Here is a 112,234-nt window from a genome sequence, read left to right as displayed (position 1 = left end):
GAGCGTCACCGACACGAGCTGGACCGGTCCGGCGCGGCACGGATCCGGTCGAGCGTTCGTCCGCCGGGCACCCGGACGAACGACTGCCCGAGTTCCGACCCGAGGACCTCGACCCGGAGCGACCGCCCCGTCGTCGGTTGCAGGCACGCCCGGTCACCCTCGAGGTCCCAGAGGGCGGTCGGTGGCACCACCTGGACGGTCCGCGGGCGACTGAGCGTCCACGTCGCGGCCACGGTCGGTGTGCCGTCGGCCGAAGCGACCGTCGCCGCGTACTCCGGCAGGGCGGTGATCGCGGCGAGAGCCGTCGGCGACGAGACCAGGCCGGCGGCGTCGGTCGGGACGTCGGCGTTCCCGATCCGCAGCACGCGCTCCCCCGGCGCCGGATCGACCGGGAGCGCCTCGATGCGCGCACCGCGGAGTTCGGCCGGGAGTTCGACGAGGACACCGTCGGCGCCGACTGCTGCACCGACGACGGCCACGCACGCCAGGACGGTGTTCTCGGCGGCTGGCACCCATGCGAACGGGTCCCGCGGCACGACGCCGTCGGGCAGGTCGTCGCGGTCGACGCCTCGGTCGACCAGGAACTGGTGCGCAGCGTGGAGCGTGCCCGGGCCGAGGACGCCGTCGACGCTCAGCCTGGCACCGAGGCGCGTGAGTTCCCGCTGCAACCCCCTGACGTCGGCCCCGCGGTCGCCGAGCTCGAGGTCGCGCCACAGCGGCTCGTCACTGGCGAGCGCGATCACCGGCCGCCCGTCGACCCGCGCGAGGACGTCCCCGCTCCGCACTGGTGCCCCGGTCGAGCACGTCGACGTCGTCACCGTGCCGGTCCGCGACGTCACGACCGCCCGTGGGGCGCCGGTGTCGAGGGCGAGCTGCACCTGTCGTTCATCGGCATCGGTGCGCTCGGTCACCCGGACGGTGCTCGCGGGGGCCGCCGTCCGGAGTGCAGCCGGCGCCTCGGCCGGCACCGTGACCACGATGGCGGCGGCCGTCGCCGCCGCGACCACCATCGCCCCGAGCGCCAGGAGTGCGGCAGACGGGAAGCGCATCACTGCCGCCAGAGCCCGAGCGGATCAAGGGCGCACTGCTTCGCCTGCTCGCCCATCGAGTCGAACGGGAAGGCGTCGGCGTCCTGGTCCTTCCGCCACTGTTCCTCGGTGTAGTCAGGTCCGACGAGGCCGGCCTTCCGCAGACACGGAACGGTGATCTTCGCATCATCGAGTCGGTCGGGGTTCCGCCGCGTCTCTTCGTAGAGGTACGTCACGTACTCGTCGGCGGTTTCCTCGCATTTTCGGAGGATCGGGTCCGAGCGCTCGAAGAAGCCGTCGGGATAGCGTCCATCGAGTGATTCGAGGCCGAATCCACCGTCCGGGTCGTAGTCGATCCGCAGTCCGGAGTCCGCGAGGCACCGGCCCACGCGCTCGTGCGCAGCCTCGAGCTCCGCAGTGGTCACCTCACCGTCAGCGAGGACCTTGAACTCGAAGTCCGAAACACCGTCATCGAGCGCAGCTCGGAACTCTTCGGCCCACGGCCCGGCCATCGCAAGGTGCGCATCCGACGGCTTCGTGGCTTCCACAGCGGGGGTGCATCCTGACAAGAGGAGAACTGCGGCGGCCATGACGCTCACTGCGCCACGGCCGCCGAGCGGACGGCGCATCTACCGCGCCGTCATCCCGTAGGAGACAGCGTTGGCCCAGCAAGCGGTCTGCTGTGAGATCGCTCCCCTGCCGACCCACTTTCCGTACTTCGACGGCGCGTTCCTGATCGCGTTCCAGTGTCGCGCGCCGTTGCCACACGAGTTGTTCTTTCCCTTCGTCCAGGTGACAGACCCGTAGCACGCAGCACTCGCCTCCGGCGCCGTCGCGGTATCGACCGCGATCCCACCGCCCACGACACTCCCCAGCACGACCGCACCCAGCACGACGTTCTTGATCGACATCGATCTCCCCTTTCGTTGCGACACCGCCCCGATGTCACCGTTAACGTATTACCGGTCAGTACAAGGATGCAACGGCTTCCTCGACATCCGTGCAGGATGGACGCGTGACTGATGACATCCGGTGGGAGGTGGTCGAGGAGAGCTCCCTCTCGCTCCCGGACCACGAAGCGATCGCAGCACTGCTCGCGCAGGCGTTCCCGGACTGGTCCCACTGGTACGTGGGCGGCCGCAGCTGGTCCGGCATGCAACCCGAGCGCCGGGTCCTCGCCCGCGACCAGGACGGCGTCGTCCTGGCACACGTCGGGATCCGCCGCATGTTCATCACGGTGGGTGGGCGCGATGTCCTGGTCGGCGACACCGGCCTCGTCGCCGTGTCGCCGCGACTGCAGGGATCAGGCAGGGGCCGGGAGCTCATGGAGCGCACACACGCCGTGCTCGACGGGCTCGCGGTGCCGTACGGCTTCCTCGGCGCGGGAGAGAACCGCATCCCCTTCTACGCGAAGCTCGGCTGGCACGAGTTCCCCGAGGTCGTCGGCACCTTCTCGGCGTTCACCGCCGAGGGCGCCGGCATCACGAACACGGAGCAGGGTGGCTGGATGGTGCGGCCGGTGGCCGCAGCGCTCGAGGACTGGCCAGCCGGCCCGATCTGGCTGAACGGCCAAGAGGTCTAGGACCAGACCACGAACGGACGGGAGGCACGGTGCCAGCTGGCACCGTGCCTCCCGTCCGTCAGGTGGTGGAGCGGGGCTTACGCCTCGACCGCAACCGTCTCCGGATCCTCGTTCGAACCCGGCGCGCTCGGCACGACCGCGGCGCGCACGCGCGCACCGAGGTCGGCGTCGACGTTCGTCCAGTACGCGAACACCCGCTCGCGCAGGTCGTCGCGCGTCACCTTCGAGACGTGACCGGCGATGTTGCCGACCAGGCGCTCGCGGGCGGCGTCGTCGAGGACCTCGCGGACCATCGTGCCGGCCTGGCCGAAGTCGTCGTCCTCGGGGTGGAGGGTCGCGGCGGAGCGCTGCAGCGCACCGTCCGACTCCCAACCGGGCACGTCGTCGGTCGCGGTCGGGTCGGCGTGTGCGCCGCCGAGCGAGTTCGGGGCGTACACGGGCACCTCGGACTTCTGGAAGTCGAAGCGCATCGCGCCGTCCTTCGAGTACGAGTGCACCTCGTTCTTCGGGGCGTTCACCGGCAGCTGCGCGTGGTTGGTGCCGACGCGGTAGCGGTGGGCGTCCGCGTAGCTGAAGATGCGCGCGAGGAGCATCTTGTCCGGGCTGGCGGCGATGCCGGGCACGAAGTTCGACGGGGCGAACGTCGCCTGCTCGATCTCGGCGAAGTAGTTCTCCGGGTTGCGGTTGAGCTCCATCGTGCCGACCTCGATGAGCGGGTAGTCCGCGTGCGGCCACACCTTCGTCAGGTCGAACGGGTTGAAGCGGTAGCTCGCGGCGTCCTCGTACGGCATGACCTGCACCTTGAGGGTCCAGCGCGGGAAGTCCCCACGCTCGATCGCAGCGTGCAGGTCGCGGATGTGGAAGTCCGCGTCCTCGCCGGCGATGCGGTCGGCGTCCTCCTGCGTCAGGGTCTTGTGGCCCTGCTCGGTCAGGAAGTGGTACTTCACCCAGAAGCGTTCGCCCGAGGCGTTGATCCACTGGTAGGTGTGCGAGCCGAAGCCGTCCATCTCGCGCCACGACGCGGGCAGGCCGCGGTCGCCCATCAGCCAGGTGACCTGGTGCGCGGACTCGGGCGACAGGGTCCAGAAGTCCCACTGCATGTCGTGGTCGCGCAGGTGCGAGCCGGGCAGGCGCTTCTGCGAGCGGATGAAGTCGGGGAACTTGATCCCGTCGCGGATGAAGAAGACCGGGGTGTTGTTCCCGACCAGGTCGTAGTTGCCCTCGGACGTGTAGAACTTCAGCGCGAAACCACGGGGGTCGCGCCACGTGTCGGGCGAACCCTGCTCACCGGCGACGGACGAGAAGCGCGTGAGCATCTCGGTCTGCTGACCCGGCTGCAGGAACGCGGCACGGGTGTACTTGCTGACGTCGTGCGTGACGGTGAAGGTGCCGAAGGCACCGCCGCCCTTCGCGTGGACGACGCGCTCCGGCACGCGCTCGCGGTTGAACTGGGCGAGCTTCTCGACCAGGTAGTGGTCGTGCAGCGCGAGGGGGCCGTCGGCCCCGACGCCCATCGAGTGCTCGTCGCTCGAGACGGGAGCGCCGGAGTTGGTGGTCGTGGTGGGGGTGCCGGCCGGCTGGCCGGGCGTCGTGTTCTGGTCGGACACGGTTCCTCCTTGGATGGAACGGTTGGTTCGGTCAGGGGTGCTCGGGTGGTTCAGGGGACGCGCGGGGCGTCTGGCGCGCTTGCGCTGGGTGCGCCTGCGTCGCTGGCTGCGTCATCGCCGACGTCGTCGCGCTCGGCCGCGGCGCAGCGCTCGCAGATGCCCCAGTAGGTGACCTCGGCGGTGGTGACGGCGAAGCCGTGCGCGTCCGACGGGGTGAGGCAGGGCGAGTGTCCGACGGCGCAGTCGACGTCCTCGATCGCGCCGCACAGCGTGCAGACGATGTGGTGGTGGTTGTCCCCGGTCCGTCGCTCGTAGCGCGCGGGGCTGCCGGCCGGCTCGATGCGTCGGACGAGCCCGACACCGGTGAGTGCGGCGAGGACCCCGTAGACGGCTTGATGGCTGGTCGTCGGGAGTTCCGCGGTGAGTGCCGTGACGATGTCGTCGGCGGTGGCGTGCGGCATCGATTCGGTGGCCCGCAACACCGCGAGTCGCGGCGTCGTGACCCGGAGGCCCGAGGTGCGGAGCAGATCGGCGTCGGCGTCCATGCTGAGCCTTTCTTTTGCAGGAATCAAGACAACGTGGCCACTGTACACGAGCTTCTGCCGACGGGCAGCGCGATGACCCATGCCGCTGCCGGAATACGAAGTGTCACGATCCGGTCGCGATCAGCTGGGACGACCCTGGACCGACCGTTCCGCACGCTAGCGTCCGGACATGTCCACGAACCAAGGTCTGCCTGAACAGGCGAACAGCGCACCGGACGTCCGGGGGATCATCGCGAAGCGGGACCTGGTCGTCGACCTCATCCGGACGGCCTGCGTCGTCCTCGTCGTCATCGTGCACGTCACGATGGTCGGCGTCGCCGCCGACGACCAGGGGGTCCGGGTGACGACCCCCCTGCAGGAGCTCCCGTGGTACGTCGCCGCCACCTGGGTCGGGCAGGTGATGCCTCTCTTCTTCGTGGTCGGCGGCTTCGCGAGCGCGACCGGCTGGCGCAGCACCGTCGCCCGCGGTGCACCGAGCCCCGCGCGCGACTACCTGGCCACCCGCCTCGTGCGCCTGTTCCGGCCCGCGGTTCCGCTGTTCCTCTTCCTCGCGCTCGGGCTCGGTGTGGCCACGGCCGCCGGCACCCCGCCGGACCTCCTCGCCGAGGTCGCGTTCGGCATCGGCTCACCGCTCTGGTTCCTCGCCGCCTACGGCATCACGCAGTGCTGCGTGCCGCTGATGATGCGGTTCCACGAGCGCGCGCCCTGGGCGACCCTCGGCGTGTTGCTCGTGCTCGCCGGAGCGGTCGACGCGGTCCGCCTGGCCACCGGGGTCGCCGAGGTCGGACTGCTCAACCTCGGGCCGGTGTGGCTCTTCGCGCAACAGCTCGGGTTCCTCTGGGCCGACGGCTGGTTCGCTCGGCGGTCGAAGGCGCTCCTGCTCGCGGTGGCCGTCGCCGCCTACGCCCTGCTCGTCCCGATGACCTCGGTCGGTTTGTGGGCACCGGACATGCTGCAGGACCTCAACCCGCCGATGCTCCCGCTGGCGTTCCTCGCGATCGCGCAGGCCTGCCTGGTCCAGCTCGTGCACGCTCCGCTCACCCGCCTGATGCGCACCAGGGCTGCGCTCGGCGCCGTGTTCGTTCTCGGCCGCGACGGCATGACCATCTACCTGTGGCACCTGCCGCTCTTCATCGCACTGAACGGGATCGCCCTGCTGGTCGGGGTGCCGTTCCCAACGCCGGGCTCCGGCGGGTGGTGGGTGTCCCGGCTGATCGCGCTGGTCGCGGTGCTCGCCGTCGCGCTCGGGGTTGCTCGGGCACTCCGCTGGTTCGACCGCCCACTCCCCCGGCTGCTGCCCTCGGCCGACCGCCCGTCGTGGCCGGTCGTCGCTGTCGCTGCGCTCTGCACGATCGGTCCGGCGTTCCTGGTGATGCAGCTGCACCTGTCGTTCGCGGTCGCGGTCGTCGGCGCCGTGGCCGTGCCGATCGGGGTGTGGTTGCTCTCGCGGACCACGCCGGCCCGGGGCGTCACCCGGATCTGAACCGGTTCTCACCGTTCGGGGCGCCTCGGGCCTGCACCGGCACACGCGCCGGGCAGAGGATGGCGGCAGGCCGATCCCCTGGAGGCACCCGACGCCGTCGACACCCGAGTTCTGGAGCACCTGGCGGTTCGATCCCCTGTCCGCGGTGATGATCGCCGTCGCCGCGGTCGCCTACGGCTGGTGGATCGTCGGCGCCGCACGTCGCGGCGCGCGCTGGCCCTGGTGGCGCACCCTCGCCTTCCTCGCCGCACTGGTGCTGTTCGGGATCCTGCAGTTCGGCATCGTCGGCGTGTACGACCAGCAGCTGCGGTGGGCGTTCGTGCTGCGGTCCGCCCTGCTCTTCTTCGCGGTCCCCACCTTCGCCGCGCTCGGTGCGCCCGTCTCGTTGCTCCGGACAGGAGGCCCGGATCGCCTCGCGCACGCCGCCGACGCCGCCATGCGGTCGCGTCCAGTGCGCCTGCTCGGCAACGCGATCGTCGCGCCGCTCGTCGCCCTCGTCCTGTTCGGCCTCTTGCTGACACCGTTCGCGGCGACCCTGCGCGAATCGTCCGTCTGGGCCGTCGTGATCACGGTGACGGTGCCGATGCTCGGGTTCGGGCTGCTCGCTCCGCTGTCGGAACCCGGTGTGCTGCGGTCGTCGACGTTCGTCACCGCGGAGTTCCTGCTCGCCTTCGTGGAGCTGATGATCGACGCGGTGCCGGGCATCGTGCTCCGGATCACGAACCACGTGCTCGACGGGTCGGTGGTGCAGGCCGTGGGGCAACCGTGGTTCCCGTCACCGCTGCGCGATCAGCACCTGGCGGGCGACCTGCTGTGGTTCATCGCCGAGGTGGCGGACATCCCCGTGCTCATCTCGCTGTTCATCCGGTGGCAGCGGACCGACCGCCGCGAGGCCCACGCCGTCGACGCCCTGACCGACGAGCAGATCGACGAGCTGACGCGGGAGCACCTGCAGCGCCGGGGTTGAGCGCGCGAGCGCCGACCCGGAACGACGACCTCGATGTCGTACGTCATCGACGGTGTCGCAACCCCGCGGCCGCAACGACTGCGCCCGGGCCCCGGGCCCCGGACCCCGGACGCACGCGGACCCCGGGCCGCCCGTGTGAGCAGCCCGGGGCCCGGGTGGTCGGCGCGGGTCAGGCGTCGGCGTGCTTGCCGTGGTGGTCGGAGGCGGCGAGCTCGGCCTCGGCCGTCGCCGGAGCAGCGGCCGCAGCGTGCACGCCGTGCTCGGTCGGCTTCGCGTCGCCCTCGGCCGGCGCAGTGCCCTCCGCGCCGGGCTGCGCGGTCACGCCACCGGTCTGCTGCCAGGCGACGGTCTGCTTCGGCTTCGCCAGGAACAGCGCCGCCACGATCGCCGCGATGAGCACGATCGCCGGAAGGAACAGTGATTCACCCATGGCCCGCGAGAACGGCTCGAGCAGGGCCCCGGGCAGTCCGCCGACCTGCTGCTCGGCACCACCGGCGGAGGTCCCACCGGTCGAGGCCGGGAAGTTCGCGGTGATCCGGGCCTCCATCAGCGCCGCGATGCCGGCGGAACCGAGCACGGCACCGATCTGACGAGTCGTGTTGTAGACGCCCGAGCCGGCACCGGCCAGCTTCGGCGGCAGGTTGCGCGTCGCCGAGACGGACAGCGGACCCCACATGCACGCGTTGGCGATGCCGAGGAGCGCGCTCGGCAGGAGCACCCATCCCCAGTCGGCACTCGACGACAGCAGGGCGCCGAACCAGAACAGCCCGGTCGAGAAGCACGCGAGCCCGAACGCGGCGACCCAGCGCGGGTTCCACCGGTTGAGGTTCTTGCCGACGAGCGGGGCGAGGCCGGCGGACAGCACGGCCTGCGGCACGAGCAGCAGCGCAGCCTGGGTCGGCGAGAACCGCAGGACGTCCTGCGCCCAGAGCATGATCGGCAGCGCGAACGAGGCGATCGCGACACCGACGGCCGTGATGGCGACGTTGGCCAGGGTGAAGTTGCGGTCCTTGAACAGACCGAGGGGCAGCAGCGGTTCGCCCTTCTGCACGCCCTGCCAGACGACGAACCCGGCGAGCACCACGAGGCCGACGATGATGAGCGACCACACCGAGATCGGCCCGGCGATGGTGCCCCAGTCGTAGGTCTCGCCTTCCTGGATGCCGAAGACGAGCAGGAACAGCCCCGCGGCGGACAGGAAGATGCCGAGGTAGTCGAAGCGGTGCCCGTGGCGGTCGAAGGACGGCACGAAACGCTGCGCGAGCACGAACGCCACGACACCGACGGGGACGTTCACGAAGAAGATCCACTCCCAGCCGAAGCCGTCGACGAGCAGGCCGCCGACGATCGGGCCGACGAGCGAGGCGACACCGGCGACGGCGCCCCACAGACCCATCGCGGCACCGCGGTTCTGCGGCGGGAAGATGCGCGTGATGACGGACATCGTCTGCGGGCTCATCATCGCGGCGCCGAGGCCCTGCACGACACGGGCCACGATGAGCATCTCGATCGAGCCGGACAGACCGCACCAGAGGCTGGCGAGCGTGAAGACCACGAGGCCGATCTGGTACATGACCTTCGGGCCGAAGCGGTCACCGAGCCGGCCGGTGATGAGCAGCGGCACGGCGTAGGCGAGCAGGTACGCGCTCGTCACCCAGATCACGGAGTTGATGTCCGCGTCGAGCTTCTGCGCGATGGTGGGGGTGGCGACCGACACGATGGTCGAGTCGACGAGGATCATGAAGAAGCCGACGACGAGCGCCCAGAGGGCGGGCCACGGCTTCTTCTCGGTCGTCCGCGGAGGCGTGACGGTGGTCATCGAGTGGTGTCCTTGCTGTTCGTGGGGAAGTCAGTGTCGGTGGGGACGGCCGGGCCGTCCCAGGGGAGGTCGCCGCTGGCGATGCGGTCGACGGTGGTGCTGAGCCACTCGATCTGCGCGGCGAGCATCGCACGGACGTACGACACGTCGAGCCAGTACCGCTCGGTCAGCTGCTTGGCCTGCACGCGCTGGAGTGCCTGGTCGTAGTCGTCGCGCTCCCGTTCGAGTGCGACGATCCGGGCCCGGACGGCATCGACCGCCTCGGTGTGCGGCAGGTTCTCGAGCACGGAGAGCGCCAGGTGGAACTCCGGGTACTCGTCCGCGGGCTCCGCCACCATGCGGCGGAGCCCGTCCGCGAGCGCTGCGCGGCCCGCGTCGGTGATCGTGTACGTGGTGCGTTCCGGCCGGTTGCCGTCGCGGTCGGTGCCCACGACCTCGGCGAACCCGAGCTCGGCGAGGCGGCCGACCTGGTGGTACAGGGTGCCCGGGCGGACCTTGACGTTCCGCTCCTCCTGCCGGTGGACCATCGTCTGGAACATCTCGTACGGGTGCATCGGGGCCTCGTTCAGCAGGTCGAGCGCGGCGAACGCGAGCGGCGTGAGCGACGCCATGCGGGCCTCCTGACGGATCGATGCGGCAGTCTTCCGACTGGACTATTCGACTTCGAATATACGGAGTGGAACACAGGTGAGCAAACGCACAGCACGTTCTCCACAGGAGGCCCGGACCCGTCCCGGCGTGTCGCGCGCGCCCCGTAGACTGGTCGCGTCCCCCACCCCTGAAGCGCTGGAGAGAACACGTGCCAACGATCGTCGTCGAGGTCATGCCCAAGGCTGAGATCCTCGACCCCCAGGGCAAGGCGGTGGGCAACGCCCTCGCCCGTCTGGGCAAGGCCGACCTGACCAACGTCCGCATCGGCAAGCGCTTCGAGGTGACCGTCGACGGCCCCGTCGACGACGCCAAGCTGGCCGAGGTCCGCGACATCGCCGCCGACGTCTTCTCGAACGCGGTCATCGAGGACGTCGTCTCGGTCACCGTCGAAGGGCAGTGACCCGGATGCGCATCGGCGTCATCACCTTCCCCGGCTCCCTCGACGACCGTGACGCCCAGCGCGCGGTCCGTCTCGCCGGCGCCGACCCCGTCGCCCTCTGGCACGGCGACCACGACCTGCAGGGCGTCGACGCCATCGTGCTGCCCGGAGGGTTCTCGTACGGCGACTACCTGCGCGCCGGTGCGATCGCCGCGAAGGCGCCGATCATGGCCGAGGTCATCGACGCTGCCGGCAAGGGCATGCCCGTGCTCGGCATCTGCAACGGCTTCCAGATGCTGGCCGAGGCCCGTCTGGTCCCCGGGGCGCACACCCGCAACGCGCACCAGCAGTTCATCCGCCGCGACCAGAAGCTCCGCGTCGAGACCACCTCGACCGCCTGGACCTCCGGGTTCACCGCGCAGCAGGAGATCACGATCCCGCTCAAGAACGCCGACGGCCGGTTCGTCGCCGACGCCGACGAGATCAAGCGCATCGAGGACAACGGCCAGGTCGTGTTCCGTTACGTCGGCGTGAACCCGAACGGGTCGATCGACGACATCGCCGGCGTCTCGAACGAGCGCGGCAACGTCGTGGGCCTGATGCCGCACCCCGAGCACGCGACCGAGCCCGGGTTCGGCCCGGACACGGCCGCTGCCATGGCCTCCGGCACGGACGGCCTCACCTTCTTCACCTCCGTGATCGAGTCGACGCTCGTCAAGTGACGGCCGCGACTCCAGTGACAGGGAACGACAACACCGTGACGACTTACGTGCGCCCGAAGCCCGACACCGTGCAGGATGCCGCGGCGACTCCCGACAAGGACCAGCCGTACGACGCGCTCGGCCTGAAGCCGGACGAGTACGCCCGCATCAAGGAGATCCTCGGCCGCCGCCCCACCTCGGGCGAGCTGGCGATGTACTCCGTCATGTGGTCCGAGCACTGCTCCTACAAGTCCTCGAAGAACTACCTCCGTCAGTTCGGCAAGAAGGTCACGCCGGAGATGACGAAGAACCTGATGGTCGGCATGGGCGAGAACGCCGGTGTCGTCGACGTCGGCAACGGCTGGGCGGTGACCTTCAAGGTCGAGTCGCACAACCACCCGTCCTACGTCGAGCCGTACCAGGGCGCCGCGACGGGTGTCGGCGGCATCGTCCGCGACATCATCTCGATGGGTGCACGCCCGGTCGCCGTGATGGACCAGCTCCGCTTCGGCGCGATCGACCACGAGGACACCGCACGCGTCGTGCACGGCGTCGTCGGTGGCATCTCGTTCTACGGCAACTGCCTCGGCCTGCCGAACATCGGCGGCGAGACCTACTTCGACCCGGTGTACCAGGGCAACCCGCTGGTCAACGCCCTGGCGGTCGGCGTCCTGCGGCACGAGGACCTGCACCTGGCGAACGCGTCCGGTGCCGGCAACAAGGTCGTGCTGTTCGGTGCCCGCACCGGTGGCGACGGCATCGGCGGCGCGTCGATCCTGGCGTCCGACACCTTCACCGAGGGCGGCCCGACCAAGCGTCCCGCCGTCCAGGTCGGTGACCCCTTCGCCGAGAAGGTCCTGATCGAGTGCTGCCTCGAGCTGTTCCAGAAGGAACTGGTCGAGGGCATCCAGGACCTCGGCGCCGCGGGCATCTCCTGCGCCACGTCCGAGCTCGCGAGCAACGGTGACGGTGGCATGCACATCTCGCTCGACGACGTCCTGCTGCGCGATCCCACGCTCACGGCCGAAGAGATCCTGATGTCGGAGAGCCAGGAGCGCATGATGGCGGTCGTCCGCCCCGACAAGCTCGACGAGTTCCTGAGCGTCGTCGGCAAGTGGGAGGTCGAGACCAGCGTCCTGGGCGAGGTCACCGGCACCGGCCGTCTCGTCATCGACTGGCAGGGCCAGGAGATCGTGAACGTCGACCCGCGCACCGTCGCCGTCGACGGCCCGGTCTACGACCGCCCGGTCGCCTACCCGACCTGGATCGACGCGCTGCAGGCCGACACCGCGGCGTCGCTCGACCGTCCGGCCGACGGCCCAGCCCTCAAGGCGCAGTTCCTCAGCCTGCTCGGCTCGCCGAACCTGTCGTCCAAGAACTGGGTCACGAACCAGTACGACACCTACGTGCTCGGCAACACGGCCCTGTCCTTCCCCGACGACGGCGGCATGATCCGCGTCGACGAGGAAACGGGTCTCGGTGTCGCCATCGCCACCGACGCCAACGGCCGCTACTGCCAGCTCGACCCGAAGCAGGGCGCTCGTCTGGCCCTGGCCGAGGCGTACCGGAACGTCGCCGTCACCGGTGCCGTCCCCGCTGCGGTCACCGACTGCCTGAACTTCGGTTCCCCCGAGAACCCCGAGGTCATGTGGCAGTTCTCCGAAGCGGTCGAGGGCCTGGCCGACGGCTGCATGGAGCTCGGCATCCCCGTCACCGGCGGCAACGTGTCGTTCTACAACCAGACCGGCACGACCCCGATCCACCCGACCCCGGTCGTCGGTGTGCTCGGTGTCATCGACGACGTCGCCAAGCGCGTCCCGTCGGGCTGGCAGGACGACGGCCACAACATCTACCTGCTCGGCACCACGAGCCTCGAGCTCGACGGGTCGGCGTGGGCCGGCACGGTGCACGGCCACCTCGGCGGTCGTCCGCCGGCGGTCGACCTCGGTCGCGAGAAGGAGCTCGCCGAGCTGCTCTTCGCAGCGAGCGGCGAGCAGCTGCTGACGAGTGCGCACGACCTGGCGGACGGTGGCCTCGGCCAATCGCTCGCCGAGTCGGTGCTCCGCTTCGGCCTCGGCGCCCGCGTGGTCCTCGACGAGCTCGAGTCCCGCGACGGCGTCGACACGGCGACCGCGCTGTTCTCCGAGTCGACCGGTCGCGTCATCGTGACCGTCCGCCGCGAGGACGACGTCCGCTTCCAGGGTCTGTGCGACGGTCGGGGCTTCCCGGTCCTGCGCATCGGCGTGACCGACGCCACGTCGAACGCGCTCGAGGTCCAGGGTGCGTTCACGGCGACGCTCGACGAGCTCCGCGGCACGCACAACGCGACGCTGCCGGCCCGCTTCGGCGACGTGATCGTCGAGGACGTCACCGAGGGGTACGTCGGCCGTGGGCCGCTCGACTCCGACGGTGCGTTCTCGCCGCGCACGGACTCCTAGGCCCGGCGGACACCGCGTGCCCATCGTCACCCTGCCCTTCGCGGAGCTCGTCGACCGGTTCGGCCCCGTGCCGGACGGCATCGAGCTGGACGTGTGGGACGTCGAGGCGCCGTACGGTCGCCCGGACGACGTCGCGATCACGTTCCTGCCGTTCTACTTCGGTGGGCGGCACCGCTGGCAGTTCGTGCACGACCTGCCGGCGCTCGAGCTCCTGCAGCTGCCGAGCGCCGGCTACGAGCACGCGGTGCCGCACGTGCCCGGTCATGCCCAGCTGGCGAACGGTCGGGGGATCCACGACGACGAGACCGCCGAGCTCGCCGTCGGCCTGGCGCTGACCTCGCTGCGTGAGCTCGGGGCGTTCCAGGCCGATCGCGCGAACGGTGTGTGGGACGCCCGGGAGACCCGGTCCCTGGCCGACCGCCGGGTCACGGTCGTCGGCTACGGCGCGATCGGGTCGGCGATCGCCACCCGGTTCGAGGCGTTCCGCACCGAGGTCACCGTGGTGGCCCGCACCGCTCGCGACCAGGACGGTCGCCACGTGCACGCGTTCGGCGAGCTGCCCGAGCTGGCACCGACGACGGACGTCCTCGTGCTCATCGCACCGCTGACGGACGAGACCGAGCGGCTGGTCGACGCCGAGCTGCTGGCCGCGCTGCCCGACGGCGCCCTGGTGGTGAACGTCGCCCGCGGCAAGGTCGTCGACACCGATGCGCTGGTGGCGGAGCTGCAGTCCGAGCGGCTGTTCGCCGCCCTCGACGTCACCGACCCCGAGCCCCTGCCCGACGGCCACCCGCTGTGGACGACCCCGAACACGGTCCTCACGCCGCACGTCGGGGGCAACACCGATCTGAGCGTCCCGCGGTCGATCGACCTGATGCGTCGGCAGGTCGCCGCGCTGGCCGAGGGTCGCCCGTTCGAGAACCTGATCGAGCGCTAGCGACCCGTCGGAACACGCCGCCGTCTCCGTCCGACGCCTCAGTGTCGACGAGACGCCCCTGAAGTCAGCGGTGTCTCGTGAACAACGAGGCGTTGCAGCGACACGACGGCGTCAGGCACGCTCCAGCAAGCACGCGGTCAGAGCGGGACGATGCACGTCGGGGTACCGACGGCGATCTGCTCGACGGCCTCGCCCGGCACGCCGTGGGCGCCGATGGGCAGCACGGCGATGGCGTCCGACCGCTCGTTGGCGACGAGCACGTACCCGGGCACCCGGGCGAAGTGCCGCGGCCAGGCACCCCCGCACGACGCGGACCCGACGAGCGCGAGCCCGTCGTCGGCAGCGTCGAGCACCACGATCAGGTCGCGGCCACGGACGGCGACGGTCACGAGTCCGGCGTCGTCGACCTCGATGTGGCTGAGGAGCGACTCCCCCACCGCACCCTCGAACGTCGGGGTCGAGGCGATCGTCACGAGCGAGCCGGACTCGTCGCGGCGGAGTCGGTGGACCGCGCCGTCGAGCTCACCGGCGACGAACAGGTCGCGGCCGTACCAGGCCAGGTGTCGCGGGCCGACACCGGGCGCCACGTGGTGCACGCGCAGGGCCTCGAGCGTGGGGACACCGTCGGCCGACACCGTCACGCGGAACTCGTGCAGCGCGTCGCCACCGAGGTCGGCGACGAGCACCGTGCCGTCCGGCGTCGCGACGGACTGGTGCGCGTGCGGCGCATCCTGCCGGTCCTGCACCGGGCCGGTGGCAGCCGGCAGGGTCGCGACGGCGATGGCCGAGGCGGGGACGGCGAGCCGGTCGGTGCGGCCGTGCACGCCGTCGGCGGGCAGGACGACACCGTCGCTCGCGAGCACCGAGGCGGAGAACGACTCGGCCGCCGCCAGGGAGACGGCGGTGACGGTGCCGGAGACGTAGTTCGTGACGATGAGGGCCCCGGACGGGTCGACCCGCAGGTGGCAGGGGGCGTCACCGCCGGCGGAGGCGTCCCACAGGTGTTCGAGCGCGCCGTTCTGCATCCGGAAGGCGGAGACGCCGCCGTCGTTCGTCTCGGACACGGCGTAGACGCGGTCGCCCGACACGGCGAGGAACGAGGGATCGTCGAGCACCGCGACGGTACGAGCGACCGCCACCGTCGGAGCGCCCGTGCCCGCGCGGGCAGCGCCGCCGTCGACCAGGGAGATGCCGGTCGCGTTCCCGCCGCCGGTGGCGGTGTAGGAACCGACGAGCAGGGTCGGCAGGTCGACGCTCATTCGTCGCGCCCGGCGATGCGCTCGTGGTGGTGGATGACCTCGGCGACGATGAAGTTGAGGAACTTCTCGGCGAAGGCGGGATCGAGGTGTGCCTCGGCGGCGAGGCTCCGAAGCCGTGCGACCTGGATCTGTTCGCGGTCCGGGTCGGCGGCGGGCATGCCCGATTCGGCCTTCAGGTGCCCCACTCGCTGCGTGTACTTGAAGCGCTCGGCGAGCATGTGGATGACGGCGGCGTCGATGTTGTCGATGCTCTGCCGGATGCTCCGGAGTTCGGCGACGGCCGTCGCTTCGGGCTCGGGCGGGGTGACGTCGTCGCTCATGCCCCGAGCCTACTGGCGGACACGCAGCCGAACCCCGCCGACGCCTGCGAGAATGAGCACATGTCGGTCTTGCTCGTGATCTCGGGCGTGTGTGCGGTCCTCGCTGGCCTCGTCCACGTGTACATCTGGTTCCTCGAATCCATCATCTGGACGAGCCCACGTGCCCGCAAGGTGTTCGGCATCGCGACCGAGACCGAGGCCGACGCAACCCGCTCCCTGGCGTTCAACCAGGGGTTCTACAACCTGTTCCTGGCGATCGGCGCGATCCTCGGTGTCGTGCTGGTGCTGGCGGGCAACACCGCGACCGGCTGGACCCTCGTCGTGTTCTCGACCGCGAGCATGCTCGGCGCCGCGGTGATCCTGGTCGGCTCCGGCCGCAAGTACGTCAACTCCGCGTTCAAGCAGGGCACGCTCCCGCTGATCGCGCTGCTCTTCGCGCTGCTCGGCTCGAGCTTCCCCGTCTGAGCCGTCCCGACCACACCGTCAGCCCCGAACACCACGCAAAAGCGACAGGGTGCCGCCGAACATCGGCGGCACCCTGTCGCTTTCGCGGGTGAAGACCGGCCAGGTCAGCCGAGCTTGTCCTCGAACTGCGCCGGCAGCTTGTCGAGCGCCCACTCGATCGCAGCGGTGGTGCCCATCGAGAACGCCGACGACACGTCCTTGTCGTCGAAGACGATGTAGTGGCCGGCCTCGACCGACGGCACCTTCTGGAACAGCGGGTCAGCCTCGGCCTTCGACGCGTCGACGTAGATCGGCAGGATCAGCGTCAGGTCGGCGTCGAGCAGGTCGAGGTTCTCGTCGGACAGCGTGACGGAGAACGCCTTGCCGGCTTCCTTGTCGATGGCCGACGGGATCGTGAACCCGAGGTTCTTCATGAACGACGAGCGGCTGTCGGTGGAGGCGTACGCCCCGAAGCCCTCGGAGCTGTACGCACCGACGACGGCGGTCTTGCCCTCGAAGTCCGGGTGGGCCTTGCGCGCCGCGGCGTAGGCGTCGTCGAGGTCGGAGAGCAGCTTCTTGCCCTCGGACTCCTTGCCGAGCGCCTTCGCGATCATCGTGGTCTGCTGCTCGGTGGACGCCAGGTAGTTCTCGCCGCCCTTCGGGATCGCGACGGTGGGCGCGATCGCGGACAGCTTGTCGTAGCGGTCCTTGTCGCCCGACGACTTCACGTCGAGGATCAGGTCCGGGTTGAGCTTGAGGATGTCCTCGTAGCTCGGCTCGAGCGTCTGGATGATCTTCGGCGACTTCGTGTACGCGTCCTTCAGCCACGGGCCGACGCCGTCGCCACCGAAGGCGAGCCAGTCACTCGCGCCGACCGGCTGCACGCCGAGCTCGAGCGCGGTCTCGGCGTCGCCCCAGCCGAGTGCGACGACGCGCTTCGGCTGCGAGTCGATCGTCGTGGTGCCGAGGCCGGTCGTGATGGACACCGGGAAGGCACCGTCGGACGACGATCCCGAGGACGACTCGGACGAGCTGGAGCCGGAGGCACAGCCGGCGAGGACGAGGGAGGCTGCGACGACGGCACCCGCAGCGGCGAGCACACGTCGGAGACGAAGGGATGAGCGGATCACGAAGGGTAGCCTAACCTAACGGCGCGTACAGGAAATCAGCTGGATAGGCTGGGTGATCGTGGCCGTCCCAGATCCAGACCGCACGCGCCTCGCGGTGCTCGGCTCCCCCATCGCGCATTCGCTCTCCCCCACGCTCCACGAAGCGGCCTACGACGTGCTCGGGTTGGGGTGGTCGTACGGGAGGCACGAGGTCGCGTCCGGCGGGCTCGACGCGTTCGTCGCGGGGCTGGGTCCCGGATGGCGCGGGCTGAGTCTCACGATGCCCCTCAAGCGCGAGGTGCTGCCGCTCCTGGACCGCACGACCCCGCTCGTCGACGAGCTCGGGGTCGCCAACACGGTGGCGTTCCGCCGCGAGGGCGACAGCATCGTCCGCGCGGGCGCCAACACCGACGTCCAGGGGCTCGTCCGACCGGTCGAGGCCCTCGGGCACCTGCCCGGGGAGGCCACGATCCTGGGCGGTGGCGCGACCGCGGCGAGCGCCCTGACCGCGGCCGTTCGGCTCGGGGCGTCGCTCGTGCGCGTGTTCCTGCGCGACACCGCGAAGGCCGGGTCGCTCGTGGAGCTGGCCGTGCGGCTCGGCGTCTCGCTCGAGGTCCTGCCGCTCACCGACCTGCCCGGCACCCACCACGGGTTCGTCCTGTCGACGCTGCCCGGCGGCGCGGCCGACCCGCTCGAGCTGGTGCCGTCGGGGTCGGACGCCGTGCTGTTCGACGTCGCCTACGAACCGTGGCCGACCGCGGTCGCGTCGCGCTGGGCCGGTGCGGGCGGCCGGGTGCTGAACGGCCTCGACATGCTCACCGAACAGGCCATCGGGCAGATCCGCTTCTTCCTGACCGGTGACGAGGACGAGCTGCTGCCCGACGAGGCCGCCGTCCGTCGTGCGATGCGCACGGCTGTCGGTCTGCCCGCCGTCATCAGCAGCTAGCCGAAGACGACGACACCGGCGACCCGCGGTCAGCCGCGGGACCGCGCCTCGGCGTCGAGCAGTGCGACGGAGACGTCCCACAGCCGGTCGGCCTGGTCCGGGTCGAGCGCCCAGGGCAGCACGCCGTGCAGGCCGTCCTCGATCCGCTCGACCACCGCTGCTTCGTGGCAGTCCTCGAAGTAGCGGCCGGTGACCCCGTCGAGTTCCGGTGCGGTGGCGAGCAGGACCGAGGTCGCTGCTCCCTGCTCCGGGGTCTTCACGGCGTCGGCCGCGGCGATCTTCGTGGCGGCGAGGACCTCTTGGTCCCAGTGCTTCTGCAGCCCGGTCCAGATCCCGCCGGGCATCAGGGCGTTCGCGGTGATGCCGTCGGCGGCCCACCGCCGGCCAGCAGCCACGGCGAACAGCACGTTGGCGGTCTTCGACTGGCCGTAGGCGAGGCCGGGTTCGTAGGGACGCCGGCGGAAGAACAGGTCGTCGAACACGACGGGCGAACCGCCGTGCCCGCTCGACGACACCGAGACGATGCGCGCCGAACCCGAGGCGGCCAGGGCGTCGTGCAGCCCGAGCGCGAGGGCGAAGTGCCCGAGGTGGTTCGTCGCGAACTGCGACTCCCACCCGGCGGGTGTGTACGACTCGGGCGCGTCCATGATGCCGGCGTTGGCGACGAGCACGTCGAGCGGACCCGACCACGCTGCGGTGAACGCCTCGACGGAGCCGGGACGGTCCAGGTGCAGTTCGACGACGGCCGGTGCGTCCCGACCCGAGGTCCGGGCGATGTCCTCCGCCACACGTCGGCCGGCGTCGACGTCCCGCACGGCGAGCGTCACGCGCGCGCCGGCTCCGGCGAGCGCTCGGGCGGTCTCCACCCCGATGCCGGAAGCCGCGCCGGTGACGATCGCCGTGCGCCCCGTCAGGTCGAGGCCGTCGACGACCTCGGCGGCCGTGGTCCGGTCGCCGAAGCGGGTGAGGTCGCGTGCGGGCATGTCGACTCCTGTCAGCTGGCGTGGTGCGGAGCCGTCAGGCGACGACACCGTCCACGTAGAACCATCGTCCCTGCTCGCGGACGAACTCGCTCGTCTCCTCGAGCGTGCCGCGGTCGTCGTCTGAACGCCACCACGCGCGGAACGCGACCGTGCCCCGGGAGTCGAACGGGCCTCCCGAGGTCGTCGTCAGGACGTCCAACCGGGTCCAGCGCTGGGACGCGTCCAACTCGAGGGCGGCCGGACGGGTGCGCGGGTGCCAGGTGAGCAACAGGTACTCCGGCAGGCCCAGCGCGAACGCGCTGAAGCGTGAGCGCATCAGGCGCTCCGCGGTGGGCGCGGCCGCGCCGCGGTGCAGGGGGCCGCAGCACTCGCCGTAGGGGTTGCCGCTCAGGCAGGGGCAGCGCGTCTCGTCGGTGACCACGCCGGAACGCTAGTCGACGATCGACAGCGTGACGGTGATGTTGCCGCGGGTGGCGTTCGAGTACGGGCAGATCTCGTGCGCGCGCTCGGCGAGGCGCTGGCGCTGCTCCTGCGGGGCGGCCGGGGCGTAGACGTCGAGTTCGACGGCCAGGCCGAAGGCGCCGTTGCCGGTGCCGCCGATGCCGACCTCGGCGGAGACCTCGGCGCCGGTGGTGTCGAGGTCCAGTTCCTTGCCCGCGGCGTGCAGTGCACCGAGGAAGCACGCGGCGTACCCGGCGGCGAACAGCTGCTCGGGGTTGGTGCCCTCGCCGCTGCCGCCCATCTCCTTCGGCGGGCGGGTGTCCAGGTCGAGCCGGTCGTCCTCGCTGCGGACGTGCCCGTCGCGGCCGCCTCCGGTGGCGTGGGCGGCTGCGGTGTAGACGATGTCGAGACTCATGGAACCGAGGTCATCGCGCCCACCTGGACGTGTGCTGCGCGTGCCCGGGGTACCGGGCCCGGGCACCCGCGCGTGCCCGGGCCGCCGGGCGTGTCCGGCGCCGCCGACGCTGACGCACGCCAACTCCGAACCGGGTAGACATGACACGTGTTCAAGATCGGGTGGCAGGTGTACCGGGAGCGACTGCCCGCACTCGTCAGCGTGCAGCGCCGCCGCCGCATCGTGGTCGTCGGTGTGATCGTGGCCGTCGTCGCACTGGCGGGCCTCGTCGTCCTCGGACTGGCCTTCGACGACGGCTCCGTCCCCGTCGCCGCTGCGATCGTCGTGGCGGTGCTGTTCGCCTCCGGCATCGGACTCATCGGCACGTGCTTCGTACCGGTCGGGCCGAAGGGCTGGAACGTCCCGCCGATCCCCGGAAACGGCTGGCGCACCCAGGAGGCGATCGCCCGCTACTACCGCCGCAACCCTCCCACGGTCGACCCGAAGCACCGTGACGCCGTCCTGCACGGCTTGCCCGAGACCCGCGATCTGCTGGTCCGGGCAGCGTTCCGCGGGTACCTGCTGCTGGGAGGGTGGGCGCTCGCGTTGCTCGCGACCGTGCTGCTCAACGTCTTCACGGTCTCGACGAACGACGACATCGTCGGTCTCTCCGCGGTCTGGATCCTCATCCCGGCGAGCGGTGCCGTCACCGCCATCGGGGGCATCCGCACCCTCGGCCGTCAGGAGCAGCTGCGTGTCGAGGCCGAGGCCCTCCCGCCCGTCCCCCCGGCACCGCCCGCCCGCGGTCGGCCCGGCACCCCGAAGGGCAGCAAGCTCTCGCTGCCGGGCGACTGAGGTCCCCGCTGGCCCGACTTCGTGAGCAGAAATGGTCGGGTGGTGTGACAGGACCCGACCATTCCTGCTCACGAAGCGGAACAGGCCGACACGACGCAACAGCACCGCCCGCGCGACTGTCGGGGGCACGGAGCACACTGGGCGCATGTGTGGAAGGTTCGTCGTCTCCGACACCACGGCCGATCTGTTGCCCGAGCTCCTCGGTGAGCTCGCCGGCCGGACCGAGCACGTCGACCAGGACACCGGCGTCGTGGGGACGGGCCTGGTGCCGAGCTGGAACGTCGCCCCGACCGACCCCGTGTCCGCGGTGCGCCAGCGGCACGGCGAACGCGAGTTGCCGCAGATCAGCTGGGGCTTCGTGCCGAGCTGGGCGAAGGACTTCCAGAAGCAGCGCCCGAAGCCGATCAACGCGCGCATCGAGACGGTCGCGACGAGCGGCATGTTCAAGCGGGCCTTCGCGACGAACCGCTGCATCGTGCCGGCGCAGGGCTACTACGAGTGGGTGGTGCGCGAGGACGGCAAAGAGCCCCACTTCGTGCACGAGCCCGGCGGTGCCTTGGCCATGGCCGGGGTCGTGAGCGCCTGGCCGGACCCGACCAAGCCCGACGGCGACCCGGACAAGTGGCGGCTCTCGCTGGCGATCATCACGCGGGACGCCCACGTGGCCCCGGGCGAGGTGCACGACCGCATGCCGGCGTTCCTGACGCCCGACGGCTACGACGACTGGCTCGGCGGCGGCACCGGTGGCGCCGGGGGCCTCGGCACCGACGACCTGCTCGCGCTGCTCGACCACGAGTCGCTGACGGTCGCGGCCGGCCTGGAGCAGTACGAGGTCGCGCGCACCGTGAACAGCGTGAAGAACGACGGCCCGCAGCTCATCGAGCCCGTCGCCTAGACTGGCCCTCTGACCGAATCTGATCGGTGCGGTTGACCCGTCGCGAGCGCGCGGTCGATCCGAGGCTGGAAACCTCCGGCGTTCCCCATCGAAGCCCGGAGACCATTTCCATGACCATGCCCTCGCGGACCGCATCCGACACGACCGCCCCGTCCAGGCGCTGGTGGGCGCTCGTCGTCCTCGCGCTGACCCAACTCGTCGTGGTGCTCGACGGCACCATCGTCAACATCGCCCTGCCACAGGCGCAACAGGAGCTCGGCCTCAGCGACGGTGAACGCCAGTGGGTCGTGACCGCCTACGCCCTCGCGTTCGGTGCCCTCCTGCTGCTCGGTGGTCGAGTCGCTGACTACTGGGGGCGGAAGCGCACGTTCCTCGTCGGCATGCTCGGGTTCGGCGTCGCCTCCGTCATCGGCGGCATCGCCCAGAACGGCACCGAGCTGATCATCGCTCGTGGTCTCCAAGGCGTGTTCGCTGCGCTGCTGGCGCCGGCCGCGCTCGCGCTGCTGACCGTGACCTTCCCGAGCGGCCGTGAGCGGAACACTGCGTTCGCCGTCTTCGGGACGGTCGCGGGCGCGGGCGCAGCCGTGGGCCTCGTGCTCGGCGGTGTCCTGACCGAGTTCGCGGACTGGCGGTGGTGCCTGCTCGTGAACGTCTTCTTCGTGGTCGTGGGACTCATCGGCGGCATGCTGCTGGTGCAGGAGTCCAAGGCCGAGGGCGACAACCGCTACGACCTGCTCGGTGCCGCCACCGTCACGCTCGGCCTCGGATCGCTGGTGTACGGGTTCAGCCTCGCCGAGCAGGGCTGGGGCGAGATCCGGACGATCGGCTTCCTCGCCCTGGGCGCGGGACTGCTCGTGCTGTTCGTGTTCGTCGAGAGCCGTGTCGCCCAGCCTCTGCTGCCGTTGCGCGTCGTCACCGACGCGGTCCGGGGCGGAGCCTTCCTCGTCCAGATGATCGTCGGCAGCGTCCTGATCGGAGCCATGCTCTACGTGGCGTTCCACCTGCAGATCGTGCTCGGGATGGACCCGTTGCCCGCCGGCCTGGCCACGCTGCCGATGACGCTCACCATCATGGTCGTGGCTCCGATCGCCACGAAGCTGCTGTCCTCCGTCGGCCCGCGGCCGATGATGATCGGCGGACCGTTGATCGCCGCCGTCGGGCTCGGGTACCTCAGCCGCCTCACGGCGGACGGTTCCTACGTGGTCCAGGTGCTGCCGGCGCTGATCGTGTTGGGTCTCGGCCTCGCGTTCGTCTTCGTGCCACTGCAGAACCTCGCACTCACGGGCGTCGCGCCGCACGACGCCGGTGCGGCCTCGGCCACGTTGAACTCCGCGCTGCAGATCGGCGGGTCGATCGGTTTGTCCGTGTTCACCGCGCTCTACGCCGCTGCAGTCGCTCGCTACGACGGAGGCGGCTCGGAGCTGGACGCGTTCGCGGACGGGTACTCCGTGGCGTTCCTCGCAGCGGCCATCGGCATGGTGCTCGCGTCGGTCATCGCCGCCGTGTTCATCCGCGGCTCGAAGTCCGACTTGCTGCCCCAGGGGTCCGGCACGGAGGCAGCGGTGCCGGTGCACTGACTCCGGCTCCCCACCCGCCCGCTGGCGGCGTGCGTCGGACGCGACCACGGCACGACGACGGGAGGCCCGGATCACGTGCGCCTGTCGGCTGACGTGATCCGGGCCTCCCGGTCGACCGCAGTGGTCACGAACGCGCGCTGCGTCGGATCCCCGGGGTGGCTGCGATGCCCGCCGCGATGCGGCGACGTGTCACGAGCAGCACGCCGGCCAGGAGCAGGGCGATCGCCGCGAGGCCGAGGCCGACCAGGCCGGTCGCGCCGGTGAAGGCGAGCTCCGCGGTGTGGACCGCTGCCGCGATGCCGGTCGGGTAGGTGACCGTGATGGTCGCCGTCACCGTCTGACCGTTGCTGTCCGTCACCGTGTACCCGATGAAGGTGGTGCCGGTGTGGCCCTCCGCCGGGGTGAACACGACCTTGCCGTCGCGGACGGTCCAGGTGCCCTCGTGGCTGACGACGACGCGGTCGGACTGCTCGCCCGTCTCCGGGTCGATCAGGTGCAGGGTGCCCGCCTCGAAGGTGGCACCGCCCGAGGCGGAGTCGTTGTCGAGCGGGTCGATCGTGACCTGGTGCCCGACGGTCCCGGTGGCGGAGTCGTCCTTCGCGACCGCGGCGGCGACGACCGTCATCGTGGCGGTGGCGGTGGTGGTCTGCCCCGAGGCGTCGGTCACCGTGTAGGTGAAGGTGTCCGTGCCGGTGAAGCCGGCGGCCGCGGTGTAGACGTACGCACCGGTGGGCTGGACCGTCACCGTGCCGTGGGCCGGCCGCCGGTCCAGGGCTGCGGTGAGGCGGGTGCCCTGGTCGTTGGCGAGCAGACCGTGGGCGGTGTCACGGGCGATCGGGGTGCCGGCGACGGTGCGGCCGGCGTCCTTCGTCGCGTCGATGCCGACGGTGACGGTGACGGTGGCGTCGACCTGCTGACCCGAGGCATCCTGCGCCCGGTAGGTCACGGTGTCGGTGCCGGAGAAGCCCTTCGCCGGGGTGTAGACGAACGTGCCGTCCGCGGCGATCGAGACCGTGCCGTGCTCCGCCGTACCGGAGGTCACGACCCTCAGGTCGCTGCCGTGGTCGTTGCCGAGGACGCCGGGGCCTGCGACGGTGACCGGCTTGCCGGCCTTCGTGGCCGCCTTGTCGTTCGTCGCCGTCGGGGTGACGGTGATCGTCACGAGGCCGGTCGCGGTGTTGCCGTCGCGGTCGACCGCCGTGTAGGTGAAGGTGTCGATGCCCGACCAGTCGTGCTCCGGCGTGTAGACGTACGAGCCGTCCTTCGCCAGCACCACGGTGCCGTGTGCCGGCTTGCGGTCGGTCTTCGCCCACAGGTCGGTGCCCTCGTCGTCGGACAGGACGCCCGTGCCGACGGTCGCGGTCACGGTGCCGTTGGTGGCGGTGCGGCCGGTGTCGGGCGTCGCCATGGTGCCGACCAGGACGGTGACGGTCGCCGTGGTGGTCTGGCCGGAGCCGTCCGTGACGGTGTACGTGAACGTGTCCGTGCCGGAGAAGCCCTTCTTCGGCAGGTAGACGAGCGAGCCGGGCTCGGTCCCCTTGGTCACGGTGCCGTGCGCGGCGTCGCCGTGGCCGGTGACCGTGAGCGTCGTGCCGTGGTCGTTGGCGGTCAGCGTCGTGCCGGCGATGGCCAGCGCGGTGCCCGCGGTGGTGTGCACGGCGTCCGCGACGGCGACGGGCTCGACCGTCACCGTGACGGTCGCCGTTGCGGTGCCGCCGGTCGGGTCGGTCACCGTGTAGGCGAACGTGTCCGTGCCGGAGAAGCCGTCGGCCGGCGTGTACGTGACGGTGGTGCCGGTGCCGGTGCCGGTGCCGGTGCCGCGTCCGGTGATCGCGGCCTCGCCGTGACCGGGCTTGGTGACCGCGGTGACGGTGAGCTTCGTGCCGGAGTCGTTGCCCGTGACCACGACGTCGACCGGGGTCGAGGCGGAGGTGGTCGCGGTGTCGGCGACGGCCTTCGGTGCGACGACGATCGTCACGGTGCCGGTCGTGGTGCCGCCGGCGCCGTCGGTGACGGTGTAGTCGAACGAGTCCGGGCCGGAGTAGCCGGGCTTCGGCGTGTAGGTGTAGCCGCCGTCCTTCTCGACGACGACGTCACCGTGCGACGGGTCGGTGTTGTCCGTGACGTGCAGGTCGGTGCCGGTGGCGCCGTCGAGCACGCCCTTGTCGGCCGGCACGGTGATGGAACCGTCGGCGTCGGTGGTCGTGGAGCCACCCGCCGTGACGGGGGTGACCCGGACGGAGACGGTGCCGGTGTTCGTGAGGCCGTTGCGGTCGGTGACCGTGTACGTGAACTCGTCGGTGCCCGAGAAGCCGGGCTTCGGCGTGTAGGTGACCGTGCCGTCGTCGTTCCGGACCGCGGTGCCGTTCGTGCCGCTCTTGCCGACGGGGATGTCGAGCACCGACAGGCCGGTGCCGTGGTCGTTGCCGGTCAGGTCGGCGGAGGTGACCGTCTTGCTGCCGCCTGCCGTGACCGTGATCTCGTCCGGCTCGGTGCCGGGCTCGACCGTGATGGTCACCACACCCGTGGCCGTCCCGCCGGAGGGGTCCTTCGCCGTGTAGGTGAAGGTGTCCGTACCCGAGAAGCCGTCCTTCGGGGTGTACGTGTACGACCCGTCCTCCGCCAGCTCGAGGTCGCCGTTCGCCGGTTCGAGGTCGACCGTGGCGGTGAGCTTCGTGCCCTCGTCGTTCGCGAGGACGCCCGTGCGGTCGTCGCCGTCCCCGCCCACGGTCAGCGTGGTGCCGGCGGTGGCGGTCGCGGTGTCCGGGGTGGCCATCGGGCCGACGACGACGGTGATCGTGCCGGTCGTGGTCTGGCCGGAGTCGTCCCGCACCGTGTAGGTGACGGTGTCGGTGCCCGAGAATCCGGGCTTCGGCGTGTAGGTGATGACGCCGGTGGCCGGGTCGATCGCGACGTCACCGTGCGTCGTGCCGTCGGCGTCCGGCCCGGCGGCCGCGTCGGTGACGGTCAGCTTCGTTCCCTTGTCGTTGCCGGTGAGCGTCGTCGGCGCGATGGTCAGCGTCTCGCCGGACTTCGTCGACACGGTGTCGCCGTTCGCGACCGGCTTGACGGTGACGGTGACCGTCGCCGGGCTGGTGGTGACCTTGTCGCCGTCGGTCACGGTGTAGGTGAACGAGTCGGTGCCGGAGAAGTCACCCGTCGGCGTGTAGTCGACGGTGCCGTCCTCGGCCACCACGGCGGTGCCGTTCGCCGGACCGGTGACGATCGTGGTGACCAGGTCCGAGCCGCGGTCGTTGTGCTGCACGTCGACGTTCACCGGGGTGCCGGCGCTCGTCGTCGTGGAGTCGTTCGCGATGGTCGGGTTGACCGTGATGGTCACCGTGGCGGTCGTCGGCGCACCGGCGGTGTCCGTCGCGGTGTACCGGAACGAGTCCGTGCCCGAGAACCCGTCGGCCGGCCTGTAGGTGATCGCACCGGTCGCCTTGTCGAGGGTGAGCTCGCCGTGCGCGGGCTTCGTGTTCGACGAGACGGTCAGGCCGGTGCCGAGGTCGTTGCCCAGGACGCCGGTGGCGCGGGTGTCGGCGGTGTAGGTGTTGCCGGCGGCGACGCGGACGGTGTCGTCCTTCGCCAGCGGGGCGACGTTCACGGTCACGGTGACGGTGTCGCTCTTCCCGTTGCCGTCGGTGACGGTGTACGTGAAGGAGTCGGCGCCGGAGTACCCGGTGGCCGGGGTGTAGGTGTAGCTGCCGTCCTTCGCGACGACGACGTCACCGTGCGACGGCTTGGTGCTGCCCGTCACCGTCAGGTCCGAGCCGAGGTCGTTGGCGAGCAGGCCGGGGGCAGTGCCGGGGTTGCCGGTGCCGGTGCCGGTTCCGGTTCCGCTTCCGCTTCCGCTGATCGGCGAGCCTGCCGTCGCGGTGACGGTGTCCGCGACCGCGGTCGGCAGCACCGTGATGGTGACGGTGCCGGAGATCTCCGCGCCGTCGCCGTCCTTCGCCGTGTAGGTGAACGAGTCCGGACCGGAGTACCCGGCGGTCGGGGTGTACGAGTACGAACCGTCCTTGCCGACGGTTAGGGCACCGTGGGCGGGCTTCGTGTTGCCCGTGACCGTCAGGCCGGTGCCGTGGTCGTTCGCGAGCAGACCCGTCTTCGCGTCCGCGGTGGCGGTCTGGCCGGCGTGCACGCTGAACGCGTCGTCGGTGCCCGCCGGGGCGACGGTGATCGTCACGGTGCTGGTCGACGTCTGGCCGGACGAGTCCTTCGCCGTGTACTGGAAGGTGTCCGTGCCCGAGAAGCCGTCGGCCGGGGTGTACGTGTACGAGCCGTCGGGGTTCACGGTCGCGGTGCCGTGGGCGGGCGTGGTGTTCGACACGACGGACAGGCCGGTGCCGCTGTCGTTCGCCAGGACGCCCTTCGCCGGCACGGTCAGCGTGGTACCGTTCGGCGTGTTGCCGGTGTCCGAGGTCGTGGTGACGTGGACGGCCTTGAGCGTGTTGGTGAAGGTCACCATGACGTCGGTGCCGTCGGCGGTCGTGGCTGCGGGGAACGTGAAGGTGCCGGTGTTCCCGGTACCCTCGGCGACCAGCGCGCCGGTCGTCTGGTTCCGTGCCACCCACGACGTGCTGTAGTTCGCCAGGTCGGTGGTGCCCGAGGCGGTCTGCGTGACCGTGTAGTCCTTGTTCGGCGTGCTCAGGACCGCGCCGGCGCGCTGCGACTGGGTGCCGGTGTCCTTGCCGGTCGTCGTCGCCGAGGTGCCGGGCTTCGTGGGGTCGATGCCGCCGCCGGTGATGGCGAGGCCGAACTGGTCGCCTGTGTTCCAGCGCTTGTCGACGCTCGACTCACCGGTGACGGTGTCGGCGTAGTTGCAGCTGGCCAGGTCGCTGGCGGCGTAGTTGCCGACGATCGGGAAGCTGCGGACCTGCGCACCCGAGGTGGGGTCGAGCTGGTAGATCGTGGTCGTGGAGACGTTGTTCGCCGTCACGGTGTTCGACACGTACAGGTAGCCGTCGGACGAGAACGCGATGCCCGGGCTGCTGGTGCCCGCCGGCAGGGTCGCGATCGCGGACGTGGTCATGACCGTGCTGCCCGAGGTGCTCGGGACCTCGTCGGTGTTGACGCGGTAGACCGTGTCGGCCGCCACGACGAAGAACAGGCCGCGCGAGCTGAACGCGAAGTCACCGTTGCCGGACTTCAGACCGTTGATCTGTCCGACCTGACCGAGGTACGTCTTGGTCGCCGGGTCGTAGGCGCCGAGCCACCCGGTGTTGTCGCCGTAGTAGTAGATGCCGTTCTTCGGGTTGACCGCACCGCGGATCACGGTCCGTGTCTTGTCCGTGGCGATCGGATCCGACGCGACGTTGGTCTTCGGGTCGTACTGCCGCAGCGTGGCGCTGACGTTGTTCGACGCGGCGAACATCGACAGGCCCTCACGCGAGATGCCCAGGCCGTTGTTGGCCCCGGTGCCGAGGTTGGTGACGTCGGCCGTCGTGCCCTTGGAGTCACCCGTGGTGATGTCCACCGCGACGACCTTGCCCGTGCCGTCGATGGCGTAGAGCGTGTTCTGGTCGCACACCAGTGCACCGTTCGAGATCGCGGTGACGGCCGAGGCGGGCTCGGCGGCGATGACCGCCGTGGTCGTCGAGAGACCGGCGCCGACGAGCAGCGCGGCGCCGAACACGGCGACGGTTCGGACGCCGAAGCGGCGTCGAGGCACAGCGGTGCCCTGGGAAGCAGGCAGCATGATCACTTTCGGGTCGAGACGATGCGGGCGCCTGATCCACGGCCGTCGGTTCAGGGAGGACGGGCGGTGGCGCCGGGTCGATACTGGCAGGTCTCGATACCGAAATGGGGACGGGACGGGTCCCCAATAGGGGGGACCACTCGTTGTGGGGGCAGGCGCGCTGCGGGCCTGCGTCACCCGCTCGGGGCACAACGAAACCCCACCGGGATCCGGCGGGGTTTCGGGGGTTCGAGCGCGGTCCGGATCAGGCGGTCGCGCGGATCACGTCGGGCAGCAGCACGTGCAGCCGCTCGGCCAGCCGCCCCTTCGCCTCGTCGAGGGAGCGGAAGTCCCCCACGTACTCGCCGAACGTGTCGGCGACGAAGAAGTGCGTGCCCTGCCGGTCGACAGTGCCGCCGTAGTACCCGCCGTAGTTGGCGACCCAGAGCCCCGTGTCGGGCTGCGCCCAGCTGATGCGGACGCGAGCCGGCGCGGTGTCGGCGACGACCTGCGCCTCGATCTCGGCGATGACCTCGATCGTCCGGGTGTCCAGCGTCACTTCGGTCTGCTGGTGGTGATCGGCGGTCATGCTCATGGTGGTGCTCCTTCGGGCTGTGCTGCGTGCTGGTGCTGGTGCTGCGGGCGTCGCGGACGCCGATGGTGCGTGGTGGGACGGGCAGCGACAGTGCCCGTGGTGCGGTGGCGCGGTGGCGCCTACTCGACCGGTCGGATGACCGACGGGAGCATGACGTGGAGCTGGTCTTCGAGCTTGGTCTGCGCTTCTTCGAGCGATGCGAACTCGCCGACGACGAGGCCGAAGGTGTCCGAGGCGACGAAACGGCCGTCGCGCTTGTCGACGCTGCCGCCGAAGTACCCGCCGTAGCCGGCGATCCACTCGCCCTGGTCTTCCTGCACCCAGGTGACCTTCGCGCGGGTCGGACGGGTCGAGGTCGCCGCGTCGGCTTCGAGGATCGCGATGGTGTCGACCGTGTCGGTGTCGAGGGTGACCTCGGCCTGCGTCGCGTTGCTGACGGTGATGCTCATGTCGCTCTCCTTCACGATCCGGGGTACATCTGCTGACACCAGAACGCTACGAGAACCACGACCCGAACCGCCAGCGATGCCCGTTGATTCACGGGTTCTGTCAATGCGGCCCATCGGCGTCCCCCGGGTTTCCGGGGCGGTGTGACGTCTTTCCGGGGTACAGGCTTCAGATCGGGGTACTCGTTTTCCGGACCTCCGAGATGTGTCACGGAATGACGGAGACGCCCATCCGGGAGGCCCGACTCACTACCGTCGGTCGGGTGACCTCCGACAGTCCCCGCGTTCCAGGGCGCGCCCCGGCCACCGGCCGCAGCCGTCGGGTCGCGACGTGGCTCGCCGCCGCCTACGGCGTCGCGGTGGCGCTCGTCGGGTTCTGGGGTTCACCAGTCGACGCGGCGGCCGGTCCGTGGCTCGAGCGGGTGATCGCGACCGCCCATCGGCACGGCGCACCCGACTGGTTCGGCTACGGCACGATCGAGTCGCTGTCGAACGTGGTCTTCTTCGTCCCGTTGGGCCTGCTCGTGGTCCTGCTCGCGGGCGCTCGGTGGTGGTGGGCCGGTGCGGCTGCAGGTGTGGTCGTCAGCGTCGGCGTCGAGACCGTGCAGGCGCTCTTCCTGCCCGCACGCACTGCGTCGATCGACGATGTCCTGGCGAACGGGCTGGGAGCGGTCCTCGGAGCCGTCGTGGGCGTCCTGGCGCTCGCGTGGGCAGCACACCGTCGGCGTCGCTGAGCGGCCAGCCGCTCCTCCGGCCCGCACACGACGAAGCCCCCGGAGCGTTGCGCTCCGGGGGCTTCGTTCAGTGCGGACTGGCTCAGACGGACTCGCGCTGGCGACGGACCGAGGTGCGGACCAGCAGCAGGCCACCACCGAGGACGACGGCGCCGCCGGCGACCCAGATCGCGAGCATCGAGATCGTGGAACCGGTGAAGGCGAGCTCGCCGTTGCCGTTGGTGCCGGCAGCCGCAGCCGGGACGACGGCTGTGCCGTCGGCCGGGACGACCGTCAGGGCCGAGGTGGCCACGTTGCCCGAGGTGGCGCCGGTCGCGGTGAGCGAGTAGGTGCCCGACGCGCCCTGCGGCAGCGTGACGGAGACCGCAGCGGCACCGGTCGACGACGCCGTGTAGGTCTTGGAGACGGTGGTGATGGGCAGCGCGCCCAGCGTGACGGCGCCAGCACCGGTCACGGAGACGGAGACCGTCTCGTTGGCGACGAACGAACCGGCGGCGAAGCCGACGGTCGCGGTGCCACCGGAAACGGCCGAACCCGAGACACTGACGTTCGACGCGGGCACGTAGCCGGCGGCGTTGGCAGCGGACGGAACGGCGACGAACGCAGCAGCGGCCAGGACGACCGCAGCGATGATCTTCTTCATGGATGTGTCCCCTAGACCCTGATGTCTCCGCACGAGGACCCTGATGTCTCCGGCGGATGGAAGTGCGATCAGCCCCCGTACTTGCAGGCGCGATGGCGAAGTTCGCTCAATCTACCGGGGATTCACAGCTCGTGACCAGGGGTTGTGTAACCGACTGGTGAACTCCGGGGGTCGACACCGCGTCGACCGGCGTGCGCCCTTGGTCGGGACCGCCGAGGTACTGCACCCGGATCGTCGTGCTTTTCCCTGGTGAGAGGGTGGTCTGGAACTGCGCGACGGGATGGTCGCCGTCCGTCGCCGTCTGCGGGGACGCTGTCTTGCCATCCTGAGTGGATGTGACGTACACCCCTGAAGAGGGGGCGTAGACGGCAACGTTTGTCCGAACTACGCCGGGCGCCACGCCGAACGCTCCGGCTCCGGTGACGTACTCCGGCAGACTTGTCGCCGCGTCCGCCGGGGCAGTGCTCTTCAGCGAGACCTCGAGCGTCCACGTCGGTCGGCCGTCCTTCCGGCACACCTCGCTGCCGACCGAGACCGTCTTCTCGAGGTAGTAGTCCATCTTGGCGCCCGTGGCGTCGTTCAGGTAGACGCCGAACTGCTGCGAGCTCGAGTCGCTCGTCGGCAGACCACCCGCGATGGCGGTCCCGGTGAGCTCGGACTGCTCGCCCTTGTCGGCGCTCCAGAGCTTGACCCGTCCCTCGTCGACACCGGTCGTCAGCGCCGCGATGAACTCCTTCGGGTCGAAGCCGCCCTCGGAGACCTTCGTGAACACCGCGCTGGCTGCCGACGCGAAGAAGGCGTCCTGCACGGTCGGGTCCGGGTACTTCGCGTACGCGTCGCTGAGCAGCAGCTGCACCGCGTTGTCCGACGTCAGCTCGTCACCGGTGGCGAGCTTCACGGGTCCGGTCGCCTTCAGGATGTAGCCGAGCGTCACGGGGTCGATCGACAGCACGCCGTCGACCCGCTGCCCGAACTGCTGCTTCCACATCTCGCGCGCGAGCTTCGCTGAGGTGTCGAACCGTGGCGTGAGAGTCACGTCCTGCATGTACTCGCCAGTGATAGCCCCGTAAAGGCCTTGCGTGTCGGTGTCGAGCGGCAGCACCGGCTCGTCGTACGGCCCGAACGAAGCGCCCGAGGCCTGGCTCGCGAGATGGATCGCGCCGTCCTCGACGTCCAACAGCGCCACGGCTCCGGGAATCCCCCCGCCGGCACGCAGCTCCGCGTTGTTCTGGAAGAGCACGAGGTACTGCTTCGCGCCACCGTCGCCGAGCATCGCCGGCGCCAGCTGCATCACCTTGTCCGCGACGGCCGCCTGCTCCGAGACAGACGCCAAGGAGGCCCGGAGCTGGTTCACCGCGTCCGTCACCGCCGACACGGTGTCACCGGTGTCGATCCGGTCGGCCGCTCGGTTCGCCTTGCTGAGCGCGGTGGTCGCCTTCGCGACCGCCGGCTGCGCCGCCACCAGCGGCTGCAGGTCGATCTTGCCGTCCTGGGGTTTGAACGCGTCGACGTCCACGTCGCCCAGGACCCCGGCGACCGGACGGACGGCGTCACTCGCCACGTCGTCCACGATCGCGGACACTTGGCGGACGGCGCGGAGGTTGCCGCCGATGAACGGCGTGTGCTCGAAGACGGCCCACACCGGGTCGGTCGTCTTCGCCCGAGCATCGGCGGCACTCGCCTGGAGCTTCGCCGCCGTTCGCTGCGCCGCTGCGGTGTCGCCCTTCGCCAACTGCGACCGCAAGGTGTCGACGTGCGCGACGGACGACTCGAGGTCCTGCTTCGCGAGAACCCCGCGGATCGTCACCCAGGCGACCGCGGCGATCACGAGCAGGACGATGAAGAGGACGCTCCACAAGATCCATCGGCGTCGCGGAGGCCGAAGCCGAGCTGAGGCCGCGGATTCGGACTCGGGAAGGTCCGCCATTGCTTCATCCTAGAGTTCAGTCGTCGATGGTCAGGCGGAGCCGTCTCACTCGCGAATGTGTGCGGAGTTCTCGTGGTACCAGTTGATGGTGCTGCGGAGACCGTCCTCGAGTCCGATCCCTGCACGCCACCCGGCCTCAGCGAGCTTCGAAACGTCGAGGAGCTTCTGCGGCGTGCCATCCGGCTTGGAGCTGTCCCACACGGTTTCGCCATCGAAACCGACGATCTTGGCGATCGTCGCAGCGATCTCCTTGATCGTGACGTCCGAGCCGGTGCCGACGTTGACCTGTTCCGGACCGTCGTAGTGCTCCATGAGGTGGAGGACGGCCCCTGCCATGTCATCGACGTGGAGGAACTCGCGGCGAGGCGAACCGGTCCCCCAGTTCTCGACGCGATCGGCGCCGTCCCGGACGGCCTGGTCGTAACGGCGTATCAGCGCGGGCAGGACGTGGGAGCCGGTCGGCGAGAAGTTGTCCCCCGGCCCGTACAGGTTGGTCGGCATCGCCGAGATCCACGGCAGACCGTGCTGACGGCGAACGGCCTGTACTTGCATGATTCCAGCGATCTTCGCGACGGCGTACGCATCGTTCGTCGGTTCGAGATGCCCCGTCAGCAGCGAGTCCTCGCGGATCGGCTGCTCCGCGAACTTCGGGTAAATGCACGATGATCCCAAGAAGACGAGGCGCTCGGTACCGTGGACCACCGCGGCGTCCATGACGTTGACCTGGATCTGCAGGTTCTCGCTCAGGAAGTCGTGCGGGAACGTGTTGTTCGCCATGATCCCGCCGACCTTCGCGGCGGCGAGCACCACGTACTTCGGCTGCTGCTCGGCGAAGAACTCGAAGACCGCGTCACGATCCTTCAGGTCGAGCTCCGCCGAGGTCCGCCCGACGAGATCGGTGAAGCCTTCGCTCTCGAGCTTCCGCCAGACGGCCGAGCCCACGAGCCCGCGATGACCAGCTACGTACACGCGTGCGGACCGTTCGAGTGGACCGACCACGAATTCGGTGTGTGACATCAGGACTCCCAGCACGCGAGACGGACGTTGTCGATCCAGGGACGACCTTCGCACTCGAGGGCCTCAATGTCGGCATCGACCATAATCCGTGCGAGTTCAGCCGTGTCGACGGTCGCCTCCCAGCCGAGCTTCTCCTTGGCCTTGGACGCGTCACCCACGAGGGCGTCGACTTCAGCAGGGCGCAGGTACCGCTCGTCGAACTTGACGTGGTCTTCCCAGTTCAGCCCGGCATGGTCGAAGGCGGTCTCCAGGAAGTCCTTGACGGTGAAGTTCCCACCGGTCGCGAGGACGAAGTCCTCGGGCTCGTCCGCCTGGAGCATTCGCCACATGCCCTCCACGTACTCAGCCGCGTATCCCCAGTCCCGGACGGAGTCGAGGTTGCCCAAGTACACGAAGTGCTCACGTCCCGCCTTGATCCTTGCGACAGCGCGAGTGATCTTCCGGGTGACGAAGGTCTCACCGCGGCGAGGCGATTCGTGGTTGAAGAGGATCCCGTTGACGGCGTACATGCCGTACGCCTCGCGGTAGTTGCGGGTGACCCAGTAGCTGTAGACCTTGGCGGCTCCGTACGGCGAACGGGGCCAGAACGGCGTCTCCTCGTTCTGGGGCGGCGGGGTCGCCCCGAACATCTCCGATGACGACGCTTGGTAGAAGCGCGTGTGGATACCCGACATGCGAACGGCTTCGAGCATTCGCATCGAGCCGATGCCGGTGACGTCGCCGGTGTGCTCGGGTTCGTCGAACGAGACACGGACGTGCGACTGAGCGGCGAGGTTGTAGACCTCGTCGGGCTTCAGCTCGCCGAGGAGACTGACGAGTCTCGCGCCGTCCCCGAGGTCACCGTAGTGGAGGAACAATTTCGCTTTCGGCTCGTGCGGATCCTGGTACAGGTGGTCGATCCGCGCAGTGTTGAACGTCGACGCACGGCGGATGAGCCCGTGTACCTCGTAGCCCTTGCGCAGCAACAGCTCGGCCAGGTACGAACCGTCCTGACCGGTGATGCCGGTGATGAAAGCGCGTTTCGTCAATCGATCCTCGTCTGATGGTGTGCTGCTGAGCTGAGCGTCTCGAACCGTCCAGGGCGGAGAGACTGGAGCAGAGCGCTGAACTTGTCGAACGCCGCGTCCGCGGTCAGGTGTTCCCGGAGGAACGTCCGCGCTGATCGCCCGAACTCCTCAGCCGCCGTTCGATCTGCCCCCATGTCGAGAGCGGCTTCGAGAAGCGCCTGCGGATCCCCTGCCCTGACCGACGCCCCAGCGCCCGCGGAGAGCACCTCGAACTCGGTGACGCTTCCCGGTTCTGTCGACGCCAGCACGGGGAGACCCGTGCTGAAGTACGAAGTGAGTTTGCTCGGTACGGCCATTCCGGAGATGCCGGGCGCTTCGTTGACGAGCAGGACATCTGCGCTGTTCATAGCCGCGTTGAACTCATCGTCCGGAAGTGAATCGAGGAAGTCGAGACGGTCGACCCCGGCGCCGATGCTCTGGAGCCGAGCTTGCTGATTCCCGCCGCCGAGCAGCACGAAACGGATCGGCGCTCCCTGTTCATCTGCGAGTTGTGCCGCTCGGACGACGTTCTCCAGGCCTTGTTTCACGCCCATGTTCCCGGCGTGCAGCACCACGACCTCGTCGCGCTTCCAGCCGAGACCGTCGCGGACCGCACGTCGGTCGATCCTGTCCGGTGCACGGACGTGTGACCAGTTCCGGATGACGGCGACCCTGTCTTCGGGCACGCCGAGTTCACGCACGACGTGCTGCTTGAACCTGTCGTGGATGACGACGACGGCGTCTGATCGGCGGAGCAACCACTTCTCGACACGGCGGACGACCTTGCTGGCGAGTCCGCCACCCTGGCCGGTTTCTTCGAGGCCGAGCGAGTACAGATCTTGGACCCACGTCACCGACGAGACGCGTCGGCGTGCAAGTCGGACGCGCAGCATGGCGACTGCCGACGAGAAGAGGGCCGGCGAGACCAAGACGACGACGTCCGGCCCTCGCCACGGCGCAAGAACAGCGCGGACACCGAACGACAGCTCTGACAGAAGCCGCAGGAGGCCGACTGGCTTCTTCGGAAGCACGTGCCGAAGCCTGGTCACGCGCACGCCGTTCAACACCTCGGTCGATGTCCGCGGTGGTGTTTTCGTACCGAACGTCCATGCGGGGTAGTGCGGGAACGCCGTCACGACCGAAGCGTCGATGCCCTCCCCAGCGACGCGCGCCGCCAGACCGCCCGTGTAGGGCGCGATACCGGTCGGCTCCGGCGGATAGTTCAACCCGACGAAGACGAGGGACCCCTGCTGCACTCGCCGACCATAACAGTCGCTCAGTTACGCACGAAGGCTCGTGTCCACTTGGCCCCACAACTGGCGGCGTCCGAGTCCAGGCGGAGGCAGTAGCTGCCGAGACCCGCCGACGATCGCTCGGCGACGACTGTGCCGCTGCATACAATTGCGCCGAGCGGCTCGAGGGGTATCGGGCTTCCACGGGGACAGGAGCGCGAACGCATGCAGGCCCATGACGAGCCGCCACGCGTGATCTCGCTCGCCGCTGCACCCGGTGAACGACAGTCCTGGGACCGATCACGCCTCACCGTTTACCTCTGGGGCGCCGTCGAGCTCCTCCTCGTGACGAATCCGTGGCAGATCTCTTCCGGCCTTCGTGTTCGAGCACTCCGCGCGTTCGGTGCTGAGATCGGAGCAGGCGTCGTCTTCCGTCCGCGGACCCGCGTCAGGTTCCCCTGGAAGCTCCACATCGGCAACGACAGCTGGATCGGCGAGGGTGTCTGGTTCCACAACCAGGACCACATCTACGTCGGGCACGACGTCGTCATCTCGCAAGAGACGTTCCTCACGACCGGCAGCCACGCGCACCGCAAGGACATGGCGCTGCTCACTCGGCCAATCCACATCGAAGACGGCGTCTGGATCACGTCGCGATGCATGGTCCTCGGTGGTGCTCGTATGGGGACGTCGTCCTTGGCCACACCGATGTCAGTCGTCAACTCATTCGTCCCACCGAACACCGTTGTCCAGGGAGCTCCGGCCGTTGCGATCGGGCACCGTTTCGAATCCCAGGACGCGAGCTGTCCGGAATGAAAATCGTGCAGTTCGTCAGCTACGTCTCCGTCGATGGCGCGTTCGGCGGCCCGGTGGCTGTGGCCGCCACCCAGGCGGAAGAGCTGGCCCGACAGGGTCACGAAGTGACGCTGTTGGCGGGCTGGGACGGGAAAGCCAGTATCAGTATCCCAGGAGTCAAGGTCGTCCTCGCGCCGGTTCAGCGCATCCCGGGTGCAGGCTTCTCGGGGTTGCGGTCTCGACGCGTGCGCTCCTGGATCCGAACGAATGCTCGGCAGATCGACGTCATGCACATCCATGCCGGACGCCACCTCGTCGACCTCGAACTGGCGCGCGCAGCCCGCAGACTCGGCGTGCCGTACTTCTTGCAAACGCACGGCATGATCTCGTCGCGCCGGCGATCGGCGGTACGTGTCCTCGACAAGCTGGTCACTTCTCCTGCAATCCGCGGCGCCCGCAGCGTCTTCACCCTGACCGACGCTGAAGAGTCCGAGCTGGCAGCATTGTTCCCGGGCGCGGAATTGACCCCGGTTCGCAATGGAGTAGCTCCCGCGTCATTGGACACTCTCGACGTCGGCGAGTTCCGTGAGAACGAGGTGTTGTTCATCGCGAGGTTGCATCCCCGAAAGCGCGTGATGGCGTTCGCAGAGATGGCATCACTTGTCAGTGTCGATCATCCCGAATTGTCCTTCGTCGTCATCGGACCGGACGAAGGCGACCTCGGCCGACTCAGCGAGTTCATCCGAAGCCACCCCGAAACGCGCCTCACGTACGAAGGCTCCCTTCCCCCAGGACGCGCGGCACAGCGTCTTGTCGGCGCGGCAGCGTTCGTCCTCCCGAGCCGAGGCGAGGTCTTCCCGATGACCGTGCTCGAAGCGATGTCAGTCGGAACGCCGGTCGTACTCACCCAAGACTGCGGCATTTCAGCAGACCTTCGCCTGCGCGGCGCTGCCCTGGTGAGTGACGGATCGCCGACGTCCCTTCGCGATCAGCTCGAATCGGTCCTCACCTCTCAGGGTCTTCGCGACCGCTTGACCGATGCCATGGGTCTGGCACTGCAGGACCGTTACTCGATCGCGAATGTCGTGCGCGAGCTGCTCCAGCACTACACGCGAGACCGACGAGCCGGGCGTCGTCCGTCCGTGGTCTGGTTGACCAATGCCGCTCCTCCGTATCGTCTGCCCGTCTGGGATGCGCTCGCGGAACGCATCGATCTCGAAGTGTGGCTCCTCGAGAGCGACCGCAGGCTCCAGCGCGATGACAACAATCGAGGCGACGACTGGCTCGTCGGCGGATCCACGAGTTCCTACCGCGTCCGTTTCTTGAAGAGCGTTGTGCTCCGACGCGGGGAAGCGCGCCACTACACAACGCCTTCGCTGCCGGTTCGCGCTCTGCGTGGAAAAGACGCGATCCTGATCGGTGGTTGGGACTCGCCCGCTTACTGGTCAGCATCGCTCGCCGCCAGGCTCGCAGGAGTACGTAGGGTCGGTTTCTACGAGTCGCACCGGCTCTCCCAGCAACACACCGGCGGTGCCATCGCCGCAGCCCGGCGGACTTTCTTCCGCTCACTCGACGGGGTGGTCGTGCCTGGAGTGGCTGCGCGAGATGCACTCGTCGGGGAAGGCATCGACGCCGCAAAGATCGAAGTGGGCTTCAACGCAGTCGACGTCCAGGGAATCAATGATGCGACAGTTCTCGCACGACAGAGAATCAACGCACCCAGCTCGAACGCCGGCTACCGCCTCCTCGCCGTCGGTCAGCTGATCCCCCGGAAGAACGTTTCGGCGACCATCGATGCGATCGCGCTTCCGGGTCTTGAGCGGGCGACGATCACCATCATCGGAGTCGGCGATGACGAAGCGAGCCTGCGTGCCCGAGCGGTAGCCCGCGGAGTCGATGATCGAGTGACGTTCGGGGGGTACGTTGCGGCGTCTCAACTTCCGGAGGTCTTCGCCGTCCACGACGTCCTCGTGCACGCCGCCGCTGAAGAGGTGTGGGGACTCGTGGTGAACGAAGCATTGGCAGCAGGGCTCGGCGTGGCGGTCTCCCGGAACGCCGGAGTCGCGCAATCCGTCGCGGGGATGCGTGGAGTCCACCTGACTGGTACGACCAGTGCCGAGATCAGCGCGACCCTGGTCACGATGCTCCCGTTCGATCACGAGCCGAGCCCCCCGATCCTGGAACACACTCCCACCGCCTTCTCATGGACGTTCCAACGCGCGCTTCTTCCGGCCGAAGAAGCCTCGGGGAAGGAGGACCGAGCGTGATCATCGCGAGCGCTGCCGCACTGCTAGCGGGTTTCGTCCTGCTCAGGCGTCACACCGCCGCTCTTCCGGGCCTGATCCTCGCCACGTTCTTCCTCGTGTTCGGGCTCACTGGCGCCTCGATGTGGAACTGGTCACGGGACGTGAACGGCGCCGGGCTCCCGGCGGAGATCGTCGCAGGCGAAGGGATCAGCTCGGCCGGCGCGAACATCTTCGCCACTGCAGCACTCGGAGCAGCAATCGGGTCGTTCGTCGTGGCTGGGCTCCGTGAACGCGTATCGTTCACCCGGCTTCGCGACAGTTTGGCCGGTGGCTCGATCGCAGCCCTGGCACAAGTTGTGTCCGGCACCTCGTTGATGCTCTGGATGGCCGGGCAAGGCCCGAGTTTCCTGCGGCGAGATGTCTACCTTCAAACCGATGGGTCCGCGGTCGTCCTGACCGCTGCCAGCCTCCTCGGTCCATTGATCGGGATCGCTGCCTTCGTGATCTCCGCTTTCGGGAAGTCTCGACCGACCCGGCTCGCGGGGCTCGTCCTGGCGATCGCATGGTGGGCGCTCACGGTGTCGGTGGGGACCCGACTCGCAGTGGGGTTCACATTGGCGGCACTGCTCGTTGTCGGCATTCGCCTCGCGCTGCGTCCGACGCTTGCCCGTGTGTCGTTCTCGCTGGTCGGCGTTGCCGTCCTCGCGTACGTCAACCTCGCCACATTCGCAGTCACGCTGATCGCGCGCGGGAGCCCCCACGGACTCCTCCGGATCGGTTCCCTCTTCCGGAACGCGGCTGTCCCCGCGCCGTTCGTACTCGAGTCGTGGGTCATGCCGTTGAAGTGGTTCGTCTCGTCCGTGTCATCGGCGTTCCCACTCACAGAGCAGTCGGCGCTGAACGCGCCGCCGAGTTGGGTGCTGATCGCCAATGTCAACCCGCTGCCGTCGAGTCTGCTGAACATCGATGCGTTCAGTCACGAACGACTCTGGCCCTACTTCTGGGTGCCGCTCGGCTTCATCGGCGAGGTCTTCGGCGCGTTCGGACCGGTCGGTCTTGCGGCCGTCTTCGCTCTGGTCACCGCTTCCGCGGGACTTGGTGCTGCGCTATTGCAACGACGAAACCTGGATGTCGGGGTCCTACTCGTCTTGACGGTTACCGTCGCTGCCGGCTTCCTGTCGATTCAGTACCCGAGTCGTTCGGCCGGTCGGGTCATCAGCTTCGTGATGTTCGGTCCGATCCTCGCGCTCGCTTTCTTCAAGATCGCGCGATTCTTCCGGTTGCCGAACTCTGAACGGTCTCGGCACGGCGGAGTACGACGAACGCCGCGATCTCTCAACTGAGGCTGGTCACCGGTCGTCTATTCCAGATGCCGGATGACTCGGGCGGGAACCCCTGCCACAACGACGTTCGCGGGAACGTCCGCAGTAACCATCGCGCCTGCGCCAACGATCGCGCCAGCTCCGACATGCACTCCTGGCAGGATCGTCACACGTGCGCCGATCCAGCTCCCCCGGCCTATGAAGATCGGCGCGAAGACATTGTCTCCCGCACGCTTCTCGCTCGGTCCCACGACGTGGCTCACCGTGAGCAGCTGAACCGCCATCCCGATGCTGACCCCGTCCTCGATAGTGACCGCCGCTTCCGCCTCGATGAAGCAATCGGCGTTGATGAAGACATCGTCGCCGATCACCAGGCCCGATCCGAGAACCCGGATTCCGTCTCGAATGAGCGATCGGCCTGCGACGATACCGCTTCTGCGGAGCACTCGGAGTCGGAGCCACGGGCTCACCCAGGAGGATCTGACGCTGTTTCGAAGGGCAATGTTGACGCGCCGCAGCACTCTTGCCTTCACATCCAGGAGGTTCACCGTAGCTGTTTGTGCGAGGAACGGAGTCGATGGCCCGCTCTCGGCCATCCATCGTCAGCTGGCATCATGCGTCCTCCTTCGGAGTCTTCGCAGGTGGAAGATGGCCTGCACCGCGGCGGGCAGGGCCTGGGACGAAGACAAACCTAGGCCCGCTCCTGCGGCTGTTCCGGACGCGGCCCCGGCCGCGACAAGGGGCAGGCTCACGACCAATTCGACAAGGCGCAGTCGACTGAGCACGCGAACCTCATGTCGATGCTTCATGACGAGGGTTGCAACGGAAGCGAACAAGCTCGCAAGCACGCCTACCGCCAGTCCGAGCGAAGCCTGGCGGGCGATCTCGACGTGCTCACCGACGAGTAGTGCGAGCACCGGCTCGGGGGCGACTTGCAAGCCGATGAGGTACACGAGTGCACCCGCTTCGAGCAGGAGCAGCGAGTTCCGAAGGATCTTCGGCCAACGAACTGCTCCCGGCGGCTGACCACGAAGGGCTGCCGCGCTGAGGAACGGCAGAGCGCTGCTGACCAGCCCGATCGGAGCAACAAGTGTCTCAGCGAGGCGCACACCTGCAAGAACATCAGCTCCTCCGATGATCCCGAGCAGCGCGACCCCGGCCATGCTCGTAACGAAGAAGACCACCCACTCGAGCATCCCGAGCCTGATCAGCTGCCAGGTCTGCCGAAGCCACGCCAGGGCGGGCTCGAACCTCTCGTCCAAGCCGCTCGATCGACGAAGGAAGATCCCGATCGCCGCAGTGACGAGGACCGACGCAAGGGAAATGCTGACGAGCGTCGCATTCAGACTCGGGCCAGCCGCGGCGATGCCGACGCCTACTCCAACCATCGCGAAGATGAAGACGGCGCCGTCTGCGAGCGGGAGTGCGTAGGGCTCCTTCCGCGATCGCGCGAACACGCTTCTCGCGAGCTCGTACGCTCCGAGAGTCCACACGGTGGCCGCGAGCAGACAGGCGGTGAGCCACGAGAGGCCGGAAGCGGACACCGCTATCACCGCGACCACCAGGGGTGTACCTGCTGCCGTCCCCACCCCGATGAGGCCGGTGAGCGAAGGAGCGGTGCGGTGCAAGAGCAACGCAGGAACGACGACCATGCGGATCGCCCCAACCCACAGCGACTCGATCGTCCACCCCACGAAGAAGAGCGCGAGCGCCTTCGTTCCAAGCGTGTGGGCGGCGGTGATGGACACCAAGTAGCTGCTCAATGCAAGGAAACCCTGAGCCGCCACCCTGGGCAGGACCGCACCGAGGAACTTCATAGAGTGAACACCGACTCTCCTCAACGGCCCGAGCGTTGGAGTCGAAGGCGCTTCACGATCGCCGCGATCGGGTTGTGCCGCACGGCGACCCGCGCCAGGTTGGTTCGGCCGATGGGCGAGGGCGTCGCGAACGCCGCCAGACAAGTCCGGTAGACGGCATCAGCGCCGGCGGGACCGCTTCCCACGATTCTGGTGAGTCGAGCAACCAGCGTGGGAGCTGCGAACGGGGCGAGCCCATCCGGCGCGAATCGGTCCCCCGCATGGACCGTCTCGACCACCTTCAACCACGATTTGGTGCTCGTCGTGTAGTGGAACGAGGGGAAGCCTCGGAACTCGAACGGCGTGTTGTCACGGGTCCGAACTGCACGGTACGCCACGGGGAGACCAGTACCCATCGCCTCCAAGATGACGTTTCCAAAGGACTCTCCTCGGTCGGCCCAGTGCGCAAAGACATCCGCCGCCCAGTACTCGAGCAGCAGGGAATCGTCGTCGACAGGCTCGTGCCTGACGAAGGTCCGCTCGTTCGCCAGGGCCTGATGACTCGTCGGAGCGCCGATCAGCCGTACCCGGGCCGTACCGCCGGCGTCCGTCGTCTCCGACAGCCTGCGGTAACCCGCGAGCGACCACTTCTCTTCGCTGGGCGATCCGACACGGAGGATCACCCGCTCGCTCGGCAACAGCCCCAGTTCTTCACGGGCTGTCCTGCGCTCGTCGCTGGAGGGAGGCCGGAAACGGCTGAAGTCTTGAGGATTGGGGACGATCCGGAGGTTACCGGGGTCTGCTCCTGACTGGAGTCGGTATTGAGCTGCCACCCAGTCACCGAGCAGACCGACGACCACCCTGCGGCCGAAATCGACCGGCAGCGGCTGTCCGAAGATGTTGTGGGTGAGCACCACCACCCCCTTTGGCAACTTTGCGTTGACCGCGCGGAGCCAATCCAGGGTCGCAGCACTCGGAGCGGCGTGGTGGAGGTGCACGAGGTGGGGCTCGAATTCCTGGAGCACGGAGAGCGACTGTGTCGTGACGACGCCTGCCCGCCGCGCTGCCCCGGCACGGTCGGGATGAAGCTCGTCGGGCGAGTAAACCAGGACTTCTGCGCCCGCTGCTCGCCAGAGGTCGGCGAAGAGCAACGCGCTCCGGGATGTGCCACCCCTGCTGCTGTCCGAGAAACCCAACACCACTCTCATGGTCAACGTTCCTCATTCTTGGGTGTGCCGTCGGTGAGCAGCCGCAGGACTGCGTCGCCGTAGGAATCCCACGTCTGCAAGGCCCGCAGGCTCGCCGCGTTCGCCCTCCGCGCGTCCCACGACAGCGGGCGCACTCGGTTCAGTGCCGCGCGGAGGCCGATCGCATCCGCCGCTTGAACAGCCTCGCCCGGCGCGCCGACGTCGAAGAGATCCGCCGCGCCGACCTGCTCCGTGACGACAATGGGCAGCCCAGCGGCGATCCCCTCGAGTACCACCAAGCCGTACGAATCCTCGATGCTCGGCAGGACCAGCGCGTCGCTCCGTGCGAGCACACCCGACAGTGCACCGTGCGGAAGGGTTGCCCGGTGCCGCACGTTCGCCGGCAGGTCACGAAGGAGTTCGGGGGCAACCACGGGTCCGATGAGCTCTACTTCGAAAGACTGCCCACGTGCCGCGTCCAGCAGGAAGGGAATTCCCTTTCGATAACTGATCTGCCCGACGTAGACCAACTTGACGGATCCGCCACGTGGCACCTCTTTCGCCGGTCGGAACCGCAAGGTGTCCACCCCGTACGGGACTGTGACGATCGACTCGCGTTCGACGCCACGCTCGACCATCTGGCGGGCCGCGATCCGCGACGGAGTGAGGACGAGATCGGCCAACTCGAGTTCCGCCCCGATCCGAGCAACCTGACGCTCTGGGACTCGTTCCGCATCGGCGCTGCGCCCGTACACGTCCCCGAGCAACGTGTTCAAGGCCTCAGGATGCCCGTCCACCGCGTGCAGGACCTTTCGAGCGTCCTGGGCGGCCGAGAACGACGCGAGTGCCGCACCAGGCATCCCGATGAGGGTTCCAACGGGCGGTTTCAGCCGCTTGGCAACTGCACGGTCGAAAGATGCCTTCACTGTGTCCATTGGGCGCGGGAAGACACGGTCCATGCCCGGGAGCCGAGCACTCAGCCGAATGACCTCGAGGCTCGGCGCGACTCCAGTCCTCGTGCTCCGCGCCCCTCCGGCGAGCCGCAGCCGCTCCTGGAGCGGCTTTCGGAGTCGACCCGGCACCAAGGCGGCCGCTGCTGCGGAGAAGGCGCGCGAAGGCTCGTAGACGGCGAGGGAAACACCTCGTGTCTCCAGGTGTTCCGCAAGTCGGGTGATTGCGCCCTCAGGGTACGGCGCAGCGATCACCACGTCCGCGCCTTTCCGGCTACCTCCGGCAAAGGGTGTGGAGGTCAATAGGCACCATCCGACCGGACGACCGCACGGATGGTGCGCCAGAGGATCACCAAGTCGACGGTAATCGACCAGTTCTCGACGTAGTACAGATCCAGGCGCACAGAGTCGTCCCACGACAGATCCGAACGACCGCTGACCTGCCACAGGCCAGTGATGCCGGGCTTGACGAGGAACCGCCTATGGACGCGGACGTCGTAGCCACTCACTTCACGTTGCAACGGCGGCCTCGGTCCGACGAGCGACATCTCGCCGGACAGGACGTTGAAGAGCTGCGGGAGTTCATCAAGGCTGAAACGCCGCATCACCGACCCGACTTTCGTCACTCTCGGATCGTCCTTCATTTTGAACAACACCGGATTCCCCTGCGCTCGATCGAGCGCGCTGAGTTCCTGGAGCCGGGCTTCCGCATCGACCACCATCGAACGGAACTTCACCATCCGGAACGCTGCACCCTTCAGGCCCACGCGCTCTTGGCGGAACAGAGCGGGTCCGGGGGAACTGAGCTTCACTGCCAGGGTGAGGACGAGGAAGAGCGGCGAGAGCAGGATGATGAGGAGTCCCGCCGCGACCACGTCGAATGCGCGCTTCGCATAGAGCTTCCTGCCCTCGTACGTCGGCGTCTCGACGTGGATCAGGGGCAGCCCCTGCACCGGCCGCGTGTGGATGCGCGGGCCACCGATGTCAGTCAGGCTCGGCGCGACGACGAGGTGCTGCTTGCCGGGTTCCAGGGACCAGCTGAGTTCGCGGACGCGTTCCGGGGGCAGGTCGTCGGCGCTCGTGATGACGACGGTGTCGGCTCCGCTCTGCGCGAGCGCCGTCAGGATGTCGTCGAAGCCGCCGTAGCTCTGCACGCCCGAACCGGGAAGGGTGCCGACCTGTCCGCCCGACACCGCGGCACCCAGCACTCGGTAGCCGGCCTCGGGCGTACGAGCGAGCTCCTGGGCGATGTGCTGCACGCTCGCCGGGGAGCCAACCAACAGGACCTTGGCGGAGTAGCGCCCGGATCGACGTTGCGCGACCAACCACTGTCGCCACATCCATCGCGAGAGCAGCAGGAACAGGATTCCGACGGGGAACGCGATGAGGACGTACCCGCGGGCGAGCTCGATGTGGAACAGGAACGCAGCGATCGCCAGAAGCCCGAAAACGCGACCGCTCGAGTCGGCCACGAGCCGGTACTCAGTGCTGCCGACCCCGAGCACTCGAGCACCGCGTGTGTCGAACACGGCCAGGGCACCGAGCCACAGCAGGATCACGATGATCGAGATGCCCGTGTAGTTGAGGCGGAGGTCGTTCGCGTTCGTCGCCAGGTTCGAGTCGAATCCAAGCCAGGCGATCTGCACCCCGAACACCACCCAGATCAGGACGAGCAGGTCGGTGAAGAGCACACGTCGTCCGTAGGCCCGGCTCCAGTCGGCGTTCGACGACTGCGCGGCGCGGGACGACGCAGACGTGTCCTGCGCGCCGCTCACCACGTGACACCGTCGTTCGTCGACACCAGCGCATCGGCCCCGGACCAGAGCCACACGGCGTTGCCGGCCCGCGCGACGGCGAGCGCCCCGTCCGGGTCAGCCTCCGCCGCACACCCGACGACCGTCGACTTGGTCGCCGTCGTCACCCCGACGGCGGGCAAGGATCGGATCTCGACGCCGGCGCAGGCGGCCTCGTCGACGGTCGCGACCAGGTACGAGTCACCGTCGTCCGCCAGGGACCGGACACCCGCGAGCGGCACACCGACCCACTCGCCGTCGCCTGAACGCCACTGCACCTCGTCGGCGCAGACGACGGCAGTGGTGAACTCGCCCTCGTACGCCTCGATGGGGTCGGTACACGGGGAGTCGACGGTTCCGATCGACAGGATCAGCCCGTCGGGTCCGACACCGGCCCCGGCTGCGCCAGCGGCTCCGTCCTTCCACGACCGCCCGTCGTCGACGGACGTCCAGACCGTCGGTTCGCAGCCGTCGCCCGTGCCGGTGACCATCGAGATGCTGTCCGTGCCGGCGCGGAGCGCCAGCACGGCGCCTGCTCCGGCCCCGAGACCGACCGGAGTCCACGTCGTTCCGCCGTCCACGGTGTGTTCCAGCACCCCGTCGGTTCCGTCACAGACCCCACTGGAGGCGCGCCATGCCTCCTGACCGTCCACTGCGGACAGCAGACGGCGGCCGGGCGCGACCATCCCTGCGGGATCCGCCGTGGCGGTGCCGGACGGCTCGGCCGTCGCGGTGCCCGGCGACCGGGGAGAGCTGGAGAAGGTCGGTACCGGACCAGGAGTCCCGTTCGACGAAGGCGCCGTGCGCGCCAGCGCGAGGGCCACGAGCACCACGTCGACGACCACCAGGACGACGACGATGACGGCGACCCAGACCAGCGTGCGGCGCGAGAAGACGCTGCCGAGGGTGCGGGACCCTCGGCGCGGGCTCACGTGCGGACCGCCGTCATCGAGCGGCTCCGCGGGTGGCTGCGACGCGGCCGCGCTTCGGGGGCTTCGGCATGGGCGTGTCCTCGTCCTGCAGACCGTAGCCGTACGCGTAGCCGTAGCGGCCGTAGCCGTAGGCACCCGGTCCCTTGGTCGGCATCATCGTCATGACGAAGCCGGCGATCGGGGCACCGACGTTCTCGAGCGCACTGACTGCACCGGCGAGCTGGCCCTTGTGGGTGCGGCCGGATGCGACGGCGACGATCGCGCCGGAGGCCTTCTTCGACAGGATGGCCGCGTCGGTGACGGGCAGCAGGGGCGGGGCGTCGAACAGCACGTAGTCGAACTGCCGCTCGAGACCGGCGATCAGGTCCTGCATCGCGCGGGAACCGAGCAGCTCGGACGGGTTCGGCGGGATCGGCCCAGCGGGGAGCACGACGAGGTTGCCACGGCCCCACGGCACGGCGACGTCCTCGATCGTGGCACGTCCGATGAGCACGTCGGTGAGCCCGGCACCGCCCTCGAGGTCCATGTAGGTGGCGATCTTCGGGCGGCGCAGGTCGGCGTCGATCAGGATCACGCGGAAGCCGGCGCTGTCGAGCGCGATGGCGAGGTTCGCCACGGTGGTGCTCTTGCCCTCGGACTCGACCGACGACGTCATCACGAAGGTGCGCGAACCGGTGCCGAGGTCGAGGAACTGCAGGTTCGTGCGGAGCGTGCGGAAGGACTCGGCCCGCGGGCTGCGCGGGTCGACCTGCACGATGAGCGGGCGCTCCGACGCCTTGCTGTCGAAGGCGATCCCGCCGACGACCGGCTTCTCGCTGATCTTCTCGACGTCCGACTCGGTGCGGACGCGGTTGTCGAGCGTCGAGCGCAGGACCGCGACGCCCACGCCGAGGGCCAGGCCGACGAGCAGACCGAGCACGACGTTGACCGGCACGTTGGGGCTGACCGGCGCGTTCGGCACCTGGGCTTCCTTGACGCGGGTCAGCTTCACCGTGCTCGTGCCGTCGGCGTCGGTGGCCTCGATGTTCTGCACGACGTTGGTCAGGCTCTCGGAGGTCGCGTTCGCGATGTCAGCGGCCTGCTTGGCGCTCGTGTCGTTCACGGTGATCGAGATGAGCGTCGTGTTGAGCGGCGCGTCCGAGGTGACGAGCTCGGCGAGCTGGTCGGACGTCATGTCGAGCTTCAGGCTGGAGATCACCGGCAGGAGCACGATCGGCGTCTCGACGAGGTTCGAGTACGTCAGCACACGCTGCTGCGTGAAGGTGTTGCCCTGCGCCAGGTCGCTCGCACTACCGCTGGTCTGGGTCGAGACGAAGACCTGCGCCGAGGCGGAGTAGACCGGCTGCTTCAGCAGCGAGAAGCCGGCCGCGGCCGCGACCCCGACCAGTGCCAGCACCAGGATGAAGACCCATCCCTTGCGCAAGACCGCTATGTAGTCGCGTAGCTCCACGCGGCACCCTTCCCCGGAAGTCGCCGCGCCCTGCAGAGTCCCTGTCGCAGGTCGACCGGGATCGTCCCAGCGTTCGGCAGGGAAATACTGCCACACCGATGAGACGCGCTCGGGGTCGCGCGACGTCGAGTCTCGTTCTGCGTCCCGTACGGTGGCGACATGCAGCCCGAACCGGACGCGCCGACCGCCGCCCGCCCTTCCTCGGCGGTGCGGGACCTGCAGGTCATCGTGATCGCGCTCCTGGTCGCCGTGCTGCTGTCCCGGATCGTCGGTGGCGTCGCCCGGACTGGGGGTCTGCCCTCCCCGGTCGCGCAGGTGCTGGTCGCCGACCTGGCCGTGTGGGTGCCGCTCGTGCTCGGTGTCGGGTGGGTGCTCTGGAAGTCCTCTCCGGCGGTGCTCGTCCGCCGGCTCGGGCTCGGGTGGGCCGATGCCGTCGCGGCCATCGGCATCGTCATCGTGTGCCGCGGGCTCGATGCCGTGCTGTCCGTCGCGTTCTTCGGTGTGACCGGGCTGACGCCGCAGCCGATCATCGGCACACCGGACGTGCTGCTGCTCGTGGTCTCGGCGATCGGGGTGTGCCTGGTCAGTCCGGTGCTCGAGGAGATCGTGTTCCGAGGCGTCATGCAGCGCCGGCTGTCGGCCGAGCTGACGCCGCGCACGCGATTCCTGGCCGTGCTGGTGACCGCGTTCGCGTTTGCGCTGATGCACCTGGCGATCAGCACGCCCGCGTCGTCGGTCGCGAGCTTCGAGGTCTTCGTGACGACGTTCGTGCTCGGCCTGCTGACGGGGACGCTCGTCGCGATGACCGGACGCATCGGCGGGGCGGTCCTGGCGCACGTCCTGTTCAACACCGTGGCCGTCGTGCTCACCTGGCCGCGCTGACATCGGCCGCACCGGTAGACGCATCGACCGGTAACGTCCTTCTCGAATGTCTCGCACAACCAGCATCTTCGAGAGCCCCCTCGCACGGCAGGCTCCCCTCAGCGGGCTGCTGGCGCTCAGTGCGGTCCTCTCGATCACGGTGCCGACGCTCGAGGTGACGGACGGCGGTCTGTTCGTCGGGAGCCTGGCGGTCACCGGGGTCGCGACGGTCGTGGCTGCCGTGGCACTGGCGCTCCCGCACTCTGTCGGGCTCGTGCCGGCGTTGCTGGTGCTCGACTTCGTGGCGATCGCGCTGTTCCGGACGAGCACGGGCGCAGGCGCCTCCGTCTTCACCTCGCTCGCCGTCCTGCCGGTCGTCTGGTGCGGGTCCCTCCGTGGGCGCCTGACCGTCGTGTACGCGGCACTGGGCGTGACGCTCGTGATCATGGCGCCCTACTTCCTGACGCCGACGAACGTCCCCGGTGCGAGCGAGCTGGTCCGTCTCGGCGTCACCGTGATCGTGTTCGGGACGGTCGCGGCGGTCGTGCAGGAACTCTCGCGGCGAGCGCGGCGCAACGTCCGCGCTGCCCGGCTGGGCGAGGAACGCGTCCGTGCGGAGATCGAGCGGGCTGCCGCCGTCCAGCGGTCGCTGCTCCCCGCGCCGACCGACCACCTGGGCACCGACGTCGCGGTGGCGGGCGCCTGCCTGCCGGCGAAGTCGGTCGGTGGTGACTTCTTCGACTGGTACGAGACGAACACCGGGATCGCCGTCAGCCTCGGTGACGTGATGGGCAAGGGCGTGGGGGCGGGGCTCATCGCAGCGGCCGTGCGGGCCACGGTCCGCAGTGCCCGCACCGTCGACGACCCGTCCGAGGCCCTCCTCCGCGCAGCCGACGGGCTCGCCGCAGAGGCCAGCGTGACCGACGTGACGTTCACCACGCTGTTCCACGCGCGCATCTCGGCCGACGGCACCTTCCGGTGGGCCGACGCGGGCCACGGGTTGAGCCTGGTGCTCCGGTCGGACGGCACCGTGGACCGGCTCCGGTCGAGCGACCTCCCGCTCGGGATGGGGCTCCGCGACGAGTGGGCCACCACCGAGGGGTTCCTCGACGCCGGCGACCTGCTCATCTCGTTCAGCGACGGCGTGCTCGATCTGTTCGGTGGGCGCGAGGACACCGTCGACGCCGTGGCCGATCTCGCACGGGCCTGCGGCTCCGAACCCACGGCGCTGGTGGCGGCGCTGTCCGCGCGGGCGGACGAGGTCGCGCACGACGACGACGTGACGGTGATCGCGATCCGACGAGCACCGATACCGGCTGACACCTCCGCACTGCCCGCCCACCCAGCACGCCGGGATCGAGCGTGACGAGGTCAGCCCTCGACTCGGCGCGCTGAGAACCGCTTCTCCACGACGATCATCCACGTCAGACCGACCGCGGTGAGCACTGCTCCGAGGACGATCCCCTCGATGCGTGGGTCAGCCTCGCCCCGGCTCGGCCAGACCACGCCGATCAGCAGGCCCAGGCCGATGACCGTGAGCACGAACGCGCCGATCGTGCTGGCCGAGTTCGCCGAGAAGTGACGGCCCGACGGAATCGCCCGCATCGAGAACGCGAGCACGAACCAACCGCCGAGGACCCCAGCACTCACCGGGAACCACCGTCCCAGCACGAGCAGCAGCCCGAGCGACAGGACGAACCCGCCGGCGCACCAGAGCCACCACCGGTTCCGGTCCCGCCGCTGCTGCCCGGTGACGTCATCGTTCCCCATGCTTCGACCGTAGCGGTCACCGGCGATCGGCCCGGACGAGCCGATCGCCGGTGACCTGTCGGTGTCAGGACAGGGCGGAGAAGGACGCGTCGCGGATGAGCACGGTTGCGGCTCCGGCAGCGACCTGCTGCTGCGGGTCGCTGGACAACCCGAGCTGCCAGTCGCCGCCACCCGGCTTCGCGGGCAGCGTGAACTCGACGGTCGTGTCCGAGGCGTTCAGCAGGACCGCGACGGTGTCGTCGCCCTGTTCGAGGACGAGCATCACCGCCCGGTTGCCGCCGTCGGCCCAGTCCCCGTCCTCGAAGCCGGCGTTGTCGGCGCGGAGCACCGAGACGGTCGATTCGGAGTCACCGGGTGCCGTGCGGTACCACTCCGGACGCAGGGAACGGTGCTGCGCCCGGAACGCGATGGCCGCGGTCGTGAACGCGAGCAGGTCCCGGTCGGCCGCTTCCCAGTCGAACCACGAGATCTCGTCGTCCTGGCAGTAGGCGTTGTTGTTGCCGCCCTGGGACCGAGCGATCTCGTCGCCGCCGAGGATCATCGGCACGCCGGCCGACAGCAGCAGGGTGCCGAGGAAGTTTCGGCGCTGCCGGTCGCGGTACGTGTTGACGCCGGCGTCGTCCGTCGGCCCCTCGACGCCGCCGTTGAACGAGGCGTTGTCGCTCTCGCCGTCGTTGTTGTCCTCGCCGTTCGCCTCGTTGTGCTTCTCGGCGTACGAGGTCAGGTCCGCCAGGGTGAAGCCGTCGTGTGCCGTGACGAAGTCGACCGAACACAGCGGCGAGCGGCGGGACCCCTCGTAGACGTCCGGGCTGCCGAGGACACGCTGGACGGCGTCACCGAGCGCCCCCTCGTCGCCGCGCCAGAAGGCACGGAGGTCGTCGCGGTACTTGCCGTTCCATTCGGACCAGTCGGCCGGGAACCCGCCGACCTGGTACCCCGCGGTGTCCCACGGCTCGGCGATCATCTTGACCCGACGGAGCACCGGGTCCTGGTGGACGATGTCGAGGAACGCTGAGTGCTTCTCGGCCTCGCCGTCCTGTCGCGTCAGCGTCGTCGCCAGGTCGAAGCGGAAGCCGTCGACGTGCATCTCCTCGACCCAGTAGCGCAGCGAGTCCATGATGAGCCCGAGCGACGCGGGATGCCCGACGTTGAGCGAGTTGCCGGTGCCGGTGGTGTCGAAGTAGTTGGCCTCGTCACCCTCGACGAGGCGGTAGTACGACTCGTTGTCGATGCCCTTGAACGACAACGTCGGGCCCATGTGGTTGCCCTCGGCGGTGTGGTTGTAGACGACGTCCATGATGACCTCGAGCCCCGCGGCGTGCAGGGCCTTGACCATCTCCTTGAACTCGGCGACCTGCTCGCCGGCGGTGCCGCTGGACGAGTACTCGTCGTGCGGTGCGAAGAACCCGATGGAGTTGTACCCCCAGTAGTTGCGGAGCCCCTTGTCGGCAAGGGTCGAGTCCTGGACGAACTGGTGCGTGGGGAGCAGCTCGACGGCCGTGACGCCGAGATCGACCAGGTGCTGGATCGCCGCCGGGTGCGCCATGCCGGCGTAGGTGCCGCGGATCGCCTCGGGGACGTCCGGGTGCTGCTTCGTGAAGCCCTTGACGTGGACCTCGTAGAAGACGGTGTCGGCCAGGCTGGTCGAGGGACGGACGTCGTCGCCCCAGTCGAACGAGCGGTCGGCGACGACCGACTTCGGCATCGCGGCGGCGGAGTCGGTGTCGTCGCGGGTCTCGGGGTCGTCCATGTCGTGCCCGAAGAGCGCCTGACCCCACGCGTACGAGCCGTCGACCGCGGTGGCGTACGGGTCGAGCAGGAGCTTGGCACCGTTGTGGCGCAGGCCCTTGGCCGGGTCCCATGCGCCGTGCACGCGGAAGCCGTAGCGGGTGCCGACGGCCACGCCGGGGACGACGTCGTGGAAGGTGTAGCCGGTGCGGTGCTGCAGCTCGGTGCGGTGTTCGTTCCCGTCATCGTCGAACGTGCAGAACTCGACGCGCTCCGCGGTGCTGGAGAAGAGTGCGACGTTGGCGCCGCCGTCGACGAGCGTGACGCCGAGCGGGGTGCGGGCAGAAGTGGTCATCGTGTCGTTGTACCGGGCGGCCGCTGTGGTCCCGGCTCGCGCACGTACCCCGCCAGGCATGGATGCGCAGACCGGACAGCTGCGACCGCCTCGTCGGACACCGGACGGTGACCGAGGGCGTCTGCTCCTCGTTCGGGTCGAGGAGCAGGCGCCCTCGCGCTACGACGACGTCGGGTTCGGCGCGGCGGTCCGCGACGATGCCAGCCCGGAACAGGGATCGGGCCCCCGCAACTGGGCGGCGCGGGGTAGCTCACGAGACGGTACGGACGTGCCGCTCTCCGGGCGCACAGGTACGCGGAAATCGACGGGAGCGGCCCCGCTGCCATCCGGAGAACGCGCGTTCCCCGTTTGGGGGATACCAACGAGGGGCGTCGCCTGATTGGGTCATCGAGTCAGCAACTCCGTTGCGGACGAGATCCGCGCGGAGCTTTGGCACCAAGCGAAGGTGACCTCCCTCGGGTGGGGCGGTCACGGTGGGTGCCGGCGTGTCGATTCGGGTTCGACGCGGCGGCACCCCCATTCACGAGACGCACAGAGGTCCTCACTTCAGGGGACTCGCCTGTACCCCGTTCTGGGTGTACCGATTCGTCTGTCCTCCGACTGTGATGGGTGCCTGGGCTCCACTGTCCGCATCCACCCGAAGGAGCGCGCATGACCGTCACCGTCCCGCGTCTGAGCGCCGTCCTGTCGTCGGCCGAGCCGCCGCACCGATCGGCGCTCCGGCCGCTCCCCCGCGCGTGGACGCGGTGGCTCCTCCGGCTCGCGTTCGCCGTGCCCTACGTCGTGGTCGCCGTGCTCTCGATCGAGATCCCGACCACACCGCTCCTGGAGCTCACCGGCAACCAGGCGACCCTCGACCGGGCGACGGCGGCACTCGACGGCGGCGTCGTGCAGGCCGTCGGTCAGCTCTACCCGCTGCTCTCCGGCGTCCTGCTCCGGTTCCTGCCGTTCGGCGTGCACGGTGCAGCGGTCCTCGGCGGCCTCGCAGCCGGCGTACTGCTGCAACTCCTGGCGCAGGCCATGCTCCGGCGCGGTCTCCGGATGCGGAAGGTGGTCGTCTTCACGATCGCGCTCGGCGCGAACCCGCTCTACGCCTTCGTCGCCCTCAACGACCTGCAGGCCTTCCTCGGCATCGCACTGTTCGCGCTCGCGATCGCCGACATGGTGCGGTTCTTCTCGTACGGCGACACCCAGGCGGGGTTCCGTGCCGGCCTGTCGTTGATGGTGTCGACGCTCGTCGACCCCATGGGCCTCGTCTACGTCGTCATCGCAGCTCTGACCGCCCCGCTGCTGGAGCTCGCCCGGCACGGACAGCCGGGCATCCGCCGAGCGAACACGCTCGTCCTCGTGTTCCCGAGCATCGCCGTCATCGGCTCGATGTCCGTGCTCGACCTGCTCGTCCTCCGCGACCCGTTCGCGGCACTGCGGAACACCGTGCACACCGACAGCACCCGGCTGAGCGGCCTCGAGCACCTGGTGGGTTCGTTCGACGGGCTGTTGCTCCTCGCGATGGTCGTCGCGGGGTGCCTCCTGGCCCTGCTCGTGCACCGACCCGGTGCGATCGTCATCGTGGTCGCGCTGTTCGCCGGGATCCTCGCCGGCTACGCGATCGGGCTCATCCCGGTCGCCACCGCCGGCAACACGTTCGTCACGATGCTCGCCGTCGCGATCGCGATCCTCCCGCGTGTCAGCAGCCGGGTCACGAGCGCTCTCGTCATCGTGCTCGCCGCCCTCCAGATCCCGCTCGCGTGGACCGCGGCGTTCGAACGCGAGGTCGTCGCCGAGTGGATGCACGCCCTGATCTCGGCGGTGGGCGCATGACCGCCGTCGTGTCCGGTGCGTCCGCCGTCACCAGCGAGACCGACACCCCGTCGATCGACGAGACGACCGCCCGGCACCGCGGCGGCGAGTCCGACTGGCGCCCGCCGCACCGGTGCTCGGTCCGCCGGCACGTCGACGAGGGCTGGGTCGCCTCCGCACGGATCCGCGAGGGTGTCCTCGTCCTGACCAGCGGCCGGTCGGACCCGGATGTGCTCCGGGCCGCCTTGACCGAGGAGTTCGGCGAGCCGGTCGTGCTCCGAGCGGTCGATGAGGCAGAGGTCCGCCAGCGCATCATGTGGGAGCTGGACGACGAGGTCGCCGACCTCGCGGCACACGACCTCGCCCGGACGATCCCGGCCATGTCCGCCCGCACGGTGCTGTCCCGCGGTCAACAGGTCGGCGGCGGCATCGCCCTGCTCGCGTTCGCCGGCTGCCTGGTGATCGCTCCCGGCACGACGGCCGCCATCGTCACCGCGGTGCTCTCGCTCGGGTTCCTGGCCGGCATCGTCTTCAAGTTCTGGGTCTCCATGGTCGGCGCCCGCTTCGACCTCGTCGAGCAGGTCTCAGCGGCCGACGTCGCCGCGCTCGACGACACCACGCTGCCGACGTACACCGTCCTGGTCCCGGTGTTCCGCGAGGCGAACATCGTCGGCGACCTCGTCCGCAACCTCGAGGTCCTCGACTGGCCGAAGGACCGCCTCGAGGTCCTGGTCCTCGTCGAGGCCGAGGACCACGAGACACGCCAGGCCGTCCTCGACGCTGAACCACCGGCCTGGATGCGGATCGTCATCGTCCCTCCCGGGGCGCCGCAGACCAAGCCGCGCGCGTGCAACGTCGGCCTCGCGATCGCCCGCGGCGAGTACGTGGTCATCTACGACGCCGAGGACCGCCCCGACCCCGACCAGCTCAAGAAGGTGTTCATCACGTTCGAGCGGGCCGGCACCGACACGGTGTGCGTCCAGGCCGCCCTGAGCTACTTCAACGCCGACGAGAACGCCCTGACGCGCATGTTCACGCTGGAGTACTCGTACTGGTTCGACTACATGCTCGCCGGCCTCGACGCCCGGAACCTGCCGATCCCGCTGGGCGGGACCTCGAACCACTTCCGCACCGAGCTCCTGCGTGAGCTCGGTGGCTGGGACCCCTACAACGTCACCGAAGACGCCGACCTGGGCATCCGTGCGTCCGCGGTCGGGTACCGCGTCTCCGTCGTCAACTCGACCACGATGGAGGAGGCGAACACCTCGATCCCGAACTTCGTCCGGCAGCGGTCTCGGTGGATCAAGGGGTACATGCAGACCGCCCTCGTCCACGCCCGGCGCCCCCGTGCGCTCGTGCGGGAGATCGGGCTGCGCCGGGCTGCTGCGTTCGCGCTGCTCATCGCCGGGACACCGTTGACGTTCCTCGGCATGCTGCCCGGCATCGCGGTGACGATCGCCACGCTCGTGCTGCCCACGGCGTGGACGGCCTCGGTGTTCCCCGCCCCGGTGCTCTGGCTGTGCGTGCTCGACTTCCTGCTCGGCAACGCCACGATGATCTACCTGACCATGATGGGGCCGTACAAACGCGCTCGGTTCGACCTGATGCTCTGGGCGTTGCTGAACCCCGCGTACTGGGTGCTGCACTCGGTCGCCGCCTACAAGGGCCTGTGGCAGCTCATCACCCGACCCCACTACTGGGAGAAGACGGAGCACGGTCTCACCAAGACGTCATCCGTGTGAGTACTGCGGTCGCCGCGGCGTCTCCCGTTCAGGGGGGTGCGGCGGCGTAAGGATGGAACACGCTGTCGGCGGCCCGGCCATGTCCGAACCCGAGGGCGAAACCGTCCCCAGCGCTGAAAGCGGGAGGCCCGGCATCGCGCGAGTGGTAGGACCTGTCCATGGTGTTCTACGACGCACGTCCGATCCGCACGGCAGGGCAAGTGCTGCTCGATGTCGTCGTGGCTGCCGGGGTGGTTGCTGCAGTCCTGCTCGGGCGAGCGGTTTCTGCGTCGATCAGCGCCCTCGCCGACATCGGCACCCGGGTCCACGACCAGGGCGCCGCGTTCCAGGAGCAGTTGCGCAGCACCGCAACGGCACTCGAGAAGGTGCCCTTCATCGGGAAGTCGGTCAGCGCCCCACTGCAGGACGCGAGCCGGAGCGCACAGCGGATCGCTGCCGCCGGAGCAGAACAGCAGCAGGAGACGCTGCACGTGGCGCACCTGCTGGGTACCTCGCTGGCGACGGTGCTGATCATCGTCCTGGTGGTGGTCTGGATCCGGTACCGCGGCGGCTTCATCCGGCGCGCCACGCTCACACAGCGCCTCGGTCATCAGCCGGACGGAGCCGAGTTGCTCGCTGTCCGCGCGTTGACCACCCGGAACGCCGCCGGCTGGCTCGGCACGGACGTCGTCGACCGATGGCGGCACCGAGATCCGGACGTCATCCGCGCGCTGGCCGACCTCGAGCGGCGCTCCACCGGGCTCCGCGCGGCACCTTCGAGGACGTCGTGACATCCAGCCCACGAGTGGTGGACCAGGCGAGCGTGGATGTCTTCATCCACTCCACCGAACGCGTGTCGCACGCCTTCCGCGAAGCCAGCCTCGACTGAGGACGACCGACTCCCTCACGCGTCCCCCACGCGACTCACGGGAGTGGAGCTCCTCCGGCCCGACGGTGCGACGTGACGATGTCGATCTCCTCCCTCCGGAGCTCCGCCTCGACGCGGTGTTCCTCCGTGACGGTGTGGGTCGTCAGGGTGATGCGTTCGACCGGGACGACTGCTGTCGAGACCGTGATCTGTTCCTCGCGGAGGACCACGACGATCGGTTCGTGGACGGTGTCCGTGGTGCCGGCCGACACCGGTACCGCGCCGCTGATCGGCTCACGGACGAGTCGGATCTCCTCGTGACTGACGTCCACTGTGATGGTCCGCTGCTCGGTGACGATGACCCGCTCGAGCCGGACACGTTCGATGGCGTGGCGTTCGGTGCCGATGACGAGTCGCTCTTCGCGTCGGACCACGTCGAACTGGTCCGTCCGTTCGTCACCACCCGGAGCGTCGCGCGGTGCGTGGCGAGAGGTCATGGTCTTCTCCGATGCTGGGGGCACGGTCCCGAGCGAACACGGGAGCGCGGGGATGGCCCTCGGCCCCGCCCATGGTGAGCGGGGCCGACACACAGGGCGCGCTCAGTTCGAGCGATGGGAACTGGTCGTCGGCGAGGCAGCTCGCTTGGCCTTCCCGGCAGCCTCTTCTGCCTGCTCGACGACGGACGGCGCACGCTGGGCGTGCTGCTGGATCTTCGGGGCTTCTGCCTCGGCCTTCTCGAGGATCGCCTCCCAGCGGTGCTGCATCGGCTTGATGAGTCCGCCGCCGGCTCCGACGATGACGACGCCGGCGATGATCGCCAGGACCGCGATCAGGATCGGGGTGGTGACCGAGGTGGCCACGTCGATCTGGTTCAACGCCGCGGTCGCTCCGATGAAGACGATGAAGACCGCGACGATGTTGCCCAGCAGCTTGCCGTAGGAGAGACCACCGAGCGTGTTCTGGATCAGGCCCTTCGCTCCTGCCGCGATCGCCGCGGCGACCACGATGATGATGATCGCGACGATGATCTTCGGCAGGAACCCGATGATGCCGGCGAGGAGATCACTCACCGGGTTGGACCCGAAGACGCCGAACGCGAACTGGAGCACGAACAGCACCAGCGTGTAGTAGATGATCTTCGACACGATGTCGGAGGCGTCGAGTTTCGAGTTCGCGAGGGCCTTCTTGATGCCCCCACGTTCGACGGCACGGTCGAAGCCGACCTTGGTGAGGAGACGCGAGAGCCCCTTCTCGATGAGCTTCGCGACGATCAGGCCGACGACGAGGATGAGCAGGAAGAGCAAGGCGAGCGGCACGGACGCGATGACCGCGGCCAGTCCGTTCTGCAGAGCGGCGGGGAAGTCCATGGGGTGAGCCTTTCGGGTGAGGGTCGGGTGGACAGGGCGCAGAGAAAGCGTCCTGTGCTGGCGACGGACGTCCGGCTGTCGCCGAGCGGCCGTCGCCCAGCACGATCAGGAACGGGCGTCGCGGTCCGCGATGGTCTCGTCGGTCACGGCGGTGTCGTCGAGGACGATCTCCTCGTGCGCGACGTCCTCGGTGACCTCCTGCTCGCCGGCGATGGTCTCGGTGCCGAGCCGGACGCGCTCGACCGGGACCGTCTCCTTGGCGGTGACGACGCGCTCCTCGGTGAGCACGACCTCGTGTTCTTCTTCACTCAGTGCGGGCCCCGACAAGGCATCGTCGGCGGTCGCGTCGGTGATCGGCTCACGGCTGAGGGTGACCTCCTCGTGGCTGACGGGCACGGTCTTGGTGACCTGCTCGGTGACGATGTGCTTGCGCAGACGGGCACGGCCGGACTCGATCCGCTCGGTACCCACGTGCAGCCGCTCCTCGGAGCGGGTCATGGCGTCGTCCGTCGTCGGACCGGACGTGTCGTGTCCCTGGACGTCGGCGGAGTTCGTGCTCCGGTCGGCGTCCTGGTCGTACAGACCCGCATCCGCCGACGCGCTCGACGGGTTGCCGTAGAAGGAGTAGAGCGACTGCTCCTCGTCCGCGCTGAGCGCCCCGTCGGCGTCGACCCGCGGGGCGTCCTTCACGAAGGACTTCTCGTAGGCGACGTGGACGGCGCCGGCTTCGAACGTCGCGTCGTTCAAGGGTGCGAACGACTCCGAGGTGCCGAAGAGCCCGGTCCGCACCGTCACCCAGGTCGGAGCCTGGGTGTCGTTGTCGACGTAGACCTGGCCGACCGTGCCGATCTTGGCGTCGTCGCTCCCGTAGACGTCGGCGCCCGTGAGGTCGTTGATGCTGCTGCTGTCGATCATGGTGGTGCTCCTCTTCCCCGGCAGGTCGCCTGGGGTTCGATGCGGAGTGGATCCGAGGTGACGGCGGCGCACGGCCCGCTCGATCGGCGGAGACCACCACCTCGTGGACTTACGGCGTAAGCCCAGCGGGAGCTTACATCGTAAGTCGCGATAGCGTGGGTTTGTCGGCCGCGAACTCGGCGCAGCGCCCGTTGTCAGCCACGAACCGCGGATCGGCAGGGAGATCAGCCGTGGCAGCACGATCGAGGGCGAACCGTTCCGAGACGAACGCACCGAGGCTCAGCCGTGACCTCATCGTCGAGACCGCGTTGCACCAGATCGATCGGTCAGGTCCCCAGGGACTGTCCATGCGGTCACTCGCGCAGGAGCTCAGCGTGGAGGCGATGTCCCTGTACCGCTACGTGCACGGGAAGGAAGACCTGCTCGAAGGCGTCGTCGCCTCACTGATGCGGGATCTCACCTCGCAGCTCACCGAGGCCGAGGAAGCACACTGGCAAGGGTTCCTGCAAACGGTCGCCCATGCCGTCCGGCAGATCGCCACGGACCACCCGAAGGCGTTCCCGCTGGTGGCGACCCGCCACCCTGCAGCCCCTTGGCTCCGCCCGCCGCTGCGGAGCGTCGAGGTCGTCAACACGTTCCTGACCGCGCTGACGGGGAACGGCTTCACGGACGCCCAGGCGGTCAACGCGTACCGAGCGTTCAGCAGCTTCCTGCTCGGCCAGCTCCTCCTGCAGTCAGTGGTCAGCGGTGCCGAAGCAGGCCCAGCCGAGGAACCGCTCGACGAAGGAGGCGCCGCCATCCCCGAGGGCGACGGCAACACGTCCCTCGACGTCGCACCGGAGGTCCGCCGACTCCGCACGTTGTTGAGCGAGGACCGCAGCGACGAGGAGTTCGAGGTCTCCCTCGAGGCACTCCTCGACCGACTGGACCGCGAACTGTCGCAATGACCCGCGATCGCGGTCCGGCGACGCGGCCGTCAGACGTGGGCGTCGAGGTGCCCACCCCACACCTTGTACGTGTCGCGGTACCGGTGCTCGTCCGACTCGGGCCGCCACACCGACCGCGTCAGCTCGTCCGGGAACCCGACTGCGCGCACCCGTGGACAGGCTTCGACGACGAGTCGAGTCCGCGCGTTGAGGCGACGACCGTGCACCCCGGCTGCGAGCCGAGCCGGCCGGGACAGACTCCCGGCGTTGTCGAGGGGTGGGATCTCACCGATGACGACCTCGGCATCCACGGGCACCACCTCGCGCAGGGCAGCGATCGTGTCCCGGACGCGTTGTTCCCACACCCTCGTCGGCAGGACCCGGAGCGCATCCGTGATGCCGACCAACACGACGACGAGGTCGCACCGCCCCAGGTCCTCGCGGTGGGCGGCGATGACGGATGGGAGTTCCCGGACACTCGCCGACGGTGCGGGGAGCATCTTCCAGGCGACGCCGCGCGCGGTCCGTGCTGCCCGGTGCCGAGCGAAGAACGCGGGGAGCGAGAGCTCGTGGGTGCGGACGCCGAGCGACAGTTCGCCCCGCTCACCCACGAACACCACGCGATCCGGGTCCGGGCCGGGCACCGTGCCCTCCATCGCGTCGTCCGGGTAGAAGTCCCCGGTCGCGTCGAGGCGACGGAACACGAACTCGACGACGCGCGCACTGCGCGACGGGAACCTGAACGCAGCGCGGCGCAACGACTTCGTCCGTGACACTGCCCCACCTCTTCCGAGCACCTTCACCGACCGGGACCCGGTCGGTGTCCGGTTCCTCCAGCGTAGGCAGCGGCCCACCGCCAGGACACCGCGCCATCCACCTTGCGCGCCGGCCACGGGCCACAGACGACAGGAGGAGCGCGACGCGATCGGCACGCCTTGCCATCGGGGCAGGTGTGCGCCACTGTGTGGAACACAAGCTTGCTTCGAGGAACAGGGGCCACATGCTGTCGTTGGTGTACGTGAGCACGATGAGCCGACCGGTCACGGACGAGGAACTCGCCGAGATCCTGGTGGTCGGTCGCGAGAAGAACCTGCAGCTGGGCATCACGGGGATCCTCGCCCACCAGGGGAGCAACTGCATCGGCATCATCGAGGGCGACGACGAGGTCGTGCGGGAACGGTTCGAGGGCATCCGTCAGGACCCCCGTCACACCAACGTGCGCCAGGTCGCCGCGGACACCGTCGCGACGCGGTCCTTCCCGGAGTGGTCGATGGCGTTCCAACCGGCGGACCCGTTGATCAAGGAGATCCCGGGGTTCCTCGACCTCTTCGCCGACGGGCACGCGCCCGACCCCGCCACCGGGACGTCCCGCGCGACGGCCCTGCTGGAGTGGTTCCGGAAGCACCCCCTGGCGCCGCTGACGAACCAGCACGGCGACGACGGCATCGAGCTGCGCACCCGGATCGTCAACGCGACGATCACGGCGCTGCACGACACCGGGGTCGAGCAGGTCGACGTCGACACCGTAGCCGCCCGGTCCGAGATGACCGTCGACGAGCTGCGCACCCACTTCCCCACCCGCGAGAGCCTGCTGACGGCGACGGTCGACCGGTGGTCGAGCTCCGTGTCACGGCCCGTGCGGCCGATCGCGGACACGCACGGCGCGGTCGCCTACCTGCACGCGCTGGTCGTGGCGTACTCGGAGGAACCGGCGCTGATGCGACTGCTCGCCTCGACGCTCGCCTCGAGCACCGACCCCGGGCACGAGGGCGCGGAGTACTACCGCACCCTGTACCTCCGGTTCCGTCGGACCGTCCGGGAAGCACTCGAGCGGGACATCCGGGTCGGTCGCGAACCGGCCACCATGGATCCCGCGCGTGCCACCGAGCAGCTCCTCGCGCTCTACGACGGTCTGCGGATCCAGTCGCTCCTCATCGAGGGGTTCGACATCATCGCGTCCTTCGACCGTGCGGCGTCACGGCTGCGGCGGGGGTGGGCCGAGGACTACCGGCACACGGACCTCTTCGAGATCCCGGTCGAGGGCACGGGCGATCACAACGCCCGCGAGAAGCAGACCGACTCAGGGTCGTCGCGGTAGGGCCCGAACGGCTGGATCCGCACGAACCCGTTCCGGCTGAACAGCGCGGCGGCGTGCGGCTGCAGCACGCCGAACTCGGCGACGACCGCCGGCGCCTGCAGCTCTTCGGCCTGCGCGAGCAGTTCGAGCACCAGCAGGTCGCCGACGCCCTGCCCGCGGGAGTCCGGTCGGACGAACAGCCGCCGGACCTCGAACACGCCGTCGCCGGCCGCACTCAGCGACGCGGTGCCGAGCGCCAAGCCTGAGCGGTCTCGGGCGATGACGTGCACGGCGGCGGCCGCCTCGGTCAGCGGACGGCCACGGTCGGCCGGGCGGCCGTAGATCCGGTCGACCTCGATCCGCGCCGCGGCGCGCAGCCGGACGGCGTCCTCGTGGTCGAAGGGCTCGGCCGCGACCGAGAACGTCAGGTGCTGCATCGTGGTGTGTTCCTCGCCCGGCGCCGCGTCGTCGCGGTGCCCGTGGGTGATCGGTGTGCGTGCCGCCGCTCGAACCCGAATCGAGCGGCGGCACGGTGTGCGCTCTGCCGCTCGAACCCGAATCGAGCGGCGGCGCGTGCAGACGACTGGCGTCTGCCCTCGGACGCCCTAGCGTCCGTGGTCTGTGGTGGGTCTGGGGGCAGCCCACGAGGTCCTGGTCAGCTCACCAGGTCGAGGTCCCACACGGGGGCGACGTACTCGCGGGACCATCCCTCGCGCAACCGGGTGACTGCCCGGTCGAACGCTTCGAGCAGGTCCATCTCGGGGCGCACCATGGACTGCAGCTGCAGTCCCTCGTAGGTCGCGAGCAGCTGCTCGGCGCCGCGCGACGGCTCCATGGTGCTCGGCTCGCGACCGAGCAGGCTGTCGCGCTGCAGGGAGTCCTGCACGAAGGCGTGGAAGCGGCGCCACCGCGCGTGCAACATCGGCGCGAGCGGGTGCTCCGGTGACGCCGCGATGTTCAGGGTGGCGGTGAGGAAGCGCATCAGGGACGGGTCGGCGATGTTCGCGGTCACGATCGCACGCAGGAACGGCACCGTCCCGAACCGTTCGGCGAGTGGCATGAGCGGTGCGGTGCGCTGCTCGTTCCAGTGGTCGATGGTGGCCAGGAGCAGACCGTCCCAGCTGGGGAACGTCCGCTCGACCACGTCGACGTCCTGGCCGGCGTGGTCCGCGACGACGGCCGGGGTCACCTCGTGGAGCGGACGTGTCCGCAGTGCCGTGATCATCCCGTCCACGACGGCCGATCGGAGGGCAGCATCGTCCGAGGTCCGGCGCGATGATTCGATGTGCATGCATACACCCCACCAGGCACATCGGTCCCACCCAAGCCCCCGAACGGGGATCGCGCGCAAAACGGACCAGCACGATCCGGCCACGACACTTCCCACCGATCGACCTGCGAGCGGTACTCATCCATGCAGTGGGGACGGATCGTACCGGTCGTGGTGCCGGCCCTGGTGGTCACCGGCGGGCTCGCGGGGTGCGATGCGGAGGGCCGGGTCCAGCCCCGCCGGGACACCGAGGAGAAGAGCGTGGCGTGTGCCTCGCGCATCGCACTCGACACTCCGGCCGAACGCCGTGCAGCTGCTGACCTCGTCGTCGATGCGGAGGTCGACAAGACCGGCCGCACCGTCGAGTTCCGGGGCGTCTACGACGTCTACGACGCGTCGGTCACCGACGTGTCGAAGGGCGACGACCCCGGCCACACCATCCTGGTCATCAGCACCTCGGACCAGTGCGAGACGAGTGGTGAACCCGTCGAGTACCTCGACGGCGACGTCCTCGCAGCGGAAGGAACGTTCCGCCTCTACCTGACGAAGGCCGACCCCGAGGACGACGTCTGGCGCCTCGTCGTCCCCGGCGCCGCCGAGCCGCTCACCACCGGCTGACGCCCGGCACGCACCACGCGCGCCCTACGGCTCGGGGACCGCCACGATCCGGTTCTGGTAGGCCCACACCACGGCCTGCAACCGCGACCGCACCCCGAGCTTCGGCAGCATCCGCGCCAGGTGCGACTTCACGGTCGAGACCTCGAGCACGAGCGCGACCGCGATCTCCTCGTTCGACATCCCCTGCGCGAGCAGCAGCAGGACCTCGCGTTCGCGGGCGGTGAGCACTCCGTCTGCCCGGTCCCCCGACACCGGCTGCAGGCTCCGCCGCGACACGAACTCGCGCAGCACCCGCCGGGTCAGGGCCTGGTCGAGCGTCCCGTTCCCCGCGGCGACCTGGCGCACGGCGTCGACGATGGTGTCCGGCTCGGCATCCTTGAGCAGGAACCCGGAGGCACCGGCCTCGAGCGCCCCGAACACGTAGTCGTCCAGGTCGAACGTCGTCAGCATCAGCACCGGGATCGCCGGATCGGCGTCCGGAGCGCAGAACAACCGGGCGAGCTCGATGCCGTTCATCACCGGCATGCGGATGTCCAGGCAGGCCACGTCGGGTCGCAACGAGCGCGCCTGCGCGAGCGCCTCGCCGCCGTCGGCGGCCACGCCGACCACCTCGATGTCGGCCTCCGCGCCGAGCAGGGCGGACACCCCGGCACGGACCAGCGGCTGGTCGTCCGCCACCAGCACGCGGATCACGCGACCACCTCGTCACCGTCGGTGGCCTGCGCGGGTGCGGCAGGTGCCTCCCGTCCGAGCGCCAGCTCCACCAGCCATCCGCCGGTGGCGGTGGGACCGGTCTGGAGGCTCGCCCCCACCAGGTCCGCCCGCTCGCGCATCCCCCGCAGGCCGTTGCCGCCCGACGGTGAGGTCGGCGCTGCCGGAGCGGCGGCCGGTGCGTTCTCCACCCGGATCACCACCCGGGCCTCGTCGCGGTCGTCGACGGTGACCGTGCACGGGGCGGACGGGGCGTGCAGGGCGGCGTTGGCCAGGGCCTCCTGCACCGTCCGGTAGGCGGCGAGCTGCGCGAGCGGGCCGACGCCGTCGGCGAGCGCCTGCACTCCGCGCTGGTGGTCGCCAGCGAGCACGTCGAGGCGCACGTCGCTGCGGAACCGGGCACGCTCGACCAGGTCGACGATGCCGGCGACCGTCTCGACCGCGCGTTCGGCGGGGACGTCCTCGCGCAGGAGCCCGACCAGGCGGCGCAGGTCGTCGAGGACGGCGGTGCTCTGCTCCCGCACCTGGCGGGCGCCCTCGTGCGCGCGCTCCGGGTCGCTGTCGATCTGCCGGTCGATGACGGCGGCCATCAGGGCGATGCCGGACAGGTGGTGGGCGGCGATGTCGTGCAGTTCGCGGGCCATGGCGGCACGCTCACGGGACACCGCGGCCTCGACCAGGGCGTCCTGTTCACGGAAGACCGCGCTCGCCTCGGCGGTGCGGGCGGCGCGGACCTCGCGGCGGGAGCGCACCAGCAGGGTGACCAGGAGCGGGAGCCCGACGGCGCCGACGGCCTGCAGGACGCCCTGGCCGAGTGCGCCGGACAGGACCGCGTTGCCCGCTGCCACCAGCGCGCCGGCGACCAGCAGGGTCGGCCACAGGCGCACGAGCGGGACGCGGAGGGCGGCCAGGACCACGGCGACCACCACCGGCAGGGCGGTGAGGCCGAACAGGTCGAGCGACTGCGGGGCGAGCGCGGCGACGAGCACCGGCAGCACGGACACCGCGACGAGCACGGCGCGCGGTGCCCGACGGGCGGCGAGCAGGGCGGCGGATTGGGCCAGCAGGCCGAGCGCCAGGACGGTCCACGCAGCGGTGAACGGTGCCGGCACCCGCATCGCCAGGGTGGCGCCGTCCGGCTCGAGGCCGTCGAGCGGCGGCAGGCCGAGCAGCAGGCCGATGGCCACGACGCCCGTGCCGAGCGCGACGAACACGTCGACGCGCCGGTCGCGGGTGCGCTGCGCGCCGTCGCGCTGCGTGCGGGTGCGCGGGTCAGCGGAGGCCATCGTGTGATCCTACGAGGCGGGTGCGGGCGGGGACCGGGGCGTCGATCGGCAGCGCTCGGCGAGCCGGGTCGTAGCCCAGGCGTCCGCGGGTCACGACGAGGAGCACCGCGGCCGCGACCGTCGAGGTGATCGTCAGGCCGATCATCAACGTGCCGGCGGTCATGCTCGGGTACATCTCCGGGAACAGCGTCGAGATCGTGTTGTTCACGCCGACGTGCAGCAGCAGCGCCAGTGGCAGGCTCTCGCCGGTCTTGTTGAACACCTGGATCATCACGACGTTGAAGGTGATCGTGAACAGGGCGAAGACGACGGGTTCACTCCAGTGCGCGTTCGGCCACCCGCCCCAGTCACTCAGGTAGAGCGGCATGTGCCAGAGCGCCCAGACCGGACCGAGGATCGCGGCGGCTCCGAGCCCACCGAAGCGGTGCTGCAGGCGGGGCAGGGCGAAGTCGCGCCAGCCGGGCTCCTCGCTCAGCCCGGTCGAGAACAGCTGGATGAGCAGGCCGGGCACCAGGGCGGCGAACGCCAGCGCCGAGGGTGCCCGGACGTCACCTCCGGCGAAGGGCAGCGCGGACGCCACGATCATGGCCGGCACGACGACGAGCGCCAGGGCGTACCAGTACCAGGCGACCCGCCAGCGGAACAGCCGGCCGACCCAGCGACGGAGGCCCGGACGGCCGTCGGCGACCGCGGTGACGATGAACGCGCCGCCCAAGGGGCCGAGCAGCGCCCCGGGCAGCACGCCGGTGAACTGGGCGGAGCCGAGGACCTCGGGGAAGTGCAGGTCCCACACGCCCAGGCCGTGCGGCGACAGGATGTACGGGATCCACGCCAGCCAGCTCAGGCCGAGCGCGAGGGTGAAGAAGGACGCGAGCGGGTGCCGGGCGATGACGCCGCTCGCTCCCCCTCGCTCCTGCGGAGTGGTGCCGGCGGTGGGCCGGACTTCGGTGGTGTTCGTCATGCACACGACGCTAGGAACTGCGGGGTCGCGCGACGACCGGCTTCGGGATGCACCTGCGGGAGTTCCGTCGAAGGATGCAAGGCCTCCCGGGCCGTTCAGGCGGTGTGCTGGGCGGCCACGTGGGCCAGCACGACGGGGTCCTCGCAGCCCCGGGCGAACCCGCGGATGCGCCGGTCGATGTCCCGCTGCAGCACGAGCACGCCGATCCGTTCGGCGAGTGGCGCCAACCGCTTCGGCCGGCAGGTGAAGTTGTACCGCCAGACCGCCAGCGTGTGCCCCGGCTCGCCCTCGGCCGCGGAGAAGCGCCACCCGCCGCCCATCCGCTCGAAGAACCACGACCCCTTCGTCATCTTCATCCCGACGTTCGACGGCGGGTGGTACGACACGTACTCGCTCTCCATCGCGAAGCCGAACCGCTGCACGGTGTACGTCCGGACGCCCTTGCTGGGGACCGTCGCACCACCGACCAGGTGCTGCCGTCGGATGAAGGGGTCCCAGCGCTTCCGGATCGCGCCCTGCGTCTGCGAGACGGCGAAGGCGACCTCGGGCTCGACCGGAACGACACAGCGGGACTCGACGACGGGCATGAGTCATCCTCGCACGGTGCGGTGGCCGCCGGCCCGTGCGAGGTTGGTCACTCCGTGCGCGGACAAAGCCCTGCACCGAGTGGTCAACCTCGCACCAGGCGCAGCGCGGCGTCAGCGCAGCGCGGTGTCAGCGCAGCGCGGCCCGGAGGGCGTCGGCGATGGGCGCAAGCGCGGCGTCGATCTCGTCGGCGACCCGAGCGTGGGTGGCGTCGGACCGGCGGTAGGGGTCGTCGACGTCGTCGGCGGCGGGTTCGGCCGGCGGCGGCACGGTACCGCGCAGCCGTGCGACCCGTTCGACCAGGGCCTCGGGCGAGTGCACGTCGGCCAGGTCACCGGGCTCGAGCCCCCCGAGCACCCGCGCGAACTGCTTGATCGTGAACGCCCGCTTCGTCGCCCGAGGCGCGAGGGACGCCACGGCCCCACGGTGCGACCGTTCGGCCGTCAGCACCAGGTCGGCGTCCTCGACGATCGCGGCCGTCAGGTAGCGCGAGCCGTGCCCCGACGGGTCACCGCCGAGCCGCACGGACTGCGCCGCAGCGGCGCCGTCCATCGCGGCACCGTCGTCGGCGATGGTGCCAGCGGACTCGACCACGAACGCCGCAGCGTCCGGACCGAGTCGCGCCGTCAGGACCTGCGCGCCGAGCGGCGAACGACAGATGTTGCCGCTGCAGACGAACAGGACCCGCATCGTCAGGCGCCAGCGCCGAGCAGGTCGTGCCGGACGACGATGGCGTCGCGGCCCGGACCGACACCGATCGCGGAGATCCGCGCACCGGACATCGCCTCGATCGCGAGCACGTAGTCCTGCGCGTTCTTCGGTAGGTCGTCGAACGAACGGGCACCGGTGATGTCCTCGGTCCAGCCGGGGAACTCCTCGTAGACGGGCTTGGCGTGGTGGAAGTCCGACTGGTTCACGGGGACCTCGTCCACGCGCACACCGTCGACCTCGTACGCGACGCACACCGGGATCGTCTCGAGCCCGGTCAGCACGTCGAGCTTGGTCAACACGAAGTCGGTCACGCCGTTGATGCGCGCGGTGTACCGGGCGATCGGGGCGTCGTACCAACCGCAGCGGCGCGGACGGCCCGTGGTGGTGCCGAACTCGAAGCCGTTGGCGCGCAGGAACTCGCCGGACTCGTCGAACAGCTCGGTCGGGAACGGACCGGCGCCGACGCGGGTCGTGTACGCCTTCACGATGCCGATGATGCGCTCGAGCTTGCCCGGGCCGATGCCGGAGCCGGTCGCTGCGCCACCGGCGGTCGCCGACGACGACGTCACGAACGGGTAGGTGCCGTGGTCGACGTCGAGCATGGTCGCCTGACCGGCCTCGAACAGGACGGTGTCGCCGCGCTCCAGGGCCCGGTGGATCTCGAGGGCCGTGTCCGCGACCATCGGGCGCAGGCGCTCGGCGTACGACAGCAGCGACTCGACCACTTCTTCGGCGTCGATCGCGCGGCGGTTGAAGACCTTGACGAGCAGGTGGTTCTTCTGGTCGAGGGCCGCTTCGACCTTCTGACGCAGGATGTTCTCGTCGAAGATGTCCTGGACGCGGATGCCGACGCGGTTGATCTTGTCGGCGTAGGACGGACCGATCCCACGACCGGTGGTGCCGATCTGGCGCTTGCCGAGGAACCGCTCCGTCACCTTGTCGATGGTCCGGTGGTAGTGCGTGATCAGGTGGGCATTCGCCGACACGAGCAGCTTCGAGGTGTCGACGCCGCGGGCCTTCAGCGCGTCGAGTTCCTGGAACAGCACCTCGAGGTCGACGACGACGCCGTTGCCGATGATCGGGGTGACGCCCGGGGTGAGGATGCCGGACGGCAGCAGGTGCAGCGCGTACTTCTCGCCGCCGACGACGACCGTGTGCCCGGCGTTGTTGCCGCCGTTGAACTTCACGACGTAGTCGATGCGGCTGCCGAGGAGGTCGGTGGCCTTCCCCTTGCCCTCGTCGCCCCACTGGGCGCCGATGATGACTGCTGCGGGCATCTGGTTCTCCTCACGTTGGCGGAGGACCTCACGCGACCAGGCGGGCCGGTGGTCCACCCGAGTCTATCGGCTGGTCACCTCCGCGTCACCCGACCCCCGCACCCCTGCCCGCGGCGAGGTCATGTGACGGCGCCGGGGTCCATCCGCGGCACCGTGGCCCGGAACCGCCATCGACGCACCGCGGTCAGCCGTGCTCGCCGTGCCCGACGGGCGCTCGGGGCGAGCCTCGGACGGAGCAGACCGACGCACGTGACGATGGTCAGTTCGACTCGCTGCAGGATCGAGACCACGCGGCCCCGGTGCGCCGCCGTCACCCGGATCGCACCGTCCGCCCGGGCCGCTTCCACCAGCGGGTGGAAGGACGCCTCGGACGCGGACCCGGCGTGCTCGACCCGCGCCGCTCCGACCGCGACGAGGGGGTGGCCGGCGGCACGTGCACGTCGGGAGAGATCGGCGTCCTCGCAGTACATGAAGAACTGCTCGTCGAACGGGCCGAGTCGACGGAGCACCGCGGTCGCTGCGAAGAGCGCGCCGCCGCTCACCTTCTCGACGTGCCGGATGCCGTCCACACCGAGGGCGTCGGACCACCGAGCGCGCTTCACCAGCCGCTCGCACGAGAAGTCCCAGTCGATGTACCCGTCGCGTTCGACCGCCCCGTCGCGGATCATCCACCCACCGAGGAGTGCGTGCGGCACTCGGCGACCGGCCGCCAGGAAGGCACCGAGCGCCGGCTCCTCGAGGGCGGCGTCCGGGTTGAGGACCAGGACCGACTCGGCTGTGGCCGCTGCGATGCCGAGGTTGACCGCGGCACCGAAGCCGACGTTGCCGGGCGACTCCACCACGACCAGTCGGAGGCCCGCGGGGACCGACTCCGGCGGCAGTGCCCCGCCGTTGTTCACCAGGATCAGGGTCGCGACGACGCCGGATCCGGCGGCCGATCGCGCCACCGAGTCGAAGCAACGCGCCAGGAGCGTCGGATCCGAGTGGAAGTGGACGACCACGACGTCCACTCCGGGCGACGGGTCACGAGAGGAGTCCATTGTGACATCCTAGCATGTCACATTCCTCCGACACTCGAGCCGGAGCGACATCGATGGTACCCGCCGAGGCAGCACCGGCCGATCACCGGAGGCCCGGTGCCGCCCGACACCGGGCCTCCCGATCGTGCGCGACGCGCCTGGTCGCGATCAGGCGCGGAAGAAGTCCTGGTAGGACGGGTCGCCGACGGGCTGTGAGTAGCCGGGCTCGGCGAGGCGCTGCTCGATCATCGCCTGGACGACGTCGGGCGGGGTGAGTCCCCGGCGGCGCCACTCGGTCGGGTTGGCCCGGAGCTGGCTGAGCGTGTTCTGCATGCTGCAACCCTGGCACCGTGTAACTAGTTTGTCTAACTACCTGTCCTGAATCCGCGTCCTCGGAGCGCCGGATCTCGTTTCGTGAACAGGAGATGTCGGGCCCGAACTCGGGACCCGACATCTCCTGCTCACCGTGTGCGGCGCGCGGACGCGCTCGCGGCGACTACTTGCGCGCGACCTTCGCGGTCGACTTGGACGTCGCGGTGCCGTCCTTGTAGCCCGAGGCGTGCGCGGTGACCTTCACCGAGAACCTGTGTCCCGCGTCGGACGTGCCGAGCTTGTACGTCGCAGCGGTGGCCTTCCGCACGACCTTGCCGTCGCGGAGCCACTGGTACTTGTACGTCGCCTTCGTCGTGCTCCACTTGCCGTGGTTCGCCGACAGCTTCGAGCCGACCTTCGCCGTCCCGCTGACCGTCACCTTGCTGCCCGCGGCGAGCGCGAGCGTGGGCGGGGTCACCGAGATGGTCGACGTGCCGGCCTGCTTGCCCGACGCGTTGCCGAGGTGCAGGAGCAGCACGGTGGCCTTCGTGACACCCGACGCCCGGGTGACCCGGAGGGCGCCGGAGTCGGCGAACAGGACGCCGGTGCTGCGGCCCTGCGCGAAGGACAGTGCCGGCTTCGACGGGTCGAACGAGGCACTCTTCGTCTCGTCCACCACGGAGGAGCCCGTGGTCGCGGCGCCCGGGGCGTAGGCCGACTCGGTGAGGACCGAGTAGGTGAACGTGCCCTTCGCACCGATCAGCGCACCCGTGGTCGTGAGCACCTTCACCGAGCTGTCGAAGGTGTTGACGTCCTGGCCGGGCGCCCCGCCGTTGAGCGGCTGGGCGTCGACGACCTTGCCGGTCGCCAGGTCCACTGTCGTGGCGAGCGTCGCGTCGATGGTGGCCGACTTGGCGTCGTACACCAGGTAGTCGGGCTCGCCGTCCCGGTTCGTGTCGATGAGCACCTCGACGTTGGTCACGGCGCCGGGGTTGGCGTCGGGACCGGCCGTGTGGATGCCGAACGCGATCGTGTCCGAGGCCTTGTCGTAGCTCGCACCGTAGGAGCGGATGTCCGCCGCCTGCAGCGAGCGCTTCGCCGAGCCCTCCGGGAACGACTCGACGGGGTCCGTCCCGCCGAGCACGAACGGTGCCACGGCGGCGTGGTAGCCGGTCGTCAGGCCGCCCTGGTCGACGGTGCGTCCCGTGAGCTTCAGGTCGGCCGACCTGCCCGGGCCGGTGAAGGCGACGGTGGAGCGACCCTGCACGGAGCTGACGGGCTTCGGTGCGAGGTACGCACCGACGCGCAGCGGCACCGCGGTCGTGTCGGTCGGCGTGAACGCCACGATGCCCGAGGCGGCGCTGACGAACTCGCGCTGGTAGCCCTGCTGCACCGATTCCTGGGTGGGGTCGATGACGCGGCGGAGCTTCGTCGGGTCAGCGATCGTGAAGGTGAGCTTCACCGTCGCGGTGCGGTTCGCCGGCACGGTGACCCGCTTCGTGTCGAGCGCGAACGTCACGCCGGGCTGCGACACCTGCGGCTGGTAGGCCACGTCGTAGGTGTGCGCGACGCCGTCGGTGTTCGCGATCTGCAGGGTGCGGCTCTCACTCGTCGCGCTCGAGACCTCGACGACGCCGAACGAGGCGGTGACGAGCAGGTCGTTCTCGACGCTCCGCACGGTGGTGCCGGCGGTCACGGCCTGCAGGGCGTCGACGCGGCCGGTGCCCTGCCGGAGCAGGGTGGCCGAGCGCGAGCCGTCCTTGACGTCGTGCGTCGCCGTGTTCATCAGCGCCGCCTTGACCTGCGGTGCGCTCCACTCGGGGTGCGACTGGAAGGTCAGCGCCGCGATGCCCGCGACGTCCGGCGTGGCCATCGAGGTGCCGCTCATCGACATGCGGCCGTCACCGGTGCCGTTGGCCGCCGAGATCACGTTGACTCCGGGGCCGGCGATGTCGGGCTTGACGATGTCGTCGAACGAACCGTGCACGCCGCGGCTGGTGAACCCGGCGAGCGTGTTCACGGCCTCCGGGTCGGTGGCGAGTTCGAAGGCCTTGAGCTCGTCCGCGAAGCGCACGTGCAGGGTCCCCGCCGTGGCAGCTGCCTGGAGGCTCGTGACGGCACCCAGCGTCAGCTCGGCTCCGGGGATGGTCGCGTTCCCGGCGATCCCCCCGTCGAAGGTGTTGATCGTGCCCGCCAGCAGGACGCCGATGCCGCCGGCGGCCTTGACGTTGTCGAAGCGGGTCTTGGAGCCGCACTCGAGGGCGCCGTCGGTCCACTTCAGCCAGACGACCTTGCCCGCGATCTTCGCGGCGTCGGTGGCGCTGAACGCGGTGCAGCCGTCGATGTTCGTGGTCGGGACGACGACGTCGCCCTCGACCGGCAGCGTGCCCGTGTAGTCCTGCGAGTACTGCGACCGGTAGGTCTTCGCGACGTTCGCGGGGGCCGTGACCTGCACGCCGTCGTAGAGCGACTGGCCGGTGGCGCTCGCGGCGACGGTGAGCGCACCCTCGGCGTTGCCCGGCGAGCCACCGATGTCGGTGAAGTCGTCGGCGTTGCCCGAGGCGATCACGGGCAGGACCCCGCGTGCGGTCAGTGCGTCGATCTTGGCGTTGTCGGGGTCGTCCGGTGCGCCGTAGTCGGAGCCGAGCGACAGGTTCAGGACGTTGATGTCCTTGCCCTCGGTGAGCGCCTGGCCCACCCAGTCGAGCGCAGCGCCCGTGACGTCGGTGGAACCGCCGCGGTCACCGAACACCTTGAGGGCGTAGAGGCCGGCCTCGGGCGCGGTGCCCGGACCGATCCACATGTCCTGCACCTGCTGCGTGGTGAGCTTGGTGTAGTCGCCGTCGAACTGCCGCTTGTCGGCGGTCAGGCCGTAGCCCGCGATCGAACCGGACACGTGCGTGCCGTGGTCGCCTCCCGTGCCGTCGATGGGGTTGTCGTCCGGAGCCGGCACCGGGTCGTAGGCCGGGTCGTCCGGGTCGGCGTTGTAGGTCGCACCGGCGAAGTCGTACCCGCCGAGGAACTTCGACGCGTCGTACAGGCTGGGGTCCGGGGCGCCGGAGCTCGCGTTCGCCAGGGCCTGCTGGTAGGCCGCGGTGGTGCCGGGGCCGCCGAAGTCCGCCTGCGTGTAGTCGAGGCCGGTGTCGAGGACGGCGACGTTGACGCCCTTGCCGGTGTGCCCGGTCTGCTGCCAGGCGTTGAGCGAGCGCGTGTAGACGTCGCTCGCGGCGTTCTTCGGCGAGACGCCGTCGGCGCCCGGCTTCACGAGACTCGGGTCGACGCCGGACGGTGCCGCGCTCGCGTCGGCGTTCACCGTCGGCTCGACGATCTTCTTCGGCGTCAGCGGGATGATGCTCTCGACGTCGGAGCGCTTCGCGATGTCCTGCAGCGCGGAGACGTCGGCGACGACCGCGACACCGGGGACGGTGTACTCGGTCGAGTAGAGCTCGGTGGAGTCGGCGTCGGCGCGCTTGACGGCCGCGCGGACGGCCGCGGTGGTCGACTCGATCGCCTTGACGCGGCTCTTCGCTGCCGAGGACTGGGTCCGGGACTTGGTCAGGTCACCGCCCTTCGCAGCGGCGTCCACCTCGAGGGCACCCTGGCCGGTCGTGCGCACGAAGGCGGCGACGGTCTTGGTGGGCTTGGCGTCACGCAGTGGTGCGGAGAGCTTCAGGTCGGCCACCGGCACCCCGGTCGGAGCTGCGGAGGCCGCGCCCCCGACTGCGAGGCCGCCGCACGTCAGGGCCACGGCGGCGATGCCGGCGGTCAGGACGCGCGTGATGCGATGGGAGTTCGGGTTCGGGTCGTGGTTCGGTGTTGCACGGTTCAAAGAGGGCACTCCAGGCTCAGTCCGTGGTTCGCATGAGATTGCTGTGAAGTTATGCGCTCACATTCAGAATGGGCAGTCCGCACTTTGGGGGACACCCCCGTTCGGGGGACGGCCTTCCTGTTAAGTTGCACACCTGTGTGCACGTTATTACGATGGGGTTCGTGACCACTGCTCCCCACCCCGCACGCGCACCCCGCCGCGACGCGACCGAGAACCGGGCGGCCCTCCTCGACGCGGCACGGACCTGCCTGCAGCGCGATCCGGACGCCTCCATCGAGACGATCGCCGCGGCCGCCGGACTCTCGCGCCGCGCGGTGTACGGACATTTCCCGTCACGTGACGACCTCGTGCGCGAGGTCGTGACCTCCGGCGCCGCTCGCATCGCCGCGGCCATGCCGACCACCTCGGACCTGCAGGAGCTGCCGCCGGCCGCCCGACTCGCCGCGATCGCCGTGACCCTCTGGACCGAGGTCTCCCACGTCCGATCCATGGCCCGGGTCGCCGTGCGCAGCCCGTTCGCCGAGCCCGTCGCCGAGGTGTTCGCGCCCCTGCGCGCCCAGGTCCGTCAGGCGTGCACGCTCGGGATCGCCGAGGGCGCCATGCGCGACGACGTCGACCCGGCCACACTCGGGCGCCTGGTCGAGGGAGCGTGCATCGCCGTCCTCGACGAGGCGACCCGGTCCGGCACCCCGGACGAGGCGGGACGGCGCATGGTGGTGCTGTCGGCGCTCGGCATGGCCGGCATCGACTGGCGCACCGCACTGCTGTCCGAACCCGCGGCCCCGGCCGCCGGCTCCACTGTCTCCCCCGTGAAGGACCCCGCATGACGCTCGAACTGGACCACGTCGGCATCGGCGAGGAGCCCGGCGCGGCACTGCCCGTCGTCTCCGCCGTCGCCGCACCCGGGCGCCCCGGGGTCGTCGCCGTCGAGACCGAGCAGGCCCCCGTGCTCGCCTCGCTCGTCGCCGGCGGCCGGATGCAGCCCGACACCGGGCGGCTGCTGCTCGACGGGCACGAGGACGCAGCCGCCGTGCGCCGCGCCTTCGCCCTCGTCGACACCCCGGGCGTCGCCGAGCCCTTCCCCGTGATGACCGTCAAACAGATCGTGCGCGAGGAACTCGCCTTCGCCGCACAGCGTCCCTCGCGCGGTCACGTCGACACCGTGCTCGAGGAGCTCGGCCTGGGGCACTACGCGGACACGCCGGTCCAGCGGGTGCCGACTGCTGTGCGGGTGCAGCTGCTCGTCGAGCTCGCCCTGCTCCGCGACGGCGTGACCGGCGTCGTCGTCACGGCACCCGAACGGCACGGCGGCATCGTCGAGGAGTGGTTCGCCGTGCTCCGCGACGTCGCCCGTCGCGGCGTGACCGTCGTCCTCGTGACCTCGAAGGCCGCAGCCGCGACCGTCGAGGCCCTGCTCGACACCATCCAGACGACCGAGACCATCCAGACGCACGACGACGCCGCGACGCACGTCGCGCTCCCGACCGAGGGTCCCGACGACGCGGCCCTGTCCGACGGAACCGAGCCGGGCCTCCCGTCCGGCCCTTCCGTCACCGCAGAATCCGCAACCGTCCCGACGGAGGCAACCCCGTGACCACCACCTCGCTCGTCCGCGCCGAACTGGCGCGGCTCACCGCGACCCCGCTCGCACGACTGGCGTTCATCGCCCTGATGATCGTGCCGCTGCTGTACGGCGGCGCGTACCTGTGGGCGAACCGCGACCCGTACGCCAAGCTCGACCAGATCCCGGCGGCGATCGTCAACCTCGACGCCGGCGCCACGCTCGACGGCGACCAGGTCGACTACGGCACCGACGTCACGAAGGAGGCGATCGACGGCGCCGACTTCAAGTGGACGAAGACCAGCGCCTCGGACGCGCGCTCCGGCGTGCGGAACGGCACCTACGACTTCGTCGTGACGATCCCCCACGACTTCTCCGAGCACCTGGTGTCCGCGCAGTCCGACGACCCGACGCAGGCGAAGCTCGTCATGACGACGGCCGACACGAACTCGTACCTGGCCTCGACGATCGCCGAGCAGGCGGGCAAGACCATGCGCACCGCCGTCGCCGAGCGCGTCGGCAAGCAGGCGGCGAAGACCCTGCTCGTCGGGCTCGCCGACGTCCGCGACAGCCTCGGCGACGCTGTGGACGGTGCCGACCAGCTCGCTTCCGGCACCGCGAAGGCGGACTCGGGGGCCCGTCAGTTGGCGGACGGCACCGGCAAGCTGTCGTCCGGCGCGGCGGAGCTCGCGTCCGGCACGGCGTCGTTGCCCTCCCAGACCGCGCAGCTGGACAGCGGGGCGCAGCAGGTGGCCTCGGGTGCAGCGACGCTCGCCTCGGGCTTGGCGAGCGCGCAGCAGCAGACCGCTTCGCTGCCGTCGCAGACGCAGCAGTTGAACGACGGGGCACAGAAGGTCGCCGCCGGCAACAAGAGGCTCGCCGACCAGATCGACGGGTACAGCTCCGACGTCGACGCGCTGCAGCCGCTCGACGCCCGCACCGTGCTCGCCGGGATCACCGACAACCTCCCCGAGGGCGTCGAACTCACCGAGGAGCAGCAGGCCGCGCTGACCGCCACCGTCACGGATGCCGTCACGCAGGTGAACACCACGGGCGCACAGGCGAAGAAGACCTACGCCACCGCGAAGTCGTCGGTGGACCAGCTCCGCGACGGATCGGCCCAGGTCGCGGCCGGTACCTCGTCGTTGGCGGCCGCGACTCCCGAGCTGTCCGCCGGCATCGCGTCGGCGGCGACCGGGGCGTCCACGCTCTCGTCGGGCGCCTCGCAGGTGGCAGCCGGCACGTCGGCGCTCGCGTCCGCCGCACCCACGCTGTCGTCAGGTGCTTCGTCGCTCGCCACGGGCGCAGCCTCCGCCGACAAGGGTGCTTCGTCGCTCGTCTCCGGCTTGGACAAGCTGAAGACCGGGTCCTCGAAGCTCGCCGCGTCGCTCGACGAGGGCCGCACGAAGATCCCCGCGTCGAACGCCTCGGAGCGCGAGTCGCAGGCCTCGGTCATCTCCGACCCGGTGAAGGTCGGGGACGACAACGTCGCAGCCGCGTCGAACTACGGCGCCGGGCTCGCGCCGTTCTTCATCTCGCTCGCAGCCTGGATCGGCATGTACGCGCTGTTCCTGATCCTCAAGCCGATCTCGAAGCGGGCGATCACCGCGGTGCGGAAGCCCCTCGCGGTGGTGTTCGGCGGCTGGCTGACCCCGGCGCTGCTCGGCCTGGTGCAGATGGTCGCGCTGTTCTTCATCGTGCGGTTCGCCCTCGACCTCAACGTGGTGCACGTCGGCGGCACGATCGGCATCATGGTGCTGGCCTCGGCGACCTTCGCGGCGATCATCATGGCGCTCAACGTGCTGCTCGGCTCGGTGGGACAGTTCCTCGGCCTGGTGCTCATGCTCGTGCAGCTCGTCACCGCCGGCGGGACGTTCCCGTGGCAGACGCTGCCGGGACCGTTGGCGGCGCTGCACTTCGCGCTGCCGATGACGTACTCGGTCGACGCGATCCGGCAGACGATGTACGGCGGGAACCTCGGCGCCGCGTGGTCCGACGCCGGTGTGCTGCTCTGCTGGCTGCTCGGGGCGCTGCTCGTGTCCTTCGTGGTCACGGCGCGGCAGACCCGCTCCCGCACGCTGCGCGACCTGCGCCCGAGCCTGATCGGGTAGCGGGCGCGGGGCGCGCGTTCGTCCGCGCTCGCGTTCGCCCGCGTTCGCGCGCGTTCGCGTTCGCGTTCGTCCGCGTTCGCATGGTGCGCAGAAAAGGTCGGGTGCCGTCAGGCCACCCGACCATCTCTGCTCACGAAGTGCTGCGCCCGAGGGGCAACGACACCATCTCGCCGCCGAGGAACCGCAGGTCCTCCGGCGGCAGGTCCGCCCGAGCGTCGGGGTCGAGCGCACGGGACGCGTCGTCGCGCGGGACGAAGCCGATCGCTTCGCCCGCCCGCAGGTCGGCCGGCGACCCGGTGTTCCGCGACAGCGCCCACACGACGTGGTGCCCCGGTTCGCGCAGGTCGACGGTCGCGAGCACCAGGCGCGCCAGGTCGTCGGGCGAACTCCACATCAGGAGTGCTCGCGACGACGACGGCTGCTCGCCGAAGGCCCCGATGCGCGCCGAGACGATCGACATGTCGTACCGGTCGGCGAACAGGCTGCCGAGCAGTTCCATCCCCGCCTTCGTCACGCCGTAGTAGGTGTCCGGCCGCGGCAGTCGATCGCCCGGCACGCTGCCCGGCTCGTCGAGGGGCTCGGGGACCCGGCCGACCGCGTGGATCGAGCTCGCGAGCAGCACCCGGAGCACGCCGTTCGCCGCCGCCCGCTCGAGCACGTTCTTCGTGCCGGTCAGGTTGGCCGCGAGCAGGTCGTCCCACGCGGCCTCGGTCGGGATGCCGGCCAGGTGGACCACGGTGTCGACCCCGGCGAGCGCGTCGTCCAGCGCGGCAGGGTCGTTCACCGAGCCGGAGACGAACCGTTCGCCGGCGGACACCGGGTCGTCGGGCGTCCGTTCGTCGAGCAGGACGAGGTCGTGTCCAGCCGCCAGGAGCCTGGGTCGGAGAGCCGCCCCGATGCGTCCTGCGGCCCCGGAGATGAGCAGCGTCGCCATGCCGCGGACGCTACCCGCGGCGCGCGAGCAGTTCCCCCAGGTGGTCGACCACAGCGTGACCGCCCGTGTCACGCCGCCCGCTACGATCGACGGACGAACCAACGGAGGTCGAAGCGCATCATGGGAGACGGCAAACCCGCGACCATCTACGACGTCGCCGCGCGCGCCGGGGTCTCGAAGTCCCTGGTCTCCCTGGTGCTGCAGCGCTCCCCGCGGGTGAGCGAGCAGCGTCGTGCCGCCGTGCTGACGGCGATCCAGGAGCTCGACTACCGGCCCTCGACTGCCGCCGTGTCCCTCGCCGGCACCCGCAGCCGTACCGTCGGTGTGGTCCTCGACGACTTCCGGAACCAGTGGTTCGTCGACCTGCTCACCGGCCTGCGCGAGGCCCTGCAGGACCAGGGCCACCGCCTCGTCGTGGCGGATCGGTTCCTCAACACGGGGCTCGACGCCTCGCCGGTCGAGGGCTTCCTGTCCATGCGCGTCGAGGGCATCGTCATCGCCGGCGAGCCCGACACCGACCTGGCGATCCCGGCGTCGATGCCGGTCGTCATCGCCGGCGGGCGCGTGTCGATCCCCCGCGCGGACACCGTGGCGAACGACGACCGGGCCGGCGGCGGGATGGCCGCGGAGCACCTGCTCGCGCTGGGCCACACGCGGCTCGGCTTCGTGGGGGCGAGTTCGGCGGCGTCGAAGGAACGCCGCGCAGGGTTCGAGGGCGCAGCGGCCGGGGCGCCGACAGCGGGCGCGAGCGTCGCCGTCGTGGTCCTGCCCGGCGAACCCACCGAAGAGGCCGGCTCGCGCGCCCTCGGCGCCCTGCTCGACGAGCACCCCGACGTCACCGCGGTGTTCGCCGCCAACGACGTGATGGCCCTCGGAGCACTGTCCGAACTCGCCGAACGCGGACTCCGGGTCCCTGAGGACGTCTCCGTCATCGGCTACGACGACACCCCGGTCGCCGCCACACGCTACGTCGGCCTGACGAGCATCGACGACCGCAGCGTGGAGATCGGCCGCGGCGCCGGCGAGCGCCTGCTCGCCCGCATCGCCGACCCGGGCCTCGCCGCCAGCGAGTCCCTGGTCGAGCCCCGCCTGGTCGCGCGCCGCACCACCGCTCCGCGCTGACGCGGCTGACGGGAGGCCCGCCCTACGTCCGCCCCGCCCGCTTCGTGCGCAGGAATGGTCGGGTCCAGGGCCCGTACCCGACCGTTTCTGCTCAGGAAGCGTCCGGCAACTCCGCGTGCTGCACGATCCACGAGTGCATGACGATCGCGGCCGCCGCCGAGGCGTTGATGCTCCGCGTCGACCCGAACTGCGTGATCTCCAGGTGCCCGGACGCCCCGGCCACGGCTTCGTCGGTGAGCCCGGGGCCCTCCTGTCCGAACAGGAACACGCACCGCTCCGGGATCGCGGCGGTCTCGATGCGCTCGGCACCGGGGGTGTTGTCGATCGCGATCACCGGGCGCTGTTCCTCGGCCATCGCGGCCAGGAACGCCTGCACGTCGGGGTGGTACCGGACGTGCTGGTACCGGTCGGTGACCATCGCGCCGCGCTTGTTCCAGCGCCGCCGCCCGATGATGTGGACCGTGCCGGCCAGGAACGCGTTGGCGCTGCGCACGATCGAGCCGATGTTCAGGTCGTGCTGCCAGTTCTCGATCGCCACGTCGAACGCGTGCCGGCGGGTGTCGAGTTCGGCGACGATGGCGTCCATCGACCAGTACCGGAAGTGGTCGAGCACGTTCCGCGGGTCCCCCGCCGCCAGCAGTTCCGGGTCGAGTCGCGGGTCGTCGGGCCAGGGTTCCGGGTGCGGGCCGACACCGTTCGTCGTCAGTTCGTGCGACGGTTCGGGCGCAGTGGTCACCGCACCAGCGTACGGCGCGGGCGCGCGGGGTCAGGCGCCGCGGGCGACGCGGGACTCGATGCCCGCGATGAGCACGTCGAGGCCCAGCTCGAAGCGGGCGTCGTACGAGTGCTCCCCCAGGATCTGCCCGACGAGCGTGTGCCGCTCGGGGCGCCCGGTGTCGTCGTCGCCCCGGCCGATCTGCACCGAGGTGTGGCCGACGACGAAGTCGTACACGACGAAGAACGTGTACATGGCCTCGACCTCGGGCAGCCCGGCGTCACACAGTGCCCCGACGACCTTCGCCACGACGGCGTCGGACTCGGTGGACACCAGTGCCCCACGGCGGCTGTGCGACTCGAGCACCAGGGGGTGGGTGCGCATCAGGTCGCGGAAGGTCCCCGCGAACACCCGGACGACCGCGTGCCACTCGTCCGGCCAGACGAAGGTGGCGGTGAACTCGTCGACCGTGCGGCGGACGAGCTCGGCGTGCAGGTCGTCGAGGCCGCCGATGGTCCGGTGCACGGTCATCGGCGCGACGCCGAGCCGGACCCCGAGCGCACGGAACGACAGGCGGTCCAGGCCGTCCTCGTTCGCGATCGCCGTCGCGGCGTCGATGACCTGCTCGCGGCTCAGCACGTTCGGCCGTCCACGACGTCGTCGCGGAGCCACCTCGACCAGATCGGGAACCGCGTCCGTGGCCGGCGCGGTGGCGGATCGGGGCGCGGCGGTCGGGGATCCGGGTTCGACGAGCACGGCGGGGTCTCCTTGATTCAGTACGGGTCTCGAAAAGCCTAGGGCAAAGCCGAATGGCGTTCGGTGTCTCGACCATCTCGGGTCCGTCGGCGACGCGCAAGAGCCGATCCGCGCCTCCCGGCCCCTTCGGAGGAACCCGACCGCAGCGACCCGACCGGCGAGCCGGCCCGTCGGCCGTGCGCAGTAGGGTGAGGCCATGGCGACCCGCGACGACGTCGAGTGCTGGCTGACCGACATGGACGGCGTGCTCGTCCACGAGAACCAGGCCCTCCCCGGTGCCCCCGAGCTCATCCAGCAGTGGCTCGACGAGGGCACCGAGTTCCTCGTCCTGACGAACAACTCGATCTTCACGCCGCGTGACCTCAGCGCCCGGCTCCGGAGCTCGGGCCTGCGCGTCCCCGAGGAGCGCATCTGGACGAGCGCCCTCGCCACGGCCGACTTCTGCAAGTCCCAGATGCCCGGCGGCTCCGCGTTCGTCATCGGCGAGGCCGGCATGACCACCGCCCTGCACGAAGCCGGGTTCATCATGACCGAGACCGCTCCCGACTACGTCGTCGTCGGTGAGACCCGCAACTACTCGTTCGAGGCGATCACCAAGGCCGTCCGTCTGATCCGCGACGGCGCCCGCTTCATCGTCACGAACCCCGACGCCACCGGCCCGAGCGCCGAGGGGGTCCTGCCCGCCACGGGTGCGATCGCCGCGATGATCGAGAAGGCCACCGGCAAGCAGCCCTACGTGGTCGGCAAGCCGAACCCGATGATGTTCCGCTCGGCGATGAACCGCATCGGCGCGCACTCCGAGAACACCGGCATGATCGGCGACCGGATGGACACCGACGTGCAGGCCGGCATCGAGGCGGGGCTCCACACCGTCCTCGTGATGACGGGCATCAGCGACCAGGCCGAGATCGACCGCTACCCGTTCCGCCCGAGCGAGGTCATCTCCGGCGTGCACGAGCTCGTCCGCACCGCCCCCTTCGAGGTCGAGCTGTAGCGATGCGCTGGGACCCGTCGCGGTACGCCGCGTTCGCGGACGACCGCGGGCGTCCCTTCCACGACCTGGTCGCGCAGGTCGCGTGGCCGGCCGGTGACGGACAGGAGGCCCCGCGTCGCGTCGTCGACCTGGGCTGCGGTCCCGGGGCCCTCACCGCCACGTTGGCAGCGCGGTGGCGTTCGTCGCCGGTCGTCGGGATCGACAGCTCGGCGGAGATGCTCGCATCGGCTGCGGCCGACCCCGCTCTGGCGGGCTTGCCGAACCTGTCGTTCGAGCTCGGGGCGATCGAGGACTGGACGCCCGGGCCGACCGACGACGTGGTCGTGACGAACGCGGCGCTGCAGTGGGTGCCGTCACACGTGGCGCTGCTGCCGCGGTGGCTCGACGCGATGCCGTCCGGGTCGTGGTTCGCGATGCAGGTACCGGGCAACTTCGGGTCCCCGTCGCACGCCTTGATGCGGTCGATCGGGGCCTCCGGTCCCTGGGCGTCGGCGCTCGACGGCGTGCTGCGCGAGGACCCGGTGCTCGACCCCGCCGGCTACCTCGGCATCATGCTCGACGCCGGTTTCACGGCCCGCGCGTGGGAGACGACCTACGCGCAGCTGCTGCCGGGCGAGGACCCGGTGCTCGACTGGGTACGCGGCACCGGGCTGCGACCGGCACTGGCTGCCCTCGACGCCGCCGACCCGACCGGTGCGCTGACGGCGGAGTACGTCGAGCGGTACCGGGCGGCGCTGCGCGAGGCGTACCCGGCGAGCACCCACGGCACCGTGTACCCGTTCCGCCGCGTCTTCGCCGTCGGCCGCAAGCCCTGAGGGGTCAGCGGCGGGTCACTCGACGGTGACGAGGGTGCCGAGCGGCAGTGCGTTCACCGCGGCGACGGCATCGGCGTCGAGCCGGACGCAGCCGTGCGACACCGTGCCCGAGGTCGTGGCGTTCCAGTGCAGGCCGATCAGCCCGCCGTCGTGGCCGCCGTACGGCTCGTCGGCGGCCCCCGAGTGCAACGACGTGAGCTGGATCGGGTGGTCCCCCGTACCCTGGGCCGGGTCGACGTAGCGCTGTTCGAGGTACCCGGTCACGTCCGTCGGCGTCGGGGTGTCCGCCGTGCCGACTCCGGCGTCGAAGCGCTGCAGGGTCGTGCCGGCCGCGTTCACGACGGACACGGTCTGGTCGGTCGTCGAGATCACGATCCGGGAGCGCGGTGTCGCCGTCTCCCGGAGCGCGCGGACCGGCACCCACGCCGCGGTCTGCGCGGCGGCGCCGGTGGTCCCCGCGGCTGACGGCAACTGCTGGCGGGCAGGGGTGAGGACGAGCTCCCAGTCGCCGTCGCGTTCGACCCCGACGACGGTGGTCGGTTGCCGCAGGAAGTCCTGCGCGGCGAGACGGGCGACCGGGCGGTCGCGGTGGGCACCGAACAGGGGTGCGTCCGCGGTCAGGTGGAACACGGTGTCCGACCGCACGGTGCGGTCGAAGGGCATCAGGCCGGCGATGACGGCGGAGTACTGCGCTTCCGGCAGCTTCGCGACCGCGGCGGCGTCGACGTGCGGGACCGCGGGCGCGGCGCTGGCCGGTGCCGTGGCCGGGGTCGTCACCGGTGCGGCGGCGGTGCGGTCGCTGCCGAGGAGCGCGGTCGTGACGAGCCCGGCCGCGGCGAGCACGGCGAGTGCGGCACCGGCGGTGGCCCAGATGGTGCGCGTGTGCATGACGTGGCTCCGAGGAGGGTGGAGAGCGGGGAGGGTGGAGAGCGGCGGGGCCGGTGCCCGCGGGTGCGGGCACCGGCCGGTCGCATCTGTGGTGCGGTGATGCGAGCGGGTCAGCCGCTGACGACCGGCAGGTGGATGCCGGTGCCGCCCGTGGTCGCGCCGGGGTCGGTCGCCACGCCGGTGCCCGTCCCGACCGTGCCCGTCCCGCCGGTGCCGGATCCCGTTCCCGTCCCGCCGGTCGCCGCCGCCGCCGGGGTGACGGTGATGGCGAGTGGTGCGGCCAGCACCGAGTCGCCCGTGCTGGCGACGAGGTCGACCGTGTGCGCACCGGTGGCGGTGCCGGCGGGGATCGTCACGGTGCCGGCGACCGTGCCGTCGGCAGCGACGGTCAGGGTGCCCACCGTGACGGGGTCGGAGTGCAGGACGACGGACAGCGTCGCACCGGCGGTGAAGCCCGTGCCCGCCAGCGCCAGCTTCGACCCCGCTGCGACCGACGAACCGTGCGGCGCCGTGAGGACACCGGTCAGCACCCGCGCGGTGCCGCCGGTCGACAGGACCTTGACGGCGCCGTTCGAGGCGACCGCCACGGTCGCGCTCGTCGCTGCGGCGAGGTCGAGTCGCTCCCACGAGCCGTTCGCCGTGCCGGTCTGGTCGAGCGGGTAGCCCGAGTCGATCTCCGTCTGGGCGAGCACCGACGTGCGCTGGGCGTCCGTCAGCGTCGGGAACGTGGTGCGGAGCAGGTTCTCCGCGCCGGCGGGGACGGACGGCGCCTGGCCGGCGGTCCCGGTCTTCGCGAAACCGTAGGTCATGCGCTCCTGGTAGACCCGCACGGCCGAGGCGCGGTCGGTGACGACCTGGGCGGTTCCGCCGGGGATCGCCTTCCCGCCGTAGGGGGTGTTCGTGTAGGGCTGCTCCTTCGCGATGCAGTTCGCCAGGGTGTCGCCGCACTGCTGCTCGAGGTACTGCACGAGCTCGGCGCGAGCGGGCTCGAGCACGTCGGTGCGGTACTGGGTGTCGGACCAGCGGGCTGCGAGGGCGGCTTCGCCGTCGATGCGCCCACCCATGATGTCGAGCGGGTAGTGCACGCCGAGCACGATGCGGTCGTTGCCGTTCTCCGACGTGCGGGCGAGGATCTCCGGCGCGAGCTCGGGGACGAGCGTCGCCAGGGTGATGCCGGCCTGGTACGCCGTGGTGGTGTGTCCGCTGGGGTACGAGCCGCCGGTGCAGATGCCCGCGGTGCCGTAGCCGGGGTCGAGGACGACGTCGTTCGGCGAGAACTCGTGCGTGGTGTCCGTGGCGACCGGGACGCGGGTGATGTCGAGCGTGCCGTCGGCCGATGCCCACGCCTTGCCGGCGCGGTTGGCGGAGACCGACGAGGCGTTCACCGTCGCGGGGGCGCAGCCGGTCTGGTCGTCGGTCGCGGGGAGCGTCGCGGTGGTGGTCGCGGGCAGGTAGGGGCGCGGGTAGCTGTAGTGGGCCTTCGCGGTACCGGTGCTCACGTACGCGCCGGTGCTGCCGTTCGAGCTGTTGATGACCGCGCTCGTCAACGGCAGGGCGCCGTCGAGCCGGCCCTGCACGTACGCCTTCTCGAGCACGTCGCCGAGCCCCTGCGCGACCGTGGAGGACTGGTCGTAGGCGGTGTTCGTGGCGTTCTGGTACTCGGAGTCCTGCAGCGCGGTGAACTGCTGCGCCGCGGTGGCGTTCTGGTTGATCCACGAGGTCAGCTGGTCGTTCTTCGCCAGCGTGGTCGGGTCGACGACGGTGCCGTGCAGGTCGTTGGCGCCGCTCGACGTCCAGAACTGGTCGTACCCGCTCAGCAGCGAGACGAGGTCGGGCTTGGCGGAGTCGCTCGGGTACGTCGTGGCCGCCTGGGCGACGAGGGGCGTCCCGAGCACGAGTGCGGTCGCGGCGACGGCGACGGTCACCCCGCGGACAGCGGTTCTGCGCATGTGTGGTGGCCGCCCGGGGACCGAGCGGCGCTCCTCTCTTGGTACCGACTTGGAATCACCACGACGGTAGGGAGAGGCGGTTGCCAGCGCGCGAACGGGGGTCTACCGCGAGGTGAACCGGACCGCAGGCTGTGCGGGTTCGAAGCCACGGGCCTCCAGGGCGAACGCCGCCATCGGCGGCACCGAACGCCAGCGCTTCGCCAGGCGACGCGGACGGTCGTCGCGCCACGCGACCATGCCGCCCGCGACGATCCCGAACGCCAGCACCAGGAACGAGAACAGGCCGATCAGCCCGAGGCCCACGAGCCGACCGGTGTCCGACGGATCAGCGGTCGCGGAGTACCCGATCGACCCGAAGTCCCAGAACGCGTGCAGCAGCACCGGCACGAGCAGTGACCCGGTGACCCGGCGAGCGACGTAGAGCGTGGAGCCGAACGACGCCGCGAAGACGACCTGGACCAGCGTCGGTCCGATGCCGGCCCCGGCGAGCGCGTTGAGCAGGTGCAGCAGCCCGAACAGCACGCACGACAGCGCCCACACGCCGAACTCGGGCACCCGGCGCCGGAGCCCGACCAGCAGCGTGCCCCGGGCCATCAGCTCCTCGAACACCCCGACGAACAGCACCCCGACGGTGAGCAGCAGGAAGTAGCGCACGGGCAACGCTGCCCAGTCGATGAACGGCAGGCGCACCACGCACACCACCAGGACCAGAGCCGGAGCCAGCGCCGACCAGCGCAGCGGTGTCCGGGTGCGGTCGACGGTCGCGATCCGCCACCACCCGAGTCCCGTGACGACCACGGCGAGCGCGACGGCGGCGATGCCCTCGGGGACGACCAACGACCGGACGACGCTGTCCACCGTCTGGCCGAGGGTCGGGTAGTCGTCGCTCGGGCGCGACCGCCACGCACTGATCGCCGCGAACACCACGAGCGGCGCGAGGCCGATGAGCAGCGAGGGCGGGACCGGCCAGCGGCGGCGACGGGGTTGGTGCACGTCCCGGTTGTACCAGTGCAGCCGTACGATTGGCGGTATGCGCCTGCCCTCGTTGTCGACCATGGCCGAGGACTACGTCAAGCTCATCTGGAAGGCCGGGGAACGCGGCGGCGCCGGACTGGCCACGCGGGACATCGCGGCGACGCTGAAGGTGTCGGCCTCGACGGTGTCCGGCAACCTCAAGAAGCTCGACCGCGACGGCCTCATCGAGCACACCCCCTACTACGGTGTCGTGCTCACCCCGCTCGGGCACCAGGTCGCCGTGGCGATGGTCCGGCGGCACCGGCTGATCGAGTCGTTCCTGGTGTCCCGCCTCGGTTACACGTGGGACGAGGTCCACACCGAGGCCGAGGCGCTCGAGCACGCGGTGTCGGAGCGGTTCCTCGACCGGGTCGACGCCGACCTGGGGCACCCGACCCACGACCCGCACGGCGACCCGATCCCCGCCGCGGACGGCACCGTACCCGCCACGCTCGGTGTCCTGCTCGGCGCGATCGAGCCCGGTGCGTGCGGCACGGTCGACCGGGTGTCGGACGACGACCCCTCGTTGCTGCGGTACTTCGACGAGCTCGGGGTCGGTCTCGGCACCCACCTGCGGGTCGAGCGGGTGCGGGACTACGCCGGCGTCATCGCGGTCTCCCGACGTGGGGCCGACGGCGCCGAGGCGCTCGTCGACCTGCCCGCCGCTGCCGCTACCGCGATCTGGCTCGCTCCCGACGCCGACTGACGAGGGCGCGGGCGCGATGTCCGCGTCCGCCGCGCCCGCCCGCGCCCGTTGAGGTTCCGAGATCTCGGAACCTTGGCGCGCTCAGGGCTCGCGCGTGGAACCTCGGCGACGAACCGACGGCGTGTTGTGGAACCTCACGCGGGGGCGGCAGCCGACTCCAGCCGATCCCGGTCCGCCCTGGTCCGCCCCGCCGCGTGGCGGACGGGAGGCCCGTGGCGGCGTCGCCACGGGCCTCCCGTCCGTCAGCTGGTGACGTCCACGGCCGCGCTCACCCCTTGGCGGACCGGGTGCGGCCGAGCGCCACCTCGCGCCGAGCCCGCTCGAGGGCGAGCGCGGACGCCGCGTCCGGGTCGTGCAACAGCCGCTCCGTGTCGGCGGCGTGTTCCCGCACGGCCTCGGAGCCCCGGTCGGCAGCCGCCCTGAGCACCGGCACCACTGTCTCCTCGCCCAACCCCACCAGTGCCCGCGACAGGCTGAGCCGCCGTTCGCGCGGGCCGACCCCGAGCTGCACCGCGAGCGTCCGGGCCAGGTCGGCCCGCTCGTCGTCGGGCACGAGTGCGACGGCGGTCCGCCAGGCGGCGCGGAGCACCTCGTCGTCGTGGTCCGCGAGCAGTGGGCGCACCGATGGCCAGGCCGACGGGTCGCCGACCTTCGACAGGGTGTGCAACGCCTGGCTGCGGGCCTGCGGCTCGGAACGGGTGAGCGACGGGACCACCCGCCCGACGACGTCGGCCGACGGGTGCCGGGTCAGCGCCCAGGTGAGCATGTCGCGGACGAAGAAGTCCGGCTCGACGGCGCACTGTTCGACGAGCACGTCGAGGTCGGCCGCGTCCGGGGTGGTCCCGGCGGCCATCACGGCCTGCAGCCGAACCGAGGAACGGGGGTCGGCGAGGGCATCGGTGAGCGCGGTCATGGGTCCATGCAACCCGCTGCCACCGGGGCCGTGTCAAGCCTCGAGGCATAGCGTCGGCCGAGGAGCGGTTCACATCGAGGACTGCTCGCCCGACCACGAAAGGACCCCCGTATGCCCCGCATCGGTACCAGCGACCTCCACGTGTTCCCCCTCGCCCTCGGCGGCAACGTCTTCGGGTGGACGGCGGACGAGTCGACCTCCCACCAGGTCCTCGACGCCTACGCCGCGGCGGGCGGCGACTTCATCGACACCGCCGACGTGTACTCCGCGTGGGCTCCCGGCAACGAGGGCGGCGAGTCCGAGCGGGTGATCGGTTCGTGGCTCGCGGCCTCGGGCAAGCGTGACGACGTCGTCATCGCCACGAAGGGCTCGCAGCACCCGCAGTTCCAGGGCCTCGGCGCGGACACCGTCGCCGCTGCCGCCCGTGCCAGCCTGCAGCGCCTCGGCACCGACCGGATCGACCTGTACTACGCGCACTTCGACGACCAGTCGACCCCGCTCGAGGAGACCGTCCGCGCCTTCGACCAGCTCGTGCAGGACGGCATCGTCCGATACACCGCGATCTCGAACTACTCGAAGGACCGCGCCGAGGAGTGGATCCGCATCGCGACCGAGAACGGCCTCGCGCAGCCGGTCGCGATCCAGCCGCACTACAACCTCGTCACCCGCCAGCCGTACGAGTCCGAGATCGCCCCGCTCGCCCACGCGCACGGCCTCGGCGTCGTGCCGTACTTCGCACTCGCCGCCGGGTTCCTGACCGGCAAGTACCGCTCGAAGGAGGACTTCGCCGGCAAGGACCGCGAGGGCCAGGTCTCGGGGTACTTCAACGACGAGGGGCTCGCCGTGGTCGACGCCCTGTCCACCATCGCGGAGGCCCGTGGCACCGAGCTCGCGACCGTCGCCCTGGCGTGGCTCCAGGCGCAGCCCGACGTCGTCGCGCCGATCGCCAGCGCGCGCAACACCGAGCAGCTGCCGGCACTGCTGGCCTCGGCGGAGCTCGAGCTCAGCGCCGACGAGCTGCAGACCCTGTCCGACGTGTCGGCGAAGGTCCCCGCAGCCGCCTGACCCGCGCCCAGTTCACCGCGGCCCGCTCGCGCGTCACGGATGCGTGTGCATGTTCCGACGATCCACCAGACGATCAACTCGTGGAATGTCGTTCATTGCACACGCATCCGATGCGTGCGCATGTCTCGACAGAACACGCGTCGATCACGTCGTGGACCGTCGGAAGATGCGCCCGCACGTACCCCAGCCGCCAGCCGCAGCAGCCGCCCTACGCCCCCGGGGCCAACGACGCCGTGAGCTCCTGTCCCGACGACCGCGTCACGAAGCACGAGATGAACCGGTCGCCCTGGTCCCACGTCGCCTGGTCCGGAGCGTACGACCCCTGCACCTGCACGTCCCCGACGGCCGCAGCCGCCGAGGCGTTCAGCGCCGCGTCCGACTGGCACTGGTCGGCGGCCTGCGTCGCGAGGGCCTCTGCCCCCGGGTACGCATCCCCGTCGACGGCGATCCGTGCGGTGAGCTGCCCGATGTGCGGCGTCGCGCAGTCGACGACCGTGAAGCTCTGCGCCCAGGCGTTGGTGAACGGCGACAGGCACTCCCCGCCGGCCAGGTCGGTCCAGGCGTGCTCGCCCGGCAGCGCGGGCGTGGTGGCGAACTGGAGCGTGGCAGCCGGAGCAGCGGCGTCCGAGGGAGAGGCAGCGGCAGAAGCAGATGCAGCAGCCGAAGGAGTCGCCGGAGCCGATGACGCTGCCGCCGGGGACTTCGTCGGCGCGATCTCCTGGTCGGAGATGTTGTTGCCGCGGATCCACGTCGTCAGCAGGAACACCAGGGCGATGAGCACGACGATCAGGGCGATCGAGCCGTAGACGAGCAGCTGCTTGCCGCGCTTGCCCTCGCTCCGCAGGCGCGCCGCGCCCTGGTTGATGAAGTTGTCGCGCTCGACCGGCTGGCCGGACGGAGCGGGAGCAGGCGACGAGGCACCGGCACCGGCAGCACCGGCAGCAGCCGACGGCAGCGCGGCGGCCGGCATCATCCGCGTCCCGGTGTCCTCCGGGTCGTAGCCCGTGCCGCCGAGTTGCCCGACGGCCTCGGTGCCGAACAGGTCCTTGATCGCACTCGTGTCGCTGGTCTCGCGGCCGTCCCACTCGGTCTGGTCCAGGTCGTCCGGCGCAACGGCCGGCAACGCCGTGGGCTGCGCCCCCGTGTCGTCGCCGCGCAGGCCGAGGACGGCGTCCAGGTCCTGCCCCACCGCGGGCGGCAGGTGCACTGGGGACGCGGGCGACGCAGCGGGCTCGACGAGCGGCGGAGCAGCGGCGGCCGGCAGCGCTGTGGTCGCCGCGTCCTCCGGGAGGCCCGTCCCCGACTCCGCCCCGTCACCGGCAGTGGGCTCCGGACGGACGTCCAGTGCCTCGGTCGGCGCCGCAGGAGCAGGAGCGGCAGCAGCAGGAGCGGCAGCGGCAGCGGCAGCAACGGCAGCGGGCGGCACGACGGCTGGCGGGACGGCACCCGGCACCGCCGGCGGCACCGGGAACGTCCGCGGCGCCTGCGGCACCCCGTCGGCCGGGGTGTCGACCTCGCCCGAGACGACCTCGGCGTCGGCATCGGCATCGGCATCGGCATCGGCAACGAGGTCGGCGTCGTCCGCCAGCGACCACGAGCCGCTGCCACCGAGCGCCGTCGTGTCGAACGAGTCACCGGTCAGGGCCGTCGGGACCTCGCCGGTCTCGTCGTCGCGGATGGCCCAGTCGAACGGTCGGTCCGGTCCGGCTCCCTGCGTGGGCACGGGACCCGTTCCGGCGATGCGGAGCAGGTCGGTGAAGCTCGGCGGCTCCTCGGACGGGGGCAGCACGTTCTCGACACCGAGCGGCTGGTGGGCGACGGGTCCGGTCGGCGGGACGGGCGCGCCGGAACCGGTTGCACGGCCGAGCCAGTCGACGTCGGCACGGCCCTCGCCGAACGGGTCGGTGCGGCGACGTTCGTCCTCGATGGCCCTCGACGCCGCGGCGCGCTCGTCGCGGTGGGTCTGCGCGGTGGGCAGCACGATCGACGAGGGGTGCGGCGCTGTGGGGTTCGGCGGCACGACGGCGGCCGGCGGGATGCGGTCGTGCAGGGTGGAGCGCTCGTACTCGGCGGCGGCGTCCGGGCTCTCGGACGGAGCTGACAGCTGCTCGGGCATCGAGATGGCCTGCGTCGCGCCGTCGTCCAGCACCGGAGCGGCCGGAGCAGGCACCGCCGCAGCCGCGGGTGCCTCGGGCTCCGGTGCCGACGCCTCGAACGGCTCCGGCAGCGGGGCGCCCGTCTCACGTGCGGTGCGCTCGGCTTCGCGGCGCTCCCGTCGCGAGGGCCAGTCCTCCTCGCCCCGCGGGGCGCCGAAGATGTCAGCGGCGCTGCGGAGACCGTGGAACGGAGCGTCCGGGTCGGACGCGCGCCGGGCCTCCTGGCCGTCGACCCCGTCGGCACCGTCGGCCGCCGCTGCGGGGCCGGCCGTGTCCTCGGGGTCGCGCGCGTCGTCCGGACGCTCCCCGCTCACGCGGTCAGCCCCAGATCAGCCAACCCGATGGCCGCGAAGTAGGGGTACCCGGCTGCCTCGATGGTCTCCTTGGCGCCGGTGTCGCGGTCGACGACGACCGCGACGGCGGCGATGATCGCGCCCTCGCGCTCGAGCGCTTCGGCCGCCTTGAGCGGCGATCCGCCCGTGGTGGAGGTGTCCTCGAGCACGACGACGCGCTTGCCCGCGAGGTCAGGGCCCTCGACCTGCTTGCCGCGGCCGTGGTCCTTGGGCTCCTTGCGGACGACGAAGGCGTCGTAGGTCAGGCCCTGTGCGGCGGCCTGGTGCAGCACAGCACTGGCGATGGGGTCGGCGCCCATGGTCAGTCCGCCGACGGCCGAGACGTCCGGCACCTGCTGCACGAGCTCGGTCATGACCTGGCCGATCAGCGGCGCGACCCGGTGGTCCAGGCTGACCTTCCGCAGGTCGATGTAGTACGTCGCCTTCTTCCCGCTGGTCAGGGTGAAGTCGCCGTGGAACACCGCTTCGGAGGAGATGTACTGGATCAACTGTTCGCGCGCGTCGGTCACAGCGCACAAGGGTAGCCGGTCGGACTCGCAGCGCGCTCCCCCGTCCTGTGGGGTCGTCCCGAGCAGCGCTCGGTACGCTCCGGGACATGCCCCGAGCACCGCGTCGCTCCGCCGTGCCGCCGGCTCCGTCCGGCGGCCGTCGGTCCGGCGGCGTGGCCGGGGCGATCGGACGGGAGGCCCTGGGCGCCCTGGTCGCGCTGGCCCTGGCCGTCATCGCCCTCCGCCACGTCGTCGCCACGGAACGGGTCGCCCTGCTCTGGTACGACGGCGACTCGGTGCTGCTGCCCCTGGTGCACCGGTCGATGCAGCTCGGGCAGCCGTTCGAGTGGGCGATGTCCCCGGCGCTGTTCTTCTTCCCCGAGTTGCCGGTCTACCTGCTCTGCGCCCTCGTCACGGGGACCCCGCAGCAGGCCCTGGCGCTGAACGGGGTGCTCGTCCTGCTGGCCGTGTACGCGCTGGTGCGGGCTGCCGCGGAGGAGCTCATGCCGTCGGCCGGACGAGCGGCACGCATCACGGTGTCGGCGGCGAGCGTGGCGTTCGTGACCCTGCTGGTGCTGACGGAGTCGTCGGGCACCGCGACGTCGCTCGAGCTGGCGTCCCTGCTGCTGACCACGACGTACTACTACGGCGTGGTGCTGGCGATGCTCGGCACCGCGGTGCTCGTGCTCCGCGCCGTGCGGGTCGGGCGGGCATCCGTCGTCGTGCTCGTGGTGCTCGGGCTGGTGGCGCTCTGCACGACCGCGTCGAACCCGCTGTACGTCCCGTGGTCCGCCGCACCCGTGGTGGTCACGCTCGTGCTGCTGGCGGCGGTGCGCCGGCTGCCGTGGCGTCCAGCGCTGCTGCTGTCCGGCACCGTGGCGGCCGGGTCGGTGCTCGGGTACCTGGTCCGGATCCCGCTGCGGCCCTTCGTGTCGCTCGACCCGTCCACCTACGTCCGGCCGTCGCGCGCGGTGGAGACCCTGCAGTTCTTCGCGGCGCTGACCGACGTGCGGGCCGGCACGGCAGCGGGCGACGCCGGGCTGCTCCTGATGTTCGTCGGCGTGCTCGTCACCGTCGGCGGCACGGTGTGGGCCTGGCGGGTCCGGACCGCGCGCACCGTGCTCGTCGCGACCGCGCTGCCCCTGGTGACGGTGGTCGCGGCGTCGGTCGGGGTCGTCCTCGTCGGTTCGGAGACGCCGCGGTACCTCGAGCCCGTCGTCACCGCACCGCTGCTGGCCCTCGTCGCGGTGGCCGAGCTCACGCGCACCGCGGTCCGCCGCACCCGCGTGCACCGGCCGTTCCGCGGGGTCCGCGCCACCGTCGCGATCGCCGCCGTCACCGTCCTCGCCGCCGGGGTCGCCACCGCACCGAGCACCGCGCACGCCGTCGCCACCGCCCGGTACACGCCGTCGTCCTGCCTGGACCGCTGGGCGGACGGACGATCGGTCACCGGGGTCGGCCAGTTCTGGACGGTGCGGCCGCTCGCCACGTACTCCGCGACGAACGTGCAGCTGCTGCAGGTCCGCGACACCTTCGACACGTACCCGTGGCTCGTCGACCTCGGGGCCTACCGTGACGCCGACCCGACGTTCGTGGTGGTCGGGTCGCACGACCTGTGGACCACCGCGGTCGAGGACTCCCTCGGTGCCCCGGCGACCATCACGCACTGCACGGGGTTCGACGTCTACGACTACGCGGGGACCTCCGGCGCGGACGTCCTCCGGCGCGACGTGATCGGCAGTGCCGACGAGATCCGCCAGGAGCGCGGGTTCTAGGAGTTGTCCACAGCGGCGCGTCGGCGTCCGATCTTCTCTGTACGGATGTATAGGCTCGTGCTCGATGTCTCGCCCCACCAGCCACCGCACCCCTCGTGCCACCGTGCGCCTCCGCCTCGCCGTCACCGGACTGGCACTCGCGGGCCTGGTCGGCACGGTCGTCGTCGATGCACCCACCGCCCAGGCGGCGACCTACCCCACGTGGGACGAGGTCAAGAACGCCCGCGGCAAGGAATCCGCGAAGCAGGGGCAGATCACCGAGATCAAGGGCATCATCAGCGACCTCGACGCCAAGGTCGAGGCCGCCCAGGCGAAGGCGCAGGAGCTCGGACAGGTGTTCTTCGACGCCCAGTCCGATGCCCAGGACGCCGCAGAAGAAGAGCAGCAGCTCCGCGCGAAGGCGGACGAGCACGCGAAGGTCGCCGAGCAGAGCGCGGCGCAGGCCGGCCAGTTCGCCGCGCAGATGGCCCGCTCCGGCGGTGCCGACGTCACGACCTCGGTGCTCACCAAGGGCGACGATGCGCGCGACCTGCTCTACGACCTCGGCGCGCTGAGCAAGCTGTCCGAACAGGCCGAACGCGTGCAGGCCGCCGCGGCCGTCGACGCCGGCGTCACCCGTTCGCTCGAGGCCCAGGCCGACCGCGCTGCTGCGGAGCTCGACCGGCTCGCCGCGAAGGCCGAGGCCCGCATGCAAGAGGCACAGGCCGCCTCCGACGCCGTGCAGACCGCGTACGACGAACAGCAGTCGAACAAGGCCCGGCTCGACGCCCAGCTCGCGACCCTGGTCTCCGGTCGCGTCCGGACCGAGGCGGAGTTCGCCAAGGGTGAGCAGATCCGCAAGGCGGCCGAGGCGAAGGCTGCGCGCGAGGCCGAAGCCCGTGCCGCCCGAGAACTGGCCGCAGCAGCAGCGGCAGCGAACGCCGGCAGCGGGTCGTCCGGCGGTGGTGGCGGCTCCGGCAGCAGCGGCTCGGGCAGTGGCGGTTCCGCCGGCTCGGGTGGCGGTCAGGGCTGGGTCCGTCCGGCCAGCGGCTACGTCATCAGCCCCTACGGCTACCGCGTGCACCCGATCACCGGGATCGTCACCAAGCACGACGGCACCGACCTCGCCAGCGGCTGCTCGACACCGATCGTCGCAGCATCCGCCGGCACCATCGACTACGTCGGCTGGTACGGCGGCTACGGCAACTACGTCCGCATCAACCACGGCAACGGCGTGCAGACGGCCTACGGGCACATCGTCAACGGTGGGTTCCGGGTCAGCCCGGGACAGCAGGTCTCCGCGGGGCAGCTCATCGCCCTCGTCGGGTCGACCGGTGCATCCACCGGGTGCCACAGCCACGTCGAGGTGCACATCAACGGCGCCACGACCGACCCGGTGCCGTTCATGTCCGCGCGGGGCGTCGCCTTCTAGTCCCCGAGGTCGTCCACGTCGGCGTTCCAGAGCGCCCGGTACCAGGCCGTCCGCTCCGCGTCGTCGGGCAGCCCGTACGCCTGGTGGAACAGCGGCTCCCACCCCGGCCCGTAGTTCCAGCCCAGCGCCATCGTCGCCACCGCCAGGTCGGCCCATCGGTCCGCGACACCCGTGGCGTCCAGGTCGACGTGCCCGCTCCACCGGCCATCGGCACCGATGAGCGTGTTCGGCGTGCAGGGGTCTCCGTGGCACACCACGACGCGGTCGCCGGGCGGCTCCGGGCCCAGGCGGTCCGTGTCGGCACCGGCCGCCCGCGCCCGGACGAGCCGCGCCGCCGTGGACCACTCGAAGGGGCAGTCGTCCACCGGCAGGGTGTCGTGGAACGCACGGAGCCCCTCACCGACCGCGATCACGGCGGTCCGCGGTTCGTCGTGCCAGCGCGGGTCGACGGCGCTCCACCCGGGCACGGCACGCGTGCGCAGCCACACGCCGTCGGCATCGGCACCGTGGTCGAGCACCTCGGGTACCCGCACGTACTGCGACGCCCAGGTCAGCCGGGCCGCTTCGGCGTCGATCCACCGGCCGGAGGCGTGCGGCAGGACCTTGACGAACTCGTCGGCGTGCTCGTCCGGGCCGATCCGGAACGTCGTGCCGCCGATCTCGTTGTGCCAGACCAGGGCGACCTCGCGGCCCCGGGCGGCCTCCACGACCACCCGCGGCACGGGGACGGCGTCCGGCCCCGGCAACCCGCCGATCGAGCGCACCACGACGGACCTAGTGCACGCGGTCCGGGCGCGAGGACCCGGCCCCACCGCGCGCGATCTCGAGCAGGACCGGCAGGCGTTCGCCGAGCAGGGCGTCCAGGTCGGCCACGACGGCCTCGACCCGTTCGGTGACCTCGCGCGGTGAGGCGCCCCGGCGCGGACGGACCCGCACCCGGATCGCCCGGCCACCGCGGACGCGGTAGACGTCGACCGCGAGCGAGGCCACCTGCGGCAGCTCCCCGATCGCCGAGGACAGCGCGTGCTGCACGGCCGTCGACTCGACGCGCACCGAACCGGCGACGCCGTCGGCTGATCCGTCGCTCTCGACGACGGTGCCCTCGCGGCCACCGCCGAGCGTCGTCAGCACCACGATCGCCAGGATGCCGACGACGACCCCGCCGCCGAGCACCCACGTCCACGACAACAGGGAGTCATCGCGCGCCGTGTCCGTGCCGAGGCCCGCGAGTGCATCGCCCGCCGTGCGCCACCAGGACGCCACGAGCGGCAGGCCCTGGGCCGTCTGCACCAGGATCGCGCCGACCCCGGCGACGAGCAGCACGAGCCCGACGACGACGAGCGCCGCCCGGCCCAGGCCACGGTTGGTCGCGTTCATCCGTCCACCCGTCCGGTCGGCTGGACGCGGACCCGCGCAGCGAGGGCGGGCAGCGCGTCGATCGCGGCGAACTCGTGCTCGACGGCCTCGGTCGCAGCCACTGCCGGCACGTCGACGCCGGCGGCGGGGCGCAGCACGACCTCGACGGTCCGGCGGCCCACGGTGCCGACGGCAGCGTCCTGGCCGAGGCGTGTGGCCGAGCGGGCAGCGCGGGCAGCAGCAGAGGCGAGCACCTCGTCGTCGACCACGACGGCGAGCCGGTCGGACGCCATCGCGTGGCGCGGACGCCGCTGCGGCAGGAGTCCCTGCAGCACAAGCACCAGGCCGACGAGGGCGACGATCGCCGCGATCCCGACGACCAGCGTGGTGTCGAGGCCGTCCGGCGCGGCGAGGGCGACGTCCACCACGGCGCGCGGGTCGACGCCGAGGACGTTCTGGTCGAGCAGCACGAGGGCAGCAGCGAAGACGGCAGCGGCTGCGAGCACGAGGGTGATGAGCATCGCGATGACGACGACGCCGGAGCGGGACACGTGTGTCTCACGGCGGAGCAGGCGGCGGTACGTGGCGGCGTGCTCGCCGTGCGACGGAGCGGCGGTCACCGGACCCTCCGCGGCACGTCGACGACCGACGACGCGAACGTCACGGTCACCCGGGACACCTGTCGGCCGGTGATGGTCCGGAGCCGCTCGGCGATCGTGCCGCGGGCGCGGTGCGCGCTCGCGACGACGGGTTCGTCGGGGACCGCGTGGCTCCCCAGCACGGGCAGGGTGAGCGGGGCGGTGATCTCGACCGCCAGCGCGCCGCGGCCGTCGTCGGAGACCCGGGCACGGACCTCCCGGAAGGCCACGCGCAGCGCTTCGGCGGCGACCGCCTGGGCGGTGTGCACCAGCGCCGACGTGCCGATGCGGTCGGAGCCGCGGAGCCGGACGCCGCTGTCGCCGACCGTGGCGACGGCGGCGTCGGTCACGACGAGCTCCGGCGTCCGCGCAGCACGTCGACCAGGCGACGCACGTCGACCTCACCGGCGACGATGCGGGCGACCAGGCCACCGACGGCCGTGCAGACGGCGACGACCACGAACGCCCAGAACCCGAGGGTCACCGCGACGATCGCGAGGAGGGCGCCGACGCCCATCCCGACGACGGTGGCGTTCACCGGACCCGGCCCTCGCGGACGACGCCGTCGAGGTCGTCGGCGGTGCCGTTCAGTGCGGGGATGTTCACGTCGTTGATCGCGATGTTGACCTCGGTGACCTCGAGCCCGACGAGCTCGGTGACGGCGCTCGTGACGGCGGCGCGCACCGCGGTGGCGACGTCCATCATCGGCGTCGGGTAGTCCACGACGATCGTCAGGTCGACGGCGACCTGGGTCTCGCCGACCTCGACGCGGACGCCCTGGCCGAGCGCGCTCGACCCGATCGCGTCGCGGATGGCGCCGAAGGCCCGGGCAGCGTTGCCGCCGAGGGCGAAGACGCCGGGGACGTCACGTGCGGCGATGCCCGCGACCTTGGCGACCACGGTGTCGTCGATGATCGTCCTGCCCTTGGCCGTGACCTGCGTGGTGGTGGTCCCGGTCGTGGTGCCGGTCGCGGTGCCGGTCGTCGCGGTCCCGTCGACGCGGTTCGTCGTCGATGCCATTGCTGCCTCCGATGCGATCGATTCCTGGTGTTCCAGCGAACACCATCGTGCCGTACCCCGGCCGAGGATGGGCGTGCCGGTAGGTTCGATGCCATGCGCGTGGCGACCTGGAACGTGAACTCCGTCCGCACCCGAGTGGGGCGGGTCGTCGACTGGCTGGTGCGCGAGGACGTCGACGTCCTCGGCATGCAGGAGATCAAGTGCAAGCCGGAGCAGTTCCCGGTGCAGGCGTTCGAGGACGCCGGCTACCACGTCGAGGCGCACGGCCTGAACCAGTGGAACGGTGTCGCGTTCGCCAGCCGCCTGCCGATGGAGGACGTGACCCGCGACTTCCCCGGCCAGCCCGGCTTCCTCAAGGGGCACGAGGGGCCGGACCTGCCCGTCGAGGCCCGGGCCATCGGCGTCACCGTCGACGGCGTGCGGCTCTGGAGCCTGTACGTGCCGAACGGGCGCGAGGTCGGCGACCCGCACTACACGTACAAGCTCGACTGGCTCGCGCAGCTGGCCGACCGCACCGCCGACTGGATCGCTGCTTCGCCGGAGACCCCGCTCGCGCTGATGGGCGACTGGAACGTCGCGCCGCTCGACACCGACGTGTGGGACGTCCGCGTGTTCGAGGGGCACACCCACGTCAGCGAACCGGAGCGCGACGCCTTCCGAGCGTTCGAGGCGGCGGGGCTGCAGGACGCCGTCCGGCCGATCGTCCCCGACGGTTACACCTACTGGGACTACAAGCAGCTGCGGTTCCCGCGCAACGAGGGCATGCGCATCGACTTCGTGATGGGCTCGCAGGCCTTCGCCGACGTCGTCACCGACGCCTCGATCCACCGCAACGAGCGGAAGGGCGACGCCCCGAGCGACCACGTGCCCGTGGTGGTCGACCTCGACCTGGACACGTCGCTCGACGACGACCGTCCGATGATCTTCTGAGCCCGTCGGGTTCTGTTACGTCCCGGGTCCACCCGCGTTGAGCGGGGCGGAGGCCGGACGTAGGTTTCCTGCACCGAACCCCTTCGAGAGCAGGTGAAGCCATGTCCCGTACGACGATCCTTCCCATCCAGCGCGTCATGGCGAACGCGGCCCCCGGCGCTTGGCGCGACGGCATCGTCGTCGAGACCCGTCCCGCCGACGCCGTCGTGGTGTTCCTGGACGGCGGCGTGACCCAGCTCCGGGTGGCGGACGCCGACGCCTTCCTGTCGGTCGGCGACCCGGTCGCCCACCACCCGGTGGCGGAGATCCTCAGTGCCGGCGGTCGTCAGACCACGGCGCGCAGCGCGTAGCTCGGGCTCGTCGGCTCAGGCAGACATCGAGGCGAGCATCGCCTCGCACTTCGCGACCATCTCGTCGCAGGCCATGGCGCAGTAGCGGCACGACTCGTCCATGTCCATGTGCCCCCGGCACTCGGCGGCGCACATCGTGCCCATCGTCATCACGGCCATGAGCATCGCCTGCATGCTCGGCAGGTCCATGCCGGCCGGACGCATCATCATGCGCATGCCCGTGTCGGCCATCATCGCCGTGTTGGAGCACATCGCGGCGCAGGTGGCCATCTCGCCGCCCATGCGCATGTCGCTCGCGGAGCACATCGTTGCGGCCATCGACGCGGCGTTCATCGCCATCATCGCGTCCTGCATCAGGTCTGTGTCCATCGCCGCGGGCATGTCCGTCATCGACATGTTCTTCATCATCGCCATCGTGTCCATCGGAGGTCTCCGTCCGTCGTGGTCCCGAGGCGGGTCCGCCCCGTGGGTGTCAGCGTACGCGCGCCCCCTCGGCCGACGCGGTGCACGCGACCCCACGGCGGACGGGAGGCCCGGTGCGGCCCCGCCACGGGCCTCCCGTCCGCCGCGCGGTGCGACCAGGGCCGCTACGGGTGCAGCAGCGCGGCGATCGCGACCAGGACGGGTACCGAGCCGATCGTCGAGATGAGCACGACGTCGCGGGCCACGGGCACCGCCGCACCGTAGCGCTGCGCGTAGTTGAACACGTTCTGCGCCGCGGGCAACGCCGCCAGGGTGGTGAGCACGAAGACGTCCTGGTCGCCGAGCCCGAACACGAACCGTGCGAACACGTACGCGACCGCCGGCATCACCACGAGCTTGATCGACGACGCCACGATGACGTCCGTCCGGATCGCCGGGTCCCGCAGCGGTGCGGCACCGTGCAGGCTCATCCCGAACGACAGCAGGACGACGGGCACGGCAGCCGCGCCGACCAGCGAGAACGGCTCGAGGACGGGGTCGGGCAGCGAGGTGCCGGTCGCCGAGAACACCAGGCCGACCAGCGAGGCGATGATGATCGGGTTCCGGAACGGCCCGGAGATCCGGCGTCCCCAGCCGCCGGCGCCCGACGTCGCGGCGTCGAGGATCGTCAACGCGACCGGCGCGATGACGATGAGCTGCAGCAGGATCACCGGCACGACCGCCGTCGCCTGCCCGAGCACGTAGACGGCCACCGGCAGGCCGATGTTGTTCGCGTTCACGTAGCTCGCGGCCAGGGCGCCGACCGTCGTGGTGGTGACCGGACGCCGCAGCACGAACCGGAAGACGGCCGCCGCTCCGAGTGCGACGACCGCGGCGCTCAGCAGTGAGACCCAGAGCATCGGGGACAGCAGCGACTCGATGTCGGCCGAGGCGATGGTGTGGAAGAGCAGGCAGGGCATGAGCACGAAGAACGCGAGGCGACTCATCACGAACTGCGCGTGCGGGCCGAGCAGTCCGATGCGCCCGACGACGTACCCACCGGCGATGATCGCGCCGATGATCGCGAAGCCGGTCAACACGCCACCCATCGCGTCCATCCTTGCACCATGTGACGTCGCTCAGGTCGGAAATGCGTTCGCATCGAATACCGTTGCAGGCACCATGACCTCGACGAACGCCGACACCCTCACCCGGTCCACCGACTCCAGCCAGCCCCTCGTGCCCCTGCTCGAAGAGCGCTGGAGCCCCCGTTCCTACGACGAGACCGCGACGATCTCGGACGAGCAGTTCGACGCCGTCCTCGAGGCCGCCCGCTGGGCCGCGTCGGCCATGAACTTCCAGCCCCGCCGCTTCATCGCGGGCCGTCGTGGCACCGAGACGTTCCGCAAGATCAACGAGAACCTGCTCGGCTTCAACGCCGCCTGGGCCTTCCGTGCCAGCGCCCTCGTCGCCGGCGTGCTCGAGACCGTGACCGAGGACGGCGACGAGCGTCCCTTCGCGCAGTACGACCTCGGCCAGTCGCTCGCCGCCCTGACCGTCCAGGCGCACGCCGAGGGCCTGCACGTGCACCAGATGGCGGGCATCGACGCCGCCGGCCTGCGCGCAGCGTTCGACCTGCCGGAGCGTTTCCTGCCCTTCACCGTCACGGCCATCGGCACCGTCGCCCACCCGTCGCAGCTCGACGAGAAGGCGGCCGAGCGCGAGGTCGCTCCGCGCACCCGTCTGCCCCTCGACGAGGTCGTGCTCGTCAAGGAGTAGTCCTCGGCACCAACGTCCGGCCGCGTCCCTGTGGGGCGCGGCCGCTGTCGTTTCCGCTGCCGCCGCCGCGTAGTATGTAGTGACATGCAGCCCGAGATGAACTTCTACACGCGCAAGTGGGTCCGCCCCGAGGACCTCAACGCCAACGGCACCCTGTTCGGCGGCAGCCTGCTCCGCTGGATCGACGAAGAGGCCGCCGTCTACGCGATCATCCAGCTCGGCAACGGCAAGGTCGTCACGAAGTACATGTCGGAGATCGAGTTCGTGTCCTCGGCGAAGGAAGGCGACATCGTCGAGATCGGCCTCGTCGCCACCCGCTTCGGCCGCAGCTCGCTCACGATGCGGGCCGAGGCACGGAACCTCTTCACGCACCGCAGCATCCTCACCATCGACGAGGTCGTGTTCGTGAACCTCGACGACGACGGCAACCCGGCGCCGCACGGCTACACGGACATCACGTACGACCGCGACCGGGTCCCCGCGACCCACCGCGCCTGACCCGCGTGACCCCGCAGACATCGCGCAGCAGTCGCGTGCGGTGAACACAGCACCCGGCATGTGATCGGTGGCCTCTGGCAGGATCGGGGCATGACCACGCCCCGCCTCGTCGCCTTCGACCTGGACGACACCCTCGCCCCGTCGAAGTCCTCCCTCGACCCCCGCATGCTCGAGACCTTCGCGTCCCTGCTCGAGGTCGTGCCGGTCGCGGTCATCTCCGGCGGCAACTTCACGCAGTTCGAGCAGCAGCTCGTCACCCCGCTCCGCACCCGCGACGGCCTGACCCTCGACGACCTGCACCTGCTGCCGACGTGCGGCACGCGGTACTACCGCTGGTCCGACGACGACTGGGCACTGCAGTACGCCGAGGACCTCACCGACGACCAGAAGGCACGCGCCCTCGCCGCGGTCGAGTCCGTCGCGAAGGACGCCGGCTACTGGGAGTCCGAGACCTGGGGCGACATCCTCGAGGACCGCGGGTCGCAGATCACGTTCTCCGCACTCGGCCAGGCCGCCCCGGTCGACGTCAAGAAGCAGTGGGACCCGACCGGCGCGAAGAAGGACGACCTGCGTCGCCGGGTGCAGGCGGAGCTCCCCGACCTCGAGGTGCGGTCCGGCGGCTCGACCAGCGTGGACATCACCCGCAAGGGCATCGACAAGGCGTACGGCATGCAGCGTCTCGCCGAGATCACCGGCATCGCGCTCGACGACGTGCTCTTCGTGGGCGACCGGCTCGACCCCGAGGGCAACGACTACCCGGTGAAGGCCCTCGGTGTGCCGTGCCACGCGGTCGAGGGCTGGGAGGACACCGACGCCTTCCTGACCGAGCTCATCCCGACCCTGCGCTGACCGCGCACGAGGCGGCGTCCCCCGGACACGCCGGCGCCTTCCGGCCCTGAGACGGTCGGCACGGCGGACAGGAGGCCCGTTGCGGGCCTGCCCCGCGCCTCCAGGCCGTCGTCGCTCCGCGTCGAGAGCCGCGGGCGCGCGCTCAGCCCAGGCTGCGGACTGCCTCGACGAACGCGCGGATCTTCGCCGGGTCCTTCACGCCGCGCTCCGACTCGACGCCGCTCGACACGTCGACGCCGTCGGGGTCGAGCGCCTCGACCGCGGCCACGACGTTGGCGGGGGTCAGGCCGCCCGCCAGGATCCAGGCCTCGTCGATCCCACCCTCGATCACGGCGGGGTCGATCAGCCGACCGCTGCCCGGCACGGCGGCGTCGAGCAACAGCAGGTCGTGGTCGTACGAGGCGCGCTGCTCGGCGGTCTCGCGCAGGTAGTCCTCGGCCGCGAGGGCGCGGATGGTGAAGAAGCCGGCGTCGCGGGCTCGGGCGAAGTCGGTCGCGGCCTCGCCACCGTGCAGCTGCAGGGTGGTGAGACCGACCTCGGACGCGATGCCGACGATCTCGTCGATCTTCTGGTCGCGGAAGACCCCGACGGCGTCGATGCCGTCCGGCAGCCGCTCGACGAGTTCCTTCGCCAGGTCGGCCGTCACGGTGCGGGGGCTGTTCGCGGCGAAGACGAACCCGACCGCGTCGGCGCCCGCGTCGACGGCGGCGTCCACGGTGTCGGGCGTCGACAGGCCGCAGATCTTGATCCAGCGCTGGTCGGTCATGCTGTCCATCCTGCCAGGGACCACGGACGAACGGGACGCGCGGGCGACCTCAGTGCAGCATGCCCGCGACGTAGGCGGAGCCGCACGCGACCAGCACGCCGAACGCCGCGAACGAGCCCACGAGCACGTTCCGCCGGCGCCAGCGGCGGACGGCCGAGAAGGTCCCGCGCTTCGCGTGCCGGTGGGCCGCACGGTGCATCCGGTGGTCCCGCTGGTGCTTGACCCGCTCCGGTCCGAGCGGCACCGGGCCGGTGACCTGCGTGGAGCCCCCGCGCAGGGCGTTCGCGATCGCGACCGCGGTCGGACGACGCTCCGGGTCGCGGGCGGTCATCCGGCTGAGCAGTTCACGCCACTCCGAGGCGACGTCGTCGGGGATCTCGGGGTCGTGCCGCAGGCGAGCCAGTGCCGCCTCGATCAGGGTGCCCGAGTACTCCTGCTTGCCGGTGAGGGACTCGAGCAGCACCAGTCCGAGCGAGTACACGTCGGTGGCGAAGCTGATCGGCTCACCGGCAACCTGCTCGGGGCTCAGGTACGCCGCCGTTCCGATGATCGTGCCGTCGTTCGTCAGGCGGGAGCCGTCGACGAAGTGCGCGACGCCGAAGTCGGTGAGCTTCACGGTCCGGGCGAAGCCGGACGAGCCCTCGTCGCTGATCAGGATGTTGGCGGGCTTGACGTCCCGGTGCACGATGCCCCGCGAGTGCACGTACGCCAGGGCATCGGCGAGCTGGGCGCCGAGGTCGGCCACTTCGTAGTTGTGCAGGGCCCCCTCGGACAGTCGGCGCAGCAGCGTCGTGTCGGCGATGAGCTCCATCACGATGAACCGGTGCGGGCCGTCGGGGAAGTCGTGCGTGCCGGCGTCGTAGAGCGGGATGAGCCCGGGGTGCGACAGCATGCTGAGGAGCCGGATCTCGCGCTCCTGCCGGACGCGGTCGGCCGTCGTCATCTTGTCCGGGGTCGCGAAGAGCTTCACGGCGACGGCGCGGTAGGTGTGCTCGTCGCGGGCTTCGTAGACGGTCCCCATGCCGCCCGTGCCGATGAGCTTCACCAGCCGGTACCGGCCCGACAGGACCGTCTCCGTCCGCAAGCCGTCCAGCATGGTCATGGGTTCCGTCGTTCCGTCGAGAGCCGCAGGTTCCGCGGCTGCTGCCGACGTGTTGGCTCATGAGAAACGGTACGCGTCCGACCCCGCTTTTGTGCGGGTGTTATGACATCGTGATCGGCGTACTTCCCTGTGTTCATGCGGATGCATCAGGGTACCGTTCGACCTCCGATGAGGGTGAGCGATCACGCAAGGAGGACAGCGATGGCACTGACGAAGGGTGACGAGGTGCACTGGAACACCTCGCAAGGGAAGACGACCGGGAAGCTCGTCCAGAAGCGCACCAGCGACTTCGAGTTCGACGGTCAGACGTTCAAGCCGACCGACGACGATCCGTACTGGATCGTCGAGTCGGAGAAGAGCGGCAAGCGGGCCGCGCACAAGGAGTCGGCACTGACGAAGGCCTGACGACGAGCGGCTCAGTCGCGGGCGGGCTCGGCGCGACGACGACCTCGTGCGCCCCCGCTCGCGGCACCGTCGCCGGTGCCGCCCCCGTCCGCGCGACGGTCTGCCCGCCACCGACGGACCCGCCGGACGACGAACGTCACGACGACGACCGCGATCGCGACGTAGAGCACCCGGTCGATCCACTCGGTGTACTGCTCGACACGGTCGTACTGCGAGCCGAACGCGGCGCCGAGGAGCACGAGCGCGCTGTTCCAGATGCCACTCGCGATGATCGTGAACACCGAGAAGGTGCCGAGGTGCATCCGGTCGGCTCCCGCGGGCAGGGAGATGAGGCTCCGGACGATGGGGACGAACCGACCGAAGAACACGGCGCTCTTGCCGTGCCGGTGGAACCACGCGGCGGCCTTGCGGAAGTCGTCCTCGTCGACCAGTGGGAGCTTGCCGAACCACCGCGTGGTGCGCTCGAACCCGATCTTCGCGCCGAGCCAGTAGAGCACCAGCGCACCGAGGTAGGACCCGAGCGTCGCCAGGACGAGGACGAGCACGAGGTTCATCTGCCCGGCACCCGCCAGGAACCCGGCCAGCGGCAGGATGAGCTCGGACGGGATCGGCGGGAACACCGTCTCGACGAAGAGCATGAGCGCGACGCCCCACTCCCCCAGGGCGTCGATGATCTGGAGCACGAGGCCGGAGAGTCCGCCGAGGTCCGAGGGAGCGGTGGAGTCGCCGGTGGCGACGGTCATGGCACGGGTGGTCACGGCAGTCGTCATGCCCCCAGCATCCCTGAGCGCCCTGTCAGGACCCGGCGCGGTACCTGAACGTCAGCCGAGTCCCATGTGCGAGGTCCGCACGTGCGTCAGCGACCGCGCGAGGGCGCCGCGGGCGACGGCGTCACGACCGACCGTCGACGGGACGATCTCGACGGGGTGCCGGAGCCGGGGCGTGACCACCGCGGCGAGCGCCTCGGCGAACACCGGTGCCGCCGGCAGCACCTCGCCCCCGACGACCACGACCTCGGGGTCGATCGTCGTGACGAGCTGCACGACGCCCGGTGCCACGTCGTCCGCGAAGGCGCGGACCACATCGACCGCCGCCGGGTCCGGGCCGTCCCCGCCGACGGGGCCCGGCGCTGCGCCCCCGCGCCCGGCCGCGGCGAAGACCGACTCGAGGTCCGTGTCGGACGCGATCCGGGCCTCCAGGCGGGCCGGCGCACCGGGCCACCCGGTCGAGGCCAGCCCGCCCATCTCGCCGGCCGCACCGCGCGCTCCGCGCGCCAACGCCCCGTCGATGACGTAGGCCGCACCGATCTGCCGGCCCATCACCAGGTACAGGCCGTCCTGGACGCCCCGGAAGCGCCCCCACATCGCCTCGGCGGTGGCGGCGAGCTTGGCGTCGTTGTCGAAGAACGTCGCGATGCCGGGGAAGAGGTCCTGGATCCGGCCGGGCACGCGGCGCTCGACCCACTCCGGCACGGCGACCGTGTAGTCGATCTCGCCGGCACGGTCGACGACGGCGGGGACGCCGAACGTGGCGGCGAGGACCGGGGACGCCTCCGCGTCGGCCGTCAGGCGTCGGACCACGTCCTGCACGCTCGTCCAGGCCTGCTCCGCGTCGGCGAGGTCCGCGTAGCGCTCCTCGACCCGGGTGAGGGTGTTCCCGCGCAGGTCGGCGCGGATGCCCACGATGCCGTGCAGTCCGAGGTCGACGCCGAGCACGGAACCGGCGGTGGCGTCCGCGGCGAAGCGCTTGGCCCGGCGGCCGGCCTTGTTCGGGGTGGCGATCGCCTCGGCCTCGGTCACCCAGCCCTCGTCGACCAGGTCTGCGAGCGCCGCCTCGACCGTGGGGCGGGAGAGCCCGACGGTGCGGCTGAGCTCGGTCACGGTGCGCGACGCGTCGTCGCGCAGGAGCTCGTCGAGGATGGCCCGGGAGTTCATGAGTCGGAGCACGCCCGGCGTCGTCCCCACGACACTCGGGATCGTTGACACGGTCTCGCCCACGGCCATAGCCTCCACATTACGAAAGATCATTGAGGAATGGTGGACTCCGACATGCTCATCCCACGACCGCGTCGCGCCGTCCCCGGCACCGGCGCCTTCGAGATCACCCCGTCGACCCGCATCGCAGCCGACGCAGCGAGCGGATCGGTCCGACTGTACCTGCAGCAGACGCTGCGGGCGTCGACCGGCCAGCCGGTCCGGGACGCAGCGGACGACGGGGCGGCCTCCGCCGACGTGTCGGTCCGGACGGGCGTCATCTCGCTGCGTGTCACCGACGATCCCTCCCTGCCCGCCGGCCCGCCGTCGCCCGACGGCGAGCGCGCCGAGTCCTTCCGCCTGTCCGTCACACCCGACGGCGTGGACGTCGCCGGCGGCTCGGCCGCCGGCGTGTTCTACGGCGTCCAGGCGCTCCTCCAGCTGCTGCCCGCCGACGTGTACCGGAGCGGCCGCGTCGGCACCGGGCCGTGGTCCGTCCCGTCGACCATCGTCGAGGACGCGCCCGCCTTCGCCTGGCGCGGCGTCATGCTCGACGTCGCCCGGCACTTCCGCACCAAGCACGAGGTCATGCGCGTCGTCGACCAGCTCGCGGCGCACCGGATCAACCGGCTGCACTTCCACCTCACCGAGGACCAGGGCTGGCGCATCGAGATCCGGAAGTACCCGCGCCTGACCGAGGTCGGGTCGTGGCGGCGTGAGTCCCAGGTGGGCGCGCACGTCCCGGACGCCGACGGCGTGCTGCAGCCCGCAGCGTTCGACGGCCGCCCGCACGGCGGGTACTACACGCAGGACGACATCCGCGAGATCGTCGCCTACGCGGCGGACCGGTTCGTCACCGTGGTCCCCGAGATCGAGACGCCCGGACACGTCCGTGCCGCGTTGGCCGCCTACCCGTCGCTCGGCGTGCACCCCGAGACACCGGTGGAGGTCTGGACCGAGTGGGGCATCGCCGACGACGTCCTGAACGCCGACGACAGCACCGTCGACTTCTTCAAGGACGTCCTCGACGAGGTCATCGCGCTCTTCCCCTCCCGCTACATCGGCATCGGCGGCGACGAGTGCCCGAAGGTGCAGTGGGTCGAGGACCCCCGCACGCAGGAGCGCATGCGTTCACTCGGGCTCGAGGACGAAGAGCAGCTGCAGGCCTGGATCATCGGGCAGCTCGCGGCACACGTCGCGTCGCACGGGCGGCAGGCGTTCGGCTGGGACGAGATCCTCGAGGGCGGCACGCTCGACCCCTCGGCGACCATCGTGTCGTGGCGCGGTCTGACCGGCGCCCGGACGGCGGCGAAGCGCGGGCACGACGTGATCTCGTCGCCCGACGACCAGGCCTACCTCGACTACCGCCAGAGCGACCTGGCGACCGAGCCGATCCCGGTGTCGATCGTGCTGACGGTCGACGACGTGTTCGCCTTCGACCCGGTGCCGTCCGGCCTGACCGAGTCCGAGCGCGCCCACGTCATCGGCGGCCAGGGCAACATGTGGACGGAGCACGTCGACACCGCCCGGAAGCTCGACTACCAGCTGTTCCCCCGTGTGGCGGCCCTGGCCGAGGCGCTCTGGTCGGCGGACGTCACCGGTCCGCGCGACGTCGCCGAGTTCCGCGGGCGGCTGGCCGAGCACACCGCGCGGCTCGAGGCGATGGGGATCGAGTACCGGCACGAGGCCGGGCCCTTCCCGTGGGAGCAGCGTCCCGGTGTTCCGGGGCGGCCGCACTCGCGTGAGGACCGTGCCGCCTACATCGACGCGATCACGGCGAACATCGCGGAGTAGCCGGGCGCTCACGCAGCACGCGGGCGTGCTCACGCGCTCGCGCACGCACGCACCGCGCCGAGGTTCCACGACCCGCCGCTCACTTCCGCCGAGGTTCCACGCAGGCCCCGCGCGCGGCCGTGAGGTTCCGAGATCTCGGAACCTCACGGGGTGGCCGCGGCCACGCGAGGACGGGAGGCCCGGTGCCAGCTGGCACCGGGCCTCCCGTCCGCCGCTCGTCCCGTCACCTGCGCGGGACGCCGTCGTCCTAGGCGGCGACCGGTGCGCGCTGACCGACGGTCTCGCCGGCCACGGCGGCCTCGTCACCAGCCGCGGCGTCCGCCGCCGGGGCCCGACGCACCCACTTCTTCAGCCCGACCAGGACCAGCGCGGACACGATCGTGCCGGCCAGGATCGCGACGATGAACATCGCGACGTCACCGATGGCGAAGAACACGAAGATCCCACCGTGCGGCGCCCGCGAGGTCACACCGGCAGCCATCGAGATCGCACCCGTGACCGCGGCACCGACCATCGACGCCGGGATGA

At 70.5% G+C, this 112,234-nt stretch carries 108 protein-coding genes (1 of these 108 only partly in view); 41 read left to right on the top strand and 67 right to left on the bottom strand.

Annotated elements, in window-relative coordinates; all coding sequences use genetic code 11:
• Positions 1 to 5 precede the first annotated feature (5 nt).
• Genes ABH929_RS05335 through ABH929_RS05325 form a run of 3 tightly spaced genes read right to left on the bottom strand, consistent with a single transcriptional unit; the run spans position 6 to position 1,939 of the window.
• Positions 6 to 1,049, bottom strand: coding sequence for a peptidoglycan-binding protein (locus tag ABH929_RS05335; protein ID WP_404560401.1), 1,044 nt, complete (start codon positions 1,047 to 1,049; stop codon positions 6 to 8).
• A complete protein-coding gene (locus tag ABH929_RS05330; protein WP_404560400.1) occupies positions 1,049 to 1,657 on the bottom strand; it encodes a hypothetical protein in 609 nt (202 codons plus the stop codon). Before ABH929_RS05330 ends, ABH929_RS05335 begins: the two co-directional genes overlap by 1 nt.
• Entirely contained in the window at positions 1,658 to 1,939 is a 282-nt protein-coding gene (locus ABH929_RS05325) for a hypothetical protein (protein WP_205463912.1), read from the bottom strand.
• Between the two features lie 104 nt (positions 1,940 to 2,043).
• Here ABH929_RS05325 and ABH929_RS05320 point away from each other — a divergent pair, with 104 nt between their 5' ends.
• Positions 2,044 to 2,610 carry a GNAT family N-acetyltransferase gene (locus ABH929_RS05320; RefSeq protein ID WP_194648518.1) on the top strand — a complete coding sequence of 189 codons (567 nt, stop codon included), beginning with the start codon at positions 2,044 to 2,046 and terminating at the stop codon, positions 2,608 to 2,610.
• Between the two features lie 77 nt (positions 2,611 to 2,687).
• On the opposite strand, the gene ABH929_RS05315 is transcribed toward ABH929_RS05320, so the two are convergent.
• Complete coding sequence (locus ABH929_RS05315) at positions 2,688 to 4,217, bottom strand: catalase (RefSeq protein WP_404560399.1); 1,530 nt, start codon at positions 4,215 to 4,217, stop codon at positions 2,688 to 2,690.
• Between the two features lie 50 nt (positions 4,218 to 4,267).
• A complete protein-coding gene (locus ABH929_RS05310; protein WP_404560398.1) occupies positions 4,268 to 4,762 on the bottom strand; it encodes a Fur family transcriptional regulator in 495 nt (164 codons plus the stop codon).
• 169 nt (positions 4,763 to 4,931) lie between these two features.
• Here ABH929_RS05310 and ABH929_RS05305 point away from each other — a divergent pair, with 169 nt between their 5' ends.
• Complete coding sequence (locus ABH929_RS05305; protein WP_404560397.1) at positions 4,932 to 6,245, top strand: acyltransferase; 1,314 nt, start codon at positions 4,932 to 4,934, stop codon at positions 6,243 to 6,245.
• 148 nt (positions 6,246 to 6,393) lie between these two features.
• A complete protein-coding gene (locus ABH929_RS05300; protein ID WP_263092050.1) occupies positions 6,394 to 7,212 on the top strand; it encodes a cytochrome c oxidase assembly protein in 819 nt (272 codons plus the stop codon).
• 169 nt (positions 7,213 to 7,381) lie between these two features.
• On the opposite strand, the gene ABH929_RS05295 is transcribed toward ABH929_RS05300, so the two are convergent.
• The gene (locus ABH929_RS05295; protein WP_404560396.1) at positions 7,382 to 9,031 is read right to left on the bottom strand and encodes a DHA2 family efflux MFS transporter permease subunit; all 1,650 of its coding nucleotides are present in this window, start codon (positions 9,029 to 9,031) and stop codon (positions 7,382 to 7,384) included.
• On the bottom strand, positions 9,028 to 9,642 hold the full coding sequence (locus ABH929_RS05290) for a PadR family transcriptional regulator (RefSeq protein WP_404560395.1): 615 nt from the start codon (positions 9,640 to 9,642) through the stop codon (positions 9,028 to 9,030). The genes ABH929_RS05295 and ABH929_RS05290 overlap by 4 nt, the downstream gene beginning before the upstream one ends.
• 188 nt (positions 9,643 to 9,830) lie before the next feature.
• Here ABH929_RS05290 and purS point away from each other — a divergent pair, with 188 nt between their 5' ends.
• Genes purS through ABH929_RS05270 form a run of 4 tightly spaced genes read left to right on the top strand, consistent with a single transcriptional unit; the run spans position 9,831 to position 14,137 of the window.
• A complete protein-coding gene (purS, locus tag ABH929_RS05285; protein WP_017886272.1) occupies positions 9,831 to 10,082 on the top strand; it encodes a phosphoribosylformylglycinamidine synthase subunit PurS in 252 nt (83 codons plus the stop codon).
• A 5-nt stretch (positions 10,083 to 10,087) separates the two neighbouring features.
• The gene (purQ, locus tag ABH929_RS05280) at positions 10,088 to 10,783 is read left to right on the top strand and encodes a phosphoribosylformylglycinamidine synthase subunit PurQ (RefSeq protein ID WP_111085606.1); all 696 of its coding nucleotides are present in this window, start codon (positions 10,088 to 10,090) and stop codon (positions 10,781 to 10,783) included.
• 35 nt (positions 10,784 to 10,818) lie between these two features.
• Positions 10,819 to 13,200, top strand: a complete 2,382-nt coding sequence (gene purL / locus ABH929_RS05275; RefSeq protein ID WP_258373281.1) for a phosphoribosylformylglycinamidine synthase subunit PurL — start codon at positions 10,819 to 10,821, stop codon at positions 13,198 to 13,200.
• Between the two features lie 16 nt (positions 13,201 to 13,216).
• Positions 13,217 to 14,137 carry a 2-hydroxyacid dehydrogenase gene (locus tag ABH929_RS05270; protein WP_263092043.1) on the top strand — a complete coding sequence of 307 codons (921 nt, stop codon included), beginning with the start codon at positions 13,217 to 13,219 and terminating at the stop codon, positions 14,135 to 14,137.
• 137 nt (positions 14,138 to 14,274) lie between these two features.
• Here the strand turns inward: ABH929_RS05270 and ABH929_RS05265 are convergent, their stop codons facing one another.
• Together ABH929_RS05265 and ABH929_RS05260 are read right to left on the bottom strand one after the other, a co-directional pair.
• Positions 14,275 to 15,396, bottom strand: a complete 1,122-nt coding sequence (locus ABH929_RS05265) for a lactonase family protein (RefSeq protein WP_404560394.1) — start codon at positions 15,394 to 15,396, stop codon at positions 14,275 to 14,277.
• Complete coding sequence (locus ABH929_RS05260) at positions 15,393 to 15,716, bottom strand: chorismate mutase (protein ID WP_123671988.1); 324 nt, start codon at positions 15,714 to 15,716, stop codon at positions 15,393 to 15,395. The genes ABH929_RS05265 and ABH929_RS05260 overlap by 4 nt, the downstream gene beginning before the upstream one ends.
• Positions 15,717 to 15,776: 60 nt before the next feature.
• Between ABH929_RS05260 and ABH929_RS05255 the strand changes: the two genes are divergently transcribed.
• On the top strand, positions 15,777 to 16,181 hold the full coding sequence (locus tag ABH929_RS05255; RefSeq protein WP_123293628.1) for a DUF1304 domain-containing protein: 405 nt from the start codon (positions 15,777 to 15,779) through the stop codon (positions 16,179 to 16,181).
• A gap of 104 nt (positions 16,182 to 16,285) precedes the next feature.
• Here the strand turns inward: ABH929_RS05255 and ABH929_RS05250 are convergent, their stop codons facing one another.
• Entirely contained in the window at positions 16,286 to 17,290 is a 1,005-nt protein-coding gene (locus ABH929_RS05250) for an iron-siderophore ABC transporter substrate-binding protein (protein WP_404560393.1), read from the bottom strand.
• A 58-nt stretch (positions 17,291 to 17,348) separates the two neighbouring features.
• Between ABH929_RS05250 and ABH929_RS05245 the strand changes: the two genes are divergently transcribed.
• Complete coding sequence (locus tag ABH929_RS05245) at positions 17,349 to 18,215, top strand: shikimate dehydrogenase family protein (RefSeq protein ID WP_404560392.1); 867 nt, start codon at positions 17,349 to 17,351, stop codon at positions 18,213 to 18,215.
• Between the two features lie 29 nt (positions 18,216 to 18,244).
• Here the strand turns inward: ABH929_RS05245 and ABH929_RS05240 are convergent, their stop codons facing one another.
• From ABH929_RS05240 to ABH929_RS05230, 3 genes are read right to left on the bottom strand one after another with little or no spacing between them, the layout of a single operon-like run.
• Complete coding sequence (locus ABH929_RS05240) at positions 18,245 to 19,198, bottom strand: SDR family NAD(P)-dependent oxidoreductase (RefSeq protein ID WP_263092047.1); 954 nt, start codon at positions 19,196 to 19,198, stop codon at positions 18,245 to 18,247.
• A gap of 34 nt (positions 19,199 to 19,232) precedes the next feature.
• Entirely contained in the window at positions 19,233 to 19,619 is a 387-nt protein-coding gene (locus ABH929_RS05235) for a YchJ family metal-binding protein (protein WP_263092048.1), read from the bottom strand.
• Between the two features lie 9 nt (positions 19,620 to 19,628).
• Positions 19,629 to 20,054, bottom strand: coding sequence for an organic hydroperoxide resistance protein (locus ABH929_RS05230; RefSeq protein ID WP_123310325.1), 426 nt, complete (start codon positions 20,052 to 20,054; stop codon positions 19,629 to 19,631).
• 147 nt (positions 20,055 to 20,201) lie between these two features.
• Between ABH929_RS05230 and ABH929_RS05225 the strand changes: the two genes are divergently transcribed.
• The 3 genes from ABH929_RS05225 (at position 20,202) to ABH929_RS05215 (ending at position 23,360) form a co-directional block, all read left to right on the top strand.
• Positions 20,202 to 20,888 (top strand): hypothetical protein, encoded by a 687-nt coding sequence (locus tag ABH929_RS05225; protein ID WP_404560391.1) that lies wholly within the window; start codon positions 20,202 to 20,204, stop codon positions 20,886 to 20,888.
• Positions 20,889 to 21,033: 145 nt separating this feature from the next.
• The gene (locus tag ABH929_RS05220; protein ID WP_131880696.1) at positions 21,034 to 21,783 is read left to right on the top strand and encodes an SOS response-associated peptidase; all 750 of its coding nucleotides are present in this window, start codon (positions 21,034 to 21,036) and stop codon (positions 21,781 to 21,783) included.
• A 110-nt stretch (positions 21,784 to 21,893) separates the two neighbouring features.
• The gene (locus ABH929_RS05215) at positions 21,894 to 23,360 is read left to right on the top strand and encodes an MFS transporter (RefSeq protein ID WP_205463897.1); all 1,467 of its coding nucleotides are present in this window, start codon (positions 21,894 to 21,896) and stop codon (positions 23,358 to 23,360) included.
• A 124-nt stretch (positions 23,361 to 23,484) separates the two neighbouring features.
• On the opposite strand, the gene ABH929_RS05210 is transcribed toward ABH929_RS05215, so the two are convergent.
• The 3 genes from ABH929_RS05210 to ABH929_RS05200 form a co-directional block, all read right to left on the bottom strand.
• On the bottom strand, positions 23,485 to 29,061 hold the full coding sequence (locus ABH929_RS05210; RefSeq protein ID WP_404560390.1) for an Ig-like domain-containing protein: 5,577 nt from the start codon (positions 29,059 to 29,061) through the stop codon (positions 23,485 to 23,487).
• Positions 29,062 to 29,305: 244 nt separating this feature from the next.
• Positions 29,306 to 29,635, bottom strand: a complete 330-nt coding sequence (locus ABH929_RS05205) for a hypothetical protein (protein WP_181437589.1) — start codon at positions 29,633 to 29,635, stop codon at positions 29,306 to 29,308.
• Between the two features lie 119 nt (positions 29,636 to 29,754).
• The gene (locus ABH929_RS05200; RefSeq protein ID WP_263055316.1) at positions 29,755 to 30,084 is read right to left on the bottom strand and encodes a hypothetical protein; all 330 of its coding nucleotides are present in this window, start codon (positions 30,082 to 30,084) and stop codon (positions 29,755 to 29,757) included.
• 260 nt (positions 30,085 to 30,344) lie between these two features.
• On the opposite strand from ABH929_RS05200, the gene ABH929_RS05195 reads away from it, so the two are divergent.
• Positions 30,345 to 30,815 carry a VanZ family protein gene (locus tag ABH929_RS05195; protein WP_404560389.1) on the top strand — a complete coding sequence of 157 codons (471 nt, stop codon included), beginning with the start codon at positions 30,345 to 30,347 and terminating at the stop codon, positions 30,813 to 30,815.
• An 82-nt stretch (positions 30,816 to 30,897) separates the two neighbouring features.
• On the opposite strand, the gene ABH929_RS05190 is transcribed toward ABH929_RS05195, so the two are convergent.
• From ABH929_RS05190 to ABH929_RS05170, 5 genes are all read right to left on the bottom strand, one after another.
• The gene (locus tag ABH929_RS05190) at positions 30,898 to 31,458 is read right to left on the bottom strand and encodes a sortase (RefSeq protein ID WP_123293616.1); all 561 of its coding nucleotides are present in this window, start codon (positions 31,456 to 31,458) and stop codon (positions 30,898 to 30,900) included.
• 106 nt (positions 31,459 to 31,564) lie between these two features.
• The gene (locus ABH929_RS05185; RefSeq protein WP_404560388.1) at positions 31,565 to 33,316 is read right to left on the bottom strand and encodes a DUF4012 domain-containing protein; all 1,752 of its coding nucleotides are present in this window, start codon (positions 33,314 to 33,316) and stop codon (positions 31,565 to 31,567) included.
• 114 nt (positions 33,317 to 33,430) lie between these two features.
• Positions 33,431 to 34,402 (bottom strand): GDP-L-fucose synthase family protein, encoded by a 972-nt coding sequence (locus tag ABH929_RS05180; RefSeq protein ID WP_404560387.1) that lies wholly within the window; start codon positions 34,400 to 34,402, stop codon positions 33,431 to 33,433.
• On the bottom strand, positions 34,402 to 35,430 hold the full coding sequence (gene gmd / locus ABH929_RS05175; protein ID WP_404560386.1) for a GDP-mannose 4,6-dehydratase: 1,029 nt from the start codon (positions 35,428 to 35,430) through the stop codon (positions 34,402 to 34,404). The genes ABH929_RS05180 and gmd overlap by 1 nt, the downstream gene beginning before the upstream one ends.
• The gene (locus tag ABH929_RS05170) at positions 35,427 to 36,704 is read right to left on the bottom strand and encodes a glycosyltransferase family 4 protein (protein WP_404560385.1); all 1,278 of its coding nucleotides are present in this window, start codon (positions 36,702 to 36,704) and stop codon (positions 35,427 to 35,429) included. Before ABH929_RS05170 ends, gmd begins: the two co-directional genes overlap by 4 nt.
• 201 nt (positions 36,705 to 36,905) lie before the next feature.
• Here ABH929_RS05170 and ABH929_RS05165 point away from each other — a divergent pair, with 201 nt between their 5' ends.
• Genes ABH929_RS05165 through ABH929_RS05155 form a run of 3 tightly spaced genes read left to right on the top strand, consistent with a single transcriptional unit; the run spans position 36,906 to position 41,064 of the window.
• The gene (locus ABH929_RS05165) at positions 36,906 to 37,496 is read left to right on the top strand and encodes an acetyltransferase (RefSeq protein ID WP_404560384.1); all 591 of its coding nucleotides are present in this window, start codon (positions 36,906 to 36,908) and stop codon (positions 37,494 to 37,496) included.
• Complete coding sequence (locus ABH929_RS05160) at positions 37,493 to 39,742, top strand: glycosyltransferase (protein ID WP_404560383.1); 2,250 nt, start codon at positions 37,493 to 37,495, stop codon at positions 39,740 to 39,742. Before ABH929_RS05165 ends, ABH929_RS05160 begins: the two co-directional genes overlap by 4 nt.
• Positions 39,739 to 41,064: a hypothetical protein gene (locus ABH929_RS05155; RefSeq protein WP_404560382.1), complete on the top strand. Its 1,326-nt coding sequence runs from the start codon at positions 39,739 to 39,741 to the stop codon at positions 41,062 to 41,064. Before ABH929_RS05160 ends, ABH929_RS05155 begins: the two co-directional genes overlap by 4 nt.
• A gap of 17 nt (positions 41,065 to 41,081) precedes the next feature.
• On the opposite strand, the gene ABH929_RS05150 is transcribed toward ABH929_RS05155, so the two are convergent.
• The 7 genes from ABH929_RS05150 to ABH929_RS05120 form a co-directional block, all read right to left on the bottom strand.
• Positions 41,082 to 41,414: a DapH/DapD/GlmU-related protein gene (locus ABH929_RS05150; RefSeq protein ID WP_404560381.1), complete on the bottom strand. Its 333-nt coding sequence runs from the start codon at positions 41,412 to 41,414 to the stop codon at positions 41,082 to 41,084.
• A gap of 231 nt (positions 41,415 to 41,645) precedes the next feature.
• Complete coding sequence (locus ABH929_RS05145) at positions 41,646 to 42,860, bottom strand: hypothetical protein (RefSeq protein WP_404560380.1); 1,215 nt, start codon at positions 42,858 to 42,860, stop codon at positions 41,646 to 41,648.
• A 20-nt stretch (positions 42,861 to 42,880) separates the two neighbouring features.
• Positions 42,881 to 44,053 (bottom strand): hypothetical protein, encoded by a 1,173-nt coding sequence (locus tag ABH929_RS05140; protein ID WP_404560379.1) that lies wholly within the window; start codon positions 44,051 to 44,053, stop codon positions 42,881 to 42,883.
• The gene (locus ABH929_RS05135) at positions 44,050 to 44,985 is read right to left on the bottom strand and encodes a glycosyltransferase family 4 protein (protein WP_404560378.1); all 936 of its coding nucleotides are present in this window, start codon (positions 44,983 to 44,985) and stop codon (positions 44,050 to 44,052) included. Before ABH929_RS05135 ends, ABH929_RS05140 begins: the two co-directional genes overlap by 4 nt.
• A 290-nt stretch (positions 44,986 to 45,275) precedes the next feature.
• Positions 45,276 to 46,751 carry a sugar transferase gene (locus ABH929_RS05130; protein ID WP_404560377.1) on the bottom strand — a complete coding sequence of 492 codons (1,476 nt, stop codon included), beginning with the start codon at positions 46,749 to 46,751 and terminating at the stop codon, positions 45,276 to 45,278.
• Positions 46,748 to 47,701, bottom strand: a complete 954-nt coding sequence (locus ABH929_RS05125; protein WP_404560376.1) for a hypothetical protein — start codon at positions 47,699 to 47,701, stop codon at positions 46,748 to 46,750. Before ABH929_RS05125 ends, ABH929_RS05130 begins: the two co-directional genes overlap by 4 nt.
• Positions 47,702 to 47,714: 13 nt before the next feature.
• Positions 47,715 to 49,151 carry a polysaccharide biosynthesis tyrosine autokinase gene (locus tag ABH929_RS05120; protein ID WP_404560375.1) on the bottom strand — a complete coding sequence of 479 codons (1,437 nt, stop codon included), beginning with the start codon at positions 49,149 to 49,151 and terminating at the stop codon, positions 47,715 to 47,717.
• Positions 49,152 to 49,310: 159 nt separating this feature from the next.
• On the opposite strand from ABH929_RS05120, the gene ABH929_RS05115 reads away from it, so the two are divergent.
• Positions 49,311 to 50,033 (top strand): lysostaphin resistance A-like protein, encoded by a 723-nt coding sequence (locus ABH929_RS05115; protein ID WP_404560374.1) that lies wholly within the window; start codon positions 49,311 to 49,313, stop codon positions 50,031 to 50,033.
• A gap of 46 nt (positions 50,034 to 50,079) precedes the next feature.
• Positions 50,080 to 51,378 (top strand): PP2C family protein-serine/threonine phosphatase, encoded by a 1,299-nt coding sequence (locus ABH929_RS05110; RefSeq protein WP_404560373.1) that lies wholly within the window; start codon positions 50,080 to 50,082, stop codon positions 51,376 to 51,378.
• Positions 51,379 to 51,383: 5 nt separating this feature from the next.
• Here ABH929_RS05110 and ABH929_RS05105 read toward each other — a convergent pair whose 3' ends face one another.
• Together ABH929_RS05105 and glgX are read right to left on the bottom strand one after the other, a co-directional pair.
• On the bottom strand, positions 51,384 to 51,782 hold the full coding sequence (locus ABH929_RS05105; protein WP_404560372.1) for a hypothetical protein: 399 nt from the start codon (positions 51,780 to 51,782) through the stop codon (positions 51,384 to 51,386).
• A gap of 64 nt (positions 51,783 to 51,846) precedes the next feature.
• Complete coding sequence (glgX, locus tag ABH929_RS05100; RefSeq protein ID WP_404560371.1) at positions 51,847 to 53,865, bottom strand: glycogen debranching protein GlgX; 2,019 nt, start codon at positions 53,863 to 53,865, stop codon at positions 51,847 to 51,849.
• A gap of 651 nt (positions 53,866 to 54,516) precedes the next feature.
• On the opposite strand from glgX, the gene ABH929_RS05095 reads away from it, so the two are divergent.
• The 3 genes from ABH929_RS05095 to ABH929_RS05085 all read left to right on the top strand — a co-directional run bounded on the left by ABH929_RS05095 (position 54,517) and on the right by ABH929_RS05085 (position 58,177).
• A complete protein-coding gene (locus ABH929_RS05095) occupies positions 54,517 to 55,686 on the top strand; it encodes a hypothetical protein (protein ID WP_404560370.1) in 1,170 nt (389 codons plus the stop codon).
• Positions 55,683 to 57,407, top strand: a complete 1,725-nt coding sequence (locus ABH929_RS05090) for a glycosyltransferase (RefSeq protein WP_404560369.1) — start codon at positions 55,683 to 55,685, stop codon at positions 57,405 to 57,407. The genes ABH929_RS05095 and ABH929_RS05090 overlap by 4 nt, the downstream gene beginning before the upstream one ends.
• A 158-nt stretch (positions 57,408 to 57,565) precedes the next feature.
• On the top strand, positions 57,566 to 58,177 hold the full coding sequence (locus tag ABH929_RS05085) for a hypothetical protein (RefSeq protein ID WP_404560368.1): 612 nt from the start codon (positions 57,566 to 57,568) through the stop codon (positions 58,175 to 58,177).
• 133 nt (positions 58,178 to 58,310) lie between these two features.
• Here the strand turns inward: ABH929_RS05085 and ABH929_RS05080 are convergent, their stop codons facing one another.
• The 3 genes from ABH929_RS05080 to ABH929_RS05070 all read right to left on the bottom strand — a co-directional run bounded on the left by ABH929_RS05080 (position 58,311) and on the right by ABH929_RS05070 (position 60,536).
• On the bottom strand, positions 58,311 to 58,751 hold the full coding sequence (locus ABH929_RS05080; RefSeq protein WP_263055152.1) for a YsnF/AvaK domain-containing protein: 441 nt from the start codon (positions 58,749 to 58,751) through the stop codon (positions 58,311 to 58,313).
• A 102-nt stretch (positions 58,752 to 58,853) separates the two neighbouring features.
• Positions 58,854 to 59,621: a hypothetical protein gene (locus tag ABH929_RS05075; RefSeq protein ID WP_404560367.1), complete on the bottom strand. Its 768-nt coding sequence runs from the start codon at positions 59,619 to 59,621 to the stop codon at positions 58,854 to 58,856.
• 105 nt (positions 59,622 to 59,726) lie between these two features.
• Entirely contained in the window at positions 59,727 to 60,536 is an 810-nt protein-coding gene (locus tag ABH929_RS05070; protein WP_404560366.1) for a DUF2382 domain-containing protein, read from the bottom strand.
• A gap of 230 nt (positions 60,537 to 60,766) precedes the next feature.
• On the opposite strand from ABH929_RS05070, the gene ABH929_RS05065 reads away from it, so the two are divergent.
• On the top strand, positions 60,767 to 61,483 hold the full coding sequence (locus ABH929_RS05065) for a TetR/AcrR family transcriptional regulator C-terminal domain-containing protein (RefSeq protein WP_111086143.1): 717 nt from the start codon (positions 60,767 to 60,769) through the stop codon (positions 61,481 to 61,483).
• A 29-nt stretch (positions 61,484 to 61,512) separates the two neighbouring features.
• On the opposite strand, the gene ABH929_RS05060 is transcribed toward ABH929_RS05065, so the two are convergent.
• Positions 61,513 to 62,238 (bottom strand): hypothetical protein, encoded by a 726-nt coding sequence (locus tag ABH929_RS05060; protein ID WP_263055154.1) that lies wholly within the window; start codon positions 62,236 to 62,238, stop codon positions 61,513 to 61,515.
• Positions 62,239 to 62,462: 224 nt separating this feature from the next.
• Between ABH929_RS05060 and ABH929_RS05055 the strand changes: the two genes are divergently transcribed.
• Entirely contained in the window at positions 62,463 to 63,560 is a 1,098-nt protein-coding gene (locus ABH929_RS05055; RefSeq protein ID WP_404560365.1) for a BLUF domain-containing protein, read from the top strand.
• Here ABH929_RS05055 and ABH929_RS05050 read toward each other — a convergent pair.
• Positions 63,515 to 63,976 carry a GNAT family N-acetyltransferase gene (locus ABH929_RS05050; protein ID WP_404560364.1) on the bottom strand — a complete coding sequence of 154 codons (462 nt, stop codon included), beginning with the start codon at positions 63,974 to 63,976 and terminating at the stop codon, positions 63,515 to 63,517. The genes ABH929_RS05055 and ABH929_RS05050 overlap by 46 nt on opposite strands.
• Positions 63,977 to 64,194: 218 nt before the next feature.
• Positions 64,195 to 64,830 carry a TetR/AcrR family transcriptional regulator gene (locus tag ABH929_RS05045; protein ID WP_131881141.1) on the bottom strand — a complete coding sequence of 212 codons (636 nt, stop codon included), beginning with the start codon at positions 64,828 to 64,830 and terminating at the stop codon, positions 64,195 to 64,197.
• 123 nt (positions 64,831 to 64,953) lie between these two features.
• Here ABH929_RS05045 and ABH929_RS05040 point away from each other — a divergent pair, with 123 nt between their 5' ends.
• Positions 64,954 to 65,427 carry a hypothetical protein gene (locus ABH929_RS05040; protein ID WP_404560363.1) on the top strand — a complete coding sequence of 158 codons (474 nt, stop codon included), beginning with the start codon at positions 64,954 to 64,956 and terminating at the stop codon, positions 65,425 to 65,427.
• Positions 65,428 to 65,451: 24 nt separating this feature from the next.
• On the opposite strand, the gene ABH929_RS05035 is transcribed toward ABH929_RS05040, so the two are convergent.
• From ABH929_RS05035 to ABH929_RS04995, 9 genes are all read right to left on the bottom strand, one after another.
• Positions 65,452 to 66,120 carry a response regulator gene (locus ABH929_RS05035; protein WP_404560362.1) on the bottom strand — a complete coding sequence of 223 codons (669 nt, stop codon included), beginning with the start codon at positions 66,118 to 66,120 and terminating at the stop codon, positions 65,452 to 65,454.
• Positions 66,117 to 67,424, bottom strand: coding sequence for a sensor histidine kinase (locus ABH929_RS05030; protein ID WP_404560361.1), 1,308 nt, complete (start codon positions 67,422 to 67,424; stop codon positions 66,117 to 66,119). Before ABH929_RS05030 ends, ABH929_RS05035 begins: the two co-directional genes overlap by 4 nt.
• Positions 67,411 to 68,385 carry a type II CAAX prenyl endopeptidase Rce1 family protein gene (locus tag ABH929_RS05025; protein ID WP_404560360.1) on the bottom strand — a complete coding sequence of 325 codons (975 nt, stop codon included), beginning with the start codon at positions 68,383 to 68,385 and terminating at the stop codon, positions 67,411 to 67,413. Before ABH929_RS05025 ends, ABH929_RS05030 begins: the two co-directional genes overlap by 14 nt.
• Before the next feature lie 95 nt (positions 68,386 to 68,480).
• Positions 68,481 to 68,972: an SRPBCC family protein gene (locus ABH929_RS05020; protein ID WP_404560359.1), complete on the bottom strand. Its 492-nt coding sequence runs from the start codon at positions 68,970 to 68,972 to the stop codon at positions 68,481 to 68,483.
• Between the two features lie 127 nt (positions 68,973 to 69,099).
• A complete protein-coding gene (locus ABH929_RS05015; protein ID WP_404560358.1) occupies positions 69,100 to 69,660 on the bottom strand; it encodes a low molecular weight phosphatase family protein in 561 nt (186 codons plus the stop codon).
• A gap of 2 nt (positions 69,661 to 69,662) precedes the next feature.
• The gene (locus tag ABH929_RS05010) at positions 69,663 to 70,958 is read right to left on the bottom strand and encodes an adenylosuccinate synthase (RefSeq protein ID WP_263055163.1); all 1,296 of its coding nucleotides are present in this window, start codon (positions 70,956 to 70,958) and stop codon (positions 69,663 to 69,665) included.
• A gap of 119 nt (positions 70,959 to 71,077) precedes the next feature.
• Entirely contained in the window at positions 71,078 to 71,998 is a 921-nt protein-coding gene (locus ABH929_RS05005; RefSeq protein WP_404560357.1) for a glycosyltransferase, read from the bottom strand.
• A 147-nt stretch (positions 71,999 to 72,145) separates the two neighbouring features.
• Positions 72,146 to 72,310, bottom strand: coding sequence for a hypothetical protein (locus ABH929_RS05000; protein WP_159573348.1), 165 nt, complete (start codon positions 72,308 to 72,310; stop codon positions 72,146 to 72,148).
• Positions 72,311 to 72,473: 163 nt separating this feature from the next.
• The gene (locus tag ABH929_RS04995) at positions 72,474 to 76,118 is read right to left on the bottom strand and encodes a S8 family serine peptidase (protein ID WP_404560356.1); all 3,645 of its coding nucleotides are present in this window, start codon (positions 76,116 to 76,118) and stop codon (positions 72,474 to 72,476) included.
• Between the two features lie 161 nt (positions 76,119 to 76,279).
• Here ABH929_RS04995 and ABH929_RS04990 point away from each other — a divergent pair, with 161 nt between their 5' ends.
• Genes ABH929_RS04990 through ABH929_RS04980 form a run of 3 tightly spaced genes read left to right on the top strand, consistent with a single transcriptional unit; the run spans position 76,280 to position 79,790 of the window.
• Positions 76,280 to 76,945 carry a TetR/AcrR family transcriptional regulator gene (locus ABH929_RS04990; RefSeq protein WP_263091227.1) on the top strand — a complete coding sequence of 222 codons (666 nt, stop codon included), beginning with the start codon at positions 76,280 to 76,282 and terminating at the stop codon, positions 76,943 to 76,945.
• A complete protein-coding gene (locus ABH929_RS04985) occupies positions 76,942 to 77,712 on the top strand; it encodes a hypothetical protein (protein ID WP_404560355.1) in 771 nt (256 codons plus the stop codon). The genes ABH929_RS04990 and ABH929_RS04985 overlap by 4 nt, the downstream gene beginning before the upstream one ends.
• Positions 77,709 to 79,790 (top strand): YhgE/Pip family protein, encoded by a 2,082-nt coding sequence (locus ABH929_RS04980; RefSeq protein WP_205463849.1) that lies wholly within the window; start codon positions 77,709 to 77,711, stop codon positions 79,788 to 79,790. Before ABH929_RS04985 ends, ABH929_RS04980 begins: the two co-directional genes overlap by 4 nt.
• A 130-nt stretch (positions 79,791 to 79,920) precedes the next feature.
• On the opposite strand, the gene ABH929_RS04975 is transcribed toward ABH929_RS04980, so the two are convergent.
• Positions 79,921 to 80,724, bottom strand: coding sequence for an NAD-dependent epimerase/dehydratase family protein (locus ABH929_RS04975; protein WP_404560354.1), 804 nt, complete (start codon positions 80,722 to 80,724; stop codon positions 79,921 to 79,923).
• Positions 80,725 to 80,844: 120 nt separating this feature from the next.
• Between ABH929_RS04975 and ABH929_RS04970 the strand changes: the two genes are divergently transcribed.
• Positions 80,845 to 81,846: a LacI family DNA-binding transcriptional regulator gene (locus ABH929_RS04970; protein WP_404560353.1), complete on the top strand. Its 1,002-nt coding sequence runs from the start codon at positions 80,845 to 80,847 to the stop codon at positions 81,844 to 81,846.
• 91 nt (positions 81,847 to 81,937) lie between these two features.
• Here the strand turns inward: ABH929_RS04970 and ABH929_RS04965 are convergent, their stop codons facing one another.
• Positions 81,938 to 82,582: a TrmH family RNA methyltransferase gene (locus tag ABH929_RS04965; RefSeq protein ID WP_263091229.1), complete on the bottom strand. Its 645-nt coding sequence runs from the start codon at positions 82,580 to 82,582 to the stop codon at positions 81,938 to 81,940.
• Positions 82,583 to 82,612: 30 nt separating this feature from the next.
• A complete protein-coding gene (locus ABH929_RS04960) occupies positions 82,613 to 83,317 on the bottom strand; it encodes a TetR/AcrR family transcriptional regulator (RefSeq protein WP_205463844.1) in 705 nt (234 codons plus the stop codon).
• 196 nt (positions 83,318 to 83,513) lie between these two features.
• Between ABH929_RS04960 and ABH929_RS04955 the strand changes: the two genes are divergently transcribed.
• Together ABH929_RS04955 and ABH929_RS04950 are read left to right on the top strand one after the other, a co-directional pair.
• Positions 83,514 to 84,311, top strand: coding sequence for an HAD-IIA family hydrolase (locus ABH929_RS04955; RefSeq protein WP_404560352.1), 798 nt, complete (start codon positions 83,514 to 83,516; stop codon positions 84,309 to 84,311).
• Between the two features lie 2 nt (positions 84,312 to 84,313).
• Positions 84,314 to 85,126, top strand: coding sequence for a methyltransferase domain-containing protein (locus ABH929_RS04950; RefSeq protein WP_404560351.1), 813 nt, complete (start codon positions 84,314 to 84,316; stop codon positions 85,124 to 85,126).
• 15 nt (positions 85,127 to 85,141) lie between these two features.
• Here ABH929_RS04950 and ABH929_RS04945 read toward each other — a convergent pair whose 3' ends face one another.
• The 3 genes from ABH929_RS04945 to ABH929_RS04935 form a co-directional block, all read right to left on the bottom strand.
• Positions 85,142 to 86,014, bottom strand: coding sequence for a L,D-transpeptidase family protein (locus ABH929_RS04945; RefSeq protein ID WP_404560350.1), 873 nt, complete (start codon positions 86,012 to 86,014; stop codon positions 85,142 to 85,144).
• A gap of 110 nt (positions 86,015 to 86,124) precedes the next feature.
• Complete coding sequence (locus ABH929_RS04940; RefSeq protein ID WP_404560349.1) at positions 86,125 to 87,963, bottom strand: phosphatase PAP2 family protein; 1,839 nt, start codon at positions 87,961 to 87,963, stop codon at positions 86,125 to 86,127.
• Between the two features lie 102 nt (positions 87,964 to 88,065).
• Positions 88,066 to 88,956 carry a lysostaphin resistance A-like protein gene (locus ABH929_RS04935; RefSeq protein WP_404560348.1) on the bottom strand — a complete coding sequence of 297 codons (891 nt, stop codon included), beginning with the start codon at positions 88,954 to 88,956 and terminating at the stop codon, positions 88,066 to 88,068.
• A gap of 37 nt (positions 88,957 to 88,993) precedes the next feature.
• Here ABH929_RS04935 and ABH929_RS04930 point away from each other — a divergent pair, with 37 nt between their 5' ends.
• Positions 88,994 to 89,683 carry a metal-dependent transcriptional regulator gene (locus tag ABH929_RS04930; RefSeq protein WP_205463836.1) on the top strand — a complete coding sequence of 230 codons (690 nt, stop codon included), beginning with the start codon at positions 88,994 to 88,996 and terminating at the stop codon, positions 89,681 to 89,683.
• A 268-nt stretch (positions 89,684 to 89,951) separates the two neighbouring features.
• Here the strand turns inward: ABH929_RS04930 and ABH929_RS04925 are convergent, their stop codons facing one another.
• A complete protein-coding gene (locus ABH929_RS04925; RefSeq protein WP_404560347.1) occupies positions 89,952 to 90,596 on the bottom strand; it encodes a HEAT repeat domain-containing protein in 645 nt (214 codons plus the stop codon).
• A gap of 111 nt (positions 90,597 to 90,707) precedes the next feature.
• On the opposite strand from ABH929_RS04925, the gene ABH929_RS04920 reads away from it, so the two are divergent.
• On the top strand, positions 90,708 to 91,661 hold the full coding sequence (locus tag ABH929_RS04920) for an aldo/keto reductase (protein ID WP_404560346.1): 954 nt from the start codon (positions 90,708 to 90,710) through the stop codon (positions 91,659 to 91,661).
• 208 nt (positions 91,662 to 91,869) lie between these two features.
• On the opposite strand, the gene ABH929_RS04915 is transcribed toward ABH929_RS04920, so the two are convergent.
• Positions 91,870 to 94,131: a septum formation family protein gene (locus ABH929_RS04915; RefSeq protein ID WP_404560345.1), complete on the bottom strand. Its 2,262-nt coding sequence runs from the start codon at positions 94,129 to 94,131 to the stop codon at positions 91,870 to 91,872.
• Entirely contained in the window at positions 94,128 to 94,679 is a 552-nt protein-coding gene (pyrE, locus tag ABH929_RS04910; RefSeq protein ID WP_205463832.1) for an orotate phosphoribosyltransferase, read from the bottom strand. The genes ABH929_RS04915 and pyrE overlap by 4 nt, the downstream gene beginning before the upstream one ends.
• An 86-nt stretch (positions 94,680 to 94,765) precedes the next feature.
• Between pyrE and ABH929_RS04905 the strand changes: the two genes are divergently transcribed.
• Both ABH929_RS04905 and ABH929_RS04900 read left to right on the top strand, forming a co-directional pair.
• The gene (locus ABH929_RS04905; RefSeq protein ID WP_404560344.1) at positions 94,766 to 96,433 is read left to right on the top strand and encodes a hypothetical protein; all 1,668 of its coding nucleotides are present in this window, start codon (positions 94,766 to 94,768) and stop codon (positions 96,431 to 96,433) included.
• 64 nt (positions 96,434 to 96,497) lie between these two features.
• Positions 96,498 to 97,844 (top strand): peptidoglycan DD-metalloendopeptidase family protein, encoded by a 1,347-nt coding sequence (locus ABH929_RS04900; protein ID WP_404560343.1) that lies wholly within the window; start codon positions 96,498 to 96,500, stop codon positions 97,842 to 97,844.
• Here the strand turns inward: ABH929_RS04900 and ABH929_RS04895 are convergent.
• The 6 genes from ABH929_RS04895 to ABH929_RS04870 are packed head-to-tail and all read right to left on the bottom strand — an operon-like array spanning position 97,841 to position 100,858.
• A complete protein-coding gene (locus ABH929_RS04895; protein ID WP_404560342.1) occupies positions 97,841 to 98,611 on the bottom strand; it encodes a phosphotransferase in 771 nt (256 codons plus the stop codon). The genes ABH929_RS04900 and ABH929_RS04895 overlap by 4 nt on opposite strands.
• A 7-nt stretch (positions 98,612 to 98,618) precedes the next feature.
• On the bottom strand, positions 98,619 to 99,221 hold the full coding sequence (locus ABH929_RS04890) for a hypothetical protein (RefSeq protein ID WP_404560341.1): 603 nt from the start codon (positions 99,219 to 99,221) through the stop codon (positions 98,619 to 98,621).
• On the bottom strand, positions 99,218 to 99,820 hold the full coding sequence (locus ABH929_RS04885; RefSeq protein WP_404560340.1) for a hypothetical protein: 603 nt from the start codon (positions 99,818 to 99,820) through the stop codon (positions 99,218 to 99,220). The genes ABH929_RS04890 and ABH929_RS04885 overlap by 4 nt, the downstream gene beginning before the upstream one ends.
• Positions 99,817 to 100,188, bottom strand: coding sequence for a hypothetical protein (locus tag ABH929_RS04880; RefSeq protein ID WP_404560339.1), 372 nt, complete (start codon positions 100,186 to 100,188; stop codon positions 99,817 to 99,819). The genes ABH929_RS04885 and ABH929_RS04880 overlap by 4 nt, the downstream gene beginning before the upstream one ends.
• Positions 100,185 to 100,376, bottom strand: a complete 192-nt coding sequence (locus ABH929_RS04875) for a DUF2273 domain-containing protein (protein ID WP_263091241.1) — start codon at positions 100,374 to 100,376, stop codon at positions 100,185 to 100,187. The genes ABH929_RS04880 and ABH929_RS04875 overlap by 4 nt, the downstream gene beginning before the upstream one ends.
• Positions 100,373 to 100,858 (bottom strand): Asp23/Gls24 family envelope stress response protein, encoded by a 486-nt coding sequence (locus ABH929_RS04870; RefSeq protein WP_263091242.1) that lies wholly within the window; start codon positions 100,856 to 100,858, stop codon positions 100,373 to 100,375. The genes ABH929_RS04875 and ABH929_RS04870 overlap by 4 nt, the downstream gene beginning before the upstream one ends.
• Positions 100,859 to 100,951: 93 nt before the next feature.
• Here ABH929_RS04870 and ABH929_RS04865 point away from each other — a divergent pair, with 93 nt between their 5' ends.
• Both ABH929_RS04865 and ABH929_RS04860 read left to right on the top strand, forming a co-directional pair.
• Entirely contained in the window at positions 100,952 to 101,788 is an 837-nt protein-coding gene (locus ABH929_RS04865) for an exodeoxyribonuclease III (protein ID WP_404560338.1), read from the top strand.
• A 101-nt stretch (positions 101,789 to 101,889) separates the two neighbouring features.
• Positions 101,890 to 102,138 carry a nuclease gene (locus ABH929_RS04860; protein ID WP_123937443.1) on the top strand — a complete coding sequence of 83 codons (249 nt, stop codon included), beginning with the start codon at positions 101,890 to 101,892 and terminating at the stop codon, positions 102,136 to 102,138.
• Between the two features lie 15 nt (positions 102,139 to 102,153).
• On the opposite strand, the gene ABH929_RS04855 is transcribed toward ABH929_RS04860, so the two are convergent.
• Both ABH929_RS04855 and ABH929_RS04850 read right to left on the bottom strand, forming a co-directional pair.
• Entirely contained in the window at positions 102,154 to 102,561 is a 408-nt protein-coding gene (locus ABH929_RS04855; protein ID WP_404560337.1) for an aldehyde dehydrogenase, read from the bottom strand.
• Between the two features lie 164 nt (positions 102,562 to 102,725).
• Positions 102,726 to 103,649 (bottom strand): AEC family transporter, encoded by a 924-nt coding sequence (locus ABH929_RS04850; RefSeq protein ID WP_205463819.1) that lies wholly within the window; start codon positions 103,647 to 103,649, stop codon positions 102,726 to 102,728.
• A 73-nt stretch (positions 103,650 to 103,722) separates the two neighbouring features.
• On the opposite strand from ABH929_RS04850, the gene ABH929_RS04845 reads away from it, so the two are divergent.
• The 3 genes from ABH929_RS04845 to ABH929_RS04835 all read left to right on the top strand — a co-directional run bounded on the left by ABH929_RS04845 (position 103,723) and on the right by ABH929_RS04835 (position 105,666).
• Positions 103,723 to 104,319 (top strand): nitroreductase family protein, encoded by a 597-nt coding sequence (locus ABH929_RS04845; protein ID WP_404560336.1) that lies wholly within the window; start codon positions 103,723 to 103,725, stop codon positions 104,317 to 104,319.
• An 84-nt stretch (positions 104,320 to 104,403) separates the two neighbouring features.
• Complete coding sequence (locus ABH929_RS04840; protein ID WP_111086180.1) at positions 104,404 to 104,817, top strand: acyl-CoA thioesterase; 414 nt, start codon at positions 104,404 to 104,406, stop codon at positions 104,815 to 104,817.
• Positions 104,818 to 104,907: 90 nt separating this feature from the next.
• Entirely contained in the window at positions 104,908 to 105,666 is a 759-nt protein-coding gene (locus ABH929_RS04835; protein WP_404560335.1) for an HAD-IIB family hydrolase, read from the top strand.
• A 142-nt stretch (positions 105,667 to 105,808) separates the two neighbouring features.
• Here ABH929_RS04835 and ABH929_RS04830 read toward each other — a convergent pair whose 3' ends face one another.
• Positions 105,809 to 106,432, bottom strand: coding sequence for a phosphoribosylanthranilate isomerase (locus ABH929_RS04830; RefSeq protein WP_123293557.1), 624 nt, complete (start codon positions 106,430 to 106,432; stop codon positions 105,809 to 105,811).
• A gap of 49 nt (positions 106,433 to 106,481) precedes the next feature.
• Positions 106,482 to 107,534, bottom strand: a complete 1,053-nt coding sequence (locus ABH929_RS04825) for a serine/threonine-protein kinase (RefSeq protein WP_263091245.1) — start codon at positions 107,532 to 107,534, stop codon at positions 106,482 to 106,484.
• Positions 107,535 to 107,735: 201 nt separating this feature from the next.
• Here ABH929_RS04825 and ABH929_RS04820 point away from each other — a divergent pair, with 201 nt between their 5' ends.
• Positions 107,736 to 107,939 carry a DUF2945 domain-containing protein gene (locus ABH929_RS04820; protein ID WP_123654508.1) on the top strand — a complete coding sequence of 68 codons (204 nt, stop codon included), beginning with the start codon at positions 107,736 to 107,738 and terminating at the stop codon, positions 107,937 to 107,939.
• An 11-nt stretch (positions 107,940 to 107,950) separates the two neighbouring features.
• Here ABH929_RS04820 and ABH929_RS04815 read toward each other — a convergent pair whose 3' ends face one another.
• Positions 107,951 to 108,709, bottom strand: coding sequence for a DedA family protein (locus ABH929_RS04815; RefSeq protein ID WP_404560334.1), 759 nt, complete (start codon positions 108,707 to 108,709; stop codon positions 107,951 to 107,953).
• A 51-nt stretch (positions 108,710 to 108,760) separates the two neighbouring features.
• Complete coding sequence (locus ABH929_RS04810; protein ID WP_404560333.1) at positions 108,761 to 109,936, bottom strand: ROK family protein; 1,176 nt, start codon at positions 109,934 to 109,936, stop codon at positions 108,761 to 108,763.
• A gap of 36 nt (positions 109,937 to 109,972) precedes the next feature.
• Here ABH929_RS04810 and ABH929_RS04805 point away from each other — a divergent pair, with 36 nt between their 5' ends.
• Positions 109,973 to 111,706: a beta-N-acetylhexosaminidase gene (locus tag ABH929_RS04805; protein WP_263091248.1), complete on the top strand. Its 1,734-nt coding sequence runs from the start codon at positions 109,973 to 109,975 to the stop codon at positions 111,704 to 111,706.
• A 247-nt stretch (positions 111,707 to 111,953) separates the two neighbouring features.
• On the opposite strand, the gene ABH929_RS04800 is transcribed toward ABH929_RS04805, so the two are convergent.
• Positions 111,954 to 112,234 carry the 3' end of a fructose-specific PTS transporter subunit EIIC gene (locus ABH929_RS04800; RefSeq protein WP_263091249.1) on the bottom strand. The gene runs 1,804 nt beyond the window's last position, so the window shows 281 of its 2,085 coding nt (coding positions 1,805–2,085); its start codon lies off the right edge, out of view; it ends in the stop codon at positions 111,954 to 111,956.

This window comes from Curtobacterium sp. AB7 (assembly GCF_044909335.1).
Taxonomy (GTDB): domain Bacteria; phylum Actinomycetota; class Actinomycetes; order Actinomycetales; family Microbacteriaceae; genus Curtobacterium.
This window is presented reverse-complemented; position numbering and strand designations above follow the sequence as displayed.

Excerpts from the sequence above, each read along its gene's own strand:
- ABH929_RS05335 (WP_404560401.1), bottom strand. The coding sequence starts at position 1,049 with ATGCGCTTCCCGTCTGCCGCACTCCTGGCGCTCGGGGCGATGGTGGTC.
- ABH929_RS05330 (WP_404560400.1), bottom strand. The coding sequence starts at position 1,657 with ATGCGCCGTCCGCTCGGCGGCCGTGGCGCAGTGAGCGTCATGGCCGCC.
- ABH929_RS05325 (WP_205463912.1), bottom strand. The coding sequence starts at position 1,939 with ATGTCGATCAAGAACGTCGTGCTGGGTGCGGTCGTGCTGGGGAGTGTC.
- ABH929_RS05310 (WP_404560398.1), bottom strand. The coding sequence starts at position 4,762 with ATGGACGCCGACGCCGATCTGCTCCGCACCTCGGGCCTCCGGGTCACG.
- ABH929_RS05305 (WP_404560397.1), top strand. The coding sequence starts at position 4,932 with ATGTCCACGAACCAAGGTCTGCCTGAACAGGCGAACAGCGCACCGGAC.
- ABH929_RS05300 (WP_263092050.1), top strand. The coding sequence starts at position 6,394 with ATGATCGCCGTCGCCGCGGTCGCCTACGGCTGGTGGATCGTCGGCGCC.
- ABH929_RS05295 (WP_404560396.1), bottom strand. The coding sequence starts at position 9,031 with ATGACCACCGTCACGCCTCCGCGGACGACCGAGAAGAAGCCGTGGCCC.
- ABH929_RS05290 (WP_404560395.1), bottom strand. The coding sequence starts at position 9,642 with ATGGCGTCGCTCACGCCGCTCGCGTTCGCCGCGCTCGACCTGCTGAAC.
- purQ (WP_111085606.1), top strand. The coding sequence starts at position 10,088 with ATGCGCATCGGCGTCATCACCTTCCCCGGCTCCCTCGACGACCGTGAC.
- ABH929_RS05265 (WP_404560394.1), bottom strand. The coding sequence starts at position 15,396 with ATGAGCGTCGACCTGCCGACCCTGCTCGTCGGTTCCTACACCGCCACC.
- ABH929_RS05260 (WP_123671988.1), bottom strand. The coding sequence starts at position 15,716 with ATGAGCGACGACGTCACCCCGCCCGAGCCCGAAGCGACGGCCGTCGCC.
- ABH929_RS05255 (WP_123293628.1), top strand. The coding sequence starts at position 15,777 with ATGTCGGTCTTGCTCGTGATCTCGGGCGTGTGTGCGGTCCTCGCTGGC.
- ABH929_RS05240 (WP_263092047.1), bottom strand. The coding sequence starts at position 19,198 with ATGCCCGCACGCGACCTCACCCGCTTCGGCGACCGGACCACGGCCGCC.
- ABH929_RS05230 (WP_123310325.1), bottom strand. The coding sequence starts at position 20,054 with ATGAGTCTCGACATCGTCTACACCGCAGCCGCCCACGCCACCGGAGGC.
- ABH929_RS05220 (WP_131880696.1), top strand. The coding sequence starts at position 21,034 with ATGTGTGGAAGGTTCGTCGTCTCCGACACCACGGCCGATCTGTTGCCC.
- ABH929_RS05215 (WP_205463897.1), top strand. The coding sequence starts at position 21,894 with ATGACCATGCCCTCGCGGACCGCATCCGACACGACCGCCCCGTCCAGG.
- ABH929_RS05210 (WP_404560390.1), bottom strand. The coding sequence starts at position 29,061 with ATGCTGCCTGCTTCCCAGGGCACCGCTGTGCCTCGACGCCGCTTCGGC.
- ABH929_RS05205 (WP_181437589.1), bottom strand. The coding sequence starts at position 29,635 with ATGAGCATGACCGCCGATCACCACCAGCAGACCGAAGTGACGCTGGAC.
- ABH929_RS05200 (WP_263055316.1), bottom strand. The coding sequence starts at position 30,084 with ATGAGCATCACCGTCAGCAACGCGACGCAGGCCGAGGTCACCCTCGAC.
- ABH929_RS05190 (WP_123293616.1), bottom strand. The coding sequence starts at position 31,458 with ATGAAGAAGATCATCGCTGCGGTCGTCCTGGCCGCTGCTGCGTTCGTC.
- ABH929_RS05180 (WP_404560387.1), bottom strand. The coding sequence starts at position 34,402 with ATGTCACACACCGAATTCGTGGTCGGTCCACTCGAACGGTCCGCACGC.
- ABH929_RS05165 (WP_404560384.1), top strand. The coding sequence starts at position 36,906 with ATGCAGGCCCATGACGAGCCGCCACGCGTGATCTCGCTCGCCGCTGCA.
- ABH929_RS05160 (WP_404560383.1), top strand. The coding sequence starts at position 37,493 with ATGAAAATCGTGCAGTTCGTCAGCTACGTCTCCGTCGATGGCGCGTTC.
- ABH929_RS05145 (WP_404560380.1), bottom strand. The coding sequence starts at position 42,860 with ATGAAGTTCCTCGGTGCGGTCCTGCCCAGGGTGGCGGCTCAGGGTTTC.
- ABH929_RS05135 (WP_404560378.1), bottom strand. The coding sequence starts at position 44,985 with ATGGACCGTGTCTTCCCGCGCCCAATGGACACAGTGAAGGCATCTTTC.
- ABH929_RS05115 (WP_404560374.1), top strand. The coding sequence starts at position 49,311 with ATGCAGCCCGAACCGGACGCGCCGACCGCCGCCCGCCCTTCCTCGGCG.
- ABH929_RS05110 (WP_404560373.1), top strand. The coding sequence starts at position 50,080 with ATGTCTCGCACAACCAGCATCTTCGAGAGCCCCCTCGCACGGCAGGCT.
- ABH929_RS05105 (WP_404560372.1), bottom strand. The coding sequence starts at position 51,782 with ATGGGGAACGATGACGTCACCGGGCAGCAGCGGCGGGACCGGAACCGG.
- glgX (WP_404560371.1), bottom strand. The coding sequence starts at position 53,865 with ATGACCACTTCTGCCCGCACCCCGCTCGGCGTCACGCTCGTCGACGGC.
- ABH929_RS05095 (WP_404560370.1), top strand. The coding sequence starts at position 54,517 with ATGACCGTCACCGTCCCGCGTCTGAGCGCCGTCCTGTCGTCGGCCGAG.
- ABH929_RS05090 (WP_404560369.1), top strand. The coding sequence starts at position 55,683 with ATGACCGCCGTCGTGTCCGGTGCGTCCGCCGTCACCAGCGAGACCGAC.
- ABH929_RS05085 (WP_404560368.1), top strand. The coding sequence starts at position 57,566 with ATGGTGTTCTACGACGCACGTCCGATCCGCACGGCAGGGCAAGTGCTG.
- ABH929_RS05080 (WP_263055152.1), bottom strand. The coding sequence starts at position 58,751 with ATGACCTCTCGCCACGCACCGCGCGACGCTCCGGGTGGTGACGAACGG.
- ABH929_RS05075 (WP_404560367.1), bottom strand. The coding sequence starts at position 59,621 with ATGGACTTCCCCGCCGCTCTGCAGAACGGACTGGCCGCGGTCATCGCG.
- ABH929_RS05070 (WP_404560366.1), bottom strand. The coding sequence starts at position 60,536 with ATGATCGACAGCAGCAGCATCAACGACCTCACGGGCGCCGACGTCTAC.
- ABH929_RS05055 (WP_404560365.1), top strand. The coding sequence starts at position 62,463 with ATGCTGTCGTTGGTGTACGTGAGCACGATGAGCCGACCGGTCACGGAC.
- ABH929_RS05050 (WP_404560364.1), bottom strand. The coding sequence starts at position 63,976 with ATGCAGCACCTGACGTTCTCGGTCGCGGCCGAGCCCTTCGACCACGAG.
- ABH929_RS05045 (WP_131881141.1), bottom strand. The coding sequence starts at position 64,830 with ATGCACATCGAATCATCGCGCCGGACCTCGGACGATGCTGCCCTCCGA.
- ABH929_RS05040 (WP_404560363.1), top strand. The coding sequence starts at position 64,954 with ATGCAGTGGGGACGGATCGTACCGGTCGTGGTGCCGGCCCTGGTGGTC.
- ABH929_RS05030 (WP_404560361.1), bottom strand. The coding sequence starts at position 67,424 with ATGGCCTCCGCTGACCCGCGCACCCGCACGCAGCGCGACGGCGCGCAG.
- ABH929_RS05025 (WP_404560360.1), bottom strand. The coding sequence starts at position 68,385 with ATGACGAACACCACCGAAGTCCGGCCCACCGCCGGCACCACTCCGCAG.
- ABH929_RS05020 (WP_404560359.1), bottom strand. The coding sequence starts at position 68,972 with ATGCCCGTCGTCGAGTCCCGCTGTGTCGTTCCGGTCGAGCCCGAGGTC.
- ABH929_RS05015 (WP_404560358.1), bottom strand. The coding sequence starts at position 69,660 with ATGCGGGTCCTGTTCGTCTGCAGCGGCAACATCTGTCGTTCGCCGCTC.
- ABH929_RS05010 (WP_263055163.1), bottom strand. The coding sequence starts at position 70,958 with ATGCCCGCAGCAGTCATCATCGGCGCCCAGTGGGGCGACGAGGGCAAG.
- ABH929_RS05005 (WP_404560357.1), bottom strand. The coding sequence starts at position 71,998 with ATGGACTCCTCTCGTGACCCGTCGCCCGGAGTGGACGTCGTGGTCGTC.
- ABH929_RS05000 (WP_159573348.1), bottom strand. The coding sequence starts at position 72,310 with ATGCAGAACACGCTCAGCCAGCTCCGGGCCAACCCGACCGAGTGGCGC.
- ABH929_RS04985 (WP_404560355.1), top strand. The coding sequence starts at position 76,942 with ATGACGCTCGAACTGGACCACGTCGGCATCGGCGAGGAGCCCGGCGCG.
- ABH929_RS04975 (WP_404560354.1), bottom strand. The coding sequence starts at position 80,724 with ATGGCGACGCTGCTCATCTCCGGGGCCGCAGGACGCATCGGGGCGGCT.
- ABH929_RS04970 (WP_404560353.1), top strand. The coding sequence starts at position 80,845 with ATGGGAGACGGCAAACCCGCGACCATCTACGACGTCGCCGCGCGCGCC.
- ABH929_RS04955 (WP_404560352.1), top strand. The coding sequence starts at position 83,514 with ATGGCGACCCGCGACGACGTCGAGTGCTGGCTGACCGACATGGACGGC.
- ABH929_RS04950 (WP_404560351.1), top strand. The coding sequence starts at position 84,314 with ATGCGCTGGGACCCGTCGCGGTACGCCGCGTTCGCGGACGACCGCGGG.
- ABH929_RS04945 (WP_404560350.1), bottom strand. The coding sequence starts at position 86,014 with ATGCACACGCGCACCATCTGGGCCACCGCCGGTGCCGCACTCGCCGTG.
- ABH929_RS04940 (WP_404560349.1), bottom strand. The coding sequence starts at position 87,963 with ATGCGCAGAACCGCTGTCCGCGGGGTGACCGTCGCCGTCGCCGCGACC.
- ABH929_RS04930 (WP_205463836.1), top strand. The coding sequence starts at position 88,994 with ATGCGCCTGCCCTCGTTGTCGACCATGGCCGAGGACTACGTCAAGCTC.
- ABH929_RS04925 (WP_404560347.1), bottom strand. The coding sequence starts at position 90,596 with ATGACCGCGCTCACCGATGCCCTCGCCGACCCCCGTTCCTCGGTTCGG.
- ABH929_RS04920 (WP_404560346.1), top strand. The coding sequence starts at position 90,708 with ATGCCCCGCATCGGTACCAGCGACCTCCACGTGTTCCCCCTCGCCCTC.
- ABH929_RS04905 (WP_404560344.1), top strand. The coding sequence starts at position 94,766 with ATGCCCCGAGCACCGCGTCGCTCCGCCGTGCCGCCGGCTCCGTCCGGC.
- ABH929_RS04900 (WP_404560343.1), top strand. The coding sequence starts at position 96,498 with ATGTCTCGCCCCACCAGCCACCGCACCCCTCGTGCCACCGTGCGCCTC.
- ABH929_RS04890 (WP_404560341.1), bottom strand. The coding sequence starts at position 99,221 with ATGAACGCGACCAACCGTGGCCTGGGCCGGGCGGCGCTCGTCGTCGTC.
- ABH929_RS04870 (WP_263091242.1), bottom strand. The coding sequence starts at position 100,858 with ATGGCATCGACGACGAACCGCGTCGACGGGACCGCGACGACCGGCACC.
- ABH929_RS04865 (WP_404560338.1), top strand. The coding sequence starts at position 100,952 with ATGCGCGTGGCGACCTGGAACGTGAACTCCGTCCGCACCCGAGTGGGG.
- ABH929_RS04860 (WP_123937443.1), top strand. The coding sequence starts at position 101,890 with ATGTCCCGTACGACGATCCTTCCCATCCAGCGCGTCATGGCGAACGCG.
- ABH929_RS04855 (WP_404560337.1), bottom strand. The coding sequence starts at position 102,561 with ATGGACACGATGGCGATGATGAAGAACATGTCGATGACGGACATGCCC.
- ABH929_RS04850 (WP_205463819.1), bottom strand. The coding sequence starts at position 103,649 with ATGGGTGGCGTGTTGACCGGCTTCGCGATCATCGGCGCGATCATCGCC.
- ABH929_RS04845 (WP_404560336.1), top strand. The coding sequence starts at position 103,723 with ATGACCTCGACGAACGCCGACACCCTCACCCGGTCCACCGACTCCAGC.
- ABH929_RS04840 (WP_111086180.1), top strand. The coding sequence starts at position 104,404 with ATGCAGCCCGAGATGAACTTCTACACGCGCAAGTGGGTCCGCCCCGAG.
- ABH929_RS04835 (WP_404560335.1), top strand. The coding sequence starts at position 104,908 with ATGACCACGCCCCGCCTCGTCGCCTTCGACCTGGACGACACCCTCGCC.
- ABH929_RS04830 (WP_123293557.1), bottom strand. The coding sequence starts at position 106,432 with ATGACCGACCAGCGCTGGATCAAGATCTGCGGCCTGTCGACGCCCGAC.
- ABH929_RS04825 (WP_263091245.1), bottom strand. The coding sequence starts at position 107,534 with ATGACCATGCTGGACGGCTTGCGGACGGAGACGGTCCTGTCGGGCCGG.
- ABH929_RS04820 (WP_123654508.1), top strand. The coding sequence starts at position 107,736 with ATGGCACTGACGAAGGGTGACGAGGTGCACTGGAACACCTCGCAAGGG.
- ABH929_RS04815 (WP_404560334.1), bottom strand. The coding sequence starts at position 108,709 with ATGACGACTGCCGTGACCACCCGTGCCATGACCGTCGCCACCGGCGAC.
- ABH929_RS04805 (WP_263091248.1), top strand. The coding sequence starts at position 109,973 with ATGGTGGACTCCGACATGCTCATCCCACGACCGCGTCGCGCCGTCCCC.